This window comes from Helicobacter mehlei (assembly GCF_003660265.1).
Taxonomy (GTDB): domain Bacteria; phylum Campylobacterota; class Campylobacteria; order Campylobacterales; family Helicobacteraceae; genus Helicobacter; species Helicobacter mehlei.
On record NZ_QXQP01000004.1, the window covers coordinates 1 to 95938 of the forward strand.

At 46.0% G+C, this 95938-nt stretch carries 88 protein-coding genes and 3 pseudogenes; 45 read left to right on the forward strand and 46 right to left on the reverse strand.

The window, feature by feature from the left end; translation table 11 throughout:
• Positions 1 to 205, reverse strand: a 205-nt coding sequence (locus EAO36_RS08630) for a hypothetical protein (RefSeq protein WP_235852340.1), incomplete at its 3' end; no start/stop codon positions are given.
• 4 nt (positions 206 to 209) lie between these two features.
• On the opposite strand from EAO36_RS08630, the gene EAO36_RS08635 reads away from it, so the two are divergent.
• The 5 genes and pseudogenes from EAO36_RS08635 (at position 210) to alr (ending at position 4584) form a co-directional block, all read left to right on the forward strand.
• Positions 210 to 407: a hypothetical protein gene (locus tag EAO36_RS08635; protein ID WP_235852341.1), complete on the forward strand. Its 198-nt coding sequence runs from the start codon at positions 210 to 212 to the stop codon at positions 405 to 407.
• Between the two features lie 51 nt (positions 408 to 458).
• Entirely contained in the window at positions 459 to 833 is a 375-nt protein-coding gene (locus EAO36_RS02000) for a RidA family protein (RefSeq protein ID WP_120947704.1), read from the forward strand.
• Between the two features lie 9 nt (positions 834 to 842).
• Complete coding sequence (locus tag EAO36_RS02005) at positions 843 to 2087, forward strand: NAD(P)/FAD-dependent oxidoreductase (protein WP_120947706.1); 1245 nt, start codon at positions 843 to 845, stop codon at positions 2085 to 2087.
• Between the two features lie 25 nt (positions 2088 to 2112).
• Positions 2113 to 3476: pseudogene (locus EAO36_RS02010) on the forward strand (alanine/glycine:cation symporter family protein).
• On the forward strand, positions 3448 to 4584 hold the full coding sequence (gene alr, locus EAO36_RS02015; protein WP_120955665.1) for an alanine racemase: 1137 nt from the start codon (positions 3448 to 3450) through the stop codon (positions 4582 to 4584). Before EAO36_RS02010 ends, alr begins: the two are co-directional and overlap by 29 nt.
• 211 nt (positions 4585 to 4795) lie before the next feature.
• On the opposite strand, the gene dnaJ is transcribed toward alr, so the two are convergent.
• The 8 genes and pseudogenes from dnaJ to EAO36_RS02060 form a co-directional block, all read right to left on the reverse strand.
• A complete protein-coding gene (gene dnaJ / locus EAO36_RS02020; protein ID WP_185962955.1) occupies positions 4796 to 5926 on the reverse strand; it encodes a molecular chaperone DnaJ in 1131 nt (376 codons plus the stop codon).
• Between the two features lie 66 nt (positions 5927 to 5992).
• A complete protein-coding gene (guaB, locus tag EAO36_RS02025) occupies positions 5993 to 7438 on the reverse strand; it encodes an IMP dehydrogenase (RefSeq protein WP_120947712.1) in 1446 nt (481 codons plus the stop codon).
• Between the two features lie 14 nt (positions 7439 to 7452).
• Entirely contained in the window at positions 7453 to 8805 is a 1353-nt protein-coding gene (gene gatA / locus EAO36_RS02030) for an Asp-tRNA(Asn)/Glu-tRNA(Gln) amidotransferase subunit GatA (protein ID WP_120947714.1), read from the reverse strand.
• Between the two features lie 39 nt (positions 8806 to 8844).
• Complete coding sequence (gene dxs / locus EAO36_RS02035) at positions 8845 to 10683, reverse strand: 1-deoxy-D-xylulose-5-phosphate synthase (protein ID WP_120947715.1); 1839 nt, start codon at positions 10681 to 10683, stop codon at positions 8845 to 8847.
• Between the two features lies 1 nt (position 10684).
• A pseudogene (fliH, locus tag EAO36_RS02040) lies at positions 10685 to 11477 on the reverse strand (flagellar assembly protein FliH).
• Positions 11470 to 12450 (reverse strand): flagellar motor switch protein FliG, encoded by a 981-nt coding sequence (fliG, locus tag EAO36_RS02050; RefSeq protein WP_235852202.1) that lies wholly within the window; start codon positions 12448 to 12450, stop codon positions 11470 to 11472. The pseudogene fliH and the gene fliG overlap by 8 nt, the downstream one beginning before the upstream one ends.
• Positions 12451 to 12501: 51 nt before the next feature.
• The gene (fliF, locus tag EAO36_RS02055) at positions 12502 to 14205 is read right to left on the reverse strand and encodes a flagellar basal-body MS-ring/collar protein FliF (RefSeq protein ID WP_120947721.1); all 1704 of its coding nucleotides are present in this window, start codon (positions 14203 to 14205) and stop codon (positions 12502 to 12504) included.
• A 26-nt stretch (positions 14206 to 14231) separates the two neighbouring features.
• Positions 14232 to 14930 carry a phosphatase PAP2 family protein gene (locus EAO36_RS02060; protein ID WP_120955644.1) on the reverse strand — a complete coding sequence of 233 codons (699 nt, stop codon included), beginning with the start codon at positions 14928 to 14930 and terminating at the stop codon, positions 14232 to 14234.
• 140 nt (positions 14931 to 15070) lie between these two features.
• On the opposite strand from EAO36_RS02060, the gene napA reads away from it, so the two are divergent.
• The 14 genes from napA (at position 15071) to hemC (ending at position 28374) form a co-directional block, all read left to right on the forward strand.
• Positions 15071 to 17899, forward strand: coding sequence for a periplasmic nitrate reductase subunit alpha (gene napA / locus EAO36_RS02065; RefSeq protein ID WP_120947725.1), 2829 nt, complete (start codon positions 15071 to 15073; stop codon positions 17897 to 17899).
• Complete coding sequence (napG, locus tag EAO36_RS02070; RefSeq protein WP_407925305.1) at positions 17896 to 18648, forward strand: ferredoxin-type protein NapG; 753 nt, start codon at positions 17896 to 17898, stop codon at positions 18646 to 18648. The genes napA and napG overlap by 4 nt, the downstream gene beginning before the upstream one ends.
• Complete coding sequence (gene napH, locus EAO36_RS02075) at positions 18648 to 19433, forward strand: quinol dehydrogenase ferredoxin subunit NapH (protein WP_120947729.1); 786 nt, start codon at positions 18648 to 18650, stop codon at positions 19431 to 19433. The genes napG and napH overlap by 1 nt, the downstream gene beginning before the upstream one ends.
• 94 nt (positions 19434 to 19527) lie before the next feature.
• A complete protein-coding gene (locus EAO36_RS02080; protein ID WP_407925304.1) occupies positions 19528 to 20556 on the forward strand; it encodes a flagellar basal body P-ring protein FlgI in 1029 nt (342 codons plus the stop codon).
• Positions 20553 to 20870 carry a hypothetical protein gene (locus tag EAO36_RS02085; protein ID WP_120947733.1) on the forward strand — a complete coding sequence of 106 codons (318 nt, stop codon included), beginning with the start codon at positions 20553 to 20555 and terminating at the stop codon, positions 20868 to 20870. Before EAO36_RS02080 ends, EAO36_RS02085 begins: the two co-directional genes overlap by 4 nt.
• 1 nt (position 20871) lies before the next feature.
• Complete coding sequence (locus EAO36_RS02090; RefSeq protein WP_120947735.1) at positions 20872 to 21930, forward strand: sensor histidine kinase; 1059 nt, start codon at positions 20872 to 20874, stop codon at positions 21928 to 21930.
• Positions 21931 to 22012: 82 nt separating this feature from the next.
• A complete protein-coding gene (locus EAO36_RS02095) occupies positions 22013 to 22453 on the forward strand; it encodes a Dps family protein (protein WP_120947737.1) in 441 nt (146 codons plus the stop codon).
• Entirely contained in the window at positions 22450 to 22731 is a 282-nt protein-coding gene (locus tag EAO36_RS02100; RefSeq protein ID WP_120947739.1) for a DUF2018 family protein, read from the forward strand. The genes EAO36_RS02095 and EAO36_RS02100 overlap by 4 nt, the downstream gene beginning before the upstream one ends.
• Positions 22724 to 23131: a hypothetical protein gene (locus tag EAO36_RS02105; protein ID WP_235852343.1), complete on the forward strand. Its 408-nt coding sequence runs from the start codon at positions 22724 to 22726 to the stop codon at positions 23129 to 23131. Before EAO36_RS02100 ends, EAO36_RS02105 begins: the two co-directional genes overlap by 8 nt.
• Positions 23132 to 24025 (forward strand): polyprenyl synthetase family protein, encoded by an 894-nt coding sequence (locus EAO36_RS02110; protein ID WP_120947741.1) that lies wholly within the window; start codon positions 23132 to 23134, stop codon positions 24023 to 24025.
• Between the two features lies 1 nt (position 24026).
• On the forward strand, positions 24027 to 25319 hold the full coding sequence (gene hemA, locus EAO36_RS02115) for a glutamyl-tRNA reductase (protein ID WP_120947743.1): 1293 nt from the start codon (positions 24027 to 24029) through the stop codon (positions 25317 to 25319).
• The gene (gene proS, locus EAO36_RS02120) at positions 25320 to 27059 is read left to right on the forward strand and encodes a proline--tRNA ligase (RefSeq protein ID WP_120947745.1); all 1740 of its coding nucleotides are present in this window, start codon (positions 25320 to 25322) and stop codon (positions 27057 to 27059) included.
• Positions 27059 to 27463: an FxsA family protein gene (locus EAO36_RS02125; protein ID WP_120947746.1), complete on the forward strand. Its 405-nt coding sequence runs from the start codon at positions 27059 to 27061 to the stop codon at positions 27461 to 27463. Before proS ends, EAO36_RS02125 begins: the two co-directional genes overlap by 1 nt.
• The gene (gene hemC, locus EAO36_RS02130; RefSeq protein WP_120955645.1) at positions 27460 to 28374 is read left to right on the forward strand and encodes a hydroxymethylbilane synthase; all 915 of its coding nucleotides are present in this window, start codon (positions 27460 to 27462) and stop codon (positions 28372 to 28374) included. Before EAO36_RS02125 ends, hemC begins: the two co-directional genes overlap by 4 nt.
• Before the next feature lie 45 nt (positions 28375 to 28419).
• Here the strand turns inward: hemC and EAO36_RS08640 are convergent, their stop codons facing one another.
• From EAO36_RS08640 to fumC, 4 genes are read right to left on the reverse strand one after another with little or no spacing between them, the layout of a single operon-like run.
• Entirely contained in the window at positions 28420 to 28782 is a 363-nt protein-coding gene (locus tag EAO36_RS08640) for an HNH endonuclease (protein ID WP_235852344.1), read from the reverse strand.
• Positions 28767 to 29000 carry a hypothetical protein gene (locus EAO36_RS08645; protein ID WP_235852196.1) on the reverse strand — a complete coding sequence of 78 codons (234 nt, stop codon included), beginning with the start codon at positions 28998 to 29000 and terminating at the stop codon, positions 28767 to 28769. The genes EAO36_RS08640 and EAO36_RS08645 overlap by 16 nt, the downstream gene beginning before the upstream one ends.
• Positions 28990 to 29763, reverse strand: a complete 774-nt coding sequence (locus EAO36_RS02140) for a DNA-methyltransferase (RefSeq protein WP_120947750.1) — start codon at positions 29761 to 29763, stop codon at positions 28990 to 28992. The genes EAO36_RS08645 and EAO36_RS02140 overlap by 11 nt, the downstream gene beginning before the upstream one ends.
• Positions 29763 to 31154, reverse strand: a complete 1392-nt coding sequence (gene fumC, locus EAO36_RS02145; RefSeq protein ID WP_120947752.1) for a class II fumarate hydratase — start codon at positions 31152 to 31154, stop codon at positions 29763 to 29765. The genes EAO36_RS02140 and fumC overlap by 1 nt, the downstream gene beginning before the upstream one ends.
• 109 nt (positions 31155 to 31263) lie before the next feature.
• Here fumC and EAO36_RS02150 point away from each other — a divergent pair, with 109 nt between their 5' ends.
• The 9 genes and pseudogenes from EAO36_RS02150 (at position 31264) to EAO36_RS02185 (ending at position 43024) form a co-directional block, all read left to right on the forward strand.
• A complete protein-coding gene (locus EAO36_RS02150; protein WP_143928349.1) occupies positions 31264 to 31641 on the forward strand; it encodes a FixH family protein in 378 nt (125 codons plus the stop codon).
• A 7-nt stretch (positions 31642 to 31648) separates the two neighbouring features.
• Positions 31649 to 32848, forward strand: a complete 1200-nt coding sequence (gene crdB / locus EAO36_RS02155; protein WP_120947754.1) for a copper resistance outer membrane protein CrdB — start codon at positions 31649 to 31651, stop codon at positions 32846 to 32848.
• Positions 32848 to 33792, forward strand: coding sequence for an efflux RND transporter periplasmic adaptor subunit (locus tag EAO36_RS02160; protein ID WP_120947756.1), 945 nt, complete (start codon positions 32848 to 32850; stop codon positions 33790 to 33792). Before crdB ends, EAO36_RS02160 begins: the two co-directional genes overlap by 1 nt.
• Positions 33792 to 36872, forward strand: coding sequence for an efflux RND transporter permease subunit (locus EAO36_RS02165; RefSeq protein WP_120955646.1), 3081 nt, complete (start codon positions 33792 to 33794; stop codon positions 36870 to 36872). The genes EAO36_RS02160 and EAO36_RS02165 overlap by 1 nt, the downstream gene beginning before the upstream one ends.
• 370 nt (positions 36873 to 37242) lie before the next feature.
• A pseudogene (locus EAO36_RS02170) lies at positions 37243 to 38310 on the forward strand (site-specific DNA-methyltransferase); the annotation flags it as partial.
• Complete coding sequence (locus EAO36_RS09020) at positions 38243 to 38875, forward strand: hypothetical protein (protein ID WP_412779205.1); 633 nt, start codon at positions 38243 to 38245, stop codon at positions 38873 to 38875. The pseudogene EAO36_RS02170 and the gene EAO36_RS09020, both read left to right, overlap by 68 nt.
• Positions 38862 to 41678, forward strand: a complete 2817-nt coding sequence (locus EAO36_RS02175; RefSeq protein WP_120955647.1) for a type III restriction-modification system endonuclease — start codon at positions 38862 to 38864, stop codon at positions 41676 to 41678. Before EAO36_RS09020 ends, EAO36_RS02175 begins: the two co-directional genes overlap by 14 nt.
• 120 nt (positions 41679 to 41798) lie before the next feature.
• Positions 41799 to 42602 carry a DNA-methyltransferase gene (locus EAO36_RS02180; protein WP_120955648.1) on the forward strand — a complete coding sequence of 268 codons (804 nt, stop codon included), beginning with the start codon at positions 41799 to 41801 and terminating at the stop codon, positions 42600 to 42602.
• Positions 42603 to 42766: 164 nt separating this feature from the next.
• Positions 42767 to 43024 carry an endonuclease VII domain-containing protein gene (locus EAO36_RS02185; protein WP_235852345.1) on the forward strand — a complete coding sequence of 86 codons (258 nt, stop codon included), beginning with the start codon at positions 42767 to 42769 and terminating at the stop codon, positions 43022 to 43024.
• Positions 43025 to 43276: 252 nt separating this feature from the next.
• On the opposite strand, the gene EAO36_RS02190 is transcribed toward EAO36_RS02185, so the two are convergent.
• From EAO36_RS02190 to EAO36_RS02260, 15 genes are all read right to left on the reverse strand, one after another.
• Complete coding sequence (locus EAO36_RS02190) at positions 43277 to 44677, reverse strand: tetratricopeptide repeat protein (protein ID WP_120955649.1); 1401 nt, start codon at positions 44675 to 44677, stop codon at positions 43277 to 43279.
• Between the two features lie 55 nt (positions 44678 to 44732).
• The gene (gene carB / locus EAO36_RS02195) at positions 44733 to 47966 is read right to left on the reverse strand and encodes a carbamoyl-phosphate synthase large subunit (protein WP_412779206.1); all 3234 of its coding nucleotides are present in this window, start codon (positions 47964 to 47966) and stop codon (positions 44733 to 44735) included.
• 89 nt (positions 47967 to 48055) lie between these two features.
• Complete coding sequence (locus EAO36_RS02200; RefSeq protein WP_120947772.1) at positions 48056 to 48838, reverse strand: SMODS domain-containing nucleotidyltransferase; 783 nt, start codon at positions 48836 to 48838, stop codon at positions 48056 to 48058.
• Between the two features lie 2 nt (positions 48839 to 48840).
• Positions 48841 to 49329, reverse strand: a complete 489-nt coding sequence (locus EAO36_RS02205) for an SLATT domain-containing protein (protein ID WP_162983051.1) — start codon at positions 49327 to 49329, stop codon at positions 48841 to 48843.
• A gap of 83 nt (positions 49330 to 49412) precedes the next feature.
• A complete protein-coding gene (locus EAO36_RS02210) occupies positions 49413 to 50372 on the reverse strand; it encodes a BspA family leucine-rich repeat surface protein (protein WP_120947775.1) in 960 nt (319 codons plus the stop codon).
• 49 nt (positions 50373 to 50421) lie between these two features.
• Positions 50422 to 51816, reverse strand: a complete 1395-nt coding sequence (locus EAO36_RS02215) for a restriction endonuclease subunit S (protein ID WP_120955651.1) — start codon at positions 51814 to 51816, stop codon at positions 50422 to 50424.
• Positions 51783 to 52019: a restriction endonuclease subunit S gene (locus EAO36_RS02220; protein ID WP_162983245.1), complete on the reverse strand. Its 237-nt coding sequence runs from the start codon at positions 52017 to 52019 to the stop codon at positions 51783 to 51785. Before EAO36_RS02220 ends, EAO36_RS02215 begins: the two co-directional genes overlap by 34 nt.
• The gene (locus tag EAO36_RS02225; RefSeq protein ID WP_120955653.1) at positions 51989 to 52309 is read right to left on the reverse strand and encodes a restriction endonuclease subunit S domain-containing protein; all 321 of its coding nucleotides are present in this window, start codon (positions 52307 to 52309) and stop codon (positions 51989 to 51991) included. Before EAO36_RS02225 ends, EAO36_RS02220 begins: the two co-directional genes overlap by 31 nt.
• Before the next feature lie 97 nt (positions 52310 to 52406).
• Positions 52407 to 55172 (reverse strand): restriction endonuclease subunit M, encoded by a 2766-nt coding sequence (locus EAO36_RS02230; protein ID WP_120955654.1) that lies wholly within the window; start codon positions 55170 to 55172, stop codon positions 52407 to 52409.
• A gap of 133 nt (positions 55173 to 55305) precedes the next feature.
• Positions 55306 to 56970, reverse strand: a complete 1665-nt coding sequence (locus tag EAO36_RS02235; RefSeq protein WP_120955655.1) for a GmrSD restriction endonuclease domain-containing protein — start codon at positions 56968 to 56970, stop codon at positions 55306 to 55308.
• A 3-nt stretch (positions 56971 to 56973) separates the two neighbouring features.
• Entirely contained in the window at positions 56974 to 58782 is a 1809-nt protein-coding gene (locus EAO36_RS02240) for a flagellar hook-basal body complex protein (protein WP_120955656.1), read from the reverse strand.
• Positions 58783 to 58784: 2 nt separating this feature from the next.
• Entirely contained in the window at positions 58785 to 59939 is a 1155-nt protein-coding gene (gene flgD, locus EAO36_RS02245; RefSeq protein WP_120955657.1) for a flagellar hook assembly protein FlgD, read from the reverse strand.
• A 49-nt stretch (positions 59940 to 59988) separates the two neighbouring features.
• A complete protein-coding gene (gene fliK, locus EAO36_RS02250; protein WP_120955658.1) occupies positions 59989 to 61251 on the reverse strand; it encodes a flagellar hook-length control protein FliK in 1263 nt (420 codons plus the stop codon).
• Positions 61211 to 61423 (reverse strand): hypothetical protein, encoded by a 213-nt coding sequence (locus EAO36_RS02255; protein WP_120955659.1) that lies wholly within the window; start codon positions 61421 to 61423, stop codon positions 61211 to 61213. The genes fliK and EAO36_RS02255 overlap by 41 nt, the downstream gene beginning before the upstream one ends.
• Before the next feature lie 46 nt (positions 61424 to 61469).
• On the reverse strand, positions 61470 to 63236 hold the full coding sequence (locus EAO36_RS02260) for a BspA family leucine-rich repeat surface protein (RefSeq protein ID WP_120947781.1): 1767 nt from the start codon (positions 63234 to 63236) through the stop codon (positions 61470 to 61472).
• A gap of 483 nt (positions 63237 to 63719) precedes the next feature.
• Here EAO36_RS02260 and EAO36_RS02265 point away from each other — a divergent pair, with 483 nt between their 5' ends.
• Positions 63720 to 64412 (forward strand): outer membrane protein, encoded by a 693-nt coding sequence (locus tag EAO36_RS02265; protein ID WP_407925301.1) that lies wholly within the window; start codon positions 63720 to 63722, stop codon positions 64410 to 64412.
• A gap of 127 nt (positions 64413 to 64539) precedes the next feature.
• Complete coding sequence (locus EAO36_RS02270; protein WP_120947785.1) at positions 64540 to 65358, forward strand: outer membrane protein; 819 nt, start codon at positions 64540 to 64542, stop codon at positions 65356 to 65358.
• Here EAO36_RS02270 and EAO36_RS02275 read toward each other — a convergent pair.
• The 8 genes from EAO36_RS02275 to recG form a co-directional block, all read right to left on the reverse strand.
• On the reverse strand, positions 65355 to 65912 hold the full coding sequence (locus tag EAO36_RS02275) for a hypothetical protein (protein WP_120947787.1): 558 nt from the start codon (positions 65910 to 65912) through the stop codon (positions 65355 to 65357). The genes EAO36_RS02270 and EAO36_RS02275 overlap by 4 nt on opposite strands.
• Positions 65909 to 66484, reverse strand: coding sequence for a hypothetical protein (locus EAO36_RS02280; protein ID WP_235852198.1), 576 nt, complete (start codon positions 66482 to 66484; stop codon positions 65909 to 65911). Before EAO36_RS02280 ends, EAO36_RS02275 begins: the two co-directional genes overlap by 4 nt.
• 123 nt (positions 66485 to 66607) lie before the next feature.
• Entirely contained in the window at positions 66608 to 66802 is a 195-nt protein-coding gene (locus EAO36_RS02285; RefSeq protein ID WP_120947789.1) for a DUF4006 family protein, read from the reverse strand.
• On the reverse strand, positions 66799 to 67665 hold the full coding sequence (gene ccoP / locus EAO36_RS02290; protein ID WP_120947791.1) for a cytochrome-c oxidase, cbb3-type subunit III: 867 nt from the start codon (positions 67663 to 67665) through the stop codon (positions 66799 to 66801). The genes EAO36_RS02285 and ccoP overlap by 4 nt, the downstream gene beginning before the upstream one ends.
• A 2-nt stretch (positions 67666 to 67667) precedes the next feature.
• Positions 67668 to 67877 (reverse strand): cytochrome c oxidase, cbb3-type, CcoQ subunit, encoded by a 210-nt coding sequence (locus tag EAO36_RS02295; protein WP_120947793.1) that lies wholly within the window; start codon positions 67875 to 67877, stop codon positions 67668 to 67670.
• The gene (ccoO, locus tag EAO36_RS02300; protein ID WP_120947795.1) at positions 67877 to 68626 is read right to left on the reverse strand and encodes a cytochrome-c oxidase, cbb3-type subunit II; all 750 of its coding nucleotides are present in this window, start codon (positions 68624 to 68626) and stop codon (positions 67877 to 67879) included. The genes EAO36_RS02295 and ccoO overlap by 1 nt, the downstream gene beginning before the upstream one ends.
• A 9-nt stretch (positions 68627 to 68635) precedes the next feature.
• Positions 68636 to 70135 carry a cytochrome-c oxidase, cbb3-type subunit I gene (ccoN, locus tag EAO36_RS02305; protein WP_120947833.1) on the reverse strand — a complete coding sequence of 500 codons (1500 nt, stop codon included), beginning with the start codon at positions 70133 to 70135 and terminating at the stop codon, positions 68636 to 68638.
• Positions 70136 to 70225: 90 nt separating this feature from the next.
• Positions 70226 to 72148: an ATP-dependent DNA helicase RecG gene (recG, locus tag EAO36_RS02310; protein ID WP_120947796.1), complete on the reverse strand. Its 1923-nt coding sequence runs from the start codon at positions 72146 to 72148 to the stop codon at positions 70226 to 70228.
• A 74-nt stretch (positions 72149 to 72222) separates the two neighbouring features.
• On the opposite strand from recG, the gene EAO36_RS02315 reads away from it, so the two are divergent.
• The 12 genes from EAO36_RS02315 to selD are packed head-to-tail and all read left to right on the forward strand — an operon-like array spanning position 72223 to position 82793.
• Positions 72223 to 72606, forward strand: coding sequence for a hypothetical protein (locus EAO36_RS02315; protein ID WP_120947797.1), 384 nt, complete (start codon positions 72223 to 72225; stop codon positions 72604 to 72606).
• 8 nt (positions 72607 to 72614) lie between these two features.
• Entirely contained in the window at positions 72615 to 73250 is a 636-nt protein-coding gene (locus EAO36_RS02320; RefSeq protein ID WP_407925302.1) for an outer membrane protein, read from the forward strand.
• Positions 73251 to 73297: 47 nt separating this feature from the next.
• Entirely contained in the window at positions 73298 to 74287 is a 990-nt protein-coding gene (locus EAO36_RS02325; protein ID WP_185962952.1) for a lipid A deacylase LpxR family protein, read from the forward strand.
• A 13-nt stretch (positions 74288 to 74300) separates the two neighbouring features.
• A complete protein-coding gene (locus tag EAO36_RS02330; RefSeq protein ID WP_120947836.1) occupies positions 74301 to 75164 on the forward strand; it encodes a hypothetical protein in 864 nt (287 codons plus the stop codon).
• Positions 75161 to 75499, forward strand: coding sequence for a diacylglycerol kinase (locus EAO36_RS02335; protein ID WP_120947798.1), 339 nt, complete (start codon positions 75161 to 75163; stop codon positions 75497 to 75499). Before EAO36_RS02330 ends, EAO36_RS02335 begins: the two co-directional genes overlap by 4 nt.
• Before the next feature lie 8 nt (positions 75500 to 75507).
• Complete coding sequence (gene gyrA / locus EAO36_RS02340) at positions 75508 to 77919, forward strand: DNA gyrase subunit A (RefSeq protein WP_120947799.1); 2412 nt, start codon at positions 75508 to 75510, stop codon at positions 77917 to 77919.
• The gene (locus EAO36_RS02345; protein WP_120947800.1) at positions 77888 to 78313 is read left to right on the forward strand and encodes a hypothetical protein; all 426 of its coding nucleotides are present in this window, start codon (positions 77888 to 77890) and stop codon (positions 78311 to 78313) included. Before gyrA ends, EAO36_RS02345 begins: the two co-directional genes overlap by 32 nt.
• On the forward strand, positions 78310 to 79455 hold the full coding sequence (locus EAO36_RS02350; protein WP_120947801.1) for a sigma-54-dependent transcriptional regulator: 1146 nt from the start codon (positions 78310 to 78312) through the stop codon (positions 79453 to 79455). Before EAO36_RS02345 ends, EAO36_RS02350 begins: the two co-directional genes overlap by 4 nt.
• 47 nt (positions 79456 to 79502) lie before the next feature.
• Positions 79503 to 80351 carry an aldo/keto reductase gene (locus tag EAO36_RS02355; protein ID WP_120947802.1) on the forward strand — a complete coding sequence of 283 codons (849 nt, stop codon included), beginning with the start codon at positions 79503 to 79505 and terminating at the stop codon, positions 80349 to 80351.
• Positions 80352 to 80364: 13 nt separating this feature from the next.
• Positions 80365 to 81288: a cysteine synthase A gene (gene cysK, locus EAO36_RS02360; RefSeq protein WP_120955660.1), complete on the forward strand. Its 924-nt coding sequence runs from the start codon at positions 80365 to 80367 to the stop codon at positions 81286 to 81288.
• The gene (cysE, locus tag EAO36_RS02365; protein ID WP_120955667.1) at positions 81269 to 81781 is read left to right on the forward strand and encodes a serine O-acetyltransferase; all 513 of its coding nucleotides are present in this window, start codon (positions 81269 to 81271) and stop codon (positions 81779 to 81781) included. Before cysK ends, cysE begins: the two co-directional genes overlap by 20 nt.
• Before the next feature lie 52 nt (positions 81782 to 81833).
• The gene (gene selD, locus EAO36_RS02370; protein ID WP_120955661.1) at positions 81834 to 82793 is read left to right on the forward strand and encodes a selenide, water dikinase SelD; all 960 of its coding nucleotides are present in this window, start codon (positions 81834 to 81836) and stop codon (positions 82791 to 82793) included.
• Here the strand turns inward: selD and EAO36_RS02375 are convergent, their stop codons facing one another.
• Positions 82794 to 83159, reverse strand: coding sequence for a serine protease (locus tag EAO36_RS02375; RefSeq protein ID WP_104638436.1), 366 nt, complete (start codon positions 83157 to 83159; stop codon positions 82794 to 82796).
• Positions 83160 to 83602: 443 nt separating this feature from the next.
• On the opposite strand from EAO36_RS02375, the gene EAO36_RS02380 reads away from it, so the two are divergent.
• Positions 83603 to 85057, forward strand: coding sequence for a DASS family sodium-coupled anion symporter (locus EAO36_RS02380; protein ID WP_120955662.1), 1455 nt, complete (start codon positions 83603 to 83605; stop codon positions 85055 to 85057).
• A gap of 2 nt (positions 85058 to 85059) precedes the next feature.
• Here EAO36_RS02380 and EAO36_RS02385 read toward each other — a convergent pair whose 3' ends face one another.
• Genes EAO36_RS02385 through EAO36_RS02425 form a run of 9 tightly spaced genes read right to left on the reverse strand, consistent with a single transcriptional unit; the run spans position 85060 to position 94658 of the window.
• The gene (locus EAO36_RS02385; protein WP_120947806.1) at positions 85060 to 85968 is read right to left on the reverse strand and encodes a PDC sensor domain-containing protein; all 909 of its coding nucleotides are present in this window, start codon (positions 85966 to 85968) and stop codon (positions 85060 to 85062) included.
• Positions 85958 to 86629, reverse strand: coding sequence for a hypothetical protein (locus EAO36_RS02390; RefSeq protein ID WP_120947807.1), 672 nt, complete (start codon positions 86627 to 86629; stop codon positions 85958 to 85960). Before EAO36_RS02390 ends, EAO36_RS02385 begins: the two co-directional genes overlap by 11 nt.
• A 39-nt stretch (positions 86630 to 86668) precedes the next feature.
• Positions 86669 to 88312: an ABC transporter ATP-binding protein gene (locus EAO36_RS02395; protein ID WP_120955663.1), complete on the reverse strand. Its 1644-nt coding sequence runs from the start codon at positions 88310 to 88312 to the stop codon at positions 86669 to 86671.
• Positions 88313 to 88315: 3 nt separating this feature from the next.
• Entirely contained in the window at positions 88316 to 88519 is a 204-nt protein-coding gene (gene copP, locus EAO36_RS02400; protein WP_120947809.1) for a copper-binding metallochaperone CopP, read from the reverse strand.
• A gap of 1 nt (position 88520) precedes the next feature.
• The gene (locus EAO36_RS02405) at positions 88521 to 90692 is read right to left on the reverse strand and encodes a heavy metal translocating P-type ATPase (RefSeq protein WP_120947810.1); all 2172 of its coding nucleotides are present in this window, start codon (positions 90690 to 90692) and stop codon (positions 88521 to 88523) included.
• Positions 90689 to 91393 carry a CDP-diacylglycerol--serine O-phosphatidyltransferase gene (pssA, locus tag EAO36_RS02410; protein WP_120947811.1) on the reverse strand — a complete coding sequence of 235 codons (705 nt, stop codon included), beginning with the start codon at positions 91391 to 91393 and terminating at the stop codon, positions 90689 to 90691. The genes EAO36_RS02405 and pssA overlap by 4 nt, the downstream gene beginning before the upstream one ends.
• Positions 91394 to 91402: 9 nt before the next feature.
• Positions 91403 to 93319 (reverse strand): ATP-dependent zinc metalloprotease FtsH, encoded by a 1917-nt coding sequence (gene ftsH, locus EAO36_RS02415; protein ID WP_120955664.1) that lies wholly within the window; start codon positions 93317 to 93319, stop codon positions 91403 to 91405.
• A 23-nt stretch (positions 93320 to 93342) separates the two neighbouring features.
• The gene (prmA, locus tag EAO36_RS02420; RefSeq protein WP_120947813.1) at positions 93343 to 94260 is read right to left on the reverse strand and encodes a 50S ribosomal protein L11 methyltransferase; all 918 of its coding nucleotides are present in this window, start codon (positions 94258 to 94260) and stop codon (positions 93343 to 93345) included.
• Positions 94261 to 94283: 23 nt separating this feature from the next.
• Complete coding sequence (locus tag EAO36_RS02425) at positions 94284 to 94658, reverse strand: chemotaxis response regulator CheY (protein WP_006017263.1); 375 nt, start codon at positions 94656 to 94658, stop codon at positions 94284 to 94286.
• 142 nt (positions 94659 to 94800) lie between these two features.
• Here EAO36_RS02425 and EAO36_RS02430 point away from each other — a divergent pair, with 142 nt between their 5' ends.
• A complete protein-coding gene (locus EAO36_RS02430; RefSeq protein ID WP_120947814.1) occupies positions 94801 to 95256 on the forward strand; it encodes an acyltransferase in 456 nt (151 codons plus the stop codon).
• Positions 95219 to 95938: Gfo/Idh/MocA family protein (locus tag EAO36_RS02435; protein ID WP_162983246.1), on the forward strand; the 720-nt coding region annotated here is incomplete at its 3' end. The genes EAO36_RS02430 and EAO36_RS02435, both read left to right, overlap by 38 nt.

Here is a 95938-nt window from a genome sequence, read left to right on the forward strand (position 1 = left end):
GAGAAAAAAGCCCCCACAAAGCCCCCAGAGCCCCCACAAAGCCCAAGTAGCACACGCCACCCCGCCGAGCAAACAAGTTTCCCAAGAACACCCCGTCTCCAAACCTAAAGAGCTCCCTAAAAGCGTAGCTAAAGCCCCAACGCCTACCCCCCCAAAATCCTGCCCCCAAAGCCCCCCCTGCACCGGCGGCGATCCCCAAAGGCATTTACTTGCAAGTGGGCGTGTTTAGCAAAGCCCCCAACCCGCACTTTTTGGAAACCATCAAGCAATACCCCCACCAAGTCCAAGAGATCAACGGGCAAAAGCGTTACTTGATTGGTCCGTATGCCAATCGCGAACAGGCCGATGCGCAAATCGCCCCGATCACTGAGCACATTGGCAAACCCGTCCATGTTGAGATCAAATAGCTGTTATTTATTTAATGCTATAATGGGACTTTTTATCTTTAAGGAGCATACATGAAAGCAATCCATTCAGAGCGCGCCCCTAAGGCGATTGGCCCCTACTCCCAAGCTATTGAGAGCCACCATTTGGTTTTTGTATCCGGGCAATTAGGCATTAACCCACAAAATGGAGAATTTGCAGGAGAGGACATCCAAGCCCAAACCAAGCAAGCGATGGAAAATATCAAAGCCATTTTGCAAGAGGCAGGTTTGGGCATGCATGCCATTGTGAAAACCACCATTTTACTTAAGAATTTGGATCATTTTAGCGTGGTGAATGAGATTTACGGGAGCTATTTTAAAGAGCCCTACCCGGCTCGGGCAACCTATCAAGTCGCCAAACTCCCCAAAGATGGTTTGGTGGAGATTGAAGCTATCGCACAAAAATAGGGAGAGTGCATGCAAAAAGATGTCGTGGTGATTGGCGGTGGCATTGTAGGTTTGAGTTGTGCTTATGCATTGCATAAACTTGGGCGTCAAGTGAGCGTGATCGAGCAAGGTGATGGGAGCAATGGGACTTCCTTTGGCAATGCTGGGCTCATCTCGGCATTTAAAAAAACCCCCTTATCTAGCCCCGGTGTAGTCTCAGACACCTTGAATCTCATGCTAAAAGGGCAAGCACCCTTAGATATTCATTGGGGATTAAACCCCCAACTCTACAAATGGCTGTGGAAATTTGTCAGAAGTGCTAATGTTAAGGCAGCCAAGCGCACGATGGCATTGTTTGAGCACTATGGTTGGATGAGCCTAGATATTTACCATGAAATGCTTTCTAAGGGCATGGATTTTTGGCTCAAAGAAGATGGCTTATTGATGATCTACACTTTCAAGCACAATTTCAAAAAAAAGGTCAAATTGTGCCAGGAACACTACGATCCCAAGACTTACCAGGTTTTTAACGCCCAAGAAACTCTAGAATACATGCCCGTTGCCAAAGAAGATAGCATTGCCGGAAGTGTGTTGTTGAGCGAAAATGCCCATGTCGATGCTCGGGAAGTGATGGAGAGTTTGCAAGCCTACTTGAAAGAAGAGGGCGTGACTTTCTATTACAACGAAGAGGTGTTGGATTTTGATTTTGAGGACTCTAAAATCAGCAGTGTTTTGACAAACTACAACAAATACCAAGCTGATACAATCATTTTGGCCACCGGTGCAAACCCCTACTTACTTAAGAAAACTAAAAATAACTTTTTGATGATGGGTGCCAAGGGCTATAGCATCACCTTTAGAATGGAGGAGCGTTTAAAGCCCAAGACCTCTTCTTTATTTGCCGACATCTTCTTGGCGATGACTCCTAGACGGCATGATGTGCGGATCACTTCTAAATTAGAGCTCAACACCAGTGACTCGAGTGTTACGGCTTCTCAAATTGCCAACATCAAAAAGAATTTCACCACTTTCACTAAGCCCTTTGAAATGCTAGAGCCCAAAGAGTGGTGCGGGTTTAGACCTCTAACCCCCAATGATATTCCCTATCTGGGCTATGACAAACAATACAAAAACTTGATTCATGCCACCGGACTAGGCTGGTTAGGGGTAACCCTAGCACCAGCTATCGGGCAAATCATCGCTGATTTGACTTTAAAAGGTTGCAACGAGAAAAGCCAAGATACCATGCTCTTCTCGGCTTTTTTTAGAGATTAGTTTTTACACCACTTAAGGATTATCCATGGCCTCTCTCAATGCGTGGTTAGAGATTTTCAAGACGTGGGTTTGGGGCCCCCCTTGTTAGTTTTGCTTGTGGGCACGGGCTTATTTTACACTTTTGTGTTGAAGGGCCTACAATTTTCTAAAATCCCCCATGCTTTTAAGGTGCTTTGCACCAGAGACAAGCACTCTAAGGGTGATATTTCACAGTTTTCAAGTCTAATGCTCTCTATTGGTGCGACCGTGGGGATTGGGAGCATTATTGGCGTGTCTGTTGCCATTGTTTCAGGGGGGCCGGGGAGTATCTTTTGGATGTGGATCACGGGTTTGGTGGGCATGGCGACCAAATATGCTGAGGGTGTCCTGTCCCTAAAATATAGAGAGGTGGGCAAATTCGGGCACAAGGGCGGTCCGATGTATTACATCAAAAACGGCTTGAACATGCCCAAACTCGCCTTTATTTTTGCACTCTTTACTTTATTGGCCTCCTTTGGCATTGGGAGCATGACCCAAGCTAACGCCGTCTCTTCGATTCTCTTACACCATGCTTCTATGCCTGCTTGGTTCTCTGGGATTGTGATCACGGCCATTACCGGGTTGATTTTAATGGGGGGGATCAAGTCTATTAGCAAATTTAGCGACTATTTTGCTCCCTTTATGGTGCTTTTATACGTGCTCACTACACTTTATATTGTGATCACCCACCCTCTAGATGCCTTGCAGGCTTTCAAGCTTATTTTTGCTGATGCCCTGCATCCCAAACAAATATTAGGGGGCACAGCCGGGGGGGTAACCTTGTTAGTCATGATCCAAATTGGGGTTTCTAAAGGACTCTTTTCTAATGAGGCAGGCATGGGGAGTGCTGCCATTGTGGCAGCCGCTTCTAAAAGCGCACATCCGGTCAAACAAGCTTTAATCACCATGTTACAACCGTTGATCATCACCATGCTGGTTTGTACCTCTACGGCTCTTTTAGTTTTGATGTCGCCTGTGTATAAAGAATTTCACGATGCCAGCTTGCTAACCTATGAGAGTGTGCGCTACTTTTACCCCCATGCTGGCTGGATTGTCTTTGCCTCCACCATCTTTTTTGCCTATTCAACCATTGTGGGCTGGGCTTATTATGGGGAGAGAAGCATTGAATTTACCTTTGGGGAGCGTTATATTTTCCCCTACCGCATTCTCTATCTCATCACTATCTTTGTAGGATCGGTTACCAAGCTAGAATTTGTGTGGAATTTCTCAGACATTGCTAATGCACTGATGGCAATCCCCAATCTCATCGCCCTGCTCTTGCTTTATAAAGTTGTGGTGGCCGAAACGCATGCCTATTTTAACACTTGCCCCAACAACCCCCATGCTTGCCAACCAACCCCCGCGCGCTAGTTATGTAGAGGTCAGTACCGCCGCTCTAGCGCATAATTTTGGAGTGATCCAACAAGCCTGCCAAATGCCCTTAATGGCTGTGGTGAAGGCCAATGCCTACGGTGCGGGTGCGCTAGGGGCTAGCCATGTGTTTATTGAGCAAGGTGCCATTTATCTAGGCGTGGCAACCTTAGATGAAGCTTTGGAGTTGCGCCAAGAGTTTAGCAAAATTCCCATTTTGATCTTAGGCTTCACTCCCGATCACATGGCACAAACTCTAGTAGAACAACGCATCACCCAAACAATTTTTTCACTCAAGCAAGCCCAGCATTTCTCAGAAGTCGCCCTATCTTTAAAACAAACCCTCAAGGTGCATATCAAGATCGATACAGGCATGAGCCGTCTAGGCTTTTTACCCACCCAGCAAAATGCTAAACAAGTGGCCAAAATCGCCCAACTTAAGGGCCTAGAAGTGGAAGGCATTTTCACCCACCACAGCAACGCCGATGCCCTGTATAAAACTTACGCCCTAGAGCAAGCCGGGCGTTTTATGGATTTTTTAAACCAACTCAAAGTCTTGGGACTAGAGTTTAAATACCGCCACATGGCCAACAGCGCAGTCGCTCTGTCTATGGAGAATTACGGCCTAGATTTAGCCCGTGCGGGATTAGCCCTCTATGGTCTGCACCCCTCCATTTACACAGAAGATGCCCTGAATAAAAAGGGCTTAGAATTACAACATGCCATCACTCTAAAAGCGCAAATTGTGAGCTTAAAAAACATTGAGGCGGGGCGTTTAGTGGGCTATGGCGAGGGGTATTATTGTTTAGCACCTACAAAAGTGGGGGTTTTGCCTTTAGGCTATGGGGATGGGTTTTCTAAGATTTTAGGTAACAAGGCTTGGGGGCTCTTGCATGGGCAACAAGTGCCTATCATTGGGGGGGTGTGCATGGATCAGTGTTTTATTGATGTGGGGGATATCCCTACTCAAGAGGGCGATGAGGTGATCTTGCTAGGCGATCCACAAAGCGGGGCGATGGGAGCTAGCGATGTTGCTAAGATTTTAGGCATTATCAATTACGAATCCATCACCATGCTCACCCGCCGCTTGCCCCGCGTGTATATCTAGGCGATTTGATATGGTTTGGTGTGCGCAGACCACCAACACGCCCCACCACACTAACGTTTTAAAGCCCAAAACAATGGTAACCAAGATTCCAAAACGACTATAGTCTTTAGACGCAATGTAGCGATTTACGCCGACTAAATGGAGGGGGCTCTTGGGGGGCAAACAGCTTATGGAGCAAGACAGTCATCTCCAAGCACAATTCAGATTTCAATCACTTCTTCACCAAGTCCTGCAACCAGTGTTTGACCTTGCCATAACACACCTCAAAGACATTTTTATATGGCTCGCTCTCATAGCCAAAACTTTCATGGAGTTTGATGAGGAGTTCTTTTTGCTTCTCATCGAGTTTTTGGGGATAAACAATTTTCACCACCGCGATCAAATTCCCACGCCGACTACTATTGACATCTTTGACCCCCTCATTTTTGAAGATAAAGGGCGCGTGATCGGCGGTGTTGGGTGGGATTTGCAATTCCAGTTCTTTTTTTAACGAGGGCACCATGATTTTACTCCCCAATGGGATAGAAGTGAAAAATACGGGCACTTCAATGTAAATATCATTCCCACGCCGCACAAAATGTTCATCTTCTTCCACCACGGCTTCCAAATACAAATCCCCACGCATGCCCTGTTGGTATTCATTGCCCCGCCTAGCCACGCGGATACGATTTTGCGCATCAATCCCCTCGGGTACATCTAGGCTAAACTCCTCCTTTTGGACTATAAAACCCTGACCCTTACAAGAGCCGCATTTTTCTTTGACAACCTGCCCCTTGCCCTGACAATGCGTACAGGTGCTTGCCAAAGTCATAAAACCTTGCTGGATAAAACTTTGCCCCCTGCCTTGGCAGTGCGGACAAGTTTGGGTCTTACCCTCCTTAGCCCCGCTCCCCTGACATGCCCCACACCATGCTTTAAAATCAAGCTTGATATTTTTTTTGCACCCAAAAACAGCTTCTTTAAAGCTCAATTCTAGGGGTACCAACAAGTCTTTGGGGATTTTGGATTGTGGCTGGCGTTTGCCAAACCCAAAGGCATTGGAGAAAATAGAATCTTCCCCAAACAAATCCGCAAAAATATCGCCCAAATCGCCAAAGCCCCCGCCCATACCCCGCCCCTCTAAGCCTTGCTTACCATAGCGATCGTAAATTTGGCGTTTTTGATCATCAGCTAGCACGCTATAAGCCTCGCTGATTTCCTTAAATTTCTCCTCAGCTTCTTTGTCGCCCAAGTTGCGATCGGGGTGGTATTTCAGGGCTAATTTTTTATAGGCTTTTTTGATGCTCTCTTTATCGGCGGTGCGCTCCACGCCTAGCATCTCGTAGTAATCCAAAGACTCCAAAATAACCTCTCTGCATTGGTGTTAAAAAAAGCATTCTACTTTAAAAAGATTGATTTAGCATTAAAGCTAGCCATGATAATTGGGGGCTTCTTTGGTGATATCTACATCATGTACATGCGACTCTCTTAAGCCCGCAGCAGTGATCTCCACAAATTGGGCGTTTTTAGTGAGAGTGGGGATGTCCTTAGCCCCTAGATAGCCCATTGAGGATCGCAAACCACCCACAAGCTGGTAAATAATATCCGCAATCTTACCCCGATAAGGCACGCGCCCCTCAATCCCCTCAGGGACCAGCTTTTCAGCTACCAAACCCTCTTGAAAATAGCGATCAGAACTCCCCTTACTCATCGCTCCAATGCTCCCCATGCCCCGATAACTCTTATACTGCCGACCTTGATAGATCAGCGTATCCCCCGGGGACTCCTCAGTGCCCGCAATCAAGCTCCCAATCATCACGCAAGATGCCCCCACTGCCAAAGCCTTAGCCACATCGCCGGAATATTTAATACCCCCATCGGCAATAATAGGAATATCGTATTTACGCGCCTCTTGGTAGCAAAAATCCAGCGCGCTCATCTGGGGCATCCCCACCCCAGCCACAATGCGAGTCGTGCAAATGCTCCCCGGTCCAATCCCTACCTTAATCGCATCTGCACCCGCATTGATCAAATCTCTAGTGGCTTGCGCGCTCACCACATTCCCCACCACGACATCAATGTCTAGCTCTTTTTTAATTGCCTCTAGGGTTTTGATAATATTGAGCGAATGCCCATGCGCGCTATCCAAAACCAAGACATCCACCCCGGCCTTGACCAACGCCCTAGCCCGATCGAGTTGGTTAGCCCCCAAAGCCGCTCCCACACGCAAACGCCCCAAATGGTCTTTGTTGGCTTGGGGGTATTCAATGCGTTTTTGGATATCTTTAATGGTGATGAGCCCCTTCAGGATGTCGTTTTCATCCACTAAGGGGAGTTTTTCAATCTTATGTTGGTGCATGATGGCTTGTGCCTCATCTAGACTCACACCCGCATGGGCAGTCTTCAAGGGGGTTTTAGTCATCACTTCCTCCACCCGCTTACTCAAGTCACTTTCAAAGCGCAGATCACGATTAGTCAAGATGCCAATGAGTTTTCCTCCCTTATCAATCACGGGGACACCCGAGATTTTATAATTATCCGTAATGGCTTTAGCTTCCGCTAAACTCGACTTGGCATGGATATAAATGGGATCGTGAATCACCCCACTTTCACTCTTTTTAACCTTCAACACCTCTTGAACTTGCTCTTCAATCCCCATGTTTTTGTGGATGATCCCAATCCCCCCTAACCTTGCCATCGCAATAGCACTTTGGTATTCCGTAACCGTGTCCATAGCCGCGCTCACAAAGGGGATATTTAAACTGATGCGCTTGCTAAGCCTAGAGATCACGCTGACCTCTTTGGGCAAGACCTCTGAATAACACGGGATTAACAACACATCCTCAAAAGTGAGGGCTCTACCGATGGTTTGCATGGATTCTCCTTATCTTAAAATGTCAAATTTAACTCCTGCTCCAAGCCGTAAGCCACATCTAAAATATCCTGCTCCCCAAAAGTCCTCCCAATCAATTGCATGCCAATGGGCAGTCCCGTTTTGTCCTTAGCCACAGGCAAAGAGAGAGCGGGCAGACCCGCTAAATTCACCCCCACGGTGTAAATATCGCTCAAATACATTTGCAAGGGTGTGGCATGCGCATTAAATTTGGGTGCTACGCTAGGGGCCACAGGGGCTAAGATCACATCAACTTCTTTAAAAATTTGGGTGTATTGCTGGGCGATGAGAGTGCGCACCTTTTGGGCTTTGAGGTAGTAGGCATCATAGTAGCCACTACTCAGCACAAAATTACCCAACATGATCCGTCTTTTGACCTCCTCCCCAAAACCCGTGTTGCGACTCAGGCTATAGAGTTCCTTAAGATTAGAGCTAGCAACGCGCTGCCCATAACGCACCCCATCAAAGCGGGCTAGATTAGAACTGGCCTCAGCGGTGCTGATCACATAGTAAGTGGCGACATGGTGTTTGCTCTCTAGCAAATCAAAGTGGAAGGTCTCATGCCCCATTTCCTCCAATAAATGCACGCTGTCATAATAAGCAATGGCAATGGACTCATCGGCTTCTTGCAAATAATCTTTCAGCACCCCGATTTTAAGGCGGCGATCCTTGTCTAAATTTTTAAAAGTGAGCGTGCTCTCTAGGGGAGCACTGGTCGAGTCGCGTTTGTCTGCCCCACTAATAGCATCTAATAAAAGCGCACAATCCTCCACATTTTGGGTAATGGGCCCGATTTGATCTAAACTTGAACTATAAGCCACCAGCCCATACCGACTCACGCGCCCATAAGTGGGCTTAAGCCCCACACACCCACAATAACTAGCTGGCTGGCGAATGGACCCCCCCGTATCACTCCCCAAAGCGGCAATGGCAACCCCGCCCGCTACCGCACTAGCACACCCCCCCGAGCTCCCCCCAGCCACACGGCTTAAATCCCTAGGGTTTTTCACCCCCCCATAACAACTTGACTCGCTGGTGCTTCCCATGGCAAATTCGTCCATGTTGGCACGCCCAAAGGCACACATGCCATTTGCATGCAATTTGTCAATGACCCCCGCATGGTAGGGCGCGATATAGCCTTGTAAAATCTGGCTCGCGCAAGTGATCTCCCAACCCTTGACGTTGATGTTATCCTTGATCAAAATGGGTACGCCCGGACCGCTGGAGGCATCTGGTGTGCCGATATAGGCATTTAATTCGGGTTTTTCTGCAACTTTTTGGGCGATCGTGGCTTTGAGTGTGTCTAATTCAGAGACTGATAAAGACATAGCTTGTTTGAGAGTGAGCATAAAATCTCCTAGCATTTTATTTAATCTTAGCAAAATAAGCTATGAGTTATCCTTTAAAATCTCTTGGGCTAGGGTTGTTGGATCGATTTTTAAAGTACACTCCACCGCAACACTATTGCCATGCAAGACATACAAATCACCCACTTCAAAACTCTTCAAATACACCCCCCCGCCCAAAAACTCTAATAGCGCGCTCCCAACACCCCCCATCAAATACGAATCACTAAAGACATAAATTTTAGAGTAACGGGGCAAAATATTTTGCAAATCTGAATCCAAGGGCTTTAAAAAGCACAAATCCAACAACCCCACTTCCAAGCCCTCTGCCTCTAATAACTTCAAAGTCGCATACGCCCGCCCCACGCCATTCCCATAGCCTACCAATAAGATTTTACCCCCCTCTTGAAGCCACTCACACTTGCCTAAGGTGTAGGGTTTAGCCTCAAACGCCCCATCAGGGAGCAAAAATGATCCTCTAGGATATCTAAAGGCACATGGACCTTGATTGTATTGGTTGGCAAAATAAATCGCCTGTTTTAAAGTGGCGTTATCCCTAGGGGCCAGCAAGACCATGTTGGGGATGGGGCGCAAGTAAGCGGTGTCTAGCAATCCTTGGTGGGTTTCCCCATCCTCACCCACAATCCCAGCGCGATCGATGGCAAATTTTACAGGCAAGGACATGATTCCCACATCATGCACGATCTGATCAAATGCTCTCTGTAAAAAAGTGGAATAAATGCTCACAAAGGGTTTAAAACCCTCTTTAGCTAAAGCCGCCATAGAGGTTACGGCGTGTTGCTCGGCAATGGCAACATCCCAAAACCTCTGGGGGTAGCTATCTATGAGTTTGCCAAGCCCTGTGCCCCCGGGCATAGCCGCTGTAACCCCCACGATCTTATCATCTTGGCTAGCCAATTCAAAAAGGGTGTCTGAATAAACCTGTGTGGGGCTCAAGGGCTTAGGAGCACTTTTAAGACTTTGCCCAGTTTTGAGATCAAAGGGCCCTACGCCATGCCATTTCTCATATTTCCCCTCTGCGATTTGATAGCCCTTGCCCTTGGTGGTTTGGGCGTGGATGAGTAAAGGTCCTTTGGTGTCTTTAGCAATTTGGAAGGCTTGGGTGATTGCCTCCAAATTATGCCCATCAACGGGTCCCAAGTAGCTAATGCCTAACTCCTCAAATAAAATCCCGGGCGTGATGAGCTTAAAAGACTCCTCAAAGCGGTTGGCTAAATAATTCACCCCCTCAGGCATGGACTTTAAAATATTTTTGATTTTCTCGCGCAAAGACTGGTAGAGCGGGCGCGCCATCAAATGGGACAGCGCATTGCTGATCGCCCCTATGGGTTTGGCAATGCTCATTTCATTGTCGTTTAACACAATCACTAAGGGGTATTTGCGATCGCCTAGCTCATCTAGGGCTTCATAAGCTAGCCCTGCACTCAAACTCCCATCGCCCACCATCACCACGGGCACATGATCGATACCCTTGAGTGCATAAGCCTTAGCCACGCCCACGCCCACAGAAATTGCCGTGGAGCTATGCCCGGCAATGAAATAGTCATAGGGCGATTCACTAGGGCGCACAAATCCGCTGATCCCCCCAATCTGGCGTAGGGTGCTAAATGCTTCAAAACGCCCCGTTAGGAGTTTATGGGCATAGGCTTGGTGGCTGGTATCAAAAATAAAGGGGTGCTTGTCTTTGTCAAAGACATTGTGCATGCCCACAATGATCTCAATCGCCCCCAAAGAAGAACTCAAATGCCCACCATTATGGCTAACCACCTCCAAAATGCGCTCCCTTAAAAGCACGCAAACCTTCTCAAGTTGCGCGCTCTCTAGCCCATAGACTTCTAAATCTTTGAGAACACATTCCATATCAAACCTTTAAATTATCTAGCACGCTTTCTTTTAAATTTTTGTAACGCGCCATCAAATTCCCATCAATATTGCCTTGAGAACTGCTGATAAGCACCCCGCCCTTAGCGATCGCATCGCTGGGTTCTAGCTTGATTTTGGGTAAATCTTTGAGGTTTTGGGATAAAAAGGGGTAATCTAGGGTATTGACCTTCACGCAAATGTCAGTTGCATCCATGATGTTTTTTAAAAGCTCTTTAGCCAAAGCCAAAGCCACTTCTTGGCTTTTTTGCTCCACTTCTTTAACAATAACTTCCTTAGCAATCTCAACGGCAATCGCGCTTAATTCTTTCTCCAAAGTCTCCAAATGGTTCTGGGATTGTTGCATGGTCTGATCGATTGAAGTTAGGGAGTGCAAGAGATGCCTTTTTTCTTCATCAATGCTGGCACTCAGATCGCCCCTTGCCTTTTGTTCGCCCTCACTAAAGCCGATCTTGTAACTATCCTCTCTGGCTTGTTGCAAGAGGGTTTGGCTTTCCTCCTGACTCTTTTCAAATTGTATTTGGAGTTTGGCTAACTGGCTAGAGAGCTCATCGGTTTTTTTGAGCAAGCACTCGATGAGATCGTTTTCTAGCTGGATGGAACGCGTGGGGGGCTCCGGGGGGGGGTGTGGGCGCGTTGCTCTGATCGGACTCCTCTTTTTCGGGGGGTTTTTCTAAAGGAAAATCGGCGATGGATTTGAACTCATATTTTTTAATGCTGTGTTTAAAGAGATCTTCTTTGGCAATTAAATTCTCATCGCTTAAATTATTCAACAGTATCTTCCTCTCCGCCCATTTGGATCACACCTTTTTCAGCCAGAGATTGCACAATCTCGATGATTTTGCGCTGGGCGGATTCCACATCTTTAATTTTGACAGCACCCAAGTAAGCCATCTCCTCAATGAATTGATCGCTAGCTCGGCTACTCATGTTGCTTAAAAACTTGGTCTTGAGTTCTTCTGTAGAGGTTTTAAGAGCCAAAGTGAGGTCTTTTTTATCCGCCACTTTGAGGATTTCACGAATCGCAAAGTTATCAAGTCCGCTGATGTCTTCAAAGGTGAACATCATCTCTTTAATGTCATTGGCTAATTTGGCATCGATGTTTTCAATGCGCGCTAGCGTGGTCTTAGCCGCTTTTTGCCCTAAGCGGTTGAAAATTTCGGCCACCGCACGCGTGCCACCCACCTCGACTTTATAGCTAGTCAAGGCCTCCAATTTATTTTCTAGCACCGTAGAGACGCGTTTAACAATTTGGGGTGAGATGTCCCCCAAACTAGCCATGCGGATACTCACCTCCGCTTTCATGTCATCAGGAAAAAAGCTGAGGGTTTCAGCGGCATTAGCCGATTCCATGTGCGCCAAAATCAGTGCAATGGTTTGGGGGTGTTCGTTGATAATAAAGTCAGCAAGTTGCTGGGGTTTGATGCGCCCCAAATAAGAAAAGTTCTTTTGGGTTTGTAGGCTACGGCTGAGCTTCTCCAAAATCACCTTGGCTTGCTCAGGACCTAAGGCCTTGATCAGGAGTTCCTTAGCATATTCAAACCCGCCACTGTTGATGTATTGATTGGATTGTAAAATGGCAAAAAATTCCTCCAAAACAGCCGCCCCGATGGCTTTGTCCGTACCATTGAGCTGGACAATCTGCTTGCTGATCTCGGTGATGGAATCCACATCCAAATGCCTTAAAATCCCAGCAGTCGCCTCCTCGCCCACTTGGATGAGCAAAATAGCGATCTTTTCAGACATCGTATATTCATCAAGTTGTGTTTTTTGTCTAGGAGTTAGTTTGGCCACTTTTTAGTTCCCTTTTGTGTTGGTTACGGCAACCTCATCTTTGATGAGTAACTTGAACAAGGAGGCGATCTCCTCAGGTCTCTCTTTGATCGAATGTTTAACCCTTTCTAGCATAATATCATACTTGACATCTTCTTCGTTGAAACTCGCGCTTAAGCCCAGTTGATCTTCCACTTTTTTACGCATTTCACCAAATTTGTCGATCTCCTCATCATCAGCCTCATCAATGGCAAACAAAGACTGCACCTTCTCTTCCTCATCAGGGTGGATTTCTAGCATGCGTTGGCTAAAGGGTGTGATGACCTTTTTGTAAAAGACAAACAAGATCAAGCCCACGATCAAGTATTTCAGCAAGGAGGAGAAGGGACCCAAAATCTTTTCTGTGGTGGCAACGACCTTTTCATAAGCAGTCATGGGCACATACTTGGCCGCTTTGGCGTTGAACTCAAAATTGCTCACTGCCACCGCATCACCCCTAGCTTGGTTGTAACCGATAGCTTGTTTGACTAAGGCGTTGATCTTATCCATCTCTTCAGTGCTTAACGGGATGTATTCAATGGTTTCCGTCCCGTTTTTATCCACTTTTTTATAACGCCCATCCACCACTACCGCTGCATTCAAGCGGGTTAAAACCCCAAATTCTCCCTTAATTTCACTCACCATCTTGCCCACTTCGTAGTTGGTCGTGTTGGTGGATTTCTCGTATTTCTCTTTAAGCTCGTTATTTTGTAAGCCCTGCACGGGTCCTACATTGCTCACCACCCCGGGCACCCCCCCCACTTGCTTTTTAGGAAATCCCTCCCGTTTTTCCTCCATTGTTTGCTCACTGCGTACGACATTATTAGGATCAAAGGTTTCTTTGGTGCTTTTCTTTTGGCTAAAGTCAAATTCTGCGCTCACCTTAGCCACGACTTTATCCCGTCCGCCCACAATGGGGGCTAGGATATTGGCGATCTTGTTTTCTAAGATATTTTCAAAATTTTGTTTGTAATGCAACTGGGCTTGGGCGAGTTCTCTAGTGGTGTCCAATTCGTCATTTTCCCCCAAAGGCTCGCCATTTTCATTGACGAGTTTAACATTTTCCACCATTAATTTTGGCACAGAGGCAGCAATCAGATTTTTAATCCCCAAAATCTGCTTGGGTAATAAACGCATGTTGGGCTTAATTTTGAGCATCACAGAGGCGGTGGGGGGAATCTCCCGACTCACAAACACGCTATCTTTGGGGATAGCAATATGCACATCGGCTTTGTCGATGGGGGTTAGGCTTTCAATGGTGCGCCCCAATTCCCCCTCAATAGCGCGGATATACTTGATATTTTGATCAAAGTCGGTCGCCCCAAAATCTTTCACATCAAAGATTTCATAACCCACCTTGCTAGTTTTGGGGATTCCCTGAGAAGCTAGAGCAATGCGTTCTTCATAGACCTTTTCTTTAGGGATTAAAATGGTATCCTCTTTGGGAATCTTGTAGGGGATGTGTTTTTGTTGGAGATATTGCAAGATAAGCGCGTTATCGCTATTATCCATACCCTCAAAGAGCACTCCATACCCTGAGAGATCGCCCTTGTCACGAGTGGGGTAGATCAGTAGAAAAACCAAGAAAGCCACCAGTAAGATCGTGGCTGTAACGATTGTAATTTTTTGCTTCCTGTTAAGTCTTGCAAAAAGATCATTAATTTGTTGCAACAACCCCTTAAAATCCACGCACTATCCTAAAAAGCTATCAAAAATCAAATCTTTTTAAACCATTTCGTATAAACCCCTACAGACCAACAAGCCCACGCCATCCCCATCAAAATCCCCCCTAAAACATCTGTGGGGTAATGCACACCCAAATAGACCCTTGTATATGCCATCAAACAAACCCACAAAAATAAAACACTGCATAAACCCCATTTCAACACACTATTCAAATTCCCCAAAGACACCAACAAGAGCAAGAGTCCATAAAAAAGGCTTGCTGCTAGGGCATGCCCACTAGGATAACTAAACCCATGCGCTAAATACAGCTCCCCATTAGTGGGTGGGCGCGTCCTAGCAATCCACTCTTTAAAACTCTTCAAGGCAATCTCACCTGATGAAACACTGAGCACAAACCACAACCCAAAAACATAACGCTTTTGGAATGCGTAAAAAAGTGCCACGAGTAATGCCATGGCGATCACCAATTTAGATTGGGCAAAAAAAGTCAGTGCTTTGATAGCTTGGAAGTAGAAAGCATGGCTTGCTTCTGGCACAGAGGCGGGCACAGGAGGATGGGATCGCACCAACTCAATGACAAAGGCATCTAAATTCCGCACCCACAGGCTATTTTGCTTGACACACACCGCCTCTAAAGCCAATAGCAAGAATAAAACCCCTCCTAATGTCCATAGAAACTTATCCCACTTGGGTATGCCCACACCCCCTGCTATCTCTTGGTAGCCCATATTGTCCTTGTCCCTTGTAGTCATCATCAAAAGGCTATCATAACCAAAAAATGATAAAAAGTAGCCATAAAGGCGGGTGTTAATTTTTCTAAATCAAATATTGGCTATAATGTTGCCCACTTCAAGACTAGGAGAGTCTAATGCCAACTACCATCCCAAATTCTCATATAGAGCCTACACAAGAACTTTCACGACGTGATTTTTTAAAATCTGTTGCCATCACTTCGGCTTTGGGGAGTGCCGGTCTGCTCACACCTCCAGACTTAGAGGCGAAAGCTGAGCAAGCCCAAGCGGGTTGGAAATGGGATAAAGCGGTTTGTCGCTTTTGTGGGACAGGCTGTGGGATCATGGTCGCCACAAAGGACGATAAAATTGTCGCTACAAAAGGCGATCCGCTAGCTCCAGTCAATCGTGGCTTGAACTGCATCAAGGGCTACTTCAATGCCAAAATCATGTATGGAGCAGATCGCTTGGTGCGCCCTCTTCTAAGGGTGAATGAAAAAGGCGAGTTTGACAAAAAAGGCAAGTTTAAAGAAGTTTCTTGGAAACATGCTTTTGATGAGATGGAAAAGCAGTTCAAGAAATACTATAATCAAATGGGCGTTACAGGTGTCGGAGTCTTTGGGAGTGGGCAATACACGATCCAAGAGGGCTATGCGGCTGCCAAGCTGATGAAAGCCGGTTTTAGAGGCAACAACATCGATCCCAATGCGCGCCACTGCATGGCGAGTGCGGTTGCAGGTTTTATGCAAACCTTTGGGATTGATGAGCCTAGCGGGTGCTATGACGATATTGAAATCACCGATACCATCATCACTTGGGGGGCAAATATGGCAGAAATGCACCCCATTTTGTGGTCCCGAGTGAGCGATCGCAAATTGAATGCTCCTGATAGGGTTAAAGTGGTCAATCTCACCACCTTTTCTAACCGCACCTCCAGCGTAGCAGATACCGAAATCATCTTCACACCCAATAGTGATCTAGCCATTTGGAACTACATTGCTAGGGAGATTGTCTACAACCACCCCGATGTTATCGATCAAGAATTTATCAAAAAGCATATCGTATTTGCCACCGGGTATGCTGACATTGGCTATGGCATGCGCGATAACCCCAACCACCCTAAGTTTAGGCCTGCCGAGAAGGACACGGTGAGAAAGCAAAATGCGATCACTCTAGATGCAGATGAAGCGATCGCACTCAAACACTTGGGTGTGAAAGAAGGCGAAGTGTTTAAAATGCACCACCAGAAGCAGGCGGGCAAGCATTGGGAAATCACCTTTGAGCAATTTAAAAAAGCCTTAGAGCCCTACACTTTGGATTATGTCGCGCGCGTGGCTAAGGGAGATGCCAACGAACCTCTAGAGAATTTTAAAGCCAAGTTGCAACAGCTGGTCAAGCTCTATGTGGAGAAAGACCGCAAAGTGGTGAGCTTTTGGACGATGGGCTTTAACCAACACACCAGGGGCTCATGGGCCAATGAGCAAGCCTACATGGTGCATTTTTTGCTAGGCAAGCAGGCCAAACCCGGGAGCGGGGCTTTTTCTCTAACCGGTCAGCCTAGCGCATGTGGCACGGCTAGAGAGGTGGGCACTTTTTCCCACCGCTTGCCTGCCGACATGGTGGTTACCAACCCCAAGCATGTCGAGATTGCCGAGAAACTTTGGCACTTGCCCAAAGGCACGATCAACCCCAAGCCGGGCTATGACTTTGTCGCCATGATGCGCGCGCTTGAAGATGGCAAAGTCAAGTTCATTTGGGTGCAGGTCAATAACCCTTGGCAAAATACCGCCAATGCCAACCACTGGATCAAAGCCGCTAGAGAGATGGATAATTTTATCGTGGTGAGTGATTGCTATCCGGGCATTAGTGCTAAGGTAGCGGATCTGATCTTGCCCAGTGCGATGATTTATGAAAAATGGGGAGCCTATGGGAATGCCGAGCGGCGATCCCAGCACTGGAAACAACAAGTAACCCCAGTGGGGCATGCCATGAGCGATATTTGGCAAATTTTGGAATTTTCTAAGCGCTTTAAGCTCAAAGAGGTGTGGAAAGAGCAAAAGGTCAATGAAAAACTCACTTTGCCAAATGTGTTGGCCGAGGCGCGTAAAATGGGCTATAAAGATACCGATACTCTCTATGATGTCCTCTTTGCCAACAAACATGCCAAAAAGTTTTTGGCTCATGATCCAGTGGGCAAGGGTGCACCCAATTCGGAAGTCTTTGGGGATAAACGCGGGGTTGTGGGGAGCGATGGCAAACCCTTTAAGGGTTATGGCTTTTTCATCCAAAAATACCTTTGGGAGGAATACCGCCAATTTGGTATCGGGCATGGTCATGACTTGGCTTACTTTGATGACTACCACCGGTATCGGGGCTTGCGTTGGCCTGTTGTCAATGGTAAAGAAACCCAATGGCGTTTTAACACCCAATACGATTACTACGCCAAAAAGGCTGCTCCTGATAGCGATTTTGCCTTTTATGGTAAGGCGATGAAGGAACTTGTTAGCGGTAACCTTAAAGAACCTACTGGTAATGCGCCCAAGAGCTTAGAAAATAAAGCCAAGATTTTTTTCAGACCCTTCATGAAAGCCCCCGAGCGACCCGATCGCCACTATCCATTTTGGTTGGCCACCGGGCGGGTCTTGGAACACTGGCATAGTGGCACCATGACCATGCGCGTACCCGAGCTCTTTAGGGCCGTGCCTGAAGCCTTATGCTATATGAATGAGAAAGATGGGGAAAAATTGGGGGTTAGTCAAGGCGATGCGGTGTGGATTGAGTCACGCCGGGGCAAGGTCAAAGCGCGTGTGGATATGCGCGGGCGCAACAAACCCCCAGTAGGGCTTGTCTATGTACCTTGGTTTGATGAAAATGTCTATATTAACAAGGTCTGCTTAGATGCCACTTGCCCCATTTCTAAGCAGACCGACTATAAAAAGTGTGCGGTGAAGATCACTAAGGTCTGATGCAAAGACGCGCCTTTTTACAAACCACTCTTAAGGGGGCTTTCCTGTGTGCCAGCGGGGGGGCGTTTTTGGTGGCATTGCTAAAAGCCAAAAAGCAAGATAGCTACAGCCTAAGACCCCCGGGGGCGGAGAATGAAGGGCGATTTTTAAGTCTGTGTATCCGCTGTGGGCTGTGCGTGAAAGACTGCCCCTACAACACTCTGAAGCTAGCCACTCTATTAGACCATGCTAGGGTGGGTACGCCCTTCTTTCAGGCCCGCGAAGTCCCTTGCTATCTCTGCTCAGACATCCCTTGTATTAAGGCCTGCCCCACAGACGCGCTAGACAAGGCGCATTTAAAACCCGATCAAGGCATCGCCTCGCTTAAAATGGGGGTGGCTGTGGTCGATCCGGTGGCTTGTGTGGCGTTTTGGGGGATTAGGTGTGATGTGTGTTATCGGGTCTGTCCCTTGATAGACAAGGCGATAAAACTAGAAACCAAGCACAATGAAAGAACCCACAAACATGCCTATATGCTCCCTGTGGTCGAACCTAGTGCATGTGTGGGGTGTGGGATATGTGAGAGGGCCTGCATCACCCAAGAACCAGCGATTAGGATTTTACCCACAGAGTTTGTGAGTGGCAAGGTGGGCGATCACTACGTCAAGGGTTGGGATACCAAGGATCAAGAACGGGTAAAAAATGCTAAACCCAACACCTTAAACCCCAAAACAGACAACCCCCTAGATTATTTGAACAAGGGACTTTGATGCGCTATTTGGTGCTTAGGCGGCTGACACAATGCGGTATTTTAGCCCTTTTTATTGCCAACACCTTTGTTTTAAAAGGCAATTTGAGTTCCTCTAAATTGTTTGATACCATTCCCTTAAGCGATCCTTTTGCGGCTCTGCAAATCTTTGTGGCTAGCTTGCATGTGGAAGCGAGCGCGCTTTTGGGGGTGTTGGTGGTTTCTAGCATCTATGGCTTGTTTTTGGGGCGCGCGTTTTGTGCATGGGTGTGTCCAGTGAATATCATTGTGGATTTTGCCACTTGGTTTCGGCGCAAATTAGAGTTTAGGGGCGTGCATTTAGGCTTGCCTAAAAACTTGCGCTACATTCTCTTAGCTTTAAGTTTGATCTTATCTTTTGTGCTCGCCACGCCTGCCTTTGAGAGTGTGTCCTTTATTGGAGTGATCCAAAGGGGGATCATTTTGGGCACAGCTTCGTGGCTCATTGTGGCGTTTTTGCTCTTTTGTGTGGATGCGTTTCTGGGCGATCAAATCATTTGCTCCAAACTCTGCCCGCTGGGAGCGTTTTACTCTCTGATGGGGCGTTATGCCCTTTTGAAAGTCCAGCACAACGCCCTGCGTTGCACCAAGTGCGACTTGTGCTTTGAGATATGCCCTGAGAAGCAAGTGCTGTGGATGGTGGGGCTTAAAAGCGTGGCGGTTAATTCGGGGGAATGCACCCGCTGTGGGCGTTGCATTGACGTTTGCGCTGATGACGCACTAGAATTTAGTATTTTGGACTTAAAGGGGAGTTTTAAGACCCAATAGAGCAGAGTGCGAAATACTATCAAAAATGCTAATTTCCCTCCTTAAATTGTGCCATTAAGGTTTTTTTGGATAATATTTAGACATGAAATTAAGAATCAAGCACTTAGTTTTATGGGCGTATGCCCTGGTCTGTTTGCAAGCTGAAAAGATCGAGGATATTGCTAACATCGTGGGCGTACGGGATAACCAGTTGGTGGGTTATGGTCTGGTGATTGGCTTAAATGGCACGGGGGATAAGTCTGGATCGAAATTCACCATGCAGTCCATTGCCAACATGCTAGAGAGTGTGAATATCAAGGTTTCCCCTAGCGATATTGCTTCTAAGAATGTGGCTGCCGTGATGATCACCGCTAATTTGCCCTCTTTCGCGCGGCAGGGTGATAAAATTGATGTGCAAATTTCTTCGATTGGAGATGCCAAGTCCTTAAACCATGGGGTGTTGGTGATGACTCCCTTGAGTGCCATTGATGGGAATATCTATGCCATCGCACAAGGGAGTGTGAGTTTGGGCAACTCCTCTAATCAACTCACCGGCACCATTGTTAATGGCGCAACCATTGAGCGCGAGATTTCCTATGATCTCTATAACAAAAATGGCATGACCTTGAGTCTTAAAAAGCCCAACTTTAAAAATGCCGTAAAAATCCAGGAGGCGTTAAATCGGGTCTTCCAACAAAAGGTTGCCCTAGCCATCGACCCCAAGACAATCAAATTGAAAAAGCCCGAAAAACTGACGATGGTTGAGTTTTTGGCGATGATTGAAGAGGTCAATGTGGATTATAGCCACAAGGATAAAATCATCATTGATGAAAAATCGGGTACGGTGGTGGCGGGCGTGGATATTGTGGTGCATCCCGTAGTGGTTACAAGTGGGGATGTTACCATCAAGATCACCCAAGAACCTTTAGAACCCAAGAAAGGCAAGGCTAAAAAAGATTTGCAAAAACTCGGGTCGCAAGCTACGTTGGACACCAGAGAAAATATTTTGAGCGCGCCCAAAGCGACCATTGCCAGCGTGGTGAAGGCGTTACAAAAAATCGGTGTGAGTTCTAAGGGCATTGTGTCGATTTTAGAGGCGATGAAAAAAAGTGGTGCGATTAGCGCAGAAATGGAGGTCATATGATCAAAAATAATCTGGACATTTACAACCAATACCTGGCTAATAAGCTTGATTCCAACAAGATCAAGCACGGAGGTAAGCTAGAAGATCAGCAACTCAAGACTCAAACTGATGCTTTTGAGTCCTTACTTCTAAAGTTCATGTTGGATACGGCTTTAAAGCTAGATAACCCCTTGTATCCCAAGCAAGCTGGGAGCGAGATTTACCAATCCATGTATAAGGATTCGCTCTCCAACCAGCTCAGTGGGCATTTTGGATATAGCGAGTTACTCTTTAATTTTCTCAAAGATCAAGAGGAGCAGAAAAACAAGGGTTAGCATGAAAAAGCCCCCCCTCCCCCTAGAAGCTGTCTCTAGCTCAGGAGATGGCATCTTAGACAATGGGTTGTTGGATCGCTTTGGTGCGCAGGATCGCCAAGAGCTCTTGCGTTTGTTGAATGAATTTATCTTGCAAAGTTACAAGGTTGAAAAGGAATTTAAGGACTATAAGGCACTCTATGAGTGGGTGATTGAGATTTTGCCCCAAGCCATTTGGGTGCTCAATGAAAACAAAAGCTTTTTTTACAAGAATAGCAAGGCGATTGAGAGTCAGGAAGTCTTTGAAAAGGCTAAGGCACTGGGTTTTAATTTAGAAATTGAGCATGAGGGCAAGAACTACCTTTTCCAGAACAATAAAATTCAGGGCAAGGAGATCATCACTGCTACAGACATCACCAAGCAAAAACGCCAAGAACGTTTGGTGTCGATGGGGAAAATCTCGGCACATTTAGCGCATGAGATCCGCAATCCAGTTGGCTCGATCTCGTTACTCACCTCGATTTTGCTTAAAAAAGTGGATAACAAGACTAAGCCCATTGTGTTTGAGTTACAAAAAGCCTTGTGGCGGGTGGAACGCATCATCAAAGCCACTCTTTTATTTTCTAAGGGCGTGCATGCTAACAAAACCCCCCAAAGTCTTTTACTCCTAGAGGATGAGATTCAAGAGGCACTCAACCAATACACTTACACCAAAGAGATCACCCTAACCACCCGCATTGCGCCCACAACTGCCCATTACGATCTGAGTTTGTTAAGCATTGCCCTACAAAACTTTTTATACAACGCTATAGATGCTATTGAGGAAAGCAACTCTGAGGAGGGGCATGTGGAGGTGGTTGCCTTTGAGGAAGAAGAGTGGGTAGTTTTTCATATCAAAGATGATGGTAAAGAGGTGCTGGATAAAGAATTGCTCTTTGAGCCCTTTGAGACGACCAAACTTAAGGGCAATGGTCTAGGGCTTGCGCTCTCTTTGCAGGTGGTGGAAGCACATGGGGGCAAGATCACCTTGTTAGACACCCCCGATAAAACCTTTGAAATCCGCATTCTCAAGGGTGAATAAAAGCTTGTATTTACTATTTTTCCGTTAGAATGTGATTCGAGTTTGGCTTGAGCCAGACTTAAAGTAACCAAAAAGGATTGCGATGAAAACAAAAACTATCGATTTGCTCAAACAACTCCAAGCAGATAGCATTGTGCTGTTCATGAAATTACACAACTTCCACTGGAATGTCAAAGGGCATGATTTTTATCCCGTACATCAATTCACCCAAGCCCTCTATGAGGAGTTTGCCGAAACCTTTGATGATTTGGCAGAAAGAATCGCTCAACTAGGGGCTACGCCTGTGGTAACCCTAGATGAGGCACTGAAACTCTCCCATATCAAAGAGGAAAGCAAGCATAGCTTCACCTCTGGTGAGGTCTTTGGGGCGGTTTTGAAGGACTATGAGCACCTAGAAAAGCACTTTGCCCAACTCTCAGAGACAGCTGATAAAGCTGGAGACAAAGTTACAGCGGCCTATGCCGATGAGCAGTTAGCCAAACTCCAAAAATCAGTATGGATGCTGAAGGCTAGTTTGGTTTGAACCACGATGACTTGCATGTGCTAGCAGGCGATCCAATCCAAAAATGGGGCGATGTGGTCTTGCATGCTAGCCAGAAACGCGCACGCGAGGAGTTGGAACGTTTCCTAGAGGCACAAGCCCTATGCGAGATTCTCCTCGAAGATTTGGGTTTGCAAGATAAATTTTCCGCCTTGTTAAAGCAACAACATGTGGATGGGGTTTTGCAAGAACGCGTGCAGGCTAAAAAGATGGATTTAGCCATCCAGTCGATGGCACTTATCTTAAGCGGGCATGAATAGGTTGTTTGTGGCTCTGCTCTTGTGTACTGGTGTCTTTGCCAAACCCCTTGATAAGACTTTGGAATTGAAAAAAGATGAGATCTATGGCGGGGAGTTGCAACTAGGCAAATTCAAAAAACCCGTGTTTTTCCGCTGGACTCTCTATAAGGATCAAGGTCTGGTGGTGCATTTGAACCTCAACCATTTTCCCTACCAGTTTATTTTATACCCCGACTTCCAAAGAGATAGCTTTCGGGTGGCTGTGTTTAAAGAGAAAGGAGGGGCTAGCTCCTCAGAAGTTGAGGGGGATCACACCCCTCCCTTTTTGATGCTCAGTTTCAAAAAATTTGACACCCAAGCGGGCGTAGCGACCTTGCGTTTGCGCGCCTCTAACCAGCTCAAGTGGGTGGAGCAACCCTAAATGTTGCACGCCATCCAAGCCAAGATTGAGGGTTATTTAGAGGAGGTTGGGAGCACGCAGGTGCTAGAGATGGCGCGTATTTTGGGGACAGGCAAGATGTTACGCAGCCAGCTGATTTTAGCTATTTGCCCTAACCACCCCCAAGTTTTGGATTTTTGTGCCATAATTGAAATGATTCAGAGCGCATCTCTTCTGCATGATGATGTGATCGACAATGCCAACACCCGCAGAGGGCAACTAGCCCTTAATTGCACCTTTGGGGATAAGAGCGCGATCATGCTGGGCGATATTTTCTACTCCAAAGCCTTTTGTGAGCTGGGCAAACTAGACCCTCAGATTGTGCAGGTGGTGGCTCAAAGCGTGGTCGCACTCTCCCGTGGGGAACTTAAAGATGTGAGTGCCTCCCATGTCTTTAACCCCGATCCCAAGATTTACCTAGACATCATCAGCGATAAAAGTGCCTCCTTGATCGTGGCTAGCAGTTGCGGGGCGGCTTTGTTACAAGGTTTGGATACCAAGCGTTACTACACCTTTGGGCTCAACTTCGGGCTGGCCTTCCAAATTATAGACGATTTGCTAGACATCACCCAATCTCCAGAGGTTTTGGGCAAGCCTGCTTTTGGGGATTTCAAAGAGGGCAAGAGCACTCTGCCTTATATCTTGCTCTACCAACGCCTAGATCAGCCCCAACAAGAGGTTTTGCTCTCTTACTTCAAGCAGGACAACTCCGATGCGGTGGCATGGTGCCAAGCTGAATTTGCCAAACATGGGATCATCCAAGAAGTGTTTTCTCAGGCGCAAAAATATCTCCAAATTGCCCTAAAAGCGATTGAAGGGGAGGGCAACACCCAATTAGAAAACATGGCCAAACAAATTTTAGAACGGGAGTTTTAAAGTGGATAGCGGGTATTTGGTTTTGGGCTTCACACATAAGCACCTCCCCATTGAACTCAGAGAACAGCTCGCCTTTTGCGAATCCGAACTTTTGGGCTTTTTAAACATGCTCAAACACCAATACCCCCACATCAAAGAGATCATGGCACTCTGCACTTGTAATCGTGTGGAGTTTTACCTCTATGCCTATGATTTAAACCAAACGGCTTCGAATCTGATTGTCGCCCTAGCCCAAGCCAAGCAAGTGCCCTTAGGCGTGCTGGAATCCAAAAGCGCAATACACACCCAGACCCATGCGATCCACCATGTTTTTTGTGTGGCTAGCAGTTTGGATAGCATGGTTGTGGGGGAAACCCAGATCACGGGGCAATTTAAGAGTGCCTATAAAATGTGCCTAGAACACAAACTATGCGCCCAGCATTTGACCCGCCTAGCCCATTTTGCCTTTAAATGCGCTGCAGCGGTGCGCAATTCAACCACCATCTCTTCCCAAGTGATCTCCATTGCCTCCATGGCGGTCAAGCAAGCCCTAGAGGTGCTAGAAAGTGAAAAGGTGGCACAGAGGGCTATTGTCGTGGGCGTGGGTGAAATGGGGCAATTGGTGTGTAAGCATTTGCTGGCTAAGGGCTTTGAGGTGATCTTGTGTAACCGCCACAGGGAGCGTGCTTTAGAGCTTGGCTTGGAGGTAGAAGTGCAGGATTTTGAAAATCTCCCCACCTTGATCAATACCCATCCCTTTTTATTTTGTGCCACAGGGGCTAACCACCCCATCATCACCCCAGAGAGTGTTACTAGCACAGAATTTAGGCGTTGGTGGTTTGATTTGGGCGTTCCGCGCAACATCGCTCCCATACAAGAGCCCAATATTTGGCTCTATAGCGTGGATGATCTGCAAAGCGTTGTGGCGCATAACTTGGAAAACCGCCAAAAAGACACCTCAAAGGCTTATGAGATTGCGGGACTCTACACGCATAAGTTTTTAGAATGGTTGCAAACCTTAGAGGTCGATCCCCTCATTAAGGGGCTTAGAGACTTAGCTAGAGAAGCCGCCCTTAAGGAATTACGGCGCGCGCTGAAAAAAGGGTTTTTGCCCCCCCAATACGAAGAGAGTGTCGCCAAGATTTTACACAGCGCATTTAATACTTTTCTGCACCACCCCACCGCTGTGCTCAAAAAAAATGCCCACAAAGAGGAGGGCGACATCTTGGGCGAGTGCTTGAAGAATCTATTCAACTTGGGCACAGAAAACATGTTTGTGAATCGCTACAAATGCGAATATGAAGAAGGATGTTAAATGCGCTTTTCTAGGCTATTTGCCCCCACGAGCAAAGAACCCCCCAAAGATGCCCTACTCAAAAGCCACCAGTTCTTAGTGCAAGCGGGCTTTATCCAGCAAATTGGGAGCGGGATTTATAATTTTCTGCCCCTAGGGCAAAAGGTCTTACAAAAGATCCGTGCCGTGGTCAAAGAAGTGATGGATTCCTATGGGGCGCAAGAGTGCATGCTAGGCTTTGTGATCCCGGCCGATCTATGGAGGCAAAGCGGGCGTTTTGACAAATATGGCAAGGAGCTTTTAAGTCTGCAGGATCGCAAAGAAAACGATTTTGTACTCAGCCCCACCCATGAGGAAGTGATCACCGAATTAGTTAAGGCGCATGTGAAGAGTTACAAGCAACTCCCCTTGCACCTTTATCAAATCCACACCAAGTTTAGAGATGAGATTCGCCCCCGCTTTGGGCTGATTCGTGCCCGTGAATTTATCATGAAAGATGGCTATAGTTTCCACAGCAGTTCAGAGAGCCTAGATATGGAATTTGATCGCATGGAGCAGGCTTATAGCACCATTTTTACCCGCTTAGGACTGGATTTTAGAGCCATTGAGGCAGATAGTGGGGCGATTGGGGGCAATAGCTCTAAGGAATTTGTGATTTTAAGCGCGTGTGGAGAAGATATTGTTGTGGTCTGCCCGCAGTGTAGCTATGCAGCTAATATTGAAATTGCCACACGCACCAAGAGGGTAGAACCTGAGAATATCCCCCAAGCTAATTTTGCTAAATTCCCCACACCCAACACCCCCACGATCCAAGCCTTGAGCGCGTTTTTCAAGGTCGATCCCTTTTTCACGCTCAAAGCAGTCGCCAAGCAAGCCATGCTAGAACATGGCAACTCCCAACTGGCGATCTTTTTTGTGCGTGGGGATGATAGTCTAGAGGAGAGCAAAGCCCTCAATGCTTTGAGCACAGCTTTACAAACCCCCATTTTGAGTCTAGAGGAAGTGAGCGCGCATGCCTTAGAGGGCTTGGGGTTGTATCCGGGCTATATGGGACCTTATGGACTCAAACACATTTTGCCCGATGTGACGGTGATCTTTGATCTTGATTTGCAAGATGCCAATAGCCTCATTTGTGGGGCAAATGAAAAAGAAGTGCACTTTGTGGGTGTAGATTTAGCTACCTTTGAGGGCTTGCTCTATGCTGACATCGCCACCACGCGCGCAGACGATGCCTGCCCGCACTGTCAAGCCCCTTTGGAGTATCAAAGGAGCATTGAGGTCGGGCATATCTTCAAACTAGGCAACAAATATTCTAAAAGCCTGAATGCCACTTATCTCGATCAAGAGGGCAAGGCGCAGTTTTTTGAGATGGGCTGTTATGGGATTGGGGTTAGCCGCTTGCTAAGCGCAATTTTGGAGCAACATAACGATGGGAAGGGTTGTGTGTGGAGCAAAGCGAGTGCACCCTTTGAGGTGGTGATCATTGTGGCTAATAGCAAGGATAGCCAACTAGAGGCCTTGGGCGAGAGTTTGTATCAAGAACTCTTAGAGGCAGGTATTGATGTGCTTTTAGATGACCGCTTGGATCGCTTTGGAGCTAAGATGGCGGATTTTGAGTTGATGGGCTGTTGCTATGCGCTCATTGTGGGCAATCAAGCCCTAAAAAGCGGGTCTTTGGAAATCATCAAAAGGCAGGGTTTAACCAAAAGCACCCTAGAGCGCGCTAGTCTTGTTCAAGCCCTCAAGGAGATGTTAGCCTGATGCCCTTTGCCTACATTCTAGGCCTCTCCTATATGGTGCTGGAAATTTTTTTAGTCTATAGTGCTGTGCAAGAATTTGGTTTGGCACTGTTTTTAGCCGAAGTGGTGATCAGCGCGCTGGTTGGGGGTGTGGTGTTGCTAAGAAGCCCCTTTAAGAATTTAAACGACTTGGTCTATGATCGCCTCGAACCTTTGGCTTGGGCAGAAGGGTTTTTTTTAAGGTCTGTGGGTGCGGTGCTGTTACTCTTGCCCGGGGTGTTGTGCGATGTTTTTGGAACTCTCTTGTTGCTCGTGGCTTTGGTGCGCCAAAAAGATCTGCCCCCCGAAGAAATGCCCAAAAAGCCCAAAAAACAAAAAGAGCCAGAAGAAATCATTGATGTAGAAGTTTTGGATAAAGAAAAATGAAAACCCTCATTATTGGGAGCAGAGGGAGCGCGCTGGCTTTGTGGCAGGCTTCTTATGTGCAAGACCTGCTAGAACAGATTGGGCTAAAAAGCACAATCCGTGTTGTCAAAACAAAGGGGGATAAGATTTTAGATGTGCCCTTAGCCAAAATCGGGGGCAAGGGGCTTTTCACCAAAGAATTAGAGGCATTGCTTTTAAACCAAGAAATCGATCTGGCTGTGCATTCGCTTAAAGATGTGCCCGTAGAGGAGCTAGAGCCCCTCACTCTTGCTGCTATCACGCCCCGTGCTGACCCTAGGGATTGTTTTTTGAGCGTGGAATACCCTTGTCTAGCCGATCTGCCACAAGGGGCAAGAGTGGGTACGACCTCTTTAAGGCGATCGATGCAATTAAAACGCATGCGCGCTGATTTGGATACTTTGAGTCTGAGGGGCAACATCCAAACCCGCTTAGAACGCCTAAAATGCGGGGATTTTGATGCGATCGTGCTGGCCTGTGCGGGGGTGCAACGCTTGGGGCTAGAATTGCCCCACCAACAACCCTTTAGCATAAAGGAGATGATCCCTAGCATGGCTCAGGGGGCGTTGGGCGTGCAGATGCGGCGCGATCACCCCTATTTTGATCAAATCACCCAACTAAATGATGGAACAAGCGCGTTCGTCTGTGGCCTAGAGCGTTGCTTTGTGCGCCAGTTGGGTGGGGGTTGCCAAGTGCCCTTAGGCGTGCATGCTAGTCTCACACAAGATATTTTGCAAATCCAAGCCATCGTGGGCTTGAGCGATGGGAGTTGCGTGATTAAAGAGCGCATCCAAGGGCAACCTAGCCAAGCTGATGATCTGATCAATACTCTCGTGCAAAACTTCTTAGATCAAGGTGCGCGGGAGATTTTGGACCAAGTAACATTACTTTAACTAGCCCAAACCACTTATTTTCAACATGCTTTCGAGGGGTTATCATCAAGGCTTTTTCCACACAATGTGCCCGTTGATATTATGTTTCTCATAAACGCCTAAAACCTCTTCTAAAAAGGCGGCTAGCTCCATCTCTCCGGCCTTTTGCGCACTCTCTAGCATGCGTATAAACATTTTCTTACCCGTTTCTGTCTGATTAAAATTCTTTTTTAAGAAATTGTGCCGGGCACACAAAGTTTGCCCATTTTCTAGGCTAGCTTGACCCCCTAAGTCTTTAGGCTTGATGTGATCGACATGCAATTCCACGCCCTCTTTTTGCCCCGCCCCGCAAATCACACAAGCATACCCGTCCCGTTCTAAGATTTGCTTTTTTAAGGCGGGGCTAAAGTCCTCTAAATCTTGACGCAAAACGGAATTTGGGTTGTAGCGATAAACTCCCTTAGCGATTTTTTGTAAAACGCCTTGTTGGTGCAATTTCTAATGCCCCGATCAGGGTCTCTGAAAATCTTGCCTGTGCGCTTGTAGTATTCATGGGTGAGCCAATCCACTACCTCAGGATGTGCGATCTCCCGATTAGGGTTTGCCTTAAAAAATTCCAAGATAAGATCGCTTTGCCTAATCCCCATCTTTTCCCCCCCATATTTTCAAAAAGCGTTGTTTGGCTAGGGCACAATAAGCAGGGTCTAACTCGATGCCCACAAAGGCACGTTGGTTGGCATAGGCTTCTAACATCGTGGTTCCCGATCCGCTGAAGGGATCGCAGATCACATCACCTATAAAAGAAAAGAGCTTGATACAACGGCGGGGCAATTCTCTAGGGAAGGGGGCGGGGTGTCCGATGCGTTTTTTAGATTCCCCATTAAACTGCCAAAGCCCATTGGTCCAAGCCATGAACTCATCCTTTTTTAGATCGCTTCTGCCCTTGTGCTGTTTTTTCCACACCTCTTTATACAGAATAACAACGAGTTCCACGGGCGCGATCACATAGGGGGCTGAAGGGCTAAGCCAACTCCCCCAAGCCGTGCGTCTAGAGATATTGCCCTCATTCCAAATAATGCTACTATGGTAACGCCAACCGATCTTTTTGGCCAAAGTGATCACATCTGCACCCACACTCTGTTGCCCGCCCTTATTCTTGTCCAAGGGGATATTGAGGCATAGCCTCCCGCTGGGCTTGCTCCATAAGTAGGTATTTTGTAGCCAAGTGGCGTTGAAATCTAAATACTCTGCGTAGCTTTGGCTATCATCTCTGCTATTGTAGTCAATGCCCACATTGTAGGGCGGGGAGGTGATGGTGCAATCTAGACTCTTGGGGGGCAAAAGCCCCTGATTGAGGGTGCTGGCTTGATAAAGGCAGATGTCATCATAGACAAAAAAGGGTTGGGGCATTAAGCTTTAGGGCCAATCATTTGTTCGGGTATGACAAATTTTTCAAAGTCTTGTGCGCTTAAAAGCCCTAGCTGTACAGCAGACTCTTTTAAGCTAATGCCTTTTTTATGCGCATTTTTAGCAACTTTGGCGGCATTTTCATAGCCAATATGGGGATTAAGCGCAGTTACCAACATCAAAGAGTGGTGCAAATAGTAGTCGATCTTGTCCTTATTGGGCTCAATGCCAGTTGTGCAATGTTCGTTGAAACTGAGCATGCCATCGGCCAAGAGTTGCAGGCTTTGCAAGAAGTTATAGATAATCACGGGCTTGAACACATTGAGCTCAAAATTGCCCTGAGAGGCAGCAAAGCCGATCGCTGCATCATTGCCCATCACCTGCACAGCAACCATGGTCAAAGCCTCGCATTGGGTGGGATTGACCTTGCCGGGCATAATCGAGCTACCCGGTTCATTTTCAGGGATATGCAATTCGCCCAGACCACAGCGCGGACCACTAGCCAGCCATCTAATGTCATTGGCAATTTTCATTAAGTTTGCCGCCAATCCTTTTAACGCCCCATGGGCAAAATTGATCGCGTCATGGCTGGTGAGGGCGTGGAATTTATTGGGCGCGCTTTTAAAAGTTTGGCCGGTGTATTGGCTCAGTTCCCCAGCGACCTTTTGGGATAATTGGGGGTGGGCATTTAAGCCTGTGCCCACAGCCGTGCCCCCAATGGCTAATTCTCTCAAACCCTCAAGGCTAGCCATAATCTGCTCTTTAGAGTGCTCTAACATGCTCACATACCCGCTAAATTCCTGCCCCAAAGTTAAAGGCGTGGCATCTTGTAAATGCGTGCGCCCAATTTTGATAATATCCTTAAAATCTTGGCTTTTGGCATGCAAGGTGGCGTGCAATTTGTCCAAAGCGGGTAGAAGCTTGCCTGTGATCTCTAGCACGGCGACGATGTGCATGGCAGTGGGGAAGGTGTCATTGGAGCTTTGGGACATATTCACATGGTCATTGGGGTGGATGAGTTTTTCTTTTCTAAAGTCTGCCCCTAAAATCTCAGTTGCCCTATTGGCGATAACTTCGTTCATGTTCATGTTGGTCTGAGTCCCACTCCCGGTTTGCCAAATAGCTAAGGGGAACATGCCCTCTAGCTTGCCGGCTAAAATGTCCTCACAAGCTTGGATAATGGCCTCTGCTTTTTGAGTATCCAATTTGCCTAAATCCTGATTGACTTTGGCCAAAGCGCGTTTGAGTTTGGCAAAGGCGTAGATCAATTCTGTTGGCATCTTTTCCGTGCCGATCTTAAAATTCTCATAGCTCCTTTGGGTTTGCGCGCCCCAATACTTGCTATTTTCAACCTTGACTTCGCCCATCGTGTCGTGTTCTGTGCGATAAGACATACTAAATCCTTTATGTTAAGATGACCAACTCTAACACAATAAGGATTAATTCCACAAACTTTACACAAATAAAGTTTAATATGCCCCTATCTTTCACAAAGGAGTTTGGATGAAAAAATTAGGTAGCCTGATCTTGGTATGTGGTCTTGCATTTGGGAGCTTGCACGCATGGGAGATGCAAATCAAGGCCAAAGAGGCCACTGTGTCTTTTAAATCCAGTGGTAAGCTAGTGAGTGGGAACAACCATTTTAGCCTCACGCCCACTCTAGGGGGCAAACCCCTTAAGGGCGCGCGGCTTAAGATCAAATTTAGCATGCCTGAAATGCCGGGCATGCCTGCCATGCACGAAAAAGCGCAAGTCAAAGAAAAGGATGGCGTGTATGAGGCAAGCGTAAATTTGCCCATGGGAGGGACTTGGCAGGTTAAAGTGGAGATCACAACTAAAGAGGGCAAGACTTATAAGGGCAAGGGTAGCGTGGATATTTAGGCTTGGCATGTTTTTTAAGCAAGTTTTTTTGATCTGTGCTTTGGGTGTGGGGCTTTTAGCCCAAAGTGGGTCTTTTGATCTAAAGGTTGTCTATACCAAGTTTTTACACAAAAACCCCAAGTTAGAAGGCTTGCAAGCCCAAATTGATAGCCTGCAAGCCCAAGCCAAAGCCAGCGCGCGTTGGGATAACCCGATCTTGTATGTGGGCTATAACAACGCCGATGTCAATAACTTTTTTATCCTCGATTCGAGTTTTATGCAAAGCATCAGCGTGGGTTTGAGCCAAAAATTCGATCTCAATGGCAAACGCCATACCCAATCCCAAGTCATTAACCTAGAACGCCAAAAAAAGCTTTTAGAGCTTAAAAAGCTCAAACAAGAGATGGCGATTAACATTTTGATTAATGGAATCAATGTCTATAAAAACACCCGTAAATTGAGTCTGCTTAAAGAGGCTTTGAATAATTTAAACAATCTCTTGTACCGTGCCCAGCATTCCACTAGCCCAGATTTGGTCGCCATTGCCAAGATTGAGATTTTAAAATCCCAGCTAGAAATTAAAGAAAATGAATTACAAGATGCCCTAGAGGACAATAAGATCAACATTAGTGAGTTGAGCTTTAATCAAGGTGATTTGTTAAGTCTAGCCCCTAAAGCCCTAGATTTTAACCCGAGTGTAGAAATCCAAGCGATCATGGATAGCAATCGGGACATCAGGATTGCCCATCTGCAAGAGGGGCAGGCGCGTAAAAATATCGTGTTGGCCAAAAAGAGTTTCCTAGATGACATCAATGTAACAGCTAACTACCTCTTCCGCTCCAAAATCTTTGACATGTTCACCATTGGGGTGGCGATCCCCTTACCTATTTATGGCAAACAACACAACACCCTCCAGCAACGCAAACAAGAACAATTGGCCGCCTCTAAGGGCATTGAGGACACCACCAACAGAGTCCGCCACAGTGCCCAAAAACTCCTCAAAAAGATCGCCCAACTCCAAAAGAATCTTGCCAGCATTGATCAGATTTTAGATTCTAGTGCGCGCATTGTGCATATTTATGAAAACAACCTAGCCAGCTCACCTGATTACAATGGCTATTACAATGCTTTTAATGACGCGATCAATATCCAAATTTCCAAGATCGATACTTTAAGCGCGCTGAGTGTGGCATATTTAAACTTACAAAATTTAAAAGGATTGGATTGATGCGGGCAATTTTAGGCTTTTTGGCTCTATGGTGTATTCTAGAGGCACAAAGCGATAGCGTCAAGGTGCTTTCAAAACTCTATGCCCCCTTTAGGCAATATTATGCCACTTTGCAAGCAGACGAACAAAAAACCTACTCTTATAATATCCGTTTCAATGGCTACATTGAAAAACTCTATGCTAACCAGACTTATAAATCCATCAAGGCGGGGCAAAAACTCTTTAGTATTTATGCCCCCGAATTGGTGAGCGTGCAGAGCGAATTACTCTCCTCTTTGCGTTTTTCAAGCCAAGTGAAGGCGATGCAGGATAAATTACGCTTGTTGGGTGTCTCCAGCACTGAGATTGCAAACATTATCCAAACCAAGAAAATTAAAAATAACATCGATATGCTCTCGCCCTTTAGCGGGGTGATTTTTACCAAAAAGATCAATGAGGGGGATTTTGTCAAAAGCGGGGCGTTGATTTATGAGATTGTCGATCTCAGCACGCTGTATGTGATCGCCCGAGTCAATCAAGAAGATTTGGACTTTGTGCGCCACTTATCTAAGGCACAGATTAAGATTGAGGGCGTGCCGGGGGTGTTTAATTTGGAGTTCTCTAACATCAACCCCCTTGTGGGCGCGCAAGATAAAATGCTTGAGACCCGCTTCATCTTAAAAAACCCCAATCAACTTTTTTTCCCCAACATGTTTGCCAAAGTTACGATCTACCAGCCCAAGCGAAAAATGCTCATTTTGCCTAAAGAGGCGGTGTTGATCAAAAACGGGCATGCGGTGGTGTTTAAAAAAGAGGACGGGGCTTTTGAGATCACACAGATTAAAGCCAAGAGACTAAGCGATGGGGGTTATGAAATCTTAGAAGGCTTAAAAGAAGGCGATGAGGTGGCTAAAAACGCGCTCTTTATCTTAGATGCCGATGCGATCAATAATGGAGATGAATAGTGATCAATGCGCTGATCTCTTTGAGCCTTAAAAATAAATTAGTGGTGGTGATGGGGATTTTCTTGCTCTTTCTCATTTCCATTTGGGCGATGTTGCACACCCGCCTAGATGCTCTGCCTGATCTCTCCCCCACGCAGGTGGTCGTGCAGGTGAGCTATCCTAACCAAAGCCCCCAAGTGGTGCAAGAACAGGCGGTTTATCCGTTAGTTTCTAATTTGATGGGGATTGCTGATATTGAGACCGTGCGTGGGATTGCTAGCTATGAAACGGGTTTGATCTATGTGATCTTTAAAGATGGCGTGGATTTGTATTTTGCCCGGGATCGGGTGAGCGAGCAGATGGCGCGGGTCAAGTTGCCCCCAGAGGCTAAGGTGGAAATGGGGAGCGATTCGACCTCCATTGGCTGGGCTTACCAATATGCGCTCAAAAGCAAGACCAAGAGTCTAGCCCAGTTAAAGACCCTGCAAGACTTCTATTACCGCTATGCCTTGTTGGGCGTGGATGGGGTAAGCGAGGTGGCTAGTGTGGGGGGGTTTGAGCGCAATTACGAGGTTACCATCAATAACGATGCGTTGGTGAAATACGATTTGAATATCGAGGATGTGATCAATGCGATCAAAAAATCCAATAGGGACACAGGCGGGGGGATCATCTTAGAAAATGGGTTTGAAAAGATCATCCATGCGCAAGGATATACCAAAAGTTTAGAGGACTTGAGCCAAATTGTGCTCAAAGCCCCCAACTTAACGCCCATTAAGCTTAAAGACATCGCCACCATTAATTTTACCCCCAAGCCACGCCGCTCAGTGGCAAACCTCAATGGCACAGATGAAGTTGTGGGTGGGATTGTGATGGTGCGCTACCATGCCGACACCTATGCCATTTTGCAACGCATTAAAGAAAAAATCGCGCATTTGCAAGAGGGCAATCAAGAGGTGCAGATCGTGCCCGTCTATGATCGCAGCGAGTTGATTCAAAAGGGGGTGGATAATCTCATCCACACCCTCATAGAAGAGAGCGTGATCGTGCTCATCATCATTGCGATCTTTTTGTTGCACTTTAGAAGTGCTTTGGTTGTCATCATCACCTTGCCCCTTTGTGTGTGTTTGAGCTTTTTACTGATGCATTTTTTCAACATTGAGGCAAGCATTATGAGCTTGGGTGGGATTGCCATTGCCATTGGGGCGATGGTGGATGCGGCGATCGTGATGGTGGAGAATGCGCACAAGCATTTAAGCCATGTCGATATGCAAAATGAAAGCGCGCGCCAAAATGCTATTATTGATGGCGTCAAACAAGTAGGGCCCGCAATTTTCTTTGCGCTGATGATCATAGTGGTGTCTTTTTTGCCCATTTTTGATTTGAGTGGGCAGGAAAAACGCCTATTCTCCCCCCTAGCTTACACCAAGACCTTTGCAATGTTGGTGGGGGCTTTGCTCTCCATTAGCATTGTGCCCATTTTAATGCTTTGGCTCATTAAGGGCAAAATTGTTGAGGAGAGTAAAAATCCCATCAACGCCTTTTTCATTAAGATTTATGGGGTGTGCCTTAGCTTTGTGTTGCGTTTAAGGTATGTCTTTTTGATCGTGAGCGTGCTGGGGCTAGGCGGGCTTTATGTGGTTTATAAAAAACTCAATTGGGAGTTCATCCCCTCCATTAACGAGGGCGTCGTGATGTATATGCCCGTAACCACCAATGCGGTGGGCATTGACACGGCTAAAAAATACCTAGAGGAGACTAACAAGCGCATTAAAGCCATCCCTGAGGTCAAACAAGTTTTTGGCAAAGCCGGGCGGGCTAATAGTAGCACGGACAGCGCGGCACTCTCTATGCTGGAAACCTACATTGAGTTAAAGCCTAAGAGTGAGTGGCGGGAGGGCATGACCTACAAGAAACTAAGGGATACACTGGAAAATACCTTACAATTAAAGGGTTTGGTGAATTCTTGGACCTATCCCATTAGGGGGCGTATCGACATGTTGCTTACGGGCATTCGAACCCCCTTGGGCATCAAACTTTATGGCAAAGATCCCACTTTGCTGCAAGATTTGGCTATCCAAATGGAGCAAAAATTAAAAACCCTGCCCGAGTCGTTGTCTGTCTTTGCCGAAAAATCCAATAATGGCTACTATCTCAATGTGGATTTACGCCCCGAAAAGCTTGCCCAATATGGAATCACCAAAGAAGCCGTCTTGAACATGATTAGCTATGGTGTGGGGGGGGCGAGTGTTTCTACTCTCATTGATGGCGTGGAGAGTTACCCCATTTCGGTGCGCCTGCAAGACACCCAACGCAATAACATTGAGAGTTTGGATAATCTCTATATCAAAACGCCCTTTAGTTTTATGCCTCTAAGGGAGTTTGCAAATGTCTATTATGCCAACGCCCCGGCGGTGCTCAAAAGTGAAAAGGGTTTGAATGTGCATTTTATTTACATTGTGCCTAAAAACGGGGTGAGTTCAGAGACCTACCGCCAAGCCGCGCTCAAAGCCCTAGAGAATTTTAAACTCCCCAGCGGGTATTATTATGAGTTTTCAGGGGAGAGCCAGTATTTAGATGAAGCCTTTGCCACTTTAAAATACATTGTGCCGATGAGCATTTTTGTGATCTTTTTGTTGATCGTCTTTGCGCTCAAAAACACCACTAACTCTCTGCTTTGTTTTCTCACTCTGCCCTTTGCCTTTTTAGGCGGATTGGTGTTTATGAAACTCTTAGGCCTTAATTTGAGCATCGCCGCATTGGTGGGCTTTTTAGCCCTCCTGGGTGTCGCCTCAGAAACGGCGATTGTGATGATCATCTATTTAGAGGACGCTTACCAACACTTTTTAAAGCAGGGCGATCACACCCGCGCCAAACTCAAAGAGGCGATCATGCACGGGGCGGTGCAACGCGTGCGCCCCAAATTGATGACCTTTTTTAGTATTTTGGTCTCTCTCATCCCCATTATGTACTCCCATGGCGTGGGCTCAGAGATCATGCACGCCATTGCCGCCCCCATGCTAGGGGGGATGATCACTAGCGTGGTGCTCACCCTCTTTATCATCCCCACCGCCTACTTTGTGATTAAAGATGTCAAGTGATCTTTATGCTTTTAGGGGGTTTGCGTGGTATTTGCGTGCATAAAGCCCTAGCAAAGGCCGAATCGATTAGAATACCCCTTACAATCTGTGGCTAGGGTGGTGCATGCGGAGCGAATGTATTTTTGATAACGCCCCACAGGGGGCACAAGATTCTAAACTAGAGGGTTTAAAGAAATTATACCCGGCTTGTTTTGATCAAGAAGGCAAGTTGGTTTTAGAGAGATTGGAGGCGGTGTTAAAAAAGGAGGGGAGTTTTTCTAGTGAGAGTTATAACTTACAATGGCTGGGCAAGGCATATGCGAGGATGTTAGCTGAAGAGAGGCCTTTAAGTGTGCTAGAGATTGAGAGCAACCCGCCTAGCCAAAATCTTTTAATCAGGGGGGATAATTTAGAAGCCCTAAAGCACTTACAACATGCCTATTATGAAAAAATCAAATGCATTTACATCGACCCGCCCTACAACACGGGCAACGATGCCTTCATCTACCAAGACAAGCGCAACTTCACCCCCCAAGACTTGGGCGCAAAGGCGGGGATGAGCGAAGGGGAAGCTAGGCGGGTTTTAGAGTTTATCGCTCAAGGGGCAAACACCCACTCTGCGTGGCTGACCTTTATGTATCCGCGTTTGGTGCTGGCGCGCCATTTGCTAAGAGATGATGGGGCGATTTTCATCAGCATTGACGACAACGAACAAGCCCCGCTTAAATTACTTTGTGATGAAGTCTTTGGGGAAGGGAATTTTTGTGGCGACTTTGTGAGAAAAACCAAGAGCACGACCAACGATGCCAAAATAGGCGTGAATTACCAACACGAGTTTTTGCTATGCTACGCCAAAGACAAGTCCCAAGTCAAGCTACTAGGGGGGCAAAAGGATTTGAGCCGTTACACCAATCCCGACAACGACCCTAACGGGGCGTGGGCACCGGATAACCCCAGTGCCAAGAGCGGCAACCCCAAAACGGGCTATTTTGGTGTTAAGAACCCCCACACGGGCAAGGTGGATTACCCTCCAGAAGGGCGGTTTTGGCTTTTCTCTAAAGATACCCTAGAGACGCACATAAAAAGCGGGCGGATTTGCTTTAAAAAAGAGCACGCCCCCGATGAGCGGGGTTTTATTTACAAACGCTATTTGAGCGACCTTAAGAGTACGCAAAAGACCTTTGATAGTTTGGCATTTACCGACAATGCCTACATGAACCAAGCGGCGACTAAAGAGCTTTTAGATTTGGGGCTAGCTGAAGCCTTTAGCTACCCTAAGAGTGTCAGCTTTATCCAAAAAATCCTATTGCACGCCACAACAGGGGGGGGGGGAGAACCCCGAGATTGTCCTAGACTTTTTTGCCGGCTCAGGGACGACAGGGCATGCCGTGATGGCGCAAAACCTCGCCGATGGGGGCAAGCGGCAATTTATTTTAATCCAACTAGAAGAGGCAATTGATCCTAAGAAAAACAAAAGCGCCTATGATTTTTGCAAAGAAACATTGCATAGCAACGCGCCTAATATCTTTGAGATCACTCAAGAACGCCTCAAGCGCGCCAAAGCCCAGCTAGAATTAGAACACCCCCATCACTCTAGCGATTTAGACTTTAAAGTCTTTAGCTTGCACCCAGTAGGCCCACGCCTAGAAGACATAGAAAAATGCAATGGCCAAGCCTTAGAGTTGCATAGCTACAGCCCAACAAGCATTTTAAACACTTGGAAAGTCTATGATGGCAAGCTTTTAAGCCAAGACTTTGAGATGATCCAGCTAGGTAACTACCAAGGCCACTATTGCCAAGACAAATTGTATTTGATCCATGCGGGCTTTGATAGCAATGCCCTAAGCACCCTTTTAGAAAAACTAGATTTAGATCCCCACTTTAAACCCAGTGTGGTGGTGGTGTGTGGAGAAAACTTCACAAGTGGCATGCAAAGAGCCCTTTATGAAAATCTAAAGAACTTGCGCAATCAAAAATCTTTAGAGGTTAAAACTCTCATCAGGTACATGAATGCTAGACTTTAATTACGAAAATTTGGAACACCAAGTCAAGGCGGTTGAATCTGTTTTAAGGGTGTTTAAGGATTTTAGCACATGTCCAAGCCGTGGGGGGGCAAATCCTAAGCTTGTCTTTGATTCAAATCTCTTTGAAAAGAATTTAGAGGCCATCCACCAACAAAACAATCTCGATCACACCCAATACACCCACCTAGACAGCAATATCTTAGACATTTCTATGGAGACGGGCACGGGCAAAACTTACACCTACACCAAATTAATGTTAGAATTGCACCGACACTTACAACAATCTAAGTTCATCGTGATTGTGCCCTCTCTGGCGATCAAGGCGGGGGCGGTGAAATTCTTAAAAGCAGAGGCCACAAGGACACATTTTAGAGATCTTTACCAACAAGAATTAGGCGTGCATGTGGTGTCTAGTGCGCCCAAAAAGGACATCTTCCCCCCAGCTATTGCTAATTTTGTCAAAGCCCCTCTGAACCCTAACAAAATAGACATTCTCATGATCAATCAGGGCATGCTGAATGCGCCTAGCCTAGATAAAGCCTATGATCAATGCTTATTTGAACACCTTGATCGCCCCTTTGAGGCACTAAAGGCGGTATGTCCGCTCATCATCATTGATGAACCCCACCGCTTTAAAAAGGATCAAAAGAGTTTTAAAAACATTAAAAAAATTGAGGCCCCTTGGGTGTTTCGCTTTGGGGCGACCTTTGAGGGGAGAGAAGAAAATTTAATCTACCGCCTAAGTGCACTAGAAGCCTTTAACCAAAACTTAGTTAAGGGCGTGCAAGTTTTTACCCATGGGCTAGGGCAACACGCCGCCCCCGTGCAACTTGTGGGTGCTAATGGCTATGAAGCGCGCTTTAAACAGGGCGATCAAAGCTTTAGCATGGGGGTGGGGGAGAGTTTGAGCAAAATCCATGCGGATTTAAACTTAACCCTAGAGAAAATCTCTAAAAAAAGCGTGTTAATCTCTAATGGTTTGGAACTCAAAATCCATGATAGCATCCACCCAGCGCGTTACCACACGAGCTTAAGGGAGCAAATGATCGATCAAGCATTGGAGGAGCACTTTAAGTTAGAGCGCAAGCTTTTAAGCCGTGTGGATAAAATCAAGCCCTTACTCTTGTTTTTCATCGATGACATTGCGGGCTACCGGGAAGGGGGGTTTAAAGAGAGTTTTAACGCGCTTGTCAAGCACAAACTAGAAAAACTTTTAAGCGATGAGGAAACTAGAGAGGATCGCAATGACTTTTATGTAGGCTATCTCAAAAAATCCCTAGCAGACATTGAGAGCACCCATGGAGGGTATTTTGCTAGGGATAATTTTAGCAGTGATGAAAAGATCGAGGCACAGATTCAAGAAATTTTACACGATAAAGAGAGATTATTAGACTTAGAGAATCCACGCCGTTTTATCTTTTCACAATGGACCTTAAAAGAGGGCTGGGATAATCCTAATGTCTTTGGGATTTGCAAATTGCGCGCGAGTGGGAGCGAAACTTCTAAATTGCAAGAAGTGGGGCGGGGCTTGAGGCTACCTGTGAATGAATACGGCGCGCGAATCAAAGAGGAAGCCTTTTATTTGAATTACTTTGTGGATTTTAGCGAAAAGGACTTTGTTGCCAAACTGACTTCTGAGATCAATTCTGGTGTGGGCATGTTGGGCGATCCTAAAAAGTTAAGTGAGGAGATGATTGAGAGCGTTTGTGGGGGCTACTCTTTGGGTGTAGTAGAGCTTTTAACAACGCTAGAGGAGGCTGGAATCATCAACCGGGCTAATGAATTTAAAGAAGGGGGATTTGAGAAACTTAAGGCCATGTATCCTGATGTCTTTAACAAACTGAGGGCGGGTAAAATCAAGCACGCTAAGGACAAACCAAAGCTAGCGCATATCCGTAAAGACAAGTATCCCCAAATTAAACAGCTTTGGGAACAACTCAACCAAAAGGCGATCTTGCAATATGTGGGTGATGAAGAGGCTTTTTGTGTGCTATTGAAGGACTTTTTAAAGGCGTATAAAAGCCACTTTAAAGCCCCTTTAATGGGGACAAAAAAACAGATTTTACATGTAAAGAGCACGGGGGCGCATTACCAAAGTGAGGAATTAAGCCACCAAGCACCCTTACAAAATTCTATGCCCTATGGGGAGTTTTTAATGCAACTTGCCCTAGAAACCCATGCCCAAGTAGAGACCTTGCATAAGGCTTTTAGTGATCTGCAAGATGAGTTAGACATCAATTTATATTTAAATCCGACCACAATCCGCCTCATTAAGGCTGGTTTGACTAAATACCTCTTAGATCACGGCCTAAAAGGAGGTGGGGGCTTTCACATTACCTATCAAAAAATCCAGCATAGCCCACACCCTAGTGCTTTTACAAACATGCATGGCCAAGTTCTGGAGGCAATCGATCCGGGTAACTTGGGCGTGCAAACAGAAACTTTAAGCCCGGCGCAAAACTATCTCTTTGAGGAGGTCTATTACGATTCAACACTGGAAAAAGAAAATATTTTACATGGCTTTGAAGAGGTGCTTGTCTTTAGCAAAATCCCTAAAAATTCTTTAAAAATCCCGCTGAGCGGTGGGGGGACTTATAGTCCTGACTTTGCCTATGTCTTAAAAGAGGGCTCATCTTTGGTGGTTGAGGTGAAGGGCAAGCAAGAGCGGGACTTGATGGCCGATGAAACCCAAAAGATCGCCCATGCCAAAGAGTTTTTTAAAACCCTTAGCGGGGGCACAATCACATTTGTCTTGCAGGATCAACAAACAACGCTTAGGGAGTTGATTACACAGATCAAGTAAGCCAAGTCACTCTAAAGGCAGTAGAAAGGTGCTTGAAGTTGGCATTGTCTTAGCTTAGGGGTATTTATCCTAACTATGCCTAGTGCGTGTATGATGCCCTAGATGATGTAAGGGAATATTATGTGTAGTGATTTTTTCAATCGGCTGTATGCTGGTGATGCGGTGGCGTTTTTACAAAGCCATGTGCCTAGTGATAGTGTGGATATGGTTTTGACTTCTCCGCCCTATGATGATTTGCGTAACTACAATGGCTACACCTTTGAGTTTGAAAAAATCGCCCATGAAATTTTTAGAGTCCTGAAAAAAGGCGGCGTGGCTGTGTGGGTGGTGGGCGATAAAATTAGAAATGGCAACAGGAGCCTCACCAGCTTTAAGCACGCCCTCTACTTCCAAGAAATCGGGTTTAATGTGCATGATGTGATGATCTATGCCAAAAAAAACACGCCTTTTATGCGCTCGAATGCCTACACCAATAGCTACGAATATATGTTTATTTTTTCTAAAGGCAAGCCCAAGACCTTTAACCCGCTTAAAGAGGCGACTGCAAGGCATGGGGTAGAAATGCTCGTAGCAAATAAAAAAGCCGATGGCAAAAACCACAAAGTCCCACGAGAATTAAAAAAAGAAAAAACTAGGACCAACATTTGGTTCTACGCTGTGGGTTTAGGGGGCACGACCAACGACAAAGAAGCCTTCAAGCACCCCGCCACTTACCCAGAACAACTCGCCCAAGATCATATCTTATCGTGGGGCAATGAAGGTGATATTGTGCTCGATCCCATGTGTGGGAGTGGCACGACTTGCAAGATGGCGTTTTTAAATAAAAGAAATTTTATCGGCATTGACATTAGCCAAGAGTATATAGAGTTGGCACAAAAACGCTTGGATAAATACATGGGAATTTTTAGTGAATATTCAAAATAATAGCTTTGTGATCGCCACAAAATCCTTGGGCCATGTCTTAAAAAACTCTGTGGGGGTGGTTAGGGCACTCAATGGAAAATGTGCTTTAGTGTTGTTTAACAGATGCCAAAGGCAACAAAACAACAAGACCAAGTTGCAGAGAGTGCCGTAAAAACATTGATGGCATGAAACTCTTGCCTGCAGAAAAAGCCAAAATGGACGCAAAAGCCCCACCTAAAGGGAGTGTCTTTGTCTGCCCGATTTGCGACAAAAGGAGCATTGTTGGGGTTAGCGCGCAATTAGTAAGAGATCACGACCACCAAACGGGCAAGGGCAGAGAGTGGATATGCGATAGTTGTAACACGGGGCTAGGCAGATTTAAGGACAATCCAAAATTCTTAAAAAAAGTGATCGAATATCTTAAAAGGTATAAAGGTGGTTAATTTCAAAAATCCTTAAAGCTCATTGCTCTTTTTTACTAACCTCCACCTGCGTTTTAGCACGCCCTATAGTGTGTTAAAAAGATAGCCTGCTCAACAAAGATTTAAAGTTTTTCAAAAGAGAAATAGACTCATGGGTCTTACCACACAGCCCATCGAGTTCAAGACTGACACGATGAGATCGCTAATATATCCCTACTTTCAGCCTACTCATCAACCGCTAAATCCAACTTAACCTTAAAGTCTATTTAGAGCTTACATAAAAATTTTACATAATGTCTTCCCCAACTCCACAATTCCTCCAGCGATCACCATTTCAGCTATTCTACCAATAGATTCCATGTATGACCCAGAAAAAACAAACCACTTAAGCTCTTTTTGGGGTGTCTTGTCTATTCTTGCACACAAGTCTAAATTGTATTTTGCTTCCATCACTCCCATATCTACAGCCTTCTTAAAATATTCAAAAGCTTTTTCATCATCTTGGGGTGTGCCACAACCACGAGCATACATAGCTCCTAAGTCATTGTGAGCACGCGCATTTCCGCTATCCGCCGCTTTCTTAAAATATTCAAAAGCTTTTTCATCATCTTGGGGTGTGCCAATGCCATCTCTATACATGCGCCCTAAGTTGTAGCAAGCATTGGGTTCTCCAACTTTTGTGGCTTCTTGAAAATACGCAAAGGCCTTTTGGACATTTTTAACAACTCCACTACCATCTTCATACATGCAACCTAGGTTATTGTAAGCACTGGCATCCCCCATATCCGCTGCCTTTTGGTAGTATGCAAAGGCTTGCTGATTGTCTTTTGAAACACCTCTACCATTACGATACATATGCCCCAAATTATTATAAGCAGGTGCAATTCCTAGATCAGCAGCTTTTTGATAGCACTCCAAAGCTTTTTGGTAGTCTCGAGCAACTCCACTACCATCTTCATACATGCAACCTAGGTTATTGTAAGCACTGGCATCCCCCATATCCGCTGCCTTTTGGTAGTACGCAAAGGCTTGCTGATTGTCTTTTGAAACACATTTTCCTTGATAGTAGATAAAACCTAAGTGGTTATAGGCTTCAACATTCCCTAAATCTACAGATTTGTGGTAGCACTCCAAAGCTTTTTGGTAGTCTTTAACAGTGCCTTGACCATAGTAGTACATAAACCCTAAGTTATTATAACCCTTACTATCCCCCATATCCGCCGCATTTTTGAAATGCTCTAAAGCTTTTTTGTAGTCCTTGTAGGTCCCCAGTCCATTGTAATACATAAAGCCTAAATTAATGTGAGCCAAAGCATTCTTTGCCCCCTTCACATCCACCGCTCTTTGGAAGTATTCCAAGGCTTTAGAGTGATCCCGTTCAACACCTTGACCATTAAAATACAAGTCCCCCAAGTTGTTGTATGCCATAGTGCGGACTCCAGCATTTCCAGTATCCGCTGCCTTTTGGAAATATTCAACGGCTTTATTATAGTCTTGAATAGTGTCTTGATCACTGCAATACATAACCCCTAAATTATAATAAGCCTCGGGAATTTTCATATCTGCCACTTTTTGGAGACATTCTAGAGCTTTAGTGTAATCTTGATTGCGATGAGCCTCTAAAGCAATGGAAAAGTATTCTATCCAAGAATTATTTTCATCGACTCTTGCCATCTTCTCCCTTATTTTAAATTAAAACAACACCATCTATTTAGTTGGCAGTGCTTGATTATGTATTCTGCAACTCCTGCAAACTCACGGGGGGGTTGTGCTTGAATTTGGAGTATTCAAGAAGGCTTAAAAGCACCTTTTCTACGGCCTTAAGCGTGGTGAAATAAGAGATTTTGTTTTTCAGCACCTGCATGCGGATGATCTTAGAGTCCTCGCTCACCCGGTCGCTGGTGTTGATCGCCATGTCTATTTGCTGGTTTAACATAAAATCCGAGATATTGGGGCGGCCTTCAGAGATTTTCAGCACCTGCACGCTTTCTAGCCCCTCAGCTTGCAGTGCTTTATGTGTGCCGGTGGTGGCGTAAAGCTTAAAGCCCAAACTAACAAAGGCGCGCATTAAAGGCATCGCCCTTTGTTTGTCGGCATCTTTGAGCGACACAAAGACATGCCCGCTGTGCTTGATTGGGTTGTTACACGCAAGCTGGGATTTATAAAAGGCTTCGGCTAAGGTGTGCCCCACGCCCGCCACCTCGCCCGTGCTTTTCATCTCAGGCCCTAGCACCAAATCCGCCCCATAGAGTTTATTAAAGGGAAACACGCTCTCTTTGACAAAGACATAGTTTAAAGGCTTGGCTAAAAATAACCCCCCGCCTTTATTTTCTAGCCCCTTCATCTCCTCTAATTTCTGCCCCACCATCACCCCAATCGCCATCGCCGCAATGTCTAGCCCAAGTGCCTTAGACACAAAGGGCACGGTGCGCGAAGCTCGGGGGTTGATCTCTAGCACAAAGAGTTGGTTATTCTTGTAGGCAAATTGGATATTCACGAGCCCCAATACTTGTAAGCCCAAAGCGATTTTTTGCGTTTGGCTATAAACCTCCTCTAAAACCTGCGGGCTTAGGCTTGGGGGGATAAAGCAAGTGCTATCGCCTGAGTGAATCCCGGCCGGCTCAATATGCTCTAGCACGCTACACACAAAGACACTTTGTTGGTCGCAAATGGCATCCACATCTAACTCTAGCGCGTCCTCTAAAAAGCTATCCATCAGTAGGCTAGTTTCAAAGCTGTAGTTTTCTATGTAGTCTAAACACTCCTCTTTGGTGCGTAAAATCCGCATTTTTGCCCCCCCTAAAACAAAACTAGGGCGCAAGATGAGGGGCAGTTCTAGCTGGTTTAAACACTCTAGGGCTTGGGTCTTAGAGTTGGCGCATAAGCCCTTGGGGTAGGCAATGTTTAAGCGATCTAAAAGTCTATGGCATAAATCCCGCTCTTCGGCAATTTCAATGTTCTTAAAGGCGGTGCCTAGCAAGGGGATATTTAGGGCTTCTAAGTCTTTGGCAATTTTAAGCGGGGTTTGCCCCCCAAAGCCCACCACCACGCCCATTAAATGCGCCCTCTCTCTTGCCACAATCTCTAGGACATGCTCTAAAGTGATGGGCTCAAAATAGAGCGTATCGCTGGTGTCATGATCGGTGCTGATCGTCTCGGGGTTGTTGTTGATGATGATGGGGCTTAGTCCCATTTTTTTAAGCGCAAGGCTAGCGTGCGTCAAGGCGTAATCAAACTCCATCCCCACCCCGATTTTATTGGCACTCGAGCCAATTAAAATCACCTTTTGGCGGGTGGATTTGGGGGGGTTGTGGTGGCTAGGAAAGGCGGGGGCGTAGGTGCTGTATAGGTAGGGCGTGGGGCTTTTAAATTCATTCGCGCTCAAATCCACTTGATACATTTTAGGGTGCAAGTCTAAAGCCTCTCTAGTCCCTCGCACCTCTGGCTCGCCCACACTTAAAAAGCTGGCGATCAAAGCATCGCTTAAGCCCATGCTTTTAAGCCTAAATAGGGCGTTTTTGTCGCTAAGTAGGGCATTACCCGCCTCTTTGAGCTCTAAGAGGGCTTGCACGATTTCGGCTATCTCGTTTAAAAAGTAAGGATCGATATAGCATAAATCATGCACCTCATCTACGCTTAAACCATCGCTAAAAGCGTGCATGGCGTAAAGTAAGCGTTTAGGGTTGGGGCGGCGTAGTTCTTTTTTCAAAAATGCCAAATCTAGGGGGCTCTCTAAAAAGACGCGCAAATTCTTTAAAAGATAATCACTCTCTAGGGCTTTCATCAGGCTCTCTTTAAAGCTCCCCCCAATCCCCATCACCTCCCCAATGCTTTTCATAGAAGTGCCTAAAGTGCTATCCACTTGGGGGAATTTCTCAAAATCAAAATGCGGGATTTTGGTGATGATGTAATCTAAAGTCGGCTCAAAACAGGTTGTGCTCTGGGTGATGTCATTTTGTATCTCTTCTAAAGTGTGCCCCAAAGCTAACAGCGTGGCGACTTTGGCGATGGGAAAAAGGGTCGCCTTACTAGCCAGCGCGGAGCTGCGGCTAACCCGTGGATTCATTTCAATGACTAATAAACGCCGATCTTTAATGGCAAATTGCACATTCGCCCCCCCCGTATCCACCCCCACCGCCCTAAGCACGGCAAAGCTAGCATCGCGCATGCGTTGGTATTCTTTATCGGTCAAGGTCAAGGCAGGGGCTATGGTGATGCTGTCCCCGGTGTGGATGCCCATCGGATCGACATTTTCAATACAGCACACGATCACGCAATTATCCTTGCAATCGCGCACCACCTCCATTTCAAATTCTTTACAGCCTAATAAGCTCTCTTCAATCAAGATTTCATTAATGGGCGATGCCTCTAGGGCGAATTTGGCTAAGTCCCTAAACTCCTCAATGTTGAAGGCAACGGAGCTCCCCTCCCCGCCCAAAGTAAAACTTGAGCGGATGATGCAAGGAAAGCCCACTTCTTTGACCACGCTTAAGGCCTCCTCCTCGCTGTAGGCATACCCCCCCTTGGGTAAATCTAGCCCGATACCAAGCATACATTCTTTAAACGCGCGCCGATCTTCTGCCTTTAAAATGCTCTCAATTTTCGCGCCTAAGAGTTTGACATGTTTTAGCGCCCCCTCAAAATGCCCCTGCTGGTGCAACTCCACCATGATATTTAACGCCGTCTGCCCCCCCATTGTGGGTAAAATCGCCTCGATGTTTTCTTGCTGGATAATTTTGAGCACATTGGCGGTGTTGATGGGCTCAATGTAGGTTTTATAGGCAAGGGCTTTGTCCGTGTTGATGGTGATGGGGTTGGAGTTTAAAAGCACCACTTCATAGCCCAAGCTTTTAAGCGTTTTAAGGGCGATGCTAGAGGAGTAGTCAAACTCGCACGCCTGCCCTATGACAATGGGACCCGATCCAATGAGTAGAATTTTCTTAAATTTTTGCATAAGCGGGATTATAGCAAAAGTTGGGGCTTAGGGTTTTTAGTGATAGCGTTTGAGGTAGATGATCCGCTAATCTCAAAAAACCTTTTCTGTGTTGCCTCCTACTCAAAAAGGTCTTTCAGATACTCTTCTTGATCGTGTCTTTTTGCTTTTTGTGCCCGTTCTTGCAAACGCTCGATTTTTTTGCGTTCAGATTGTGGTAGTGAATCCAGCTTAATGGGCAAGTACTCACAAAAACTATAAAAATACTGCGCCAGATTACCCCAAAAGCATTGTTCCACAATCCACTTTTCCAGTTCATAAGAATCATAAATACGACCCTGTTTGACATTCCAAATTTTAGCCACCCTAACCAAGCGTCTTAGGGTTTGTTGGTTACTAAGCACTCCATCTAGATCATTTGGATTTGTGTATCGCCAACTGCTATACTCCCTATCCTTACCGGGATCAGGTATTTTGTAGCATTCGCTAGACATCTTTAATGCTGGCACTAAATCAAATTTAATGTGGTTTAACTCCAATACGACTGCAGGATAGCTTTGGCGACTAATTGATCTTGGGTATTTCGATTCCGCAAAATCTTTAAGGTAGTTTAAATAAGTTTTTGGCTTTGGATTGTCCCGATCGTGTGGGTCACCCTCAAATACAACCATCAAATCAACATCTGAATTATCATCAAATTTTCGCGGAATGATGGTCCCCCTCTTGTAAGAACCAAAGATAAAACATTCCCGGAATGTATCGCTATATTTGTCTTTGTATTCCTTAAAATAACTTTTCAAGAGAGTAACTATATTGCTAATAGAAGTTTGAATTCTAGCTTTCTCATCCCCTCCCACAATCGCCCTCTTAGCCAAATCTTCCAAATAGCTATTGACACCCATGCTTACTCCTTATCTACCTGGTATATATGGGATTCTCTTTGTATTTGTCTCCCTGCAAGCCAATACCCAAGCCACGAGATGGGTAAGGACTCTTTATTAAGCACGCTTTTTTCAAAATTTAATCTTTTAAGATATTCAATCTGTTTCTCTATATCCATATTCTTAGATCCAAGTTCTGCGAAAACTCTTGCCTTATCCCTAAGAGCTAGGTATTGGTTGCCACAACGAGAGTGGGCAAGATGCTTTTCCTGTGTCCTTAAAAAGATTAAAAACACTGTTAAAGATCCGGAGATAATAGAAAGTACACTAAGCCATATTTTGTCAAGATTGCCAAATGTGAAAGTTAAGGTGATGCAAAGAGACACACTGGACAATAACATTAAAGCATACTCAGCATATCTCCACATCATGGCACTCTCCAAGTGCCCTTTGGCAGAGAAACTCACATCCTCATCAATTCGCTTAAGTTCTTTGCGGATATTTTCTAACATATTCTGTTCCTTACACCCCCTTGCACACCTACACTTCGGACAACTTAACATGGTAACTCCGCCTAATAATACTCAAAGACCTTTTAGGCGCGATACCAAATGGGGAGTCTAGTGAGGCTGTTTTTGCCAAAAAACATATATTCTGTGTTTGTTGTGCTGGATACATTCCAATTATCTAAAGGTTGGCTAAAAGAAAAGCTGTGAGCAAACATGCTACCCATAGTTCTCACATTAGATACATCCCAGCTGTTTAGCGGTTGGTTAAAGGCTTTGCAACCAAAAAACATTTTTTCCATATTTGTTACCCTAGACACATTCCAATCATTGAGCGGTTGATTAAAATTATCACAACCCAAAAACATACCCCTCATGTTCGTTACTTTGGATACATCCCAATGATTAAGAGGCTGGTTGAAGTTTCTGCAGGAATCAAGCATTTTTTCCATATTTGTTACTTGAGAAACATCCCAAGTTTCTAATCCCTCATAACTTTCTCTGTGAGAATGTTGAAACACTTCGCTTAGATCTGTCAGCCCCCCAATATCAATCTCGCCTAAATGCACGCTTTCATCGGCGACAAGGGCTTTTAGCTCCTCCTTGCTTTGGGGGCAATATTTTTTAGCCATCGCTTTGGGTGTGGCTTTGGGGCTAGTGGGGGCGTTTAGGCTGGGGTGTGCCTTTAGGCCAGTCAGCACGCCCTCTAAATCCAGCACGCCCTGCTCCAAGCTGGCTAAAGCCTCCAAAACCTCCTTAGCACTGCTAGCACTCTCTAAGCTAGCTAGGGGTGTGGCAGTTTTAGACTTAACGCGTTTCAAGCTGATTAAAATTTGTTCTAACTGGGTATCGTCCTCTAGGCTGGCGTAGTGCGTGTCTAGGGCTTGGTTTAAATGCGCTAAAGCCTCTGCTAACGCGCTAAATTTGGCGTGCAATTCTTGAGCCTCTGCTTGCACATCTAGCCCCTCTTCTAACACACTTTTACTCAAACGGCATGCGCGTTTGGTGGTTTTGATCTCTTGTTCTAATTTTGCTAATGCCTCTTGCATGGGACTCCTTTATTGAAAGTTTTGCATGGGGGGATTATAGCAGGCATGGCTATAGACTCAGATATTTTTTTAGGAGTACTTCTTGTTGTCCCTCCAAAGACTTCATAGTATTTTCTAGGGTGGTGCGCTCTTGCTCGATCCTAGCGATCACGCCCACGATTTGCTCTTGCGCTTGCAAGGGCGGGAGGGGGATTTTAAGGCTATAAATATCGTTGCGGTTAATCCCGGGCACGCCTATACCTATCCTCGACTTTTCTAGCTCTAAGCCTTGCAACACGAAGTAGAGTAGCTTGATATTGTAGGGCAGCTTTGTTTCTACATAAAAGGTTGTATCAATGGGGTAACAATCTTTTTCGCTATAGGTTACCTTGCCTGCTGAACCTTTACGCCCCACAATGATACAAGGGGCTTTGACAAGGTAGGTATTGTGGTAGCCTACAATCCCGTTTGAGCCCATTACGGGGTATGTGCCTTCTTTTCTCCTGTTTTCTTGTAGGGCTTTTCCATATTCTAGGCTACACACCGCCCCCAATTTGACAAAATCCCACCCACCGGCTGGGGGTGTGGGTAAATTGTCTAAAAGCGTGGCTAGGGAGGGTTTTAGCCCTGCTTTTTCTAGGGCGTGGGTGAGGAGGGTAAGGTAAGCTCTCTTTAAGGCTTTGGCGTGCTCTAAATTATTTAAGATTGCTTTAAGTTTTTGCGATCTCTCTCTCTCTCTCTCTCTCTCTTTGCCTAAAAACTCTTGTAAGATTTCTTGCTCTTTGCCTTGTAGGGTGGCGATCTCTTGGTCTAGGCGGGCGATTTCTTGCTCAATTTGGGTCAATACGCTGATGATTTGTTCTTGTGCCTCTAGGGGCGGGAGGGGGATTTTAAGGCTACGCAAATCCTCATTATAAAGTCTTTGGATAATCCCACCCGCTGTGCCCTTTAAATTCCAATCTGTCGTTTTGTAGAAAAGGTGTAAAAACGCATTGCTGATAAGCTTTTCATCTGTGTCTATCCAAACAATATTGGAGTCTTGAAAATAGGCAGGCTCGCCGTCATAAACGACACTTTTACCGATTGTGCCTGCCGCTGAAATGAGGATTTGCCCTTTTTTGGGGTAGGGGTAGTTCGCCTTGTAGTGTTCGTAAATCTCGGGCGAAATGTAGGCATCGGCTTTGCCCCCAAAAGTGCCTATTTTGTAAAAGGGGATACCTTTAAAGGGGTTTGTTTGCTCTTTCATAATCCTTTTACACATGCACACCTTGCCTAGTTCCCCCAATTTGACGGAGTCCCACCCTTTAGCTGGCGGGCTAGGCAAGTTTTGCACTAGATTTTTTAGCTCCTCTAGCTTGGGGTCTATGGGCGTGGGGTTTGTTAGCTCTAGGTTAAGGCGCTCTAGGTTTTCTAGGATTTTAAGGGCACTTTCTACCCCCCCCCCCCCCCATTTTTCGCCCCGCACACTCCGCAAGCCTCTAGCACGGCTTGAATCAAGGCTTTATACTGCTCCACACTCATACGCACCTCAGCATAGCGTTTCTCTACTTGGGCGCATTCTGTAATGATTTGCTCTTGCACCTCTAGGGGGGGTAGGGGGATTTTAATCTCCTCAATGTATTTCTTGGCGATATTCCTTAACGCAATGCCCTTAAACCCCGCCTCCAAAAGCTCCAAATTGTGGCGCAACACCAAATAAACATAGCGTAAGCGTAAATCGGGGCTAGCCCCTTAAAAATGTAAGTGTGGTCTGAGCTAGCAAACTTACCTGTAGAATAGTGGATATTGGCACTCCCCCCGTCCCCAATAATCAACGCCTCTATGTCAAAGTCGTAAGCATCGCATTTATACGCCTCTAAAGAGGATTTATAAAAATCAATCGCGCCTTTTGGGTTTTCAAATGAGGCGGGGCGTTTGCCCTTACCCATACTCTTTAAAACCTCCCCCAATTTCACCAAAGGATACCCACACCCCTCAAAGGGGTTTAAGCTGGCTTGTTTGGGGTTTAAACTAATCGTTCTATCTACACTGCCTTAGAAAAGTCTATCAACTCCCTTAAGGGCGTGCTAAAGAGTTGGTAACCTGCGGGGTCTGGGTCCTATAGGGGCTTAAATTGGGGCGGGGGGTGTTGGTGCGCACCGCGTGCATAAAGCTTTTAAAGGCATAGGCTAGTTTGGTGGGGTCCTCTGGGTCTTGGGGGTTGTAAAGGGGGGTTTGTATGTGCTTGATACTTTGGACATTGCCTAGTGCCTCGCTCTCTAGGTCCTCTGTTTGCGCGCTGGTGTATTTGATGCCCTCATCGCCCTTGCGCTTGCTCCAATCATAGCCCAAGAACTCTACAATCTTAGCCTTGTTGTTTTTATTATCGCTCTTTTTATCCGGAGGGCTTTTTAGAATCAGCACCTCTTCGCCCTGAATGAGGGCAAAGAGGCGCATTTTTTCTAACTCTAGGGCGTGCATTTGCTCTAGGGCTTGCTCTCTTTGCCATGCCTTTAAGGTGTCTTGGTAGTCTTTGCTTTTAAAATACGCGTTTTGTTGGGCTTTGCCCTCTTGCTTGGGGTCTTTGGCATAAAAGCTAGAAGCTTTAAACCACTCTTGTTTAAGCCCCTCTGTGGGGAGCTTTTTTTTAAAGGTTTTGGGCTCTTTACTCTCAAAATCGCTAAAATACTCGCTAAAGCTCCGCTCTAGGGCTGGATTTAAGTTTTTGTCCGTCATGAAGGCTTTAAAGTCCGCATAAGGGTAGCCCCTAAAGGCGCAATATTCTTTTAAAAACTCTGTTTGCTTGAAGTCTTTTTCAAGCTTGTTTTCTTCAAAATTGGCTTTAGTCAGCGCGTCCAATAAATCGGTGCTGTATTTTTGCGCCTTTTGGGCGAATAAAATGATGGTCTGCGTGCCCGTGCTCCCAAAGGTGCGCGAATTGAGTTCCACAATACAGAGCAGTTTAAAATGCTCTAGCAAGAGGGCGCGGGTTTTTTCATACAGCCCCCCCTTTTGTAAGACGCTCACAGGCAAGATGAGCGCGCATATCCCCCCCTTTTTAAGAAAGTGCAAAGCGCGCTCTAAAAAGAAACATTCAATGGAGTTATTGTTTTCATAGCTCTTGGGGTCAATGCCACTTTTTAGGCTAAAGGGGTTCAGCGCGCTAGGCTCGAGCGTGCTTAAAAAACCTTTCACAGAATAGGGAGGGTTGGAGAGAAGGCAATCAAAGCTTTCTAGCTCAAAGCTTTTAGCATATCGGGGGGCGATGAAGTCTAGCGCGTCTTGAAAAATCACTTGGCTTTGGCTTTTGGGGTTGTGAAAAATGCAGGCGAGTTTGGCGACTTTGGAGAGGTCTTTGTTTTTCTCAATGCCATGTACTTTCGCGTCCTTGTGGCGCGCCATAAACTCGGTTAAGAAATGCCCCGCCCCACAAGCAAAGTCTAAAACTTTGGGGTGATTTGGCAGGGGGGGCAAGGAGTGGATGATAAAATTAGTGATGGGCGTGGGGGTGAAAAAACGCCCTTCGGTTTGGTGGATGTGGCGGTTTAAAAAGCCTTCAAATAGATCGCCTAAGAATTGGTTATTTTGGCTTTGGCTCAAGTGCAGGTCGGCGATAAGCCCAGCCACTTGCACGAGGACTTTAAAGTTGAGGTAAAACTCTTCGGAGTTTTCCACCTCAATAAAATTAAACTTTTTGATGTTGAAGTATTTTTGTTGATCAAAGATGTCGTCTAATTTTTCTTTAAACTTGCCTTCATAACGCTGGGCTTCTTTAAAGAGATCGCCAATGGCGCTTTTTTTAACATTGATGACCTGTTTATTAAAGAGTTCTTTAATGCCCATTTCATAGAGGTTTAAAAGTCTGTCGCAGTACAAAAAGGGGTTGTCTGAGATCACGCCCTTGTAGGTGAATTGTAGGTCATTAGGGTTTTTGATTTCATCAATCACCTTACACAAGAACAAATCCACAAGGATATAAAAGCTGTTTTCGTAATTGCCAATAGAATGGTGGCGTAAAATGGTGGCAAATTCGTGGTAAATGCTTGAGATTTGATCGGCAGAGACGGCGCGTAGGTCCTCAAGGCTGTATTTTGTTTTGCCAATGTTGTAGGCTTGGATGTCTTCTTCAAAAATGCCCTTCGTGGTGAAGGCGTTTGAATAGGTTTGACTCCAGACTTCAAAATAGCTTTTGGCGTTGGTGTTGGCTGGATCGCTAAAGCCGCGTTTTTTGTCCTCCTGCTTACAATCGCGGTTCAAACGCTCTAAATGTTCGGGATTGTCCTGCATAGAAATTAAGCGCATGTCAGCTGTGTGCGCGTCTTTGAAAGTGAGTAGGCACAGGTAGGGGATTTTATGCACGGCGTAATAACTAAAGAGCTGGTCGCCATTTTTGAGCGTGGCGTTCCATGCCTTGCTAAACTCATTCCCATAAGTTTTATTTTCAATGAGCACAAGGGGGTTAAATTCTTGATTGAGCACTAAAATATCCCCATAAACTTGTTGGTTATGCCCCACTTTAAAGGTGGGTTCTAAAATGATGTGCTTTGGGGCGTATCCCTTTTCTAGGAGCTTATGCACCGCCACCAAACACACAAAGTTTTCATTAGAGCTAAAATTAGTCGTGGTGTTGCGGTGGATAATAAAGCCTGTACTAGGATCATCATTGCTAGGGTAATCGCCCTCTTTAAAACGATGATCTAGGGGAGAGTAGGCGATTTTTTTGTGTTTGAAATCTACGCAAATTTGGGCGTTATTGGGGTAAGTGTATTCAAAAACCTCGCCCTTGCGTGCTTCAAAGCCTAGAGAGTTTAAGATGTCTTTTAAGTTGTGTTCGCTGATCACCATGTCCCTTTAAAAAGGGGTATTGTAGCTTAAAGGGGATAAAAAGACTCAAATTTATCCACTAAGTCTAGCTAGCGATCTTGGCCAAAGCTCCTCACTTTGGGGAGCATACTTTTTAGCCCTCGTTGGAAATCTAGGTTAGTTCTTTGATCTTCTCTAATATCTTTTGGGCGCGCATGTGCAAAAAGGCTTGGTAGTTTTCTAGAACTTTGGGGTTAGCCAAATCGATTAAGTGGGTTTGCAGGGTTTGATTAAGGTGTGGATTACTTTGGTGGTATTTTTCAATGTAGATTTTAGGCGGGCTGTCCTTGATTTCTTGGTTGAGCTTGGCGCTTAAGAAGGTGATATTGGCGATCACATCGGCGTTAAAATCAGGATTGAGGTGTTTTAAGTGGTTTTTGGGGTAGAAGTGGTGGAGATTGCGTTTTTTGCTCTTGGTGGTGTCGCTCACAAAGAGGTTATCTAAAAGAACTTTGCTATTGTTATCAAAGTCGCAGGGCTCTAAGGTCGCTAGAACGCATAAAATCCCCCGGTGAAAACCGTTTCTGATATTGATCTTCTCTTCCATTAAAAACTCTTTGGTAGTAGTGCGAGGCAATTCTTTTTTAAAATCAACGGGTTTTTCCTTGTGAATCTGCTCGACCAAACCTAATTGTTTTAAGAGAGTGTCGCCCGTTATGTTATTGCTGAAAAACATGCTACGGAACAACAAGCATCTTAAATTGGCAATTTGCTTGGCATTGGGGCTTTTATGCTCGCTTAGGGCAAAAAAATACGCCATGAGCATGAGCGAGCCCACAGAGGGCAAGAAGTCAAAGGAGGGGATTTTAAGATCGTGCTTGAGCAAGTGGGCAGCATGGATAAAACAAGGGGCGATAAAATCCCATGTTTGTTGCACCTTTTCGGGTTCTAGTCTTAAGATAGTGGCGATAGCGATTTTTTTAGTTAAATTCTCTTGGATATTGGAACGCAACCAATACGAAATGAGTTGCAAGACCACCATAGGGTGGTCAAAAGCATAGTCTAACTGGTCAAGCTCGGCACGCAAGGTCCTAAACTTGGCTTCTAAATCAAAACCCGGATGGGTGATGATGGTTTGGGTGGAATCGGTGCTGGGGGGGATGTAAAACTTGGCGCACATCACTTCAAAGGGGGTTAATTTTGTCCCCCCCGTGTTGATACGGGCAAAAACCTCAACAATTTTATCCAAAGAGGCATTGGTGATTTCAATCACGGGGAAGCGGTATTTTTCGATTTTCTGTTTAAACTTTTCAAAGCGTTTTGCTTCTTGTAGGCTCAAGTTGTATTTTTCTTGTATCTCCAAAATGCTTTGGCTGATGAGGTCATACACGCTCACCGCCACCTCGTTAGTTTCAGCTTTTGGGTCGCGCACAAAGCAAAAATCCCGCTCTTCGTCGGATTCTAGTCTTAGCATGATGTCCTGATAGTCATCCGCTACTCTAGGACTTCTTTGCACCCTGAGACCCTGATAGATCATAAAAAGTGCGGTGATCCGTTGTTGCCCATCTAACACATAATAAATCTCACCCGCCTTGGGCTCTTTTAAAAACACTTGCCCAATCTCTTTATTGGCCTGTAAGCGTTCTTTTGTGCGCCACACCACAAAACTCCCCGTAGGATAGCTCCTAACCAAACTATCGATGAATTTAGCAACCTGATCTTTCTTCCACACAAAATCCCGTTGGAATCTAGGGATTTGGTATTCCCCCTCTAGCAAGCAATGGATGAGCTCTTGACAATCCTTCTCGCTATAATTACAAAAAAAACCCTCTTGCATGCCCTACTTCTTCAAGTTGATCGCCTCTTTGACCAAGTCATCCCCTGTGGTGAAGGCCTTAGCGTTCATCGAATAGCCCCTTTGCATCAAGATCAAATTTGTTAAAGATCGCCCCGCATCCACATTGCTACTCTCCAAATACTTGTGCATGATCTTGCCAAATTTGAGCTTGCCATCATCGCGATCCCAGCCTATAATCGGGTTACCGCTCAAGGGGGCAGCCCGTCCATTGCGGGTGGTGTTCTCAATGTCAAATAAATTACTCCCCACTTTTTTAAGCCCTTGATCGTTGGTGAAGGTGGCGATCCCCACACGCCCCATCGTCTCAATCGCGCCATTGCTGAAGGCCAAATGAATCACGCCATCATCATCAATGCGCATGTTTTGCAACAAACCCTTGGGTTTGCCATCTTGAGAGATTTGGATAATTCGCGAATCTTCATAAGGTTCATCACTGGAGCTATAATCATCGCTCTTATCAATGGAGTAGGTCAAGGGGTTGCCCTTAAAATTCAGAGTTACGGGCTGGGCGTGCATTTTGCCTGCTTTATCAAAGCTGATTGTTTGGCGTACTGATTTGGGGGTGATGGGCGTTTTATCCCGCATCTCCAAAATGGAGCTTTCCACATCCCATTTTTCTTCTGTAGGCGTGGGGCTTAGGGGGTCTTTGGTGCTGGTCATAAAATAGTCGCTTTTGAGCAAATACTTTTCCCCCCCCTTGTCGTAAATCTCAGCGGTGGTGCTATAAAAGGGGATGCGGATGGGCACGGAATCTCGACCTTCATTTTTCTTTAAGATCATGCCATTGGCAATCCAGCCTAACTTTTCTGCCATGTGCCCGCCGATAAACAGAGTCGCTTCTGGGTCGCTGGGGTTTTTGATCTGCAATAATAAAGGCGAGATCACATCCCCGGGGCGGCTTTTGACAACATCTAAATCTAATTTCGCCTTGCTTTGGAGTAATTTTTTCAGATCGCCCAAAGTCCTAAACTCATTGTTTTCAACCCCCCCTGTGCCGTATTTAAAGACTAAATCTTGCGCCATGTCGCCCTTGACGATCATGATCTCTAAATTCCGATGCACGGGCAGATCTAAAGACTCGTTGTCATCATTGGCCAGAGCGTTAGCATCTTGATTTAAAAAGCGATCGTTAATCAGCTGCCCGTTTTCATCTAACAAATATTGCTCGGCGGGGCGGACATGGTTTTTAGGGTTGAGATTCACACTCATATTCACTTTAGTCGTTAAAACGGGCTGGTATTGCACATCTCTTGGCAAATACAGCGTGCTAAGTTTGCCACTCTTTAAAATCTTGGCTTCCTCATCTGGATTGCCCGCCATCAAAACGCCATTTTTAATCTTGTGCAAGTCGATGCCATAGACATAATAGCCATGGGCATTCACAATATAGCCATCAGCATCCCGTAAGAAATTCCCATCTCGGGTGTAAAAATTCTCTTGAGCTTGTTTGTAGCCATCCTTGTTGATCTCCATCGTGCCGTTTTTATTAGGTCCCACAATAAACCACCCGCTCCCCTGATAAGCCATGTTAAAATCTGAATCGCTGGGCATATATTCGCCATCTTTATCTGAGATGGCATTGCTCCCCGCTCTCACCCCAAAGTTGCGATCATCGGCGGTGATGTTGCTACTCCCAAGTGAATCTAGATGCGCTGAAAAGAGCGATTTAAACTCGGGGTTGTTGGCTCGGTAGCCCACGGTGTTAATGTTGGCGATGTTGTTAGACAAACTATCGATGCCAAATTGGTGGGTTTTGATGCCTGAATAGGCGTTGAGTAAGGTATCATTCATTTTTAACTCTTTTGTGTGTTAAGCCCCTGAAATAAGGGCGGGCGTGTGGGACTAGCTATCTTTGGATGCTCTTGAGCACTTGGGGTGTGGTGTTCTTGAGGCTTGGGGGTGCTTAGAGTTTTAGGCGGGGTTTGGGGGCTAGCTTGTGCGGTGGAATTTGTTGGCTTGGTGTGGGTGGGGCTAGCTTGTGCGCTTGGTTGCTTGTGGGGCTGGGTGGGTGTGTTAGGGCTTTTAGTGGGCGTGCTTGCTTGGGTGTTCTGGGGAACTTTTTGGGGCGTGCTCTGCGTGTGGGTTTTAGATTGCACCAAGTGGGCTAAACCCTCCCGCTGTTCTTTTTCTTGGCGGGTCGTGTTTTTGTCATAAAACTCTAGGGCACTATCCATAGGCAAGATCATCTCCCCCATACGCAACATAGGCTTGCCCTTGTCAAACACCACGCTTTGCACCTCGCCCCGCCCGATACGCGTATGCAAGTATTTATTGGTCTTGGGGTCTAAATTATATTGTGCGAACACCTCATAAGTGCCTGCCTCTACGGGCTTACCCTGTGCATTCAGCCCGTCCCATTCAAACTTGACATAACCTTGCTTGCCACTATCCCCCTTTAAAGACAAAGTGCGGACTAATTGCTTATCTTTGTCATAAATTTGGACATCTGCCGTGCCTTCAGCGGTGTTAATGGGTTCATCAAAGTAGAGTGAGAAATCCACCTTGCCCTTAGTAACATTGATCCCCTTGACATCGGTTTCAGCGATCTTGCCAATCATGGTTACGCTGTTTAAGCCGGAGGCTTGAGTCATGACCGCATTGCTTTTGAGCGTATTATCCACGCCCTTATCTAGGTGCTCCAAAGTCTCCTTAAGCTTGCCCTGAAAATCCTTGAGAGATTGGTTGGTTGCCTTGGTGGATTGCATCGCATCGGCAACTTCCTTCATCGCCTTTTTATTCTCCTCTTGCATTTCCACTTGGGTGAGTTGTGCGGTTTGGCTGATGATTTTGTCTGTCTCCATGGGGGCTGTTGGGTCTTGATTTTTGAGTTGCTCCAAAAAGAGTTTCATAAAAGCGTCTTTGTCTAGACCATTGGCGATTTTAGGCTCGTGTTTTTTCTTTTCCATCGCCGCCTTTGCGCCGGTTACCTCTGCTAAATCAATTGGCATGACCGCCTCCTGAATCTAAATGTCTGCCATTATACCCAAAAGTCTTTAATCATGCATACTGGGGTAGACCTACCTTGTTTGGCTCTTGAGGGGAGTTGGGCTCATCATTTTTGATGGGTTGGGGATTTTGCTGGGGTTGGGGATTGGCAAAGTGCCCTTGTTGTTGCTGTTGTTGCGCACCTTGTTGGAAGCCCCCCCCCTGCCCCCCACCATGGCTACTAAAACTCAAATTAACATCGCTAAAGCCCATCTGTGCAAGATTTTGGCGTAATTCGTTTTGATAAGAGGAGAGTAGAGCACTCACGGGGGCACTAGAAGCCACACTCACCTGTATATTCTTGCCCACCTGTTGGATCACCACATCCACTTTGCCTAATTTATCGGGGTTGAGCTCCATAGAAAGTTTGGTGATAGGGGGCTTGAAGTCTAGGAGTTCTTGGCGTAGGGTAGTGGCAAAATTTTTCAAGGTCTCCTTAATTTGGGGGGCTTGGATTGGGGATTTGCTCTCTAGATGGGCATTATGGGCGTTGTTGTGGGCACTCTCAATGGCTTTGGGCTTAGAATCCTCATCGCCCTCTTTGGAGATGGGATTTTGTGCAGGTCCATATAAAGGCAAGCGGTTGGGATCAAAAGATAGGGGGATAAATGTGCGCTTGGGTTTTAAAGGACCCTCTAAGGCTTGCTTAAATGCTTCTTTGATCTCGCGATCATTGGTGGCATTGTCCTTGATGGGTGCATGGCGGGGCATGGGTTTTTGCTCTAGGAGGTGGGCTAGGGGTGTGGTGGGGGCTTTGGTGGCCTGTGGGGCTGGAGTTTGGGTGGTTTTAGGCTTTAAAAGCTCCTGAGTGGATAATTTGGTTGTTTTTTCAGATTTGTCCATCTCCTCCTTAGAGGTCTTTTTTTGATCCAAATCATCTAAAATTGCCTTGTTTGGATTGACTAGGGGGGTGTTTTTGGCAATCTCTTTGGGATTGATTTTGCCAAGAGTGTTTTTTTCCACATCGCCCTTATCATCTTTTTCATGCTTGATTGTGCCCAATTTTAGTTGCTTGGCACTCTCTAAGTTTTTGATGTCTGAAAGTTTGGCTTGCTTGCCATGGAGTTTAACATCTTTAGGGGCTTTGGCGTGCTGGAGCAAATCCAAAGGGGGTTGTTTTTTGCCAAGCTTTTCGGGTTTTTCAGGCTTGAGTTGGGTGTTTTTCTTGGAGTTGAGTAAATGGGCTAGGGGGCTATCAGGGGCAATGTGCTCGGGTAGTTTGTTTTTGAGCTCTTTAAGTTCCTTGCCCTTTTTGGGGACTTTTTTTAAGATCAACTTTGGGCTTGTCTGCTTTGGCCTCTGTTTTTTTGCCGTGTTCTTTCTTTTTGAGCTCTAAGAGTTTTTTAAAAGCATCCTTGCTTTTTTCGGAGGTTTTTTTATGGCTGGAATGTGTGGGTCCCTTGCTGACAACTTTTGGTGCTTCCACATGTGTAGGACTGAGTGCCACGACCATCCTTTGATTTTTGACTCATGCAAGCAAACTCAATTCCACTCTAGGTGCAACTGCCCGCGCTTTTAAAAAAAGACTTGCTCAAAAACAAGGGTGTACTTTTCATCGCTTTGGCATGGAAAAACATGCAACGCACATCGGCTTTACGCAAATCCCACGCACTCAAGTCCTGATTAAAACTCTCAGCATAAGCAAACATCTTATACATGCTCATCACTCCGCTTGTATCCCAGTGGTTGAGGGGGTAGTTAAAACTCTTGGCGTAAAAAAACATCTTTTTCATGTCCCTGACATGGCTGGTGTTCCAGTGGTTCAAAGGTTGGTTAAACAAAAAAGCACCATAGAAAAGATAGGACATATTAGAAACATGCGAGACATCCCATGATCCAATGGGTTGGTTAAAGACACCGGCATATTTAAACATGCCCTGCAAATTCTGCGCGCTGGAGAGTTTCCATTGGGTAATATCGCCGTTAAAATCATAGGTCAAGCTGAACATATAGCTCATGTTTTTGACATTTCCCACATCCCAATTATTGAGGTCTTGTTGGAAATGCTTGCACCCATAGAACATAAAACTTGTATCTTGCGCGCTCTGGACTTCCCAATCATTTAAGGGCTGGTTAAAAGTTGCTAAGGCAAACATCGCCTTCATGTTTTCAACACTGCTGGTATCCCAATTACTTAAAGAGACATCCACCTCGCGCCCCATAAAAATCCCCTCCATATTTTTAACATGGCTAACATCCCAAGTTTCAATGCCCTCCAAGTTGGCACGCCCGCCCATCGCATGGCATTTGTTGTAAAAGTCTAAGATTTGGGCGTATTCCTTGTCCTTAGTCTCCCATAAATCCCCGCTTCTAATGGGTAATTGTTTGATGCGCGCATAGACATTTTCTTTATCGCAGAATAAATAACTCATATCCTCGATCAAACCCGTATTAATGCTGGCTAGAGGCACGCTATCATCTTGGAGCAACCGGATGAGTTCTTGTTTGTTTTGGGGGTAGTGCAAGAATTTAAGCACATTGGGGGGGGTGGTAGTTGGGGGATCGGTTCTCAAGGCATTTTTTTGCTTTAAAGCACCCTGAATGGGCGTGCCTAAAAAAATGCCCTGAGTATCTGCCCTGTCTAAATCCTGCCAATGACTCAAATCTTGCTTAAAACTCTTGGCATTGGCAAACATGTAGCTAAAATTCTGTGGGGGCTTGCCTATGCGTTTTTGGCGATTCCATCTGGATAAAGGCTGGTTAAAAGACTTGGCATGGTAAAACATATACCTAAAATCTACCCCGCTAGAAGTGTTCCAGTTGTTGATGGGTTGGTTAAAACTGGTGGCATTGGCAAACATGTAGCTAAAATCTACCCCGCTAGAAGTGTTCCAGTTGTTGATGGGTTGGTTAAAACTGGTGGCATTGGCAAACATGTAGCTAAAATTTTTAACCCGTAGGGTATTCCATTTGCGTAAGGGTTCATTAAAATGCACCTGATTCATAAACATACCCTCCATATTCTCCACATGGCTAACATCCCATTTGCCAATCCCTTTAAAATCTTCACGATAAGCGGTGCAAATCCCTTTTTTGTGCAAAGGTTCCTGCAAGCAAAATAAATAGCTCATGTCTTTAACGTGCTTGGTATCGATCTGTTGGAGAGAGATATGGGGGTTTTGCAACAAAGCCTGCAAACTGGCTTTATCTTTGGGGGTAAAAATAGCGGGTGTGCCCAATAAAAAAGACGCACCCCCAACCAATAGGCTCAAGCACTTCAAACCAGAGCTAACCAGAGAGAAATAGTAATGGACGGACATATGCGCTCCTGCAAATAACCATATCCCTACAGCTTAGTCCAGCATTGTAGTCTCTTATGCTAACATATTAACATTTAATGGAATATAAAATACTCCATTCCGCTTTTAAAAATGTTTTTTGATATTACTAAATCCAATAAACAATATCTTAAAATTTTAGTAAATATTAAGTAATATGATTATACTATCTAATAATAATAAATTGAACATACAAGGACTTTTGTGCGTAGATACAAATATGAAAATTTTAATAAACAAGGGCTTTCTTTTTGTCATCTGCTACTGAAAACATGTCTTTTGAGCGGGATTTGTGTCCCCATACTGCATGGGGTAGGGATTAGAGGTCTAGACAATAGTCCGATGATGGGCATGCCACCCACCAACGACTTAGAAAATGACATGAAAAAAATGGAGAGTGTGGAACATGAACATGAACATGGAGATCACAATCACGAGGTGGTAGCCTCTAAGAACACCCATCAGATCAAGAAAAAAGATGCCCCCATTGGGGAGCTCTCTAATTTTTTCATTGGCTTTAACTACCAAGCCAGTGGGATTCAAAACCAAGTGTTGAGTTCAAATCTCCCACAACCCACCAAAATGACCATGAATTTCCCCCCATTAGTGGGTGTTGGGTTGCAACTGGGCTACAAACAATTTTTTGGCCCCAAAAGGTCCTTTGGATTGCGCTATTTTGTCTTCTTTGATTATAACCACAACCGCTTTGGCTCGCTAAAAGCCGATACAGAGTTTCCATTTGGTGCTTACACCATGACCGAAAAAGATAGCTATGCTGGGCAATACACTTCTAATCTCTACACCTATGGAGCGGGGATGGACATGATTTATAATTTTGTGAGCACTAAGGATTTTATCTTTGGTTTTGCGGTGGGTTTCCAGCTAGCTGGGGATAGCTGGGCGAGTTCTTTACAAAAGCAACTACAAAGCTATGTAAAAAGCAACAAACACTCTAGCTACAGCCCGGCTAATTTCCAATTTTTGGTGAATTTTGCCTTACGCGCTCAAGTTTCTAAGAAAAATGGCATTGAGTTGGGCATTAAGATTCCCACCATCACACACCGCTATTTTAGCTTGACCAACGCCCAAGGCCAAACCCTACAAGCCAATGTGCGCCGTATCTACGCCCTACAAGTGAGCTATATTCGCGACTTTTAATTTTCCTGTTTTTGTTGCCCTAGCATCTAGTGGTGCGCCTTTCTAAGAATTTTGCTCAAATTTTGTCTAAGCATGTTATATTAAACTACGGATTAACCGATATTTTAAATTAAAACAAAGGGTTTTCATGCATGCTTTTTTTCGGTATTCTTTGGCAGTGTTGTCTTTAGGCACATTGGGTGCAGCACCTAATGGGATTTTTATAGAGGGTGGTTACCAACAAGGTAAGGCGCAAGTCCGTATGCAAAAGGGGGGGAATGAAGTAACTACCACCACTCCTCTGCGGGGTTTTGGGCTCCAAATAGGTTACCAAGCCTATCCAATCAAATACATTGGTTTTAAAGTCTATGGCTTTTTTGACTACGCCCATACAGATGGGATTGAGTTCCCAAACCCCAATGCTAATAGTGTTTCTAGTCCGGTAAGTTGTACTGGTTTGCCCACAGGTGTACCCGGTATTCAAGTGCCTCCCGGTGTTCCCCCCGGTCTGCCAGTGCCCCCTGCTATCCCCCCCGTTATCAAGCCACAATGTAAAATCAATGTCATGGGGATTTTGCAACAAATTGCTGGGAGCAAAAAGCCCGTCCAGCCTAATATGCTCACCTATGGCGGGGGGGGCGATATTGTGATTAATATTATCAATAGCCAAGTCATGGCTTTGGGGGTTTTTGGGGGAGTCCAGTTGGCGGGTAATAGCTGGATTTTAGCCACGCCAGATTTTAAAGATGTCACCTTGACCTATGCGGGATTGGATAAGCAGGCGACCGCATTCCAGCTCTTGTTGAATGTGGGAGGGCGTTTGCGCTTGCTCAAACACAGTAGCATAGAGGCGGGGATCAAATTCCCCATGTTCAAAAATAACCCGTTTTTGCAGAGTAAAAATGACGGCACGCTCTACATCCGGCGGATGTATTCGTGGTATATCAACTACGCCTTCACCTTCTAGGGTTTGCGCGCATAGGCGGGCTGAATCAGCGATAGCGTGGTGTCTTTGAACTTCACGCTAATTAAGAGTTGGTAGCGCCCTTCAGGGATGCTAAAGGCAGGCAAGTGGCAGGTGAGCAACTGCCGATCGGTTTGCTTGCAGTTTAGCTGGAGTGCCTTTGGGGGGGTCTTGAGTCTTAACAAAGTAACAGAAAACTCCGGAAACACCATGTCTTTTTGGCGTTTTTGCACCCATAGATCGATGCGGTTATCTTCCAAAGTCAGCCAAAGCAAGGGGGTGTTTTGGTTCAGGTAGTAAGGAAATGTCGGGATGAGCTGTTGATCAGCATTACCAATTTTGACATCATAATCTTGCAAGAATGCATGGTAACTTTGGAGCATGGTATTGATGTGGCTATCGGTGTAGGTGTGCTGGTGTAGATAGGTGGTATCGCTTTGGGGGGTGTATTTGATCGCCACCACCACTAATGCCACCACCAAACTTAATCCCACTAATAAAACAGACAAAATACCTAGGGGCCAATAATTCTTTTCTTTTTTGTTTCTTGTTTTCATTGAGATTTCTTACTTCCAAAAAAATAACCATAAAAAAAGAGAGCTAAAAGGGAGCAGAGCAAAATATAAAGTGTAGTTTTCATAAAACTGTTGGGGTTGTCCTCTTTGATATTGCTCTCCAAACTCACATGGCGGGCTCTGCTCAGCACCTCTGCCATGTAGGTGTAACCATTTAGCAGGGCAAAAGAAAAGCGGGCGTTGTTTTGCGCCTCATTTTCTCCCCACTTTTTAGGTAAAAAAGGGGCCATGTGTTCAAAAAAAATCTTATCTTTGTCCAAAAGATTGGTTGGATTGGCAACAATCTCGATCTTTTGGGCTTTATAATAAGCAAAGAGGGCAACAAAGGGGGCATGCAAAGTTTTTAGCTTGCTTTCTTGATAGACTTGGCGTTGCTCCTTGGTTTCTAAATCCTTGGAGCCTCCCATGAACACGACCAAAGAGATTTTAGCTTTTGCCAATAACTCGTTAGAGACTTGCTCCACCAGTGCCACGCTTTTAGGCACAAGATGCCCCTCCCCATTATCCTGGACAAACAGACCTTGCCCAGCACACAGAATCCATGGTAACCACAAAAGCCACCACAAATAATCAAACCGCAAATAAGAATTGGGGCTTAATAAAATACAAAACGATGGTTACGAAGAACAACACAAACAAAAAAAGCCCCAGTAATTTTTCCATTCCGGTAAACATCGCTACTCCTTGTACTGGTAAAATTGTTTATTTTTCTCAAACATTTGGATGTTTTTCGTGTCCAGCTGGTAGTAGTGGGTTGCCTCTCTTTGCTGGATTTTGACTGCTTGCGTGCCAAATAAGACCACCACCAACAACAAGATCGCCACGACGATCAAACAACCTAATATCCCATTGAGACCAAATAAGCCATTCATTCCTCTTCTCCTTGCAAAGACTGGATAAAGCCCATTAGAGCGCGCACCTGAATGTCATTAAAATGCCTATAAGCAAAGCTAGGCATTTCCCCAATATGCCCCTTTTTGCCCTTTTCTAGGATTTCTTTTAAGAATTCTTGTGTGCCATAGTGAGTCAAATCGGCTGCCATGCCCCCTTGACCCTTCCCATCAGCCCCATGGCAACTGGCACACATGTTTTGGAAAATGCCCTCCCCTGTTTTGACTAGCTGGGGATTTTTCGTGCGTTTCAAAGTAGAGATTTCTGCCATCACATAACTGGCTACTGCTTTGGCATCTTCTGCGCTCATCTCAATGGGAGGCATTTCCATCGCTTGATAACCCAAGCCCACAGAGCCCTGCTTGATTATCTCTTCAATCCCTTCTTCTTTGCCCCAACTCACTAGGTTTCTGGCTGTATTGTCTAGCCCGGTCGCCTCCAGCCCATGGCATTGCGAGCATTGCACCAAAAAGATGCCCTGCCCCATCTGCTCCAAATCCTTTTGGCTTAAGTTTTTCCACTTATTTTCAAAGTTATGGTTGTATTGGGTAACCTCTTTATTGTATTCTCCAATTTGGGAGTAATTGAATACAGGATAGCCCAAGAAAATATACCACAACCCCCAAACGATGATGGCCAAAAAACTCACTAACCAACCCGAGGGGATATTGTTGAGAAACTCGGCGATCCCATCGTATTGGTGCCCGTTATTATACAGATCACCACTGCTGGTTCTTTCGCGCATCGCTTTAAACAGGGAGGAAGCCATACTCAGGGTGAGAACTAAAATGACAAGGGCAGCCCCTAAGGCAAACAAATTAATATGATCCTTGAGAATATCCATAGTTAGCCTCTCTTAGACTGGGATAGGGGAGAGCGGGGCTCAATCACAACGTCATCTAGCTCATCTTGTAGGGCAAGTTGGCTATAACGCTCATAATCTGTGATGCCTTTTTTGTCCTTGACATACATGCTGACGATATAAGCATACAAGAAAATGGTAAAAAGAATGGTAAAGAACACATAAGCAAAACCTCTAAGCGTGTCTAAATCCATTACTCGCCTCCTTGTTGCGGAGCTAGGGCCAAGTTAGGCTTGCTGGGGTTAAAACCAGTGGCTTGCGGTTTTAAAACGCGCGCTTGGCCCAAGCTATTGAGATAGGCAATCAAAGCGACAATTTCTTTCACTTTGCCCTGTTTAAGCGATTCTTTAATTTGAGGACTTTGCATGTCATTCACAATTGCCTGTGCTTGCTCTAAAAAGAGTTTTTTAGCCTCTTTGATGTCGCCTAACTTAACGCCATTGGGTGTATCATAGGGCACGCCAAAGACCTTTTTTTGTGTGTAGGTCTCTGCAAATGCCGTTTCAAAGTCGCTATCCTTGCTAAATAGGTGTTTATAGGCAGGCATGATGCTTCCGGGCACCACGCTTAATGGGTCTAGCATATGTTTTTCATGCCAAGCAGTGGTGCGCACATCGCCCACGCGGTGTAAGTCTGGTCCAATGCGACGAGACCCCCACAAAAAAGGGCGATCGTAGGCATATTCCCCACTCAAGCTATAAGCCCCGTAGCGTTGCACTTCAGCTTGGAAGGGGCGAATCAGCTGGGAGTGGCAGTTGTAACACCCTTCTTTAATATAAACTTGTCTGCCCGCTGTTTCCAAGACGGTATAAGGGCGCAAGCCCTCGATAGGGCGCGCAGATTTAAAGAAGTTGGGCAGGATTTCAACAATCCCAGCAACTGCAAAGGCGACCACGAATGCCAAAGTGAAAAAGAACGGGTTTTTTTCTAGGAAGCCAAACATCAATCCTCCTTATTTTGTGCCCATAGGCGTAGCATAGGCAGGCTCTTTTTCAAGTAGCCGTCCTTTTTGGATTGTCATGATCACATTGTAGAGAAAGATGAAGAATCCAATGAGATACAAGCTACCCCCAATGCCACGGATAATGTAGAAAGGGAATAGGGCGCGCACGGTATCTACAAATTGATAGACCAAGTTACCATACTGATCGGTATCACGCCACATCATGCCCTGTGTGATCCCAGAAATCCACATGGAAGAGAAGTAGAGCACGATTCCCAAGGTCATTAACCAAAACTGAATATCCATCAATTTGGCCGAGTAGAGTTCTCTTTTAAACACGCGGGGGACCATATGATAGACCGCTGCAATGAGTGTGAAGCCCACCCAACCTAGCACGCCATCATGCACATGCCCGATGATCCAATCGGTGAAATGGGCTAAAGCATTGACCGAGCGAATTGCTTGGATGGAGCCTTCTAAAGTAGAGAGCATATAGAAAGTGCTAGCCAAGACTAAGAATTTGATCAGGGGGGATTCTTTGAGCTGGTGCCATTGCCCACGCAAAGTTAAGAGCATGTTGATTGCCGTTCCCCATGAGGGCAAGATAAGGATGACTGAGAACACAGAGGAGAGAGTCTGTACCCAATCAGGCACGGTGGAATAAATCAAGTGGTGCCCGCCTGCCCAAATATAGACAAACATCAAGCTCCAAAAAGAAAACAAGGTCAATTTATAAGAAAAGATGGGTTGCCCACTCTCTTTGGGCAAGAAGTAGTAAATCGTGCCAATCACCCCACTGGTGAAAACAAACGCCACAGCATTATGCCCCCACCACCATTGCACCAACGCATCATTGCTCCCCGCATATAAGGAGATAGAGTGCATGATACTTCCGGTGTGGGCGACTAAGTAGGTCGGGATTGAGAGGTTGTTAAAGATATAGAGCACAGCGATCCCGACATAGGTCGCAATGTAATACCACAAAGAGACATAAATGGTGTTCTCGCGACGCACCCCCATGCTCCCGAACATGCTAACCCCCCAAAGCACCCACACAATCACGACCAAAATGTCAATGGGCCATGAGAGCTCGGCATATTCTTTGCTTTGGGTTTCCCCGGCCAGAAGGCTAAAAACCCCCCATAGCAAAGCAACGATCCAAATCCAAAAATGCAGATAGCCCACTGTCTTTAAAAATGGATAGTCGTTATAGGTAATTTTTAAGACTCTTTGTCCAATATAATACCAGCTTGCCCAAATCCCCCCCAAAGTGAAGCCATAGATTACACCATTGGTATGCACGGGGCGCAAACGCCCAAAATAACTATATTCACCCAAGACGTGATTTAGCCCGGGAAATGCCAGCTGGAAAGCCAAAACCACCCCCACCACCATGCCAATCACGCCAAAAACGATCATGGCAATGATGAATAGCCTAGCGATGGAATAATCGTACTGTGCGGCCTCTTTAGCAGAGACGCTCACAGAACTTGCATAGTTCTGCCGCATGCCCACTTCCATATGCTCTCTCCTTAAATAGTCTAAAAAATGAACTCCAAAGTATAGCACAAATTGGATTAATTGCACTGCAAATATTCTTTAAAATAACACGCTGACCTCTGCTACCACTTTTTGATCGGCACGCAAGTCTAAATAATTAAAATGAGTCCCGCTCTGTTGTGTCCCACTCAAGAGATCGCCCACATTGCGGTATTTCAAATCCAAGTTGGCAATCTCAAACCCATCTAGGGTTTGGCTAAAGTCCTCTAAGCGTGGGTTGTGGGTCTTGTGGGTAAAGAGATAGCAATAGCCCTTGCCCCCCAAGCGTGCCACACGCCCTCTTAACTGGTGCAAGGTCGCTAAACCTAGCCTCTCAGCCCCCACAACGACAATGGTGGAGAGTTTGGGGAGACTAATCCCGACTTCAATTAATGTTGTGGCGAGCAAAATATCACCTTGTTGAGCAAAACTCTCCACCACTTCTTCTTTATTTTTGTCCTTCCCACTGGTGATAAAGACTCTTTTAAAATGTTTCTGCCAAAATGGTGCGCCCTGACTCAAGGAAAGATAATCTTGTTTTTGACTCTCTTCCACCAAAGGATAGATGATAGCAACTTGCTTGTCTTGTGCAATTTGGGTTTTAATGTGTGTTATTAAGTCGGAGAAATGATCTCTATAGATGATGCGGGTTGCAATATCTTTATGATAAGGTTTATCTTTGATGATGCTAGTGGCGATGAATTTAGCCCCCATCAAGGCTAGGGTTCTAGGAATTGGCGTTGCGGAAAATTGCAAATAATGGGGTCTGGCACTGGGGATAGCAACTTGGGATATACTCTCTTCTTGATAAAAATCCTCTAGGTCTTCTACGGGCAGATGGGGCGGGCTAGAGCCTGAGAGCACTTCTAGAGCATGGCGTTGTTTGGTGCCAAAGCGGTGTTGTTCATCACTCAGCACTAAGGCGACCTTAGAGGTGTCAAAGGGTGTGTATAAAAGTGCGGTTGTACCGATGATAAAATCGGCTTGTTCAAGGGCTTCTAGGCTTTTTTTAGACGAGCCTCCCAAAAACAAATAAGGTTTAATGCTGGAGGGCAAAAATTTAAGTGCCTCTTGGTAAATTTGCTTGGCTAAAATCGTGGTCGGGGCCATCAATACGCTTTTATAGGGGGAAGCAAGAGCCACGCTGGCTAAAATAATGATGGTCTTACCACAGCCAACATCGCCCATCACAAGCCGTTTAGCCGCCCTATCCGCTTGCATGTCTTGCTGGATACTCCCAATCGTGCTCATTTGATCGCGTGTGAGTTGGAAGGGCAGATTTTGTAAAAAGGCTCGGAGGGCTTGGGTGTTGGCATGCCCTTTAAATTTGCTAGGAAAATGCACCTTTTTAGTGCTCAAAGCAAGCATATGTGCCATCGCCTCAATGAATTTAAGGGCTCTTAGGTATTTGCCAAACAAGCCTTTATGGGTTTCAAAAGCGCGCACAAATTCAAGGGTGGGGTAAAAGAGGGTTTGCAAATTTTCCACCACTTCTAAAGGCACGCCCAAATCTTTGAGTTTCTCTAAACGCGGCGCATTGATCAAGCTCAAGCAATAATCTTTGTAATTTTGATAGCCCTGTTGTTTGTAGGCATTTGTGGGTGGGCGTTTGAAGTGTAGTTCAATGCTATTAGGTTGGTCGATGACTTGGGGGTTGATCATTTGGAGGGTGTGGGTGTAAGGGTTGTGTTCCAACTTGCCATAGACATAAAAACGCTTGGGGACAAATAATTTGAGGTGGTAGGGGGTGTGGTGGAAAACCACCAAATCTAGGGGTTGTTTGAATAAAAGGGCTTGGGTCTTGACTTGCAGGGTGTTTTTAACCACCACTTCCAAACGCTCCACTTCTACACAGCCCTTATGACCTAGCTCCAACTCTTTGAGTAGGTAGTAACTCGCATAACTTTTAGGTGGGTTTAACAGCAACCCTAAAAAGTCTGGGAGCAAAACACCCTCCAAATCCAAATCACAACTTATTTTCATCTGCCACAGCCTATGAGGATATTTATTATAAATATGCTAAACTGCAACACAATTATACTCAAAAAGGACAGATGATGGATACAGGTAGATTTCTTAGGGGGCTTGGGGTTTTGTTTTTGTCTGTGGTGGGCGTTTTAGCCTTGCATGCTTGCAAAGACACTTCCAAATCCTCTAGCCAACAACCCACGCAAGCTAAAGGTGCTAACCAGCAGGCCAGTAAAGAAACACCCCAACAACAGCAAGCCACCCAAGATGCCACATTGGAAAAAAGCTTGGAACACAAAATTGATGATGAAAAAACCACAGAGAAAGTGGATAATATCATCAATGAAGAAAATGCCATTCAAGATGCGACACAGGGCACAGGTCCTATCTATACACCACAAGGGGGCAATATCTTGCAAAATTGGACTAACCACCAAGATAACTTAGCCTCACCCCTCAATGGCAATTACTAAGGTGTGGCATCCAAGTTAAAGCACTGATTCTTACCGCAGGGTTTTTAGGGGGTTTTCTCCCCTCCGTTCTTTTTGCTGCCAAAAGCCGGACTTTCTTGCTCAGCCAATACCAGCTGGGGCAGATGCAGTTTTACACCGGTGAGGGGAAAGATCGCATCAAAAATGTACGTACCATTGAAGGGGCTGGTATCTTATTTGGTTATGAGTATAACCCTTTAGATCGCTGGCTTTACACACGCTACTACGGCTTTTTGGACTATGGTTTTGTGATTTTGGATAAAAGTAGCAATGTTGAGACCAATATGTTTACCTATGGAGCGGGCGCAGACATTGTGATCGAATACAATAAAAACCCGCTGAATGTTTGGGGACTCTTCTATGGCATGATGGTGGCTGCCAATACATGGACCACTTCTAAGTTCTCTAAAAACTTTTTTATTGAAAACTACCGCTCCTTTACTAGCTTTTCTTTTAAAGGTACTTATTTTAGACTCTTTGGACAAGTTGGCGTGCGCTTCCAAACCGTGATTCTCTACCATGACATCTCAATCGAGGTGGGCTTTAAGTTTCCCTTTGACTCCGAGATTGGCTCGCGTTTTGTGCGCAATTATAGTCTTTTTGTCTCCCACACTTGGTATTTTTAAAAGTAGCTCTAAAGCCCCCTCTAGGCTTTTTCTGCTATAATGCACCCATGCGGTTGTTCTGCTTTTCTTTTTGTGTTTTGCTGTGTTTTGTAAAAGCCACTACCCTAACTCCTTACCACAAACAATATATTGAGTTGGTAACCGAAAACGATGGCTATATTAATCCCTACATCGATCGCTACTACACAGCCGGCACGCGCATCGGCTGGGTGAGCAAAGAATACGATCTCCAAAAAAAATCGCCCATGTCTTGGGCACGCTTTGTGAGTTTGCAAGGCAAAAAAGAGCGCATGACTCGCTTTAATATTTATTTGACCCAAGATATGTACACCCCCACGCTAGCCCACCGCCTATTGACAGAGATTGTCAAGGGCGATCATCTCTACGGAGGTTGGCTGCGCCTAAATTTTGGGATTTTCCAAAGAAGTGCGCATGCTTTGGAGAGGCTTTCAATCTCTGTGGGCATGGTCGGTCCAGCTTCTTTGGCTGAACAAACCCAAAATTTGATCCACACATGGGCACACGATCCTAAGTTTTTGGGTTGGCATAACCAGATCAAAAACGAATTCATTTTTGAGATTAACTATGCGTGGTTGCAAAAACTCGATTTTTATAAAAGCCGTTTTTTTAGTATCGATATGCTCCCCGGGGCGGGTTTGCAACTGGGCAATGCCTTGACCAACTTTAAAATTGGCTCTATGCTCAGGATGGGCTATAACTTAGAAGCCGATTTTGGTCCTAATTCTATCCATAGCGCATTTGCTGGGGGAATGCCCTATAGCAACCACTTTTCTTTTTATCTCTTTGCAGGGGCCACGGGTCTATTCCAACCCTTAGATGTGTTTGTGCAAGGTAATGACCCCCAGACACGCCAACAAACACAACTGCCCTATTTTCTTTACAACGCCCAGGTGGGGGTAGCGATCGCTTACAAGGGGTGGCGTTTTTCCTTTAGCGCGATTGATTGGAGCAAGACTTTTAGGGAACAACCCCGCAACCACAACATCGGTAGCATTGAGTTAGACATTGCTTTTTAAGGTGATTAGCATCATGAGTAGAAAAATAATGGCGATTTTTTTGGGTATTGGGGCGTTTTTGGTAGTGGTGCTCTTGGGCGTGGGGCTCAAACTGAGTGGCGATATCAAGGGCAAGTTAGAAGAGAGTTTGAATGTCATTGCCAAGCGTATCCATGCCACCCCTTTTACTTGCACGGGTTTTAAAAATATCACTTGCACCAGTGCGGGCGTGTCAGACAAAATTGAGGGAATCCAAGTGCGCCTAGCCCCTGTTAAATCCAACGCCCTGCAATTCCATATCGATCTGCCTAAAATCCACGCCTCCAAGCCCTGGATGCCACAAAGCGCAACTTGTGTGGTGGATTTGAGCCTCAAAGAGGTGTTATTCGGGCAAAATACTTGCCATTTTAAATCCCCCAAGCTGACCTATCAAGTTTCTTTGCATGCGCGCCTCAAAGATTCCCACCAACCCATTAACCTCAGTAATTTACTAGGCTCACAAGTGCAGACTAAGGATTTAGAAGTGCTGGTCGAGCAACTGGGTATCAAGCTCCAATCTAAAGATTTCCGCGCCATTCTCTATCCTCTCTTGCAACAATCTGGAGATATCCAAAGCAAAGACTTTGACGCACAAGCCTATGATAAAGCTCTCAACCAAATCAATACTTCTTTCCAAGGGACCACGATGGTGATGCTCTTAATGGCGGGCTTGCAAGATGAAGTGAGTAAGGTTCAAGAATTATCTAAAAACTTCCTAGCTTTTGCCAAAAATGAGCGTGATCATGTAGGCGTGGAGCTGGTCAGCAAGGATCAGCAATTCAGGCGTTTGGAGGAGCTGATCCACTCTAAGGACTATTGGGAGTATTTGCCCCATTTTAGCCTTAAAGTCTTGCCATGAAACGCATTTTGCAAGCTTGGCTTTACTCTAAGGCGGGTTTGAAGGCAGCGTTTGCAGATGAGCCTGCTTTTAGGCAAGTGGTGCTCTTAGCCCTTTTGGGCTTTATTGGGGCGTGCTTTTTGGCACACTCTTTTGTACAGTTTGTGCTTTTGATCGTGCCCGGGGTGTTGTGCTTGGTTGTGGAGTTACTCAATAGTGCCATTGAAAATGCCGTAGATTTTACGGGCACACATGAGCACCCCCTAGCCAAAAAGGCTAAAGACATGGGCAGTGCGGCCCAGTTTGTGGCATTGGTCTTTTTTATCCTTGTATGGGGGGGTTATTTTGTATTTTAGGAGAGTAAATGGAAATTAAAGATGTCAAAATTGAGGAGTCCTTACAAGAAAGTTATTTAGACTACTCCATGAGCGTGATTGTAGGGCGCGCCTTGCCCGATGCTAGGGATGGGCTAAAGCCGGTGCATCGGCGCATTCTATATGCCATGCACGAATTGGGTTTGGGTTCTAAAGTGCCCTATAAGAAGAGTGCGCGCATTGTGGGGGATGTGATTGGGAAATACCACCCCCATGGCGATAGCGCGGTGTATGAAGCCTTAGTGCGCATGGCACAAGATTTTTCTATGCGCCTGCCTCTAGTGGATGGGCAGGGCAATTTTGGCTCCATTGATGGGGATAATGCCGCGGCAATGCGCTACACTGAGGCGCGCATGGCAACTCCTAGCGAGGAACTCTTGAGGGATATTGAAAAAGACACGGTGGATTTTAACGAGAATTATGACAGCACGCTTAAAGAACCCGATATTTTGCCCAGCCGTTTGCCCAATTTGCTCATCAATGGTTCAAGTGGAATTGCCGTGGGGATGGCAACCTCCATCCCCCCCCACCGCCCTAGTGAAATCATTGATGCGTTGGTATTGGTGCTAGATAACCCCCAAGTTGATCTGTTCTCCATCTTAGAAGTGATTCAAGGTCCAGATTTCCCCACAGGGGGGATTATTTATGGCAAGGCGGGCATTTTAGAGGCTTATAGCACCGGGCGGGGGCGTGTCAAGCTCAGAGCCAAGAGTCGTTTTGAGCAAATCGGACAAAGAGAACAGATCATCATTGAGGAAATCCCTTACCAAACTAATAAAGCCAAGTTGGTGGAGCAAATCAGCGAGTTAGCACGCGATAAGATTGTAGAGGGAATCTCAGAAGTTAGGGACGAATCCGATCGGGATGGGGTGCGCGTGGTGATTGAGCTTAAAAAGGATGCGATCGCCCAAATTGTACTCAACCATCTTTATAAATCCAGTGCCCTAGAGAGCACCTTTAGCATGATTTTGTTGGCTATTTATAATAAAGAGCCCAGAATTTTTAATCTCTTGGAACTCTTAAAACTCTTTTTGGTGCACCGCAAAACCATTGTGATTCGGCGCACCATTTATGAGCTCGAAAAGGCAAGGGCAAGGGTGCATATTCTAGAGGGTTTGCTTGTCGCCTTGCAAAATAGCGAGGCAGTGATTGCACTCATTAAAAGCAGTTCTGACACTCTGGGAGCTAAAGAGGCATTAGCCAAGACACATAATCTAAGCGAGGAGCAAAGCAAGGCGATTTTAGAGATGCGCTTGCAACGCCTCACCGGATTAGAGCAAGAAAAAATCCAGCAGGAACATACCCAGCTTCAAGAACGCATCGGGTATTTGCAAGGTATTTTGGAGAATGCAGATAAGCTAAACAATTTGATCAAAGAGGAACTCTTGGAGATCAAAGAAAAATTTGATAGTCCAAGACTCACCCAAATTGAGGAGGACTATGAAACTTTAGGCGTGGAGGACTTGATCGCCCATGAGGACATGGTTGTTACACTCAGCCACAGAGGTTATGTCAAGCGTATGCCTTTAAAAGTCTATGAGCAACAAAGGCGTGGGGGCAAGGGCAAAATCTCGGGTAACACGCATGAGGATGACTTTATCGAGTTTTTCTTTAGTGCCAACACCCATGATACCATTCTATTTGTCACCAATATGGGGCAACTCTACTGGCTTAAAGTCTATCGTATCCCGGAGATGGGGCGTAACGCCATTGGCAAGGCATTGGTGAATTTAATAGACTTGCAACCCGGGGAGAGCATTAAAGCCACGCTCTCCACGGCTGATTTTAGTCCCGATAAATCCTTAGTCTTTTTCACCAAAAAGGGCTTAATCAAACGCACAAATCTAAGTGCCTTTGGGCGCACACGCGGTGGGGTACGCGCCATAGTACTTGATGAGGATGATGCCCTTGTAACTGCCCAAATCCTAAACTCTGGTACACAAGAACTCTTCATGGCAAGCTCAAAGGGGATGTGTATCCGCTTTGGCATAGAGGGGGTTAGAGAGATTGGGCGTGTAGCTAGGGGGGTCATTGGCATGCGCTTAAGAGAGGGTGATGAGGTGATCGGGGGGGGCGTGATCTCTGGCGAACAAGAAAAGTTGCTCAGTGTCAGCTCTAAGGGGCTGGGCAAGCAAACCTTAGCGGGGGCTTACCGCTCACAAGGGAGGGGAGGCATGGGCGTGATTGGCATGAAAATCACGCCTAAAACGGGGGACTTGATCGGCATTGTGAGCGTGGATGAAAGTCAAGATTTAATGTTGCTCACCAAAAGCGGAAAAATGATTCGCATGCCTATGGAGAGTATCCGTGAAACCGGGCGCAATGCTAGCGGGGTTAAACTGGTGAGTGTGGAAGGCGATGTAGTGGTCTATGCTAACACATGCCCTAAAGAATCTGAGTAGAAGTGCTTTTTTGCTAGTTGGGCTTTTGGGGGCGCAGGATTTTGTGATCTCTTATGCCTTACAGGTGCATAATGGGATTGCTACCCACCAATCTTTTGGAATTGCGCGGGCATTGAAGAAGTATCAGGGTTTGCGTTATCGCTGTGAGATTCCAGTGGATGAGCCCAAGCTGGATTCCAAACAAGAGCTCTTTTTGTTGGATATTTTGTTAAAAACCTACCAAAATGCGGTACTAGATTGTTTGTATAAAAGTGAGGTGCGCATTGAGAGTAATGGGTTTAATACACAGATGCAAAACCAAAACTATGCCACCTTGCGTATCACCACGCCCCTTAATGCCTATTTAGAAGGGGGGCTTTTGGTGCTTGAAGTCTATGAAAAGGAAAGAAAATGAAAATCGCCATTGTGGAAGATGATATTAATATGCGCAAGAGTTTAGAACTCTTTTTTAGCGATCAAGAAGATTTAGAAGTGGTCGCCTTTAAAAGCCCTAAAGACGCGCTCAAAGCCCTAGATGCAAGTTTTGAACTCATCATCACGGATATTAACATGCCCCAGATGGATGGGCTGGAGTTTTTACGCCAACTAGAGGGGCGTTATGAAGCCATTGTGATCACGGGTAATGCCACACTCAATAAAGCCATCGAGTCGATACGCTTAGGCGTGAAGGATTTTTTCCAAAAACCCTTCAAGCCTGAATTACTCTTGGAGTCTATTTATCGCAGCAAGCGGGTGTTGGAGTTCCACAAAATCCACCCGCCTAAGAGCAAAACCCCCAAAACGCAAGAGTTTTTTAGAGCCAGCTCAAAAGCCTTAGAAGAGGTGCAAAAACAAGCGCTCAAAGCCGCTGCCACCGATGCGAGTGTGTTTTTACAAGGTCCTAGTGGGGTGGGTAAGGAGGTCTTTGCCCATTTTATCCATGAACACTCCAAGCGCAAAGACGCGCCCTTTGTGGCGATCAACATGGCAGCCATCCCCGAGCACTTGTTAGAATCAGAACTCTTTGGCTATGAAAAGGGGGCTTTTACGGACGCGACCAGTGCCAAGGCGGGGCTGTTTGAGAGCGCGCACAAGGGGAGCGTGTTTTTAGATGAAATTAGCGAAATGCCCTTGAAACTCCAAAGCAAGCTTTTAAGAGCGATCCAAGAAAAAGAGATCGTGCGGCTTGGTAGCCACAAGCCTATTAAAATTGATGTGCGCTTCATTGCCGCCACCAACACCAATATCCACGAGAAGATTGCCGCCAAAGAGTTTAGAGAAGATCTATTTTTTAGACTCCAAACAATCCCCCTACATATCCCGCCCTTAAAAGAACGCCAAGAGGAGATTCTGCCTTTAGCGGAGTGGAAATTACAAGAAGTGTTGCAAACTTACAATCTGGGCAAGAAGAGTTTTTCCAAGGGGGCACAAGAGTGCATGCTCAATTATAGCTGGCATGGCAATATCCGCGAGCTACTCTGTGTAGTGGAACGGGCTGCCATTTTGAGCGAGGGGGAGCAAATTAGCCAAAAAGATTTGTTCTTGGAAAGGAGTTAATTAACTTTTTTGTGCTAAGAGTGTAGGCTTTAATTGAGGAGTGCTTAATGGAGTATGTCAGCTTAAATAACCAAGTCAAAATGCCTATTCTAGGTCTTGGGGTGTTTCAAATCCCCGATGAGGCATGTGAGAGTGTCGTCTTAGAAGCCATAGACAAGGGATACCGCCTTTTTGACACGGCGCAAATGTATGGCAATGAGGCAGGGCTAGGGCGCGCGGTCAATAAAGCAAGCGTCCCCCGCGAAGAATTGTTCATCACCACCAAAGTTTGGTTTAGCAACGCTGGGGAGCAAAGGGCAAAGCTTTCAGTTGAAAAATCCTTACAGAAAATGGGCTTAGATTACTTGGATTTGGTGTTGGTACATCAGCCCTTTAACGACTACTATGGGACTTACCGCGCCCTAGAAACTCTACACAAAGAGGGCAAAATCCGCGCCATTGGGGTGAGCAATTTTTACCCCGATCGCCTAGCCGATCTCATCGCCTTTAATGAGATCGCCCCTACAGTCAATCAAATTGAGCTTAATCCCTTTTTCCAAAGACAACACGATCAGGAGTTTATGCAGGCACACCAAGTCCAGCCCCAAGCGTGGTCGCCCTTTGCACAGGATAAGAACGGCATTTTCAAACACCCCATTTTGCAAGAGATCGCCCACAAATACCATAAAAGCGTCGCCCAAGTGATTTTGCGCTGGATCACCCAAAGGGGCATATCGGTTTTATTTAAGTCGGCTAAGATGGAGCGGATCGCGCAAAACGCCCAAATCTTTGATTTTCATTTGGATCAAGAGGATTTGGCCAAAATCGCCACAATGGACACCGCCCAAAGCGTGTTTTTTGATCACAGAACACCTAAGGGGCTAGAATATTTGAGAAAAATCCCTTTTAATTCTTAAGAAAGGCAGACTCATGATTTACAATAATGCCTTAAACTTGATTGGCAACACCCCCATTTTAAAGACAAACCACCTTTTAGAGGAGGGGGCGGCAGATTTTTTTGTCAAATTAGAGAAATTTAACCCGGGGGGGAGTGTGAAGGATCGCGCGGCTTTGGGGATGATCGAGCAGGCAGAACAAGATGGGCGGCTGTGTGCAGGGATGACCATTGTTGAGCCCACCAGTGGCAATACCGGGATCGCCCTAGCGCTCATGGGCTTGCTCAAGGGCTATAAAGTCATCATTGTCATGCCAGAGAGCATGAGTGTGGAGAGGCGCGAGCTCATCAGGGCTTATGGGGCAGAGTTGATTCTAACGGAGGCTTCTAAGGGCACCAAGGGAGCCATTGATAGGGCTTTAGAAATTGGCAAACAAGCAGGCTATTTCATCCCCCAACAATTTGAAAACCCCGCCAATCCCCAAAAACACTATGACACCACCGCCCAAGAGATTTTAAAGGATTTGCCCGGCGTGGATGCTGTGGTGTTGGGCGTGGGCACGGGGGGCACGATTGCGGGCGTGGGGCGTAAGTTTAAAGAACAAAACCACCCGGCTAAAATCATCGCGGTAGAACCCGCCCAATCCCCCATTTTAAGTGGGGGGACGCATAGTCCCCATAAGATTCAAGGCATCGGGATAGGCTTTGTGCCGGCCAATTATGATCAAAGCGTGGTGGATGCAGTGATCGCGGTAGATGAAAAAGAGGCAGCGCAGTGTGCCAAACTCTTTGGAGAAAAAGAGGGGATTTTGGTGGGGATCTCTTCAGGAGCGGCGATTTTTGCCGGGTTACAGGTGGCGCGCAAATTGGGTCAGGGCAAGTCTGTGCTTGCTATTGCCCCGGATGGGGGAGAAAAATACATCTCCACCGGACTCTATGATGCTGGATCTGGATTATAGCTTAGAGCGCGCCCTACAACAGGATCCGGCCGCGCGCAATAAATGGGAGGTGTTATTGCTCTATCCGGGGATCCATGCCCTGCTTGCCCACCGTCTAGCCCATGCCCTGCATAAGCGCCGGCTTTACTTTATCGCGCGCGCGCTTTCACAGCTGATGCGCTTTATCACCGGGATAGAAATCCACCCGGGGGCAAAAATTGGGCGCGGGCTTTTTATTGATCATGGCATGGGCGTGGTGATTGGAGAAACCACAGAAATTGGCGATGATGTTACCATTTACCACGGGGTAACTCTAGGGGGCACGGGCAAGCTCAAGGGCAAACGCCACCCTACCTTAGGTGATCGTGTTGTCGTGGGAGCGGGGGCGAAGGTCTTGGGGGCTATCACGATCGGCGATGATGTCAAGATCGGGGCTAATGCGGTGGTGGTTTCAGATTTGCCCAGTGGGGCTACCGCGGTGGGCACAAAGGCCAAGACGATTATAAAGGAGTAAGTTGGCAGAAGCATTAACCCAATTTGTGCGCTGTGCGGGTTGAGCGGCGAAGGTGGGTCTGGAGGACCTCAAACAAATCACAGCCAAGCTCAAACAGCCCCGCTTGCCCGGCGTGGTGTTGGATTTTCGGCATAAGGACGATTGCGGGGCAATAAAAGTGGGGGGGTCTTTGTTGGTGCAAAGTGTAGATGTGATCCCCCCGGTGGTGGATGACCCTTATATCTATGGGCAGATTGCTACGGCTAATGCCTTAAGCGATGTCTTTGCTAAGGGGGGGCGCGCAATCAGCGCGCTGAGTATCCTTGCATGGGATCAAGAGCATGTAAGTGTGGAGAGCGTGCAGGCGATCATGCAAGGCTGCTTAGATAAGCTGAGTGAGTGTACATGCCCTCTTTTGGGCGGGCACAGCCTAAGCGATGTGGAGCAAAAGTTTGGGCTCAGTGTAACCGGGGTGGTAGAAAAGAGTCTATGGCGCAATGATGGGGCACAGGTGGGCGATGCGATCCTCTTAAGCAAGCCTTTAGGCAGTGGGATCATCACCACCGCTTTAAAGCGCAAAGTTTTAAAAGAAGCCCCCCAAGCGATTGCTAGCATGGTGGCTTTAAATTTTAAGGCCATGCAAGTCTTACAAGATTTTAGCGTGCATGCCTGCACGGATGTAACGGGTTTTGGGCTCGTGGGGCATTTGTGCGAAATGCTCAACCCTGCCATCTCCATAGAGATCAACACGGGCGCAATCCCCCTTTTAGAGGGAGCTTTAGAGTTAGCCAAACAGGGGGTGTACCCGGGGGGGAGTGTGGCAAACAAAAAAGCCCTGCAGGCGCGCGTGTGCAACCAAAGCGAACTCCCCGATATACTCTTTTATGACGCGCAGACTTCTGGGGGGTTGTTAGTGGCTTTGGGGGCTAAAGAGGGGTTGGAATTTGTGCAACGCCTGCAAGATTTGGATATACACGTAAGGATCATCGGCTCATGCGTACCCAGAGACACGCATGCCATCAAACTTTTCTAATTATGCCCAATCAGAGGGGGATTTACCCTCTTTGATGCGCTGGAGTTTGGCTTCGTAGCGTTTGATAGAGGTCAAGGTGTTGTTGTGGGTGCGGCGGAACTTTTCAAAGGATTCGCGAATAGGGCGCATGCTGATCTTGCACCTCTTGGAGAAGTGGCGCAAGCGCAAATACACTTCACTCAAAGGTTTGTAAGCCCGACAACGATCCACAAAAAATTGGTGGCGGGTTAAAATATCCTTACAACCATAGAGATGGCGTTTGCTCTCTTTAAGATAAGTGGCATAAACCATCTCTTGGCGCAAATACTCCTGTTTTAACTTGTCAAACTCTTGATTGGGATCTAAAACTTCTTTGCTGTGTTTCATCTTGTCCTTTCGCATAAGATACTACTACATGCTACATTAGTATTACTTAATGCTTTTTTAAAAATAAAGAAAAAATTAGTCTCATTTCTGTTTCAACCAGTTTTGAAAAAATTTGATTTTGGGTATCTCCCTGACCTTGCTTAAAAATATTTTGGGGGTGGGGCTTTCCCTCTTTTCCCCGATGAACTCACATATGATGGTGTATAAAAAGTATAGAATGGAGGAAATGATGGCACCCTAGAACTTTTGCAATCTGCAAAAGTAGTGGATATTCAATATATTTTGCAAATGCCCTGAGTTGGTCTCACACATTAACCCATAACTTTGTATTCCACCTAATACAGAAACAAATAAGGGATTGGATTTTCCTCAATAATAGTAGAATTAAGACCTTTTGATAATTTAATAGACTACAATAACCTAAAAATCCTCTAGGAATGCAGATGTCTCAAATTCTCTCTTTTTGGCGTTACCTTGTGCCCGTGGGGGTGGGCTTAATTCTTTCTTTCTTGCCAGCACCAGAGGGCCTAAGTTTGGCCGCATGGCTGTATTTTAGTGTTTTTATCGGCGTGGTTTTAGGTCTCATTATCGAGCCTGTGCCTGCCTCCTTTGTGGCTGTCATTGGAGTGGCGTTGTGCGTGCTCTTGCGCATAGGTCCTAGCCCTGAGCATGTAAGCCCCAGCGCGGCCATCGATTGGGGTTTAAAAGGTTTTTCTAATAAAACTGTTTGGTTGGTCTTCATCGCCTTTATGCTAGGTTTGGGCTATGAAAAAAGCGGGTTGGGCAAGCGTATCGCTCTATGGCTCATCTCTCATTTGGGTAAAACCACTTTGGGTTTGGGCTATGCGGTCGCTCTAGCCGATTTAATCCTAGCTCCTTTCATCCCCTCAAACTCTGCGCGCTCTGGGGGGATCATTTACCCCATTGTGGCCAATATCCCCCCTTTAGTGGGGAGCTACCCGGACAAAGAACCCCAAAAACTGGGGGCGTATTTGATGTGGGTAGGGATTGCAATCACTTGTGTAACTTCCTCTATGTTTTTCACCGCCCTAGCACCTAACTTACTAGCGATGGAAACCGCGCTAAAAAGCAATGTGCCTGAAATCTCTTGGCTGGGCTGGTTTTTGGCATTCTTGCCCGCTGGGGTAGTGCTCTTTTTGCTCACCCCCTATCTGGCTTACCACCTTTGCAAACCCACGCTTAAGGGCTCTCAAGAGGCATGCGCATGGGCTAAGGAGGAATTAAAGAAAATGGGCAAAATGCACCATAAGGAAATTTTGATGTGTGTTTTAAGCCTGCTCACTCTAGCCCTTTGGATTGGGGGCAAGGCTTTTGGGGTGCAGGCGACCACGACCGCGCTTTTAGCGATGGTGCTGATGGGGGTGAGCCGTATCATTAGCTGGAAGGACATTATTTCCAATAGCGCGGCCTATAATATTTTCTTCCTCTTTGGGGGGCTGATTACTCTAGCTAGCGGGCTTAAGAGTGTGGGCTTTTTGCAGTATTTGGGGGATTTGACTCAAAGTTTTATGGTGAATTTGGGCTTTTCTAGTCTTAGCATGGTGGTGATTTTGGTGATTGCTTTTTATCTTTTGCATTATTTCTTTGCTAGCACCACTGCCCATGTGAGCGCGCTTTTAACGCTTTTTATTAGCATGGGGGCGGGCATGGCCGGTGTTAATGTGCAAGAATTAGCCCTCTTTTTAATGTTGGGCTTAGGACTGATGGGGATTTTAACCCCCTATGGCACGGGGCCCTCTTTGGTGTGGTATGGTAGCCACTACATCTCGGGCGCGCAATTTTGGAAGTTAGGGCTTATTTTTGGCTTGCTGTATTTGATCGCTCTTTGTGTGCTCTGCGTGCCTTGGGTGGAATTAGTGGCGCATCGCTGGTTGTAGTCTTAGTTTTTCTTATTTGAGTTATTGGCTGCCCCATAGGCAAACTTAACATAAATGGCCAGACTAACCAAAAGGGCAGACACCCCGCTAGCCAAATAGATCGCATAGATGATCTTGTTGGGGGCACTGATGCTAAACTTGAAGACCAGCATTAAGGCCTCAATGGCTAGGGCGATGATGATCGAACCCAAAAAACGGATCATCGTGCGGTGGATGGCGTGGTGGCTATCCCCGCTGTTTTTGCCCAGCACCTCTTCCTCAAAAATGGCTTTGACCAAATCGACTGTGGCTAGGGCTAGGGTGAGCAAAACAATGGGGTGGAAAACTTCTTTGACATCAAAACTATCAAAGTGTGCTAGCGCATTGGTCAGACTTGAAATGCTCTTGACAAAAAGCAACAGAGACACCAGACCCAATGTAACCGAGATGGCAAAATACATCACCACGCTACCCTCAGCAAAAACATTGTAGTACTTAGAAGAAGAGTTTAATGACAGCGCGACACGCAAGGGAATGTGCATACACACCACAAAAAATAATTCGTTTTGGTTGTTGTAAATGGGATAGGCTGCCGTTACCACCAGCCCGCGGTTATTGCGTGTAGGATAGGGGTTGGTCAAAATACAGCGTTTTTCTTGCACGGCCTCATAAAAATAGCCTCGCTCCAAAGAGTTTTCCGCAAAACTACTTTTGATCTTGCCCTCACGATCAATTAAATTCCCATTCATGTCCAAGATAAAAATGTCCTCTTTGATCCGCACCTCTTGCTTGATGCGTTCCATAGCAATTTGGACATATTTGAGCGTGGGTTCTTTGAGGTAATTTTTGATATTTTGAGTCAAAAGATAGGAAACATAGGCATAAAGCTCGTTTTTGACTTTGGCATACTCGGCAATGTCTTTAGATAGCATCATTGGTCCTCATCAATTCTAGTTGTTTTTGCAGTTGCACCTCTAAATCTTGTAAGCTCTTTTGATAAAGTCGATTGAGCCCCTCTATGATAGCATTATTGTAACTTTGGTTGGGTCCGCCCCTCTCATTGGGATCGCTATCAATGGGATTAGCCTTTAAAATGGGCTCGTGGATAGTTTGGGCGATGATCTGGCAGATAGGCCCCTCACACACTTTAAAATGTGCCTGAATCTCTAGCATGCGCAATACTCTTGCTGGCTCCAAATAGTCATTCTGGGTGGCTTTTAACATTGCTTTAATGGCTTTGAGATCGGAGGGTGTATTTTGGAAGGCAAAATGAATTGTGCCGGTGATCGTAGCTTGTAGGGCACTTGGGTTTTTGTTGGGGTTTTTCTTAGTGGGCAAAATCACTTGATAGCCACTATTATCCAAAACCTTAGCAATCCCTTCTTGAAGGCCTTTGGCATAGCGTTTTTGGTAGTATTTGGGGAGGAATTCACGCGAAAACACCACTTGGGCAGGTGCAACTACCAAGCTACCCAAATCGGGTTTGTTTTTAACAGGAGCACTTTTATAGGTGAAATTCAAATATGGGAGGGTGAAAACATCGTTTTTACAGCCCACCAAAAACGCACCCAATAAAACAACCCGCCACCACATGCACTCTCCTATCCAACAATTTCCTATTATAGCATAGTCTTAAGAAGTTTGGAGCTCCCCCTCCTCTAGGGCATAGATATGGCTAGCAATCTCCAAACTGGACTCGTTATGCGAGATCATCAAAATGAGGCGGTTATGTCTGAGGTCATAAATGGTCTGCTTGATTCCCTCTTGAGTGGCGTGATCGAGGGCTGAGGTGGCTTCATCAAAAATGAGCACGCTAGCATCCCTATAGAGGGCGCGCGCGATAGCAATCCTTTGGCGTTGCCCCCCGCTCAAATTGGTGCCAAATTCCTCTAAAGTGCCCTCTATTCCGCCTAAATGCTCCACGAACTCTAAGGCCTGCGCTTGTTCTAGGCATTTGGTAACTCTGTTGGTATCAATCTCCAAACCATAGGCGACATTTTCCGCCACCGATCCGCTGAAGATAAAGACCTTTTGGGTTACAATGCCAATTTGCGCTCTTAAGCTCTTTTGTTGCAAATCTTGCAAAGGGGTGTTATTAATCGTAATTTGTCCGCTTGTGGGCTCATAGAGGCGTAAAATGAGATTGACTAGCGAGCTTTTACCACTCCCACTCTTGCCCTTGAAGGCAATAATCTGCCCCTTTTGCAAATCAAGGTTAATATTTTGCAAGGCAAATTGATTGGGCAAATAAGTTAAACTCACCCCTTGAAATACAATGCGTTCAATGGGTTCTTTTAATTCTTGATGGCCATCTTGAATAGCGGGTACACGCTCCAAGATTTCATAAATCCTATCTCCAGCTACTAAGGCTTCTTGGAAATTAGAAACGATCCTAACAAGGCGTTTAATGGGTGTGTAAAGCATAAAAAGAGCGGTGATAAAGGAGAAAAATGCCCCCACGCTAATATGCCCCTTGATCACCTCCAACCCGCCTAGATAAATCACTAGGGCGATGGCGATGGAACCTAAAAACTCCATTAAGGGGCTGGAGATTTCGGCGTATTTGATTCCATTGAGGCTGATTTGGAAAAAGCGTTGGTTTTCTTTTTTGAACGCTTGCAATTCTAGGTTTTCGCCATTGGAGGTTTTGATCACCTCGATACTGTGGAAAATCTCAGATAATCTAGCCGTCATGCTAGCATTGCTCTCTTGATTTGCTTTGGAGAGTCTTTTGACCTTTTTGATGATCTTGCTTAAGGGGAAGGCGGCTAAGGGCATGATCACAAGCCCTACAAGGGCTAATTTGGGGCTTTGATAGATCACCACGCTAATTAAGCCTATAATGGTGAGGGCTTCTCTAATGCTCTCGGCTAGGTAATTAGACAAACTAGCACGCACTAAGGCGATATCGTTTGTGATGCGCGCGATGAGTTCGCCCTTTTGGGTGCGGTTGAAAAACCCCAACTCCATTTGGAGCAGGTGTTCAAGCATGTGGTTACGCAATTTCTTAACAATGTCTAACCCAATGTAGTTGGTAAAATAGGTCTGCAAATAAATCCCCCCACTCTTGCCTAAATACGCCACAATCACCAAAAAGGGCAAAATGGTGAGCATATGCACATCTTTTTTAATGAAGATGTCATCTAAGGTCGGCTTGACTAGATAAGTCCCCCACGCCGTGCTAGCTGCCACCACCACAGAAGAGAGCAACACCACAATAAAAGCCTTGTAGTGCCCTTTTACATAGGGGTAAAAACGCTTTAAGAAAACTTTCAAAAATTAGCCTAATTCGTAGCCCGCATCTAAAATCGCCTCTTTAATGTCCTCTGGGCTAGCTGGAGCATGGTAATTGACCTTCACTTCTTTGTTTGCCAAATTCACCTCAATTTGGCTCACCCCCTCTAACTCCCCAACAAACTTCTCGATCTTATCCACACAATGCTGGCATGTCATGCCCTCTACCTTAATGCTAATCTCTTGCATGTTATCCTCTAATTTTTAAATGCGCGCCTCTAAGCCGTTGGGCGTTGAGAACTACGCTGACACTGCTCAAACTCATCGCCAAGCTAGCCAACATGGGGTTAAGCATGATCCCCAGTTTAAAGGCTACCCCACAAGCTAGCGGAATCGCCACGCTATTATAGCAAAAAGCCCAAAACAAATTTTGTTTGATATTGGCAATGGTGAGCGTGCTCAGCTTGATAGCACTGATCACCGATTGGATGTCATTATTGAAACTCACCACATCGGCCACCTCCAAGCTTGCATCGCTTCCCTTAGCCATCACTAGGGCGACATCGCTACGCGCTAGGCTGGGTGCATCATTCATCCCATCGCCCACCATCATCACCACTTCCCCCTGTGCCTTGAGTTGTTCGATAGCATAGAGCTTGTCCTGTGGTTTTGCCTGCGCTTGGTAGTGATCCATGCCTAACTCTTGGGCTAGAGTCGCCACATTTTGGGCGTGATCCCCGCTTAAAAGCATGGTTTTAGTGCCCATCGCTTTAAGCTGGTTGATATGCTCTTTGACTCCCTCTTTGAGTGTGTCCTCTAGCAAGATCACGCCTAAAATCTCTTGGGGCGTGCCCACAAAGACCTGAATACCGCTCATCTTGCTCTCAAAGGGACTGGGCAAACCAAAATATTCTAAACTCCCTACTAAAATCAAGCGATCCCCCACCCGTGCGCTAATGCCCAAACCCATTTGCACCTTGACCTCTTTGACCTCTTGCAGGCTAATGCCCTGATCCTTAGCATAAGCCACAATGCCCTTGGCGATGACATGTTCGCTTTGTGCCTCCAAACTGGCACACAATCCTAGCAATTCTAGGATATCTAAGCCCTCCTTAGCAATCACCTCTTTAACCATGGGTTGCCCTAGTGTGAGGGTGCCGGTTTTATCAAAAACTACACAGCTCACACTGCGCGCCTTTTCCAAAGCTTGGGCATCTTTAAAAAAGAGCCCTAGTAGGCTAGCCTCTTTGTTAGCTACTAAAATGGACATCGGCGTTGCTAATCCCAATGCGCAAGGACAAGAGATCACCAGCACGCTAATAAACACTTCCAAAGCGTGCGCAAAATCTCCCAAAGCTAGCCACACTAAAAAGGATACACCAGCAATTCCCATTACAGTGGGTACAAAAACTCCAGCCACTTTATCTGCTAAGCGCGCAATCTGTGCCTTAGAGCCTTGTGCGTTGTTGATGAGTTCTAAAATCTTGCTTAAGGTGCTTTGTGCGTTGGTGCGCGTGGCTTGAATCAAAAAAGAAGTGGTGGTGTTGAGCGTGCCCGAAAAAACGGGCATGCCCACATTTTTATAAACCGGCAGGCTCTCCCCTGTCAGCATGGACTCATCAATCTCGCCCTCGCCCTCTGTGATGATTCCATCTATAGGGATATAGCTCCCGGGTAAAACTTTAAGCACATCGCCCACTTGAATCGCATCAATTAAGACCTCGACACTCTCCTGCCCCTGCACTTTAATGGCGGTGGGGCTTTGGTGGCTGATTAAGGCCTGCATTGCCTGCAGGGCTTTATCTTTTGAGGCGTTTTCAATGCGCTTGCCTATCATCACAAAAACCACAATCACACACACACTCTCAAAGTAATAGCCCTCCAAAGGCACATGGTGGTAGGCTTTAAAGAGTAAGAACAAACTATAGAGCAGGGCACTGGTTGTCCCAATGGCGATCAAGCTATCCATGTTGGGCTGGCGCGCAAAGAGCGTGCTAAAGCCCTTGAGATAAAAATCCCTCCCCATGTGCATGACCCCTAAAGTTAAGATCAGTTGCACCAATCCATTATAAAAAGGGTTTTGCAAGGTCTGGGGGAGGGGGAGAAATGGTGCTAGCATGGACAAACAAAGCACGCACCCACTTAAAAGAATTGCGCTAACCAATTTTTTATTGGGCGTTAAAAAAGGCGCGTTTTGGGAGGACTTCTCTAGTTTTGATTTGGGCGTGTAGCCCAACTTTTCAATTTGCTTGAAAATATCCTCTAGGCTGGCTTGACTCTCATCATAGAGCACAAAGGCTTTTTTGCTGATCAAATCCACCCCGATCTCTTGGATGAACTTTTTACGCCCTAAAGATCGCTCAATCCCACTAGAACACGAACTACAAGTCATGCCCTCAATGTAAAAATGCGCGCGTTTCATCGGTGCTTAAAAATAATTTTTACCATCAAAACAAGCCAGCGGATAATCCCATAAAACAGATAGCAGAACATAAAAGTGCCCAAGACCTCTAGAGGGCGCACGAAGAGCAAGAGCAAGAAAAAGACAAGCAAAACAAAGAGCTTCAAATTCCATTGCACTTTTTTAAAATTGGGGTAGCGGATATTGCTCACCATCATCACACCCAAGAACACAATGTAGATTAAAAAAAACTTCCCCCAACCCTCTTTCAAAATACCATACTTGGTATCAATGAGGACACCCAACACCACCAACACTGCCGCGCTAGGGATGGGAATGCCGATGAAAGAATAGGGATCGGTGGTTTGGGTGGTTACATTGAAACGCGCCAAACGGATCGCCCCAAAGATCACAAATAGGGCACAAGCTGCCATGCCCCAACGCCCATAAAAATGCCCGGCATAGAAGTAGGCAATCAGACTTGGTGCTACCCCAAAAGCCACGACATCAGCTAGGGAGTCAAATTCTAGCCCAAACTTGCTCGTGGTGTTGGTTAGCCTCGCAATACGCCCATCCAGCCCATCTAATACCAAACTGCCCACAACTAGCCAACACGCCATCACAAAGCTCCCCCTAGAGGCATAAAGAATACTCATCATGCCCAAAAAAATACTGCTAGCCGTAAAGAGATTGGGGAAGAGATAGAGAGGCTTAATAGGCATTAGCGTACATCAGCTTGCATGTTCTTCTAAGGGCACCAAACGGGTTTGTAAATTATTTGCCGATTCGTATTCAGCGATGATCTCTCTAACCCGCTCACCCGTGATCACTTCTTTTTCAAAGAGTTCGCTCACCATCACCTCAATGGCATCCTTATAATCGCTCAAGGTCTGTTTCACATGGCTATAGCGTTCTTCTAGCAGGTTTTTAATGAAGCTGTCCATCTCTTCGGCCATTTTTTCACTAAACTCCCTAGGACTCCCAAAGCCCCCCCCTAAAAAGGAATTGCGCTGTTTTTCTAGTACCATCAGCCCGCTCACATCGCTCATCCCATAGTAACTCACCATGCCCTTGATGATGTCCGTGGCGCGTTCTAAATCATTGCTCGCCCCCGTGGAGATCTCTTGTAAAAACACCTCTTCAGCCGCCCGCCCCCCCAGCAACACATCAATTTCAGCGATCAGCTCGTGCTTTTGCATGAGATATTTATTTTCTTCTGGGGTGTTGAGCGTATAGCCTAGGGCTGCCATCCCTCTTGGGATGATGGAAACCTTATTGACGCGTGCCGAGCCCTTGGTCATCTCCGAGATGACTGCATGCCCGCTTTCGTGATAGGCGACAATCTTTTTTTCTTTGGGCGAAATGCGCCGACTCTTTTTCTCTAGCCCCGCAATGCCCCGCTCTACCGCCTCTTTTAAGTGCTGTTGTTTGACTTCTTTTTGGTTGTTGCGCCCAGCCAACAAGGCGGCTTCGTTGATGATATTGGCCAAATCCGCCCCGGCTAATCCGGCGGTGAGCTTGGCGATCTCTTGCAAATCCACATCATTAGCCAATTTAACGGGCTTGATATGCACCTTTAAAATCTCCACCCGTCCGTTAAAATCCGGTTTATCCACCAACACTTGGCGATCAAAGCGCCCGGGTCTTAAGAGGGCGGGGTCTAAAATTTCGGGGCGGTTTGTAGCGGCTAGCACAATCACGGGCGCGTTTTCTGAACCAAAGCCATCCATTTCGGCTAAAAGCTGGTTAAGGGTTTGCTCTCTTTCATCATTCCCACTCACCATACCCCCCGCCGCGCGGCTCTTGCCAATGGCATCGATCTCATCAATGAAGATAATACTGGGGGCTTCTTTTTTGGCGATGTCAAAGAGATCGCGCACCCGACTCGCCCCCAAGCCTACAAACATTTCAATGAAGCTACTGCCCCCCATAGAAAAGAAAGGCACGCTCGCCTCTCCGGCCACCGCTTTAGCTAAGAGAGTTTTACCCGTGCCAGGGGGTCCCACTAACAACACGCCCTTAGGGATTTTTGCCCCCAAAGAAGCGTAGCGATCGGGATATTTTAAGAAATCTACGATTTCTACAACCTCCTCTTTAGCCTCCTCATTGCCCGCCATGTCGTTAAAGCGCACTTTGGGCTTTTCGGCGTTGATGAGTTTCTTAGAACTCCCCATGCCAAAAATCCCCCCGCCCATGTTCTTTTGCATGCGGCTTGCCATAAACATCCATAGCCCTAAGATCACCAACACAGGTAAGAGCCAGCCTAAGATGTCTGTAAAGAAATTAGACTCACTGAAACCGGAATAATTGATTTTTTGCGCGTCCAAGAGGGGCACTAAAGAGAGATCGGGCACGCGTTTGGCGACATAGATGATCTTGCTATTGCCCTCTTTGCTAGTGGCCTTGATGAGGGTTTGCCCAATGCTCACGCTATCGACTTCTTTTTTCTCAATGAGTTCTTTCATCTCGTGATAGCTAATGTTCTTGGTGCTCGTAGAGAGAAAGCGATCGCCAAAGCCCTCATCGCTATTCATCACGCGCATGGCGATGATGGCAACCACAACAAATAAAATCACAAGTAATAAGGGATTTTGCAAGAGCGGTTTTTTAGAATTGGGATCGCCCGGTCCTTTGTTATTGTTCTCCATAGAAGTTCCTTAAATTGATTTCATCAGCTAGGTTTAGCTCTCAAAGACAAGCTCACCCATTCATTTTCGATCTTTTTTTCTAATAGCTCAAAACCCTGTGTGTAGCACTCTAAAACAGCATGTGTATGCTGGTCTAAAATGCCCGATAAAAAAAGCAAGGTATCCGCATGGCTGGCTTGCCACACAGAAGGGTAGAGCCCTAGGATCACATCGGCTACAATGTTGATGGCGATGAGATCATAGGGCACTGCATCTTGCTTTAAAGAGCCTTGCCAAATACGCCCGATGTTAAGATGGTTGCGCGCAAAATTCTTTTGGGCTTGCTCAATGGCTAAAGGGTCGGTATCGCACAAATGCACGCATGCCCCCAAATTGGCTAAAGCCAAACCTAAAATCCCGCTCCCACAGCCCACATCTAAGGCTAACTTGCCCTTAAAAGTCTTTGCTGGCATGCTAGAAAAACTCTCTAAGAGCATGCGCGTGCTTTCATGGTGTCCTGTCCCAAAGGCAAGGCTGGGATCGATTGTCAAAACCTTTAGGGGCGTATCTGTTGGGGGTATCCAACTGGGCGTGACGTAAAATTGCCCGCAAGTGATAGGTTGGATACTTTGTTGGTAGGCACTGATCCAATCTAAATTGGGGTGGGTGCTGGTATGGTAGTAAAAACCAACTGGCAGGTCTTGATCGCCTAAGGTCTGGCAAAACCCCTCAAGGCCTTGGAGCAAGGCACTAGGTTCCTGATCTGAATAGACAATATAGGCAACATGGGGTACAACATGGGCTTGCCTACCCCCACCGATGTATCGGTAGGGGTGATCGCCCAAATTAGACACGCAATCTTCCTCGATAGCTTCTTGCGTAAAATCTAATAAAAAATCTGCAAATAAATCGGGATAGGCAGTGGGTAAAATGAGAGTTTTGAAGTAAAAACCTGTTTGCACGCCTCTAATCCGCCAAACCTCGCTTAGTCATTGGTCCCCAAGACTACCTCTAATTTCTCCTTTAAAACTTGTGGTGTAAAAGGCTTGACAATATAGTTATTCACCCCCGCCTTCAAAGCGGTGATGACCTCCGCCTTGCCCCCCTCTGTGGTGATCATGATAATAGGTAGGTCTTTAAAACGCCCATCAGAGCGTACCTTTTTCACCAAGTCCAGTCCATTCATCTCGGGCATGTTCCAATCCGTGATGAGCACACCTGTGGTGTCGTTGCTATCCAACTTCCCCCAAGCTTCCACCCCGTGCTCGGCTTCCATGATGTCCTCATAGCCCAAACGCTGGAGGGTATTTCTAATGATTCGGCGCATTGTGGAACTATCATCTACAACTAATATTTTCAATCTTTCTCCTTAAATCGCTCGCTTTGCCACCACAAGCATAGCCCCTATTCTAGCATATTTAATTACGTGCCTATCTTAAACTGAGGTTTAAAAGCGCACGAAAGGCTCAATCTGTTATGATAACGCTTTTGTAAGGAAAGCGATGCGTCTAATAGAAAATACACCCCTAAAAGATGTGGTGGCAGATGAAAGTGTGGTGGTGTGCCAACCCTGTAATCTCTATGGGTGTCATTTAAAAGAACATGTTTTTGTGGGTCCTTTTTGTGAGATTCAAAAAGGCGTGGTAGTAGGAGCACACAGCCGTATCCAAAGCCATACTTTTATCTGTTCGTGCGTGCAGATTGGGGCATTTTGTTTTATCGGGCATGGGGTGGTCTTCACCAATGATCTCTTTAAAGAGGGTTGCCCTAACCCCAATCCCCAATCATGGAAAGAAACCCGCATTGGCGATCATGTCAGCATTGGCTCGAATGCGACCATCTTACCCGTGCAAATTTGTAGCCATGTGGTGATTGGGGCTGGGAGCGTGGTAACTAAGAACATCACCACTAGCGGGATTTATGCGGGCAATCCAGCTAGATTGTTACGCTTGCTTTAAGATGTTCCAAATAGCCTTGATCGGATATGGCTATTGGGGTCAAAAAATCGCGCGCCATTTGGGGCGTTTCACCCTCAAAACCATTTGCGATACCTCTTTGGATCGCTTGCAAGAAGCCCAAAGAGACTTTAAAGATGTGCAGGTTACGCCCTCTATTGCTACAGTGTTGGGCGATCCAGAAATCCAAGCCGTGTTGATCATCACCCCAGTAAATACGCATTACGCCCTAGCCAAACAAGCCCTTTTGGCTAACAAACATGTTTTTGTGGAAAAGCCTTTGGGAGCATGTCTAGTGCAAGCCCAAGAACTCTACACCCTAGCCAAACAACGGCAAAAAATCCTACACTGCGATCTGACCTTTATCTACTCTGCACCCATCCGTTGGATTCAAGAAAATCTGGGCATGCTGGGTGATGTCCTTAGCATCACCTCCCGCCGTTTGGGGGGCATTTGCCGTGAGGATACCAATATCCTTTACGATCTAGGTTTGCATGACCTAAGCATCCTCTCTTTTTTCTACCCCAATGCCCTCTGTGCTGTAACGCATCCCACACTCCACCAAACCAGCCACCCAAGCCACCCCACCCCAACCAGCACCTATTTAAATTTCTACTTGCCCACACCCAAACCAACCCCCGTCTCTATTAATCTCTCTTGGCTCTCCCCCTTTAAAGTGCGCGAT

Coding starts and splice junctions, on each gene's coding strand:
- EAO36_RS02000 (WP_120947704.1), top strand. CDS start 459: ATGAAAGCAATCCATTCAGAGCGCGCCCCTAAGGCGATTGGCCCCTAC.
- EAO36_RS02005 (WP_120947706.1), top strand. CDS start 843: ATGCAAAAAGATGTCGTGGTGATTGGCGGTGGCATTGTAGGTTTGAGT.
- alr (WP_120955665.1), top strand. CDS start 3,448: ATGCTTGCCAACCAACCCCCGCGCGCTAGTTATGTAGAGGTCAGTACC.
- guaB (WP_120947712.1), bottom strand. CDS start 7,438: ATGCAAACCATCGGTAGAGCCCTCACTTTTGAGGATGTGTTGTTAATC.
- gatA (WP_120947714.1), bottom strand. CDS start 8,805: ATGCTCACTCTCAAACAAGCTATGTCTTTATCAGTCTCTGAATTAGAC.
- dxs (WP_120947715.1), bottom strand. CDS start 10,683: ATGGAATGTGTTCTCAAAGATTTAGAAGTCTATGGGCTAGAGAGCGCG.
- fliG (WP_235852202.1), bottom strand. CDS start 12,450: ATGTCTGAAAAGATCGCTATTTTGCTCATCCAAGTGGGCGAGGAGGCG.
- EAO36_RS02060 (WP_120955644.1), bottom strand. CDS start 14,930: ATGGGCTACCAAGAGATAGCAGGGGGTGTGGGCATACCCAAGTGGGAT.
- napA (WP_120947725.1), top strand. CDS start 15,071: ATGCCAACTACCATCCCAAATTCTCATATAGAGCCTACACAAGAACTT.
- napH (WP_120947729.1), top strand. CDS start 18,648: ATGCGCTATTTGGTGCTTAGGCGGCTGACACAATGCGGTATTTTAGCC.
- EAO36_RS02085 (WP_120947733.1), top strand. CDS start 20,553: ATGATCAAAAATAATCTGGACATTTACAACCAATACCTGGCTAATAAG.
- EAO36_RS02090 (WP_120947735.1), top strand. CDS start 20,872: ATGAAAAAGCCCCCCCTCCCCCTAGAAGCTGTCTCTAGCTCAGGAGAT.
- EAO36_RS02095 (WP_120947737.1), top strand. CDS start 22,013: ATGAAAACAAAAACTATCGATTTGCTCAAACAACTCCAAGCAGATAGC.
- EAO36_RS02105 (WP_235852343.1), top strand. CDS start 22,724: ATGAATAGGTTGTTTGTGGCTCTGCTCTTGTGTACTGGTGTCTTTGCC.
- EAO36_RS02110 (WP_120947741.1), top strand. CDS start 23,132: ATGTTGCACGCCATCCAAGCCAAGATTGAGGGTTATTTAGAGGAGGTT.
- proS (WP_120947745.1), top strand. CDS start 25,320: ATGCGCTTTTCTAGGCTATTTGCCCCCACGAGCAAAGAACCCCCCAAA.
- EAO36_RS02125 (WP_120947746.1), top strand. CDS start 27,059: ATGCCCTTTGCCTACATTCTAGGCCTCTCCTATATGGTGCTGGAAATT.
- hemC (WP_120955645.1), top strand. CDS start 27,460: ATGAAAACCCTCATTATTGGGAGCAGAGGGAGCGCGCTGGCTTTGTGG.
- EAO36_RS08645 (WP_235852196.1), bottom strand. CDS start 29,000: ATGGGGATTAGGCAAAGCGATCTTATCTTGGAATTTTTTAAGGCAAAC.
- EAO36_RS02140 (WP_120947750.1), bottom strand. CDS start 29,763: ATGCCCCAACCCTTTTTTGTCTATGATGACATCTGCCTTTATCAAGCC.
- fumC (WP_120947752.1), bottom strand. CDS start 31,154: ATGTCTTATCGCACAGAACACGACACGATGGGCGAAGTCAAGGTTGAA.
- EAO36_RS02150 (WP_143928349.1), top strand. CDS start 31,264: ATGAAAAAATTAGGTAGCCTGATCTTGGTATGTGGTCTTGCATTTGGG.
- crdB (WP_120947754.1), top strand. CDS start 31,649: ATGTTTTTTAAGCAAGTTTTTTTGATCTGTGCTTTGGGTGTGGGGCTT.
- EAO36_RS02160 (WP_120947756.1), top strand. CDS start 32,848: ATGCGGGCAATTTTAGGCTTTTTGGCTCTATGGTGTATTCTAGAGGCA.
- EAO36_RS09020 (WP_412779205.1), top strand. CDS start 38,243: ATGGCGCAAAACCTCGCCGATGGGGGCAAGCGGCAATTTATTTTAATC.
- EAO36_RS02175 (WP_120955647.1), top strand. CDS start 38,862: ATGCTAGACTTTAATTACGAAAATTTGGAACACCAAGTCAAGGCGGTT.
- EAO36_RS02180 (WP_120955648.1), top strand. CDS start 41,799: ATGTGTAGTGATTTTTTCAATCGGCTGTATGCTGGTGATGCGGTGGCG.
- EAO36_RS02185 (WP_235852345.1), top strand. CDS start 42,767: ATGAAACTCTTGCCTGCAGAAAAAGCCAAAATGGACGCAAAAGCCCCA.
- EAO36_RS02190 (WP_120955649.1), bottom strand. CDS start 44,677: ATGGCAAGAGTCGATGAAAATAATTCTTGGATAGAATACTTTTCCATT.
- EAO36_RS02200 (WP_120947772.1), bottom strand. CDS start 48,838: ATGGGTGTCAATAGCTATTTGGAAGATTTGGCTAAGAGGGCGATTGTG.
- EAO36_RS02205 (WP_162983051.1), bottom strand. CDS start 49,329: ATGTTAGAAAATATCCGCAAAGAACTTAAGCGAATTGATGAGGATGTG.
- EAO36_RS02210 (WP_120947775.1), bottom strand. CDS start 50,372: ATGCAAGAGGCATTAGCAAAATTAGAACAAGAGATCAAAACCACCAAA.
- EAO36_RS02235 (WP_120955655.1), bottom strand. CDS start 56,970: ATGCAAGAGGGTTTTTTTTGTAATTATAGCGAGAAGGATTGTCAAGAG.
- EAO36_RS02240 (WP_120955656.1), bottom strand. CDS start 58,782: ATGAATGATACCTTACTCAACGCCTATTCAGGCATCAAAACCCACCAA.
- flgD (WP_120955657.1), bottom strand. CDS start 59,939: ATGCCAATTGATTTAGCAGAGGTAACCGGCGCAAAGGCGGCGATGGAA.
- EAO36_RS02260 (WP_120947781.1), bottom strand. CDS start 63,236: ATGTCCGTCCATTACTATTTCTCTCTGGTTAGCTCTGGTTTGAAGTGC.
- EAO36_RS02270 (WP_120947785.1), top strand. CDS start 64,540: ATGCATGCTTTTTTTCGGTATTCTTTGGCAGTGTTGTCTTTAGGCACA.
- EAO36_RS02275 (WP_120947787.1), bottom strand. CDS start 65,912: ATGAAAACAAGAAACAAAAAAGAAAAGAATTATTGGCCCCTAGGTATT.
- EAO36_RS02285 (WP_120947789.1), bottom strand. CDS start 66,802: ATGAATGGCTTATTTGGTCTCAATGGGATATTAGGTTGTTTGATCGTC.
- ccoP (WP_120947791.1), bottom strand. CDS start 67,665: ATGGATATTCTCAAGGATCATATTAATTTGTTTGCCTTAGGGGCTGCC.
- EAO36_RS02295 (WP_120947793.1), bottom strand. CDS start 67,877: ATGGATTTAGACACGCTTAGAGGTTTTGCTTATGTGTTCTTTACCATT.
- ccoO (WP_120947795.1), bottom strand. CDS start 68,626: ATGTTTGGCTTCCTAGAAAAAAACCCGTTCTTTTTCACTTTGGCATTC.
- ccoN (WP_120947833.1), bottom strand. CDS start 70,135: ATGCGGCAGAACTATGCAAGTTCTGTGAGCGTCTCTGCTAAAGAGGCC.
- recG (WP_120947796.1), bottom strand. CDS start 72,148: ATGAAAATAAGTTGTGATTTGGATTTGGAGGGTGTTTTGCTCCCAGAC.
- EAO36_RS02315 (WP_120947797.1), top strand. CDS start 72,223: ATGGATACAGGTAGATTTCTTAGGGGGCTTGGGGTTTTGTTTTTGTCT.
- EAO36_RS02325 (WP_185962952.1), top strand. CDS start 73,298: ATGCGGTTGTTCTGCTTTTCTTTTTGTGTTTTGCTGTGTTTTGTAAAA.
- EAO36_RS02330 (WP_120947836.1), top strand. CDS start 74,301: ATGAGTAGAAAAATAATGGCGATTTTTTTGGGTATTGGGGCGTTTTTG.
- EAO36_RS02335 (WP_120947798.1), top strand. CDS start 75,161: ATGAAACGCATTTTGCAAGCTTGGCTTTACTCTAAGGCGGGTTTGAAG.
- gyrA (WP_120947799.1), top strand. CDS start 75,508: ATGGAAATTAAAGATGTCAAAATTGAGGAGTCCTTACAAGAAAGTTAT.
- EAO36_RS02345 (WP_120947800.1), top strand. CDS start 77,888: ATGCTAACACATGCCCTAAAGAATCTGAGTAGAAGTGCTTTTTTGCTA.
- EAO36_RS02350 (WP_120947801.1), top strand. CDS start 78,310: ATGAAAATCGCCATTGTGGAAGATGATATTAATATGCGCAAGAGTTTA.
- EAO36_RS02355 (WP_120947802.1), top strand. CDS start 79,503: ATGGAGTATGTCAGCTTAAATAACCAAGTCAAAATGCCTATTCTAGGT.
- cysK (WP_120955660.1), top strand. CDS start 80,365: ATGATTTACAATAATGCCTTAAACTTGATTGGCAACACCCCCATTTTA.
- cysE (WP_120955667.1), top strand. CDS start 81,269: ATGCTGGATCTGGATTATAGCTTAGAGCGCGCCCTACAACAGGATCCG.
- EAO36_RS02375 (WP_104638436.1), bottom strand. CDS start 83,159: ATGAAACACAGCAAAGAAGTTTTAGATCCCAATCAAGAGTTTGACAAG.
- EAO36_RS02380 (WP_120955662.1), top strand. CDS start 83,603: ATGTCTCAAATTCTCTCTTTTTGGCGTTACCTTGTGCCCGTGGGGGTG.
- EAO36_RS02385 (WP_120947806.1), bottom strand. CDS start 85,968: ATGCTATCTAAAGACATTGCCGAGTATGCCAAAGTCAAAAACGAGCTT.
- EAO36_RS02390 (WP_120947807.1), bottom strand. CDS start 86,629: ATGTGGTGGCGGGTTGTTTTATTGGGTGCGTTTTTGGTGGGCTGTAAA.
- copP (WP_120947809.1), bottom strand. CDS start 88,519: ATGCAAGAGATTAGCATTAAGGTAGAGGGCATGACATGCCAGCATTGT.
- EAO36_RS02405 (WP_120947810.1), bottom strand. CDS start 90,692: ATGAAACGCGCGCATTTTTACATTGAGGGCATGACTTGTAGTTCGTGT.
- pssA (WP_120947811.1), bottom strand. CDS start 91,393: ATGCCTATTAAGCCTCTCTATCTCTTCCCCAATCTCTTTACGGCTAGC.
- ftsH (WP_120955664.1), bottom strand. CDS start 93,319: ATGGAGAACAATAACAAAGGACCGGGCGATCCCAATTCTAAAAAACCG.
- EAO36_RS02430 (WP_120947814.1), top strand. CDS start 94,801: ATGCGTCTAATAGAAAATACACCCCTAAAAGATGTGGTGGCAGATGAA.